This is a genomic window from Pseudomonas sp. NPDC086581, from assembly GCF_044746165.1.
GTDB lineage: Bacteria > Pseudomonadota > Gammaproteobacteria > Pseudomonadales > Pseudomonadaceae > Pseudomonas.
In genome coordinates this window covers 219,958-333,118 of record NZ_JBIVBR010000004.1, presented here as the reverse complement: position 1 = coordinate 333,118, position 113,161 = coordinate 219,958, and the positions used below count along the sequence as shown (strand labels likewise).

99 protein-coding genes and 1 pseudogene (1 of these 100 cut by a window edge) are annotated in these 113,161 nt (G+C 64.7%); 36 read left to right on the top strand and 64 right to left on the bottom strand.

Annotation, left to right across the window (positions count from 1 at the left end):
• The 9 genes from ACIPK7_RS11285 to choX form a co-directional block, all read right to left on the bottom strand.
• Window positions 1-6,227, bottom strand: the 5' portion of a protein-coding gene (locus tag ACIPK7_RS11285; protein ID WP_401087729.1) for a hemagglutinin repeat-containing protein. It extends 3,235 nt beyond the left edge of the window; the window shows 6,227 of its 9,462 coding nt (coding positions 1-6,227); its start codon is at window positions 6,225-6,227; the stop codon falls past the left edge of the window.
• Window positions 6,228-6,283: 56 nt separating this feature from the next.
• On the bottom strand, window positions 6,284-7,984 hold the full coding sequence (locus ACIPK7_RS11280; protein ID WP_401087727.1) for a ShlB/FhaC/HecB family hemolysin secretion/activation protein: 1,701 nt from the start codon (window positions 7,982-7,984) through the stop codon (window positions 6,284-6,286).
• Between the two features lie 167 nt (window positions 7,985-8,151).
• Window positions 8,152-8,400 (bottom strand): hypothetical protein, encoded by a 249-nt coding sequence (locus ACIPK7_RS11275; protein ID WP_081519030.1) that lies wholly within the window; start codon window positions 8,398-8,400, stop codon window positions 8,152-8,154.
• 327 nt (window positions 8,401-8,727) lie between these two features.
• Entirely contained in the window at window positions 8,728-9,906 is a 1,179-nt protein-coding gene (locus tag ACIPK7_RS11270) for a gamma-butyrobetaine dioxygenase (RefSeq protein ID WP_192435734.1), read from the bottom strand.
• Between the two features lie 10 nt (window positions 9,907-9,916).
• A complete protein-coding gene (locus ACIPK7_RS11265; RefSeq protein ID WP_401087725.1) occupies window positions 9,917-10,849 on the bottom strand; it encodes an alpha/beta hydrolase in 933 nt (310 codons plus the stop codon).
• 6 nt (window positions 10,850-10,855) lie between these two features.
• Window positions 10,856-11,329: a thioesterase family protein gene (locus ACIPK7_RS11260; protein ID WP_401087723.1), complete on the bottom strand. Its 474-nt coding sequence runs from the start codon at window positions 11,327-11,329 to the stop codon at window positions 10,856-10,858.
• 101 nt (window positions 11,330-11,430) lie between these two features.
• Window positions 11,431-12,396 carry an L-carnitine dehydrogenase gene (locus ACIPK7_RS11255; protein ID WP_081519026.1) on the bottom strand — a complete coding sequence of 322 codons (966 nt, stop codon included), beginning with the start codon at window positions 12,394-12,396 and terminating at the stop codon, window positions 11,431-11,433.
• A 124-nt stretch (window positions 12,397-12,520) separates the two neighbouring features.
• A complete protein-coding gene (locus ACIPK7_RS11250; RefSeq protein WP_151188814.1) occupies window positions 12,521-13,405 on the bottom strand; it encodes a 3-keto-5-aminohexanoate cleavage protein in 885 nt (294 codons plus the stop codon).
• Between the two features lie 87 nt (window positions 13,406-13,492).
• Window positions 13,493-14,431: a choline ABC transporter substrate-binding protein gene (gene choX, locus ACIPK7_RS11245; RefSeq protein WP_401087721.1), complete on the bottom strand. Its 939-nt coding sequence runs from the start codon at window positions 14,429-14,431 to the stop codon at window positions 13,493-13,495.
• A 222-nt stretch (window positions 14,432-14,653) separates the two neighbouring features.
• Here choX and ACIPK7_RS11240 point away from each other — a divergent pair, with 222 nt between their 5' ends.
• On the top strand, window positions 14,654-15,613 hold the full coding sequence (locus tag ACIPK7_RS11240; protein WP_401087719.1) for a GlxA family transcriptional regulator: 960 nt from the start codon (window positions 14,654-14,656) through the stop codon (window positions 15,611-15,613).
• Between the two features lie 166 nt (window positions 15,614-15,779).
• Entirely contained in the window at window positions 15,780-16,250 is a 471-nt protein-coding gene (locus ACIPK7_RS11235) for a DUF1348 family protein (RefSeq protein WP_401087717.1), read from the top strand.
• Between the two features lie 137 nt (window positions 16,251-16,387).
• Here ACIPK7_RS11235 and ACIPK7_RS11230 read toward each other — a convergent pair whose 3' ends face one another.
• From ACIPK7_RS11230 to ACIPK7_RS11215, 4 genes are all read right to left on the bottom strand, one after another.
• Window positions 16,388-18,016, bottom strand: coding sequence for a GMC family oxidoreductase (locus tag ACIPK7_RS11230; protein WP_401087715.1), 1,629 nt, complete (start codon window positions 18,014-18,016; stop codon window positions 16,388-16,390).
• Between the two features lie 249 nt (window positions 18,017-18,265).
• Window positions 18,266-19,099, bottom strand: a complete 834-nt coding sequence (locus tag ACIPK7_RS11225) for an ABC transporter ATP-binding protein (RefSeq protein ID WP_401087713.1) — start codon at window positions 19,097-19,099, stop codon at window positions 18,266-18,268.
• The gene (locus ACIPK7_RS11220) at window positions 19,087-19,893 is read right to left on the bottom strand and encodes an ABC transporter permease (protein ID WP_024764976.1); all 807 of its coding nucleotides are present in this window, start codon (window positions 19,891-19,893) and stop codon (window positions 19,087-19,089) included. Before ACIPK7_RS11220 ends, ACIPK7_RS11225 begins: the two co-directional genes overlap by 13 nt.
• A gap of 57 nt (window positions 19,894-19,950) precedes the next feature.
• Window positions 19,951-20,925, bottom strand: coding sequence for an ABC transporter substrate-binding protein (locus ACIPK7_RS11215; protein WP_192435723.1), 975 nt, complete (start codon window positions 20,923-20,925; stop codon window positions 19,951-19,953).
• Between ACIPK7_RS11215 and ACIPK7_RS11210 the strand changes: the two genes are divergently transcribed.
• The 6 genes from ACIPK7_RS11210 (at window position 20,924) to ACIPK7_RS11185 (ending at window position 27,800) form a co-directional block, all read left to right on the top strand.
• On the top strand, window positions 20,924-21,103 hold the full coding sequence (locus tag ACIPK7_RS11210; protein WP_139791602.1) for a hypothetical protein: 180 nt from the start codon (window positions 20,924-20,926) through the stop codon (window positions 21,101-21,103). The two genes, ACIPK7_RS11215 and ACIPK7_RS11210, sit on opposite strands and share 2 nt — an antisense overlap.
• A 140-nt stretch (window positions 21,104-21,243) precedes the next feature.
• Entirely contained in the window at window positions 21,244-23,637 is a 2,394-nt protein-coding gene (locus ACIPK7_RS11205) for a carbohydrate-binding family V/XII (RefSeq protein WP_192435722.1), read from the top strand.
• 79 nt (window positions 23,638-23,716) lie between these two features.
• A complete protein-coding gene (locus ACIPK7_RS11200; protein ID WP_192435721.1) occupies window positions 23,717-24,691 on the top strand; it encodes an AEC family transporter in 975 nt (324 codons plus the stop codon).
• 187 nt (window positions 24,692-24,878) lie between these two features.
• Window positions 24,879-25,415, top strand: coding sequence for a hypothetical protein (locus tag ACIPK7_RS11195; RefSeq protein ID WP_225615036.1), 537 nt, complete (start codon window positions 24,879-24,881; stop codon window positions 25,413-25,415).
• 288 nt (window positions 25,416-25,703) lie between these two features.
• Entirely contained in the window at window positions 25,704-27,008 is a 1,305-nt protein-coding gene (locus ACIPK7_RS11190; protein ID WP_401087710.1) for a CitMHS family transporter, read from the top strand.
• A 33-nt stretch (window positions 27,009-27,041) separates the two neighbouring features.
• Window positions 27,042-27,800 carry a TerC family protein gene (locus tag ACIPK7_RS11185; RefSeq protein WP_081519015.1) on the top strand — a complete coding sequence of 253 codons (759 nt, stop codon included), beginning with the start codon at window positions 27,042-27,044 and terminating at the stop codon, window positions 27,798-27,800.
• A gap of 90 nt (window positions 27,801-27,890) precedes the next feature.
• On the opposite strand, the gene ACIPK7_RS11180 is transcribed toward ACIPK7_RS11185, so the two are convergent.
• Both ACIPK7_RS11180 and ACIPK7_RS11175 read right to left on the bottom strand, forming a co-directional pair.
• Window positions 27,891-28,364 carry an LEA type 2 family protein gene (locus ACIPK7_RS11180; RefSeq protein WP_081519014.1) on the bottom strand — a complete coding sequence of 158 codons (474 nt, stop codon included), beginning with the start codon at window positions 28,362-28,364 and terminating at the stop codon, window positions 27,891-27,893.
• A 17-nt stretch (window positions 28,365-28,381) separates the two neighbouring features.
• Complete coding sequence (locus ACIPK7_RS11175; RefSeq protein ID WP_401087707.1) at window positions 28,382-29,689, bottom strand: PQQ-dependent sugar dehydrogenase; 1,308 nt, start codon at window positions 29,687-29,689, stop codon at window positions 28,382-28,384.
• A 339-nt stretch (window positions 29,690-30,028) separates the two neighbouring features.
• Between ACIPK7_RS11175 and ACIPK7_RS11170 the strand changes: the two genes are divergently transcribed.
• Both ACIPK7_RS11170 and ACIPK7_RS11165 read left to right on the top strand, forming a co-directional pair.
• Window positions 30,029-31,753, top strand: coding sequence for a Na/Pi cotransporter family protein (locus ACIPK7_RS11170; RefSeq protein ID WP_192435717.1), 1,725 nt, complete (start codon window positions 30,029-30,031; stop codon window positions 31,751-31,753).
• Window positions 31,754-31,851: 98 nt separating this feature from the next.
• Window positions 31,852-32,886, top strand: coding sequence for an AraC family transcriptional regulator (locus ACIPK7_RS11165; protein WP_192435716.1), 1,035 nt, complete (start codon window positions 31,852-31,854; stop codon window positions 32,884-32,886).
• Between the two features lie 82 nt (window positions 32,887-32,968).
• On the opposite strand, the gene ACIPK7_RS11160 is transcribed toward ACIPK7_RS11165, so the two are convergent.
• Window positions 32,969-33,925, bottom strand: coding sequence for an NAD-dependent epimerase/dehydratase family protein (locus ACIPK7_RS11160; protein ID WP_138213481.1), 957 nt, complete (start codon window positions 33,923-33,925; stop codon window positions 32,969-32,971).
• 207 nt (window positions 33,926-34,132) lie between these two features.
• Between ACIPK7_RS11160 and ACIPK7_RS11155 the strand changes: the two genes are divergently transcribed.
• Complete coding sequence (locus tag ACIPK7_RS11155; protein WP_192435715.1) at window positions 34,133-35,506, top strand: pitrilysin family protein; 1,374 nt, start codon at window positions 34,133-34,135, stop codon at window positions 35,504-35,506.
• 25 nt (window positions 35,507-35,531) lie between these two features.
• Here ACIPK7_RS11155 and ACIPK7_RS11150 read toward each other — a convergent pair whose 3' ends face one another.
• Entirely contained in the window at window positions 35,532-36,083 is a 552-nt protein-coding gene (locus tag ACIPK7_RS11150) for a GNAT family N-acetyltransferase (RefSeq protein WP_081519008.1), read from the bottom strand.
• Between the two features lie 124 nt (window positions 36,084-36,207).
• The gene (locus tag ACIPK7_RS11145) at window positions 36,208-37,497 is read right to left on the bottom strand and encodes an MFS transporter (protein ID WP_401087704.1); all 1,290 of its coding nucleotides are present in this window, start codon (window positions 37,495-37,497) and stop codon (window positions 36,208-36,210) included.
• Between the two features lie 426 nt (window positions 37,498-37,923).
• Between ACIPK7_RS11145 and ACIPK7_RS11140 the strand changes: the two genes are divergently transcribed.
• Window positions 37,924-38,580: a serine protease gene (locus tag ACIPK7_RS11140; protein WP_401087702.1), complete on the top strand. Its 657-nt coding sequence runs from the start codon at window positions 37,924-37,926 to the stop codon at window positions 38,578-38,580.
• Here ACIPK7_RS11140 and ACIPK7_RS11135 read toward each other — a convergent pair.
• Both ACIPK7_RS11135 and gltP read right to left on the bottom strand, forming a co-directional pair.
• Window positions 38,562-39,791, bottom strand: coding sequence for a nucleoside recognition domain-containing protein (locus ACIPK7_RS11135; protein ID WP_401087700.1), 1,230 nt, complete (start codon window positions 39,789-39,791; stop codon window positions 38,562-38,564). The genes ACIPK7_RS11140 and ACIPK7_RS11135 overlap by 19 nt on opposite strands.
• A gap of 108 nt (window positions 39,792-39,899) precedes the next feature.
• Entirely contained in the window at window positions 39,900-41,249 is a 1,350-nt protein-coding gene (gltP, locus tag ACIPK7_RS11130) for a glutamate/aspartate:proton symporter GltP (RefSeq protein ID WP_401087698.1), read from the bottom strand.
• Between the two features lie 680 nt (window positions 41,250-41,929).
• Here gltP and ACIPK7_RS11125 point away from each other — a divergent pair.
• On the top strand, window positions 41,930-42,589 hold the full coding sequence (locus ACIPK7_RS11125) for a DUF3313 domain-containing protein (RefSeq protein WP_192435710.1): 660 nt from the start codon (window positions 41,930-41,932) through the stop codon (window positions 42,587-42,589).
• Window positions 42,590-42,811: 222 nt separating this feature from the next.
• Here ACIPK7_RS11125 and ACIPK7_RS11120 read toward each other — a convergent pair whose 3' ends face one another.
• From ACIPK7_RS11120 to ACIPK7_RS11100, 5 genes are all read right to left on the bottom strand, one after another.
• Entirely contained in the window at window positions 42,812-43,282 is a 471-nt protein-coding gene (locus ACIPK7_RS11120) for an inhibitor of vertebrate lysozyme family protein (RefSeq protein WP_192435709.1), read from the bottom strand.
• 38 nt (window positions 43,283-43,320) lie between these two features.
• On the bottom strand, window positions 43,321-43,482 hold the full coding sequence (locus ACIPK7_RS11115) for a DUF1328 domain-containing protein (RefSeq protein WP_081519001.1): 162 nt from the start codon (window positions 43,480-43,482) through the stop codon (window positions 43,321-43,323).
• 168 nt (window positions 43,483-43,650) lie between these two features.
• Window positions 43,651-43,968, bottom strand: coding sequence for a hypothetical protein (locus ACIPK7_RS11110; RefSeq protein ID WP_401087695.1), 318 nt, complete (start codon window positions 43,966-43,968; stop codon window positions 43,651-43,653).
• 277 nt (window positions 43,969-44,245) lie between these two features.
• Complete coding sequence (locus ACIPK7_RS11105; RefSeq protein ID WP_192435707.1) at window positions 44,246-44,680, bottom strand: PA2169 family four-helix-bundle protein; 435 nt, start codon at window positions 44,678-44,680, stop codon at window positions 44,246-44,248.
• Window positions 44,681-44,712: 32 nt separating this feature from the next.
• A complete protein-coding gene (locus ACIPK7_RS11100) occupies window positions 44,713-45,567 on the bottom strand; it encodes a BON domain-containing protein (protein ID WP_192435706.1) in 855 nt (284 codons plus the stop codon).
• A 230-nt stretch (window positions 45,568-45,797) separates the two neighbouring features.
• Between ACIPK7_RS11100 and algB the strand changes: the two genes are divergently transcribed.
• Window positions 45,798-47,144: a sigma-54-dependent response regulator transcription factor AlgB gene (algB, locus tag ACIPK7_RS11095; protein ID WP_401087693.1), complete on the top strand. Its 1,347-nt coding sequence runs from the start codon at window positions 45,798-45,800 to the stop codon at window positions 47,142-47,144.
• A complete protein-coding gene (locus ACIPK7_RS11090) occupies window positions 47,141-48,934 on the top strand; it encodes a KinB sensor domain-containing domain (RefSeq protein ID WP_192435704.1) in 1,794 nt (597 codons plus the stop codon). The genes algB and ACIPK7_RS11090 overlap by 4 nt, the downstream gene beginning before the upstream one ends.
• Here ACIPK7_RS11090 and ACIPK7_RS11085 read toward each other — a convergent pair.
• The 22 genes from ACIPK7_RS11085 to rpmH all read right to left on the bottom strand — a co-directional run bounded on the left by ACIPK7_RS11085 (window position 48,931) and on the right by rpmH (window position 69,655).
• The gene (locus tag ACIPK7_RS11085; protein WP_401087690.1) at window positions 48,931-49,713 is read right to left on the bottom strand and encodes an N-acetylmuramoyl-L-alanine amidase; all 783 of its coding nucleotides are present in this window, start codon (window positions 49,711-49,713) and stop codon (window positions 48,931-48,933) included. The two genes, ACIPK7_RS11090 and ACIPK7_RS11085, sit on opposite strands and share 4 nt — an antisense overlap.
• A gap of 22 nt (window positions 49,714-49,735) precedes the next feature.
• Window positions 49,736-50,323, bottom strand: coding sequence for a MarC family protein (locus tag ACIPK7_RS11080; protein ID WP_017518835.1), 588 nt, complete (start codon window positions 50,321-50,323; stop codon window positions 49,736-49,738).
• 118 nt (window positions 50,324-50,441) lie between these two features.
• Window positions 50,442-51,809, bottom strand: coding sequence for a bifunctional UDP-N-acetylglucosamine diphosphorylase/glucosamine-1-phosphate N-acetyltransferase GlmU (glmU, locus tag ACIPK7_RS11075; RefSeq protein WP_401087688.1), 1,368 nt, complete (start codon window positions 51,807-51,809; stop codon window positions 50,442-50,444).
• Window positions 51,810-51,921: 112 nt separating this feature from the next.
• Window positions 51,922-52,347, bottom strand: a complete 426-nt coding sequence (locus ACIPK7_RS11070) for a F0F1 ATP synthase subunit epsilon (RefSeq protein ID WP_045213789.1) — start codon at window positions 52,345-52,347, stop codon at window positions 51,922-51,924.
• Window positions 52,348-52,387: 40 nt separating this feature from the next.
• Window positions 52,388-53,764: a F0F1 ATP synthase subunit beta gene (atpD, locus tag ACIPK7_RS11065; protein ID WP_045213787.1), complete on the bottom strand. Its 1,377-nt coding sequence runs from the start codon at window positions 53,762-53,764 to the stop codon at window positions 52,388-52,390.
• Between the two features lie 30 nt (window positions 53,765-53,794).
• A complete protein-coding gene (atpG, locus tag ACIPK7_RS11060) occupies window positions 53,795-54,655 on the bottom strand; it encodes a F0F1 ATP synthase subunit gamma (RefSeq protein ID WP_017518839.1) in 861 nt (286 codons plus the stop codon).
• A 52-nt stretch (window positions 54,656-54,707) separates the two neighbouring features.
• Window positions 54,708-56,252, bottom strand: coding sequence for a F0F1 ATP synthase subunit alpha (atpA, locus tag ACIPK7_RS11055; RefSeq protein ID WP_017518840.1), 1,545 nt, complete (start codon window positions 56,250-56,252; stop codon window positions 54,708-54,710).
• Window positions 56,253-56,270: 18 nt separating this feature from the next.
• Entirely contained in the window at window positions 56,271-56,807 is a 537-nt protein-coding gene (locus ACIPK7_RS11050; RefSeq protein ID WP_017518841.1) for a F0F1 ATP synthase subunit delta, read from the bottom strand.
• A gap of 12 nt (window positions 56,808-56,819) precedes the next feature.
• Window positions 56,820-57,290, bottom strand: a complete 471-nt coding sequence (locus tag ACIPK7_RS11045; protein ID WP_017518842.1) for a F0F1 ATP synthase subunit B — start codon at window positions 57,288-57,290, stop codon at window positions 56,820-56,822.
• A gap of 52 nt (window positions 57,291-57,342) precedes the next feature.
• Complete coding sequence (gene atpE, locus ACIPK7_RS11040; protein WP_003457994.1) at window positions 57,343-57,600, bottom strand: F0F1 ATP synthase subunit C; 258 nt, start codon at window positions 57,598-57,600, stop codon at window positions 57,343-57,345.
• Between the two features lie 109 nt (window positions 57,601-57,709).
• Window positions 57,710-58,579: a F0F1 ATP synthase subunit A gene (gene atpB, locus ACIPK7_RS11035; protein ID WP_017518843.1), complete on the bottom strand. Its 870-nt coding sequence runs from the start codon at window positions 58,577-58,579 to the stop codon at window positions 57,710-57,712.
• Between the two features lie 16 nt (window positions 58,580-58,595).
• The gene (locus ACIPK7_RS11030) at window positions 58,596-59,003 is read right to left on the bottom strand and encodes a F0F1 ATP synthase subunit I (protein ID WP_401087686.1); all 408 of its coding nucleotides are present in this window, start codon (window positions 59,001-59,003) and stop codon (window positions 58,596-58,598) included.
• Window positions 59,004-59,156: 153 nt separating this feature from the next.
• On the bottom strand, window positions 59,157-60,029 hold the full coding sequence (locus tag ACIPK7_RS11025) for a ParB/RepB/Spo0J family partition protein (RefSeq protein ID WP_401087685.1): 873 nt from the start codon (window positions 60,027-60,029) through the stop codon (window positions 59,157-59,159).
• Window positions 60,030-60,046: 17 nt separating this feature from the next.
• Window positions 60,047-60,835: a ParA family protein gene (locus tag ACIPK7_RS11020; RefSeq protein ID WP_024765005.1), complete on the bottom strand. Its 789-nt coding sequence runs from the start codon at window positions 60,833-60,835 to the stop codon at window positions 60,047-60,049.
• Between the two features lie 18 nt (window positions 60,836-60,853).
• Window positions 60,854-61,504, bottom strand: a complete 651-nt coding sequence (rsmG, locus tag ACIPK7_RS11015; RefSeq protein WP_401087683.1) for a 16S rRNA (guanine(527)-N(7))-methyltransferase RsmG — start codon at window positions 61,502-61,504, stop codon at window positions 60,854-60,856.
• Window positions 61,504-63,396: a tRNA uridine-5-carboxymethylaminomethyl(34) synthesis enzyme MnmG gene (gene mnmG, locus ACIPK7_RS11010; protein WP_401087681.1), complete on the bottom strand. Its 1,893-nt coding sequence runs from the start codon at window positions 63,394-63,396 to the stop codon at window positions 61,504-61,506. Before mnmG ends, rsmG begins: the two co-directional genes overlap by 1 nt.
• Before the next feature lie 571 nt (window positions 63,397-63,967).
• On the bottom strand, window positions 63,968-65,533 hold the full coding sequence (locus ACIPK7_RS11005; RefSeq protein ID WP_192435695.1) for a methyltransferase domain-containing protein: 1,566 nt from the start codon (window positions 65,531-65,533) through the stop codon (window positions 63,968-63,970).
• 98 nt (window positions 65,534-65,631) lie between these two features.
• Window positions 65,632-66,999 carry a tRNA uridine-5-carboxymethylaminomethyl(34) synthesis GTPase MnmE gene (gene mnmE / locus ACIPK7_RS11000; protein ID WP_192435694.1) on the bottom strand — a complete coding sequence of 456 codons (1,368 nt, stop codon included), beginning with the start codon at window positions 66,997-66,999 and terminating at the stop codon, window positions 65,632-65,634.
• A gap of 107 nt (window positions 67,000-67,106) precedes the next feature.
• Window positions 67,107-68,855: a membrane protein insertase YidC gene (gene yidC / locus ACIPK7_RS10995; protein WP_192435693.1), complete on the bottom strand. Its 1,749-nt coding sequence runs from the start codon at window positions 68,853-68,855 to the stop codon at window positions 67,107-67,109.
• Between the two features lie 2 nt (window positions 68,856-68,857).
• Window positions 68,858-69,106, bottom strand: a complete 249-nt coding sequence (gene yidD, locus ACIPK7_RS10990; RefSeq protein ID WP_015479779.1) for a membrane protein insertion efficiency factor YidD — start codon at window positions 69,104-69,106, stop codon at window positions 68,858-68,860.
• Window positions 69,099-69,506: a ribonuclease P protein component gene (gene rnpA / locus ACIPK7_RS10985; protein ID WP_192435692.1), complete on the bottom strand. Its 408-nt coding sequence runs from the start codon at window positions 69,504-69,506 to the stop codon at window positions 69,099-69,101. Before rnpA ends, yidD begins: the two co-directional genes overlap by 8 nt.
• A gap of 14 nt (window positions 69,507-69,520) precedes the next feature.
• Window positions 69,521-69,655: a 50S ribosomal protein L34 gene (gene rpmH / locus ACIPK7_RS10980; RefSeq protein ID WP_003100258.1), complete on the bottom strand. Its 135-nt coding sequence runs from the start codon at window positions 69,653-69,655 to the stop codon at window positions 69,521-69,523.
• Window positions 69,656-70,175: 520 nt separating this feature from the next.
• On the opposite strand from rpmH, the gene dnaA reads away from it, so the two are divergent.
• The 4 genes and pseudogenes from dnaA to gyrB all read left to right on the top strand — a co-directional run bounded on the left by dnaA (window position 70,176) and on the right by gyrB (window position 76,374).
• Window positions 70,176-71,705 carry a chromosomal replication initiator protein DnaA gene (dnaA, locus tag ACIPK7_RS10975; protein ID WP_401087677.1) on the top strand — a complete coding sequence of 510 codons (1,530 nt, stop codon included), beginning with the start codon at window positions 70,176-70,178 and terminating at the stop codon, window positions 71,703-71,705.
• Between the two features lie 29 nt (window positions 71,706-71,734).
• The gene (gene dnaN / locus ACIPK7_RS10970) at window positions 71,735-72,841 is read left to right on the top strand and encodes a DNA polymerase III subunit beta (RefSeq protein ID WP_401087675.1); all 1,107 of its coding nucleotides are present in this window, start codon (window positions 71,735-71,737) and stop codon (window positions 72,839-72,841) included.
• Between the two features lie 9 nt (window positions 72,842-72,850).
• Window positions 72,851-73,953 (top strand): annotated as a pseudogene (gene recF, locus ACIPK7_RS10965) (DNA replication/repair protein RecF).
• Between the two features lie 3 nt (window positions 73,954-73,956).
• Window positions 73,957-76,374 carry a DNA topoisomerase (ATP-hydrolyzing) subunit B gene (gene gyrB / locus ACIPK7_RS10960; protein WP_401087673.1) on the top strand — a complete coding sequence of 806 codons (2,418 nt, stop codon included), beginning with the start codon at window positions 73,957-73,959 and terminating at the stop codon, window positions 76,372-76,374.
• 66 nt (window positions 76,375-76,440) lie between these two features.
• On the opposite strand, the gene ACIPK7_RS10955 is transcribed toward gyrB, so the two are convergent.
• The 4 genes from ACIPK7_RS10955 to glyQ form a co-directional block, all read right to left on the bottom strand.
• A complete protein-coding gene (locus ACIPK7_RS10955) occupies window positions 76,441-77,214 on the bottom strand; it encodes a lysophospholipid acyltransferase family protein (protein ID WP_401087671.1) in 774 nt (257 codons plus the stop codon).
• Between the two features lie 13 nt (window positions 77,215-77,227).
• Entirely contained in the window at window positions 77,228-77,758 is a 531-nt protein-coding gene (gene gmhB, locus ACIPK7_RS10950) for a D-glycero-beta-D-manno-heptose 1,7-bisphosphate 7-phosphatase (RefSeq protein ID WP_401087670.1), read from the bottom strand.
• 100 nt (window positions 77,759-77,858) lie between these two features.
• Window positions 77,859-79,913: a glycine--tRNA ligase subunit beta gene (gene glyS, locus ACIPK7_RS10945; RefSeq protein ID WP_401087668.1), complete on the bottom strand. Its 2,055-nt coding sequence runs from the start codon at window positions 79,911-79,913 to the stop codon at window positions 77,859-77,861.
• Entirely contained in the window at window positions 79,913-80,860 is a 948-nt protein-coding gene (glyQ, locus tag ACIPK7_RS10940; RefSeq protein ID WP_081518980.1) for a glycine--tRNA ligase subunit alpha, read from the bottom strand. Before glyQ ends, glyS begins: the two co-directional genes overlap by 1 nt.
• Window positions 80,861-81,053: 193 nt before the next feature.
• Between glyQ and ACIPK7_RS10935 the strand changes: the two genes are divergently transcribed.
• Window positions 81,054-81,608: a DNA-3-methyladenine glycosylase I gene (locus ACIPK7_RS10935; RefSeq protein WP_401087667.1), complete on the top strand. Its 555-nt coding sequence runs from the start codon at window positions 81,054-81,056 to the stop codon at window positions 81,606-81,608.
• On the opposite strand, the gene xrtQ is transcribed toward ACIPK7_RS10935, so the two are convergent.
• Window positions 81,605-82,945 carry an exosortase Q gene (xrtQ, locus tag ACIPK7_RS10930; protein WP_401087665.1) on the bottom strand — a complete coding sequence of 447 codons (1,341 nt, stop codon included), beginning with the start codon at window positions 82,943-82,945 and terminating at the stop codon, window positions 81,605-81,607. The two genes, ACIPK7_RS10935 and xrtQ, sit on opposite strands and share 4 nt — an antisense overlap.
• Entirely contained in the window at window positions 82,942-84,918 is a 1,977-nt protein-coding gene (locus ACIPK7_RS10925) for a VIT domain-containing protein (protein WP_401087664.1), read from the bottom strand. Before ACIPK7_RS10925 ends, xrtQ begins: the two co-directional genes overlap by 4 nt.
• A gap of 157 nt (window positions 84,919-85,075) precedes the next feature.
• Between ACIPK7_RS10925 and ACIPK7_RS10920 the strand changes: the two genes are divergently transcribed.
• From ACIPK7_RS10920 to ACIPK7_RS10910, 3 genes are all read left to right on the top strand, one after another.
• A complete protein-coding gene (locus tag ACIPK7_RS10920) occupies window positions 85,076-85,963 on the top strand; it encodes a lysophospholipid acyltransferase (protein ID WP_401087662.1) in 888 nt (295 codons plus the stop codon).
• A 98-nt stretch (window positions 85,964-86,061) separates the two neighbouring features.
• The gene (locus tag ACIPK7_RS10915; protein ID WP_401087660.1) at window positions 86,062-87,375 is read left to right on the top strand and encodes an Nramp family divalent metal transporter; all 1,314 of its coding nucleotides are present in this window, start codon (window positions 86,062-86,064) and stop codon (window positions 87,373-87,375) included.
• Window positions 87,376-87,432: 57 nt separating this feature from the next.
• A complete protein-coding gene (locus ACIPK7_RS10910) occupies window positions 87,433-87,699 on the top strand; it encodes a PilZ domain-containing protein (protein WP_081518975.1) in 267 nt (88 codons plus the stop codon).
• 59 nt (window positions 87,700-87,758) lie between these two features.
• Here the strand turns inward: ACIPK7_RS10910 and ehuA are convergent, their stop codons facing one another.
• The 4 genes from ehuA to ehuB all read right to left on the bottom strand — a co-directional run bounded on the left by ehuA (window position 87,759) and on the right by ehuB (window position 90,872).
• The gene (gene ehuA / locus ACIPK7_RS10905) at window positions 87,759-88,604 is read right to left on the bottom strand and encodes an ectoine/hydroxyectoine ABC transporter ATP-binding protein EhuA (RefSeq protein ID WP_401087658.1); all 846 of its coding nucleotides are present in this window, start codon (window positions 88,602-88,604) and stop codon (window positions 87,759-87,761) included.
• A 23-nt stretch (window positions 88,605-88,627) separates the two neighbouring features.
• Window positions 88,628-89,284, bottom strand: coding sequence for an ectoine/hydroxyectoine ABC transporter permease subunit EhuD (gene ehuD, locus ACIPK7_RS10900; RefSeq protein WP_401087656.1), 657 nt, complete (start codon window positions 89,282-89,284; stop codon window positions 88,628-88,630).
• Window positions 89,284-89,940 (bottom strand): ectoine/hydroxyectoine ABC transporter permease subunit EhuC, encoded by a 657-nt coding sequence (gene ehuC / locus ACIPK7_RS10895; protein ID WP_192435680.1) that lies wholly within the window; start codon window positions 89,938-89,940, stop codon window positions 89,284-89,286. Before ehuC ends, ehuD begins: the two co-directional genes overlap by 1 nt.
• Before the next feature lie 77 nt (window positions 89,941-90,017).
• On the bottom strand, window positions 90,018-90,872 hold the full coding sequence (gene ehuB, locus ACIPK7_RS10890) for an ectoine/hydroxyectoine ABC transporter substrate-binding protein EhuB (RefSeq protein ID WP_081518971.1): 855 nt from the start codon (window positions 90,870-90,872) through the stop codon (window positions 90,018-90,020).
• A 431-nt stretch (window positions 90,873-91,303) separates the two neighbouring features.
• Here ehuB and ACIPK7_RS10885 point away from each other — a divergent pair, with 431 nt between their 5' ends.
• The 9 genes from ACIPK7_RS10885 (at window position 91,304) to ACIPK7_RS10845 (ending at window position 101,697) form a co-directional block, all read left to right on the top strand.
• Complete coding sequence (locus ACIPK7_RS10885) at window positions 91,304-92,698, top strand: PLP-dependent aminotransferase family protein (protein WP_192435679.1); 1,395 nt, start codon at window positions 91,304-91,306, stop codon at window positions 92,696-92,698.
• Between the two features lie 235 nt (window positions 92,699-92,933).
• Window positions 92,934-93,908 (top strand): hydroxyectoine utilization dehydratase EutB, encoded by a 975-nt coding sequence (gene eutB / locus ACIPK7_RS10880; protein WP_401087653.1) that lies wholly within the window; start codon window positions 92,934-92,936, stop codon window positions 93,906-93,908.
• Complete coding sequence (locus tag ACIPK7_RS10875) at window positions 93,901-94,893, top strand: cyclodeaminase (RefSeq protein WP_401087651.1); 993 nt, start codon at window positions 93,901-93,903, stop codon at window positions 94,891-94,893. The genes eutB and ACIPK7_RS10875 overlap by 8 nt, the downstream gene beginning before the upstream one ends.
• A gap of 158 nt (window positions 94,894-95,051) precedes the next feature.
• Window positions 95,052-96,242: an ectoine hydrolase DoeA gene (gene doeA, locus ACIPK7_RS10870; protein WP_401087649.1), complete on the top strand. Its 1,191-nt coding sequence runs from the start codon at window positions 95,052-95,054 to the stop codon at window positions 96,240-96,242.
• 4 nt (window positions 96,243-96,246) lie between these two features.
• The gene (doeB, locus tag ACIPK7_RS10865; RefSeq protein WP_401087647.1) at window positions 96,247-97,263 is read left to right on the top strand and encodes a N(2)-acetyl-L-2,4-diaminobutanoate deacetylase DoeB; all 1,017 of its coding nucleotides are present in this window, start codon (window positions 96,247-96,249) and stop codon (window positions 97,261-97,263) included.
• Window positions 97,264-97,280: 17 nt separating this feature from the next.
• On the top strand, window positions 97,281-97,769 hold the full coding sequence (locus ACIPK7_RS10860; protein WP_192435674.1) for an Lrp/AsnC family transcriptional regulator: 489 nt from the start codon (window positions 97,281-97,283) through the stop codon (window positions 97,767-97,769).
• 292 nt (window positions 97,770-98,061) lie between these two features.
• Window positions 98,062-98,709, top strand: coding sequence for a 7-cyano-7-deazaguanine/7-aminomethyl-7-deazaguanine transporter (locus tag ACIPK7_RS10855; protein ID WP_401087645.1), 648 nt, complete (start codon window positions 98,062-98,064; stop codon window positions 98,707-98,709).
• Window positions 98,710-98,843: 134 nt separating this feature from the next.
• Window positions 98,844-100,301, top strand: a complete 1,458-nt coding sequence (locus ACIPK7_RS10850) for an NAD-dependent succinate-semialdehyde dehydrogenase (RefSeq protein ID WP_401087643.1) — start codon at window positions 98,844-98,846, stop codon at window positions 100,299-100,301.
• A gap of 16 nt (window positions 100,302-100,317) precedes the next feature.
• Window positions 100,318-101,697 (top strand): aspartate aminotransferase family protein, encoded by a 1,380-nt coding sequence (locus tag ACIPK7_RS10845; RefSeq protein WP_401087641.1) that lies wholly within the window; start codon window positions 100,318-100,320, stop codon window positions 101,695-101,697.
• Window positions 101,698-101,830: 133 nt separating this feature from the next.
• On the opposite strand, the gene ACIPK7_RS10840 is transcribed toward ACIPK7_RS10845, so the two are convergent.
• The 6 genes from ACIPK7_RS10840 to def form a co-directional block, all read right to left on the bottom strand.
• Window positions 101,831-102,148, bottom strand: a complete 318-nt coding sequence (locus ACIPK7_RS10840; RefSeq protein WP_401087639.1) for a tetratricopeptide repeat protein — start codon at window positions 102,146-102,148, stop codon at window positions 101,831-101,833.
• A 37-nt stretch (window positions 102,149-102,185) separates the two neighbouring features.
• The gene (locus ACIPK7_RS10835) at window positions 102,186-103,637 is read right to left on the bottom strand and encodes a TrkH family potassium uptake protein (RefSeq protein ID WP_401087637.1); all 1,452 of its coding nucleotides are present in this window, start codon (window positions 103,635-103,637) and stop codon (window positions 102,186-102,188) included.
• Between the two features lie 126 nt (window positions 103,638-103,763).
• On the bottom strand, window positions 103,764-105,137 hold the full coding sequence (trkA, locus tag ACIPK7_RS10830) for a Trk system potassium transporter TrkA (protein ID WP_017518880.1): 1,374 nt from the start codon (window positions 105,135-105,137) through the stop codon (window positions 103,764-103,766).
• 45 nt (window positions 105,138-105,182) lie between these two features.
• Window positions 105,183-106,493 carry a 16S rRNA (cytosine(967)-C(5))-methyltransferase RsmB gene (gene rsmB, locus ACIPK7_RS10825; protein ID WP_401087635.1) on the bottom strand — a complete coding sequence of 437 codons (1,311 nt, stop codon included), beginning with the start codon at window positions 106,491-106,493 and terminating at the stop codon, window positions 105,183-105,185.
• Entirely contained in the window at window positions 106,490-107,434 is a 945-nt protein-coding gene (gene fmt / locus ACIPK7_RS10820) for a methionyl-tRNA formyltransferase (RefSeq protein WP_192435668.1), read from the bottom strand. The genes rsmB and fmt overlap by 4 nt, the downstream gene beginning before the upstream one ends.
• Window positions 107,435-107,488: 54 nt before the next feature.
• The gene (gene def, locus ACIPK7_RS10815) at window positions 107,489-107,995 is read right to left on the bottom strand and encodes a peptide deformylase (protein WP_138520006.1); all 507 of its coding nucleotides are present in this window, start codon (window positions 107,993-107,995) and stop codon (window positions 107,489-107,491) included.
• 137 nt (window positions 107,996-108,132) lie between these two features.
• Here def and ACIPK7_RS10810 point away from each other — a divergent pair, with 137 nt between their 5' ends.
• The 3 genes from ACIPK7_RS10810 (at window position 108,133) to ACIPK7_RS10800 (ending at window position 110,989) form a co-directional block, all read left to right on the top strand.
• Window positions 108,133-109,158, top strand: a complete 1,026-nt coding sequence (locus ACIPK7_RS10810; RefSeq protein WP_401087633.1) for a LysM peptidoglycan-binding domain-containing protein — start codon at window positions 108,133-108,135, stop codon at window positions 109,156-109,158.
• 131 nt (window positions 109,159-109,289) lie between these two features.
• On the top strand, window positions 109,290-110,390 hold the full coding sequence (gene dprA / locus ACIPK7_RS10805) for a DNA-processing protein DprA (protein WP_401087631.1): 1,101 nt from the start codon (window positions 109,290-109,292) through the stop codon (window positions 110,388-110,390).
• 41 nt (window positions 110,391-110,431) lie between these two features.
• Window positions 110,432-110,989, top strand: coding sequence for an L-threonylcarbamoyladenylate synthase (locus tag ACIPK7_RS10800; protein WP_401087629.1), 558 nt, complete (start codon window positions 110,432-110,434; stop codon window positions 110,987-110,989).
• Window positions 110,990-111,080: 91 nt separating this feature from the next.
• Here the strand turns inward: ACIPK7_RS10800 and ACIPK7_RS10795 are convergent, their stop codons facing one another.
• Window positions 111,081-112,058 (bottom strand): NADPH:quinone reductase, encoded by a 978-nt coding sequence (locus tag ACIPK7_RS10795; protein WP_192435664.1) that lies wholly within the window; start codon window positions 112,056-112,058, stop codon window positions 111,081-111,083.
• Window positions 112,059-112,240: 182 nt separating this feature from the next.
• Between ACIPK7_RS10795 and hemF the strand changes: the two genes are divergently transcribed.
• Entirely contained in the window at window positions 112,241-113,155 is a 915-nt protein-coding gene (gene hemF / locus ACIPK7_RS10790) for an oxygen-dependent coproporphyrinogen oxidase (protein WP_401087627.1), read from the top strand.
• Window positions 113,156-113,161: the final 6 nt, after the last annotated feature.

Sequence of the window (113,161 nt, the reverse complement as noted above, 5' to 3'; positions counted from 1 at the left end):
CAGGAACCTTTTTTCTTCTGGTAGAAATACGCGTCCTGGCTATCCGTAGAGGCGACGATGGCCACGTCCCGCTCGGCGTCCAGGGCGACATTGCCGCCCGCGCGAATCTGGCTACCAACGACGGCCAGGTCCTGTCCGGCATAGATCGAAACGTCGTTGCCCGCCTCCAAAGCAGACGATTGATGCTGCACCTGGCCTTGCTGTTCAACGGTGCGGCGGTTGCTGCTCTTGCTGCGAGTTTCGACTTCCTGGCTGTTCGCCACGGACACGACGTTGACGTCGCGGCCAACCCCGACCCACAAGTCCTGCCCAGCGCTGGCCTTGCTCCCCACCACATTCAGGTCGCGCCCGGCATCGAGTATCAGGTCGCCGCCGGCGGTGAGGCTGGAGCCGTGGTTCTGCTCGACGGTGGTAGTGGTGACATGGTGGCCGCCTTTCTGCACGTCACGCAGGCGGCTGGCGTCGGTGACGGCTTCGAGGTTGATGTCGCGGCCGGCGCTGACGTAGGCGTCGTCGCCGCCGCTGAGGGCGCCGCGGTTGGTGATGTCGCGGGCGGCGTCCAGGCTCAGGTCGCTGCGGGCGGTGATGCTGGCGCCGGCGTCGAGGAAGCTCTTGTATTCGCTGCCGCCGATGCTGGCCGTGACGGCGGTGCGGTCGTTGACGATATCGCCGCGCAGGGCGGTGAGGTCGATCTGGTCGCCGCGGATCTGCCCGGCGAGGGCGTTGCGGATGCTGTCGCCGGCCAAGAGGCTGACGCGCTCACCGGCGTCGACCAGGCCGCCCTGGAGGATGCTGCCACCGGCCACGGCGTTGAGGTCGTGGCTGGCGCGCAGGGTGCCGACGTTAAGCAGGTCGCCACCGGCCATGAGGTTGAGGTCGCGCCCCTGAATGAGGCTGTTGCCGCGCAGGTTGCGCTCGTCGGTCTGGGCCAGGTAGACCACCGGGACGAGGACTTGCTGGCCATCGATGACGCGGCTTTCCATCCAGACGATGTCGTGGGTGAGCGCGGCCACCTGCTCGGCCGAGAGGCCGACGCCCACGCTGAGCTTGAGCGCGTCCTTGGCGGCCAGGGCGTTGTCCATCAGGTACTGGAACTGGTCGTAATCGCTGGCCAGGCCGTCGATGAAGCGCTGGCCGGTCTTGGCCTGGATGGCTTCGCGGATCAGGCGGGTTTCGTAGGCGCCATCGCCCAGGCGCTTCCAGGCCTTGTCGGCGTCGAAGCCGAGCTTGTCGAGCAGGTAGCCGGAGTTGAGGAACTTGCCCAGGTCGGTGAGGGCCGGGTTGCTTTCGATGAGGTAGTTCGCGCCGGGATCGGTGGCGCGAATGAACAGGCCGTACTGGCCTTGCGGCAAGCGGAAGGTGTCGGCTGCGGTCGGGTCGACGGCGGCGAAGGGCACGCCGGTGTAGTCGACGGGAACGAAGCTGATCTGCTGGCTGCCGTCAGGGGCAGTGCGAGTGACTGTCTCGACGGTTTGCGGGCCGCGAGCCTGGGCGTCGCTGCTGGCCTTGTTGATGGTGAGGTTGATCGCACCGGTCTGCTGCCCCAGTTGGCTGCCGGCCAGTTGCCCGGTGAGCTGGGCCAGGGTGTAGTCGGCGATGGTGCCATTCTGCAGGTTCTGGGCGACGTTGAGATTGACGCGGTTACCGGCCTGGAGGGTGGCCGGGGCGGTCTGGTCGGCGTTGTCGGTCCAGGTGATGACGGGCGTGCCGACGACCCAGCGATCACCGCCATAGACGGTCCAGAGCTGGTCGTAGAGGTCCTGGTCGAAGATGCCCTGGGCCATCTGGGTGTTGAACTGGCGGGCCAGGCGTTCCATGGCGTCCCACTGGCCGGTGGGGATCTTGCCGTAGTCGCCGGATACGGTGTTGATGACCAGGACCTTGCTGCCGGTGCGCGAAGAGTTGCCCTGGTTGAGCAGGGAATCGGCATTGATGGTCAGGTCGCCGTTGGCGGCGATGGTGCTGTTGCGGTTCTCCACCGAGCCGGCGTCGATGGTCAGGTTGCGACCAGCGGTGAGCCAGGCAGCGGGGCTGTTCTGGGTGATGCGCTCTTCGATGGTTTCTTCGACGTTGATCTTGCCGCGCTTGAACGAGTCGTGGCCGCCGCAGTGCTGGCCGCAGCGCACGTCGAACTCGCCGAAGCTGGTGCTCTGCTCGAAGGCGAAGACGTCGCGGACGTTCTCCAGGCTGGCGACGTTCAGCTGGATATTGCCCTGCGCTTCGATGGTGCCGGAACGGTTGGAGAAGCTCTGCGCGAGGCCGCCGTCCTGGCCTGCGAAGTCGAGGCTGCCCTGGCTGTAGAGGTCGCCGTAGCGGTTGCTCAGGCTGGCGGCGCGCAGGGTCATGTCGCCGCCACTGAACAGCAGGCTGTCCGCGCCGTTGGCGATGCTGCCGCTGGTGAGGGTCAGCGCGCCCAGGGCACCGAGGGTGCCGTCGTTGATCACTTGTGCAGCGTTGGCGCGCAGGGTCTGGTTGGCGATCAGCCAGCCCTGGTTGTCCAGGGTGCCGGCGAGGTTGAGCTGGGTGTCCAGCCCGCTGGCGATGCGGCCGCCGCGCTGGGTCAGGTTGTTCGCGGTGATGCCGAGCTGCTGCTGTGCGGAGAGCACCCCGCTGTTGTACAGGTCGCCGGCGCTGGTGAGGGTGAGGTCGCCGTCGCTGAGCAACTCGCCCCGGTTGTTGAGGTAGGCGGCGCTGAGGATCAGGTCGCTGGCGCTGGCGATTCGCTCGCCAGCGGCGATGTCCAGGCCCTGTTGCAGGCGCAGGTCGAGAACGCCGTTGAGGCGCATCTGGCCGATGCCGGACAGGCTGCCCAGCTGCCACAGCCCGCTACCCAGGCCGCTGATCGAGCCGCCACCGGAGAGGTTGGCCGCCCCCAGCTGGAAGAGGCCGGTGCCGGCGTGCTGGATATCCCCTTGGGCGTTGAGCAGGGAGGTGCCGCTGCTGAGCTCGAAGGCTTCACTGGCCACGCCAATGCTGCCGCCCTGGTTGTTCAACTGGCCTGTGCTGCGGATATGGCTGCTATCACCGCCCAGCGCGCGCAGGCGGCCGCCCTGGCTGTTGTCCAGGGTGGCGCTGTCCAGGGAAAGATTGCCGGCCGATTCGATCAGGCCGCCGTGGTTGTCCAGGGCACCGCGGCTATTGAGAGTGACGCTGCCGCCGCTGATCTGCCCGGCGTTGTTATCCAGGTTCAGGCCATCGACGCTCAAGTCACCCTTGGCGAACAATTGGCCGCCGCGGTTGGTCAGGTTGTCGACCAGCAGTTCGAGCTTGCCGAGCAGGCTGGCGATGATGCCGGCGTCGCCGTTGTCCTGGCTGTTGTCCAGGCTGGCGGCGGTGACCTTCACGTAGTCGCCCTGTACGGTGCCGGCCTGATTCTGCAGGCTGCCGGTAGCCAGCTCGGCGGTGATCGAACCGCCCTGTGCATAGATAAGGCCACGCTGGTTGTTCACCGTGCTGGCGCTCAGCGAAAGGCCGCTGGCGCCAGCCAGCAGCCGGCCGGAGGCGGAGTTGTCGATGGAGCCGGCCAGCAGATCGATACGCTCGCCGCGCAAGGTGCCGCCCTGGTTGTTCAGGCTTGCCACCGCGCGCGCGAAGGTGAGTGCCTGGTTACCGGCGTCGATCAGGCCGGTGGCGTTGTTCAGTACCCCGTCCAGGTTCAGCAGAACCTCGGCGCCATTGCTGACCAGGGCGCCGCCCTGGCTGTTATCCAGGTCGCTGCCGCGCACTTCGATGCGTTTGCCGAGCACCACGCCACCGCGGTTCTCCAGTTGCGACGCCTGAAGTTCGATGGCGCCATCGCTCTGGATGCGCCCCTGGTTGCTGGACAGGCGTTGCGCCGCGTTCAGGCTCACACCATCGGTGCCCGCCACCACCAGCCCCTGGTCGCTATTGTCGATAGTGGAAGCGCTGGCACGGATGCCGTCGCCGACGATGCGGCCGGCACGGTTGTCGAGTGCTCCGGCAACGGCCAGCAGCAGTTGTGCACCGACCAATGCACCTTGACGGTTGTCCAGGCTGCCGGCGCTGATCTCGAGGTTGCCCTGTTGCGATTGCAGGTGGCCCAGGCTGTTATCAAGGGCGTTGCGCACCACGAGCTTGAGCAGGCCGTCCGCACTCAAGGTGCCGTTGGCGTTGCCGCTGAGGCGGCCGAGCTGCACATCGAGGCTGTTGGCCAGCAGCAGACCCTGGCTGTTCTTCAACTCTTCGGCGCTGAGCTGCAGCGCGTTTTGCGCCTGCAGCCGACCGCCCTGGTTGTCGACGGTTTGCGCGGAAAGGTTCAGTTGCTTGGCAGCGAGGGTGCCACCGCTGTTGCTCACGGCGCCGGGTGTGGTGAGGGTGAGCGAGTCGGCGATCAGTTTGCCGGCGGCGTTATTGATGCTGCCAGCCTCCAGCAGCAGGACGCCAGTGGCCTGGGCAAGGCCGCTGCCGTTGTCGAATGCGTTGTCCAGCTTCAGCGTCAGGTCACCCTGCTCGGCGCTGAGGACGCCCTGGTCGCGGTTGTCCAGGCTGCTGCCGGTGATGCTCAGGTGATTGCCGACCAGTGTGCCGGCGCGGTTATCCACCGCGCTGGCTTTAACCGTCAGGTCGCGCGCGGCCTGGAGTTTGCCGCCTGCATTGTTCAAAACGTCCTGGCTGCTCAGGGTCAGGTCGCCCTGGCTGCTGCCAATCACGCCGGCACCGTTGTCGATACGCTGAGCATCGATGCGTGCGGTGCCACCGACGATGCGGCCTTGCTGGTTGTTCAGCGTGCCGCCGGTCAAGGTCAGGCTGCCGCCGTTCACCTCCAGGCGCCCGTTGCGGTTGTCCAGGGTGGCGAAGTTCAGCGTGGCCGTCTGGTTGTCGGCAAATCGAATCAGACCGCCCAGGTTGGCGACGCCGGGAGCATTGAGCAGCAGGCTCTGTTCGCCGATCAGCTGCGCGCTGGCGCCCAGGTTGTTGAATTGCGTGGCATGCAAGGTGACTTCGCGGCCTTGCACGCTGCCACGGTTATCCACGGCGTTACGCGCGCTGAGGGCTACGCGATCGGCATAGACCTGCCCAGCGTTATCGACAGTACCGGCGCTGAGGTTTGCCGCGCCGGTGGCATCCAGGCGCCCACGGTTGCTGACTGAGTTAGCGGTGATATCGAGGTTCTGGCCGGCGTTGCGCTGCTCACCATCGATGCCGCTGACGATCTGACCTTCGTTGGTCAATTGCGCCGCCTTGAGCTGGACCTGCCCACCGGCAGCCAGGCTCTTGCCGACCGACAGTTGGCCATTGGCTTCAAGATTCGCCGTGCCGCTGGCATAGGCCGGCCCGGTCAAGGCGATGTCCTGCGCCTTGGCCCGCAGGCTACCGGCGGCGCTGGTCTGAGCGAGGCTCAACTGGCCGTTGGCGTCGATCTGGATATCGCCGGCGCTGGCCGCCATGTTGCCGGCGAGTTTTACGCCGACACCCTGTTCGGTGCCCACCAGGCGGATGGCGCCGGCGTACATGCCACCCAGCGCGGAGCTGTCGATGGCCAGTTGCGGCTTGGCGCTGCCGTCGTCGGCCTTGGCGGTGGCGGCGAGGGTCTCGGCGTCCACCTGGTTGCGGCCGGTCACCACGGCGAGTTGCTGCGCGTAGAGGTCGGCGTTGAGCCTGGCGCTGCGGGTAATCAGTTCGAACTGGTCGAGGTTGCTGGCGTTCAGGCCGGCGCCTTCGACGCTGATCTCGCCGCCGTCGACGTCATAGCCACGCAGGCGCTCGCCATCCATCAGCGGCTTGCCGGTGGTCAGCGTGGCCCGCGGGGTATTGATGAAGCCACAGCCGTTGCAGGTGATGCCGTGGGGGTTGGCGACGATGACGTGGGCGGCCTGCCCGGCCACTTCGGTGTAGCCGCGCAGTTGCGACGGGCTGGCCCCGGTGACTTCGTTGAGGATCTTCTGCGCAGCCTGCCCCTTGAGGTTGGGGTTGCCGACGATGATTCCGCCCAGCTGCGTGGACTGGGTCTTGCCGGTGGCGTTGTTGAGGATCAGGCCATTCTGGCCGACGTTGTAGTCAGTGAACTTGTTGTGGGAGAGGCCCGCGCCGTTGGGCGTAGCGATGTTCACCACGGGCACGCCATTGCCCGCCGCGCCCAGGTGCGTATTGCCACCGGCTGCCGCGTCCACCGCCAGCTCGGCCGCTGCCGCGACGATGGGGTTGAGGATCAGGATGCCGGCAAGCACGCTGGCAATGGCCTGGTACAGCGGGTGGCGTACGTCCATGTGGGAATCTCCCAAGTGCCGGCAGATGCCAGCTACTAGCTAAAGAGCGAATCGGTTCAGAAGAAGACGTCGAGGCGGAAATACACCGGGTGCTCGCGTCGTTCGATGAGGTCGGGGCGCTCCAGCGAGCGCGCCAGGGTCACGGAGGCGGCGGCGTACTGCCCGCGCGCGCTGAACTCCACGCCATGGCCGCTCATGCGCCCGGAGAGCCCCGGGTTGTATTGGCCATGCTCGATGGCGCCGAAGTCGTACGCGTAGGCCACCCCGTATTCCTGCACCCAGGGCAGCAGCGGCTCCCAGGTCACGGCGCGGCGCCAGCGCAGCTGGTTGCGCCAGTAGTAGCCGGAGTCGCCGGAGAGGGTCTGGTCCTTGAAGCCGCGGATCGAGCTGAGGCCGCCCAGGCTGATGCGCTGCGGGCTGTAGAGCACGTCTTCGCTGTACTGGCCGGTGGCGAGGCTTTCGAAGCTGAAGGCTTGCTCCCACAGCGTGAACGGCTGCAGGTAGCTCAGGGTCAGGCTGTATTTGTTGTAGCGGGCGGTGGGGCTGCCGTGCGGGGCGTCGTGGTCATCGTCCTGCGCGCCGAAGGCGCCGATGCCGCGCTGCCAGCCGATATCGGCGTTGACGAAGGCGCTGCCGATGCGTCGGCCGTGGTTGAAGCCCAGGCTGAATTCGCTGAGGTGGGTGCTGGAGACGTCGAGCAGGGTGCCGTCGATGTAGTTGCGCGTGCGCTGGTGGCTGAGACCGAAGCTCACCCCGGTCTTGCTTACGTCGTCGCGGAACAGCACGCGCTGGGCGCCCAGTTGGTGGGTCTCGTTATCGCCGTCGTACTTGAAGGCGAAGCCGGCGTCTTCGTTGCGGGTGCGGTAGTAGTTGCGGCTGTAGCTGTAGTTGAAGGTCCACCAGCCGTAGGGAACGCTGTACCACAGGCTCTGGTTGTCGGAGTGCTTCCAGTGGTCGCTGACCACATCCTCGCCGTAGCGCAGGCCGAACTGGTCGGCCAGGCCCAGCGGACTGTCCCAGTCGAAGCCGACGCCGGCCTGCTGTTCGCCGGAGGTGGAATCGCCGTTGTTGTCGCGGCTGGCGGAGACGCGCCAGGGTTTGCTGCGCTCGCCCTTGAGCTGCACGCGGCTGCCGCCTACTTCCTTGCCCGGTACCAGTTCCATCTGCGCCTGACGCGAGGGCAGGCGGTTGATCTGGTCGACCAGCTGTTCCAGGTCGCGCAGGTTCAGGGCTTCCCCGGTGGCGCCGGGAAAGGTCATGGCCAGCTCGCGTTCGCTGGCCAGCTCCGACTGGTCGAAGCCTTCGAAGCGCCCCTCGACCACGATGATCTTCAGTTCGCCACTGGAGAGGTCCTGCTGCGGCAGGTAGGCACGGGTGGTGACGAAGCCGCGCGACAGGTACTGATCGGTGATGCCCTTGAGCAGCTCGTTGAGCTGGTTCACACCCAGGCATTGGCCCCGATACGGCGCCAGCAGCGCTTCGCGCGAGCGCGCGTCGAGATGTTCGGCGCCTTCGAGGGTGATGGTGCGGACAGTGAAGCAACGGGTGTCCGGCGCGGTGGTCGGCGGCGCTTCGGTCGGCGCCTTGCCGGGGAGCTGCTGGAGCTCTTCCAGGCGCTGGCGCTGTTCGCGCAGCAGTTGTTCCTGGCGCTGGCGCTGAAGGTCGTTGTCACCCGGCGAGGGGAGTGGCGCGGCAAAGCTTGCCGAGGCACAGCAGAATGCCAGGACGGCCATCCAGCCACGGTAGAGAGCATGCATCCTTACGATCCCTGTCTTCTGGCCTTACGGCCAGTCCGTCCAAAAAAACGGATTGGATCATATTTGATACATGATGCCCTTAGGCCATTATCCAGACGAACTGTAGGCCATTTCCCAATTTCCGGGAGATGCAGCGCACAAACGACGCTTGCCTGTGCGCCTGATTGTCACACTTTGGGGACCAGCGCCGGCAGCAATTGCCGGGAGATCGCCTCGCGCACCGCAGGCAGCAGCGTCGCGTTCCCCGCGAGCATTTCCTCCACCAGACGGCGCAGCGCCAGCGAGCGCTCCGGGGTCAGGCCACGCACCGCGTATTCGCAGGCCTGCTCGGCGGTGATGCCCGGCGGCACGGCAAAACCCAGCGCTTGCAGGCGTTCGCGGAAATCGTCCTGGTCGATCAGGTCGGCGTGCATCATCGCGGGTCTCCTTGGGAGCGGCAGGGGTCTGCATCGATTCTGGTAAGCCCGGCGAGGCGCGGCAAGCACCATGCCGACGGAATGTCCGCGGCGGGCAAGCGCAGGTCGCTTTCGGCTAACCGAGGCGGCGACGCGACGCGCAGACTGGCTTCCATACCCTGCAGCCGGCACCGGCTCGGTTGCAGGGCCTCGCACACTGAGAGCCCGAACCGGCTCGATTTGTCCCCTGCCGCGCGTCGGGCGCCGCAGGGGATTTTTTTGTCCGGCTGAAGGTGATTGTCGTAGGAGCGAGGGGGACGCCATCGCTCCTACAGGTAGCTCCGCGCCTCAGAGGTCGCGCTGCAACACCAGGATGCGCGACAGCAGTTCGTCGCGGTCGATGTAGCAGCCCTGCAGGTGGCGTTCGCCGCTGGCAGGGTCGAAGGCGGTGCGGGCGTGCAGGGTGCGACGGTTGTCGAAGCACCACATCTGCCCGGCGCGCAGCTTCTGTTGCAGGCGGAAGCGCGGTTCACGGGTGAGCGTGAGGAAGGCCCGCCAGGCGTGATACAGCGCATCCATGCGCTCGGCCGGGGCGTCGAAGGGGCCGCGCAGGAAGTTGGCGATGCGGATTTCGCTGATCTCGCCCCGCGCGTCCAGGGCGATCACCGGCGCCAGGCAGCGGTAGTCGCTGCGGCGGTCCTTGTTGCGAAATTCGATGGGCATCTCGCAGAGCGTGCGGAAGTCTTCCGGCGCTTCGTCGCGCAGTGCCTGGGCGATGGCGAAGCCGTCGACGAACACGCTGTCGCCGCCGTCGGCGTTGTTCACCAGGCAGTGCAGGAATTGCAGTCCCGGTTGCAGTTCGCGGGTCGGCAAATCGGTGTGCAGCGGCAGGTTGAAGGCGGTGTAGGCGTTGCTGTCGGCGGCCGCGGCCTTGGACTTCACATCGAACAGCACACCGAAATTGGTCTCCCGGATGAAAGCGATGCGCTGGGCGATGCGGTGCAGGGAGCCGGGCGCGGTGGGCACGCCATCCACGCGGCTGAGACCGAGGTCGCGCAGGGCGAGCATCCATTCCAGCAGCGCGGAGTCGTCGTCCATCAGTTGGTCGTGCTGGAACACCGGCACCTCGAAGTCACGGCGCCAGACGCGGGTGGTCTGGTGCGCGGCCAGGCGTTCGGCGCGGGACTCGTCGTCATAAGCATGCGCGCGCAGCCAGCCGGGGTCGAAGCGGCTGCGGTGGCCGTCCTGCCAATCGATGCACAGCTGGCCCTGATCAAGGCTGGCGCGGGACGGGGCGAGGTTCGCGGGGACGTCGATGATCTCCAGCACCTGCTCGCGGGTGACGCTGTAGACGCACTCGCCGCAGGGGCAGTTGTCGCGCAGCCACTGGTGGTGGAAAGGGCTGACGCGGCCGTCGGCCCAGAGCACTTCGAGGCGATTCTCCAGCGGGCGCAGGCTGGCCAGTGCGGCGGTCAGCCGGTAAGTGCGCCAGTCGGCGACGCCGGGGTTCTCCAACGTGGTCTGCATGCATTCCTCCTCATCGACTCAGGCTGCGGCGCAGGGCCGCGATCAGGGCGCCGCGCAGGGCATCCACTTCCGCCACGCGCCGGGCGCGCAGGCAGCCGTGGACGAGCCCGGCACCGGGGAAGTAATCCACCGCCACGCCGGCTTCGCGCAGGCGGTCGCGGTAAAGCGCGCCGTCGTCACGCAATGGGTCGAACTGGGCGACGGCAATAAAGGCGGGTGGCAGGCCGCCGAGGTCTTCGGCGAGCAGCGGCAGCGCCAGCGGGTCGCGCCAGTCGGCGGGGCGCGAGAGGTACGCGGCGAGGTATTCGTCGACCGCCGCGCTGGTCATCAATGGCGCGTCGGCGCAGGTGGTGCGCGAGGGCGTGTCGAGGTTTCCCAGCGCGGGGTAGATCAGCGCCTGGACCAGTGGCAGCGCTTCGCCAGCGCCGCGCAGGGCCAGGCACAGCGCGGCGGCGAGGTTGGCGCCGCCACTGTCGCCAGCGACCGCAATGCGGGTTTTATCCACAGGCTCGCCGAGGCGGTCCTGGTGAATCCGCCACCAGGTGTCGAGGCAGTCGTTGAGGGCGGCGGGATAGGGATGCTCGGGCGCCAGCCGGTAGCTGATGGCGACCACCAGCGCACCCAGTTCGACGGCCAGGGGAATGCAGATCATGTCGTGGGTACGGGCATTGCCCAGCACCCAGCCGCCACCGTGGATGTAGAAAATGGTCGGCCAGCCATTGGCCGGCGGTGCGCCTTCAGGCCGGTAGAGGCGCAGCTCGACCAGGCCGTCAGGCTGTACGTCGCGCACCAGCAGGCCCGGCGGAAGCGGTGGCGCAAAGGCGGCGGCCATGCGCTCGTAGTTTTCCCGCTGGGCAGCGAGCGTGGGGCCTTCCAGTGGGTGGGCCTCCGTCTCGGCGACGAAGGCCTGCATGGCATCGGACAGCGGATAGCTCCGGCTCACGGCGAATCAGCCCGGCAGGCCGATGACGCGGCCCACGTAATCCGGGCGCGGCAATGGGCGATGGGCCTCGGCCAGCGCCAGCACGCGCTCGAGCACGACGCCTTCGAAGGGCGCCGAGCGCGCGCCACCTTCGAGGTTCACGTGCAGCAGCATCTGTTCGCTGGCGGCCAGGGCGAGGTCTTCTCCAGCGCGGTGCAGGCTGTGGAAAACCTGCAGGCGCTTGCGGTCGTGGGCGATCAGCTGGGTGCGCACTTCGACCCTCTCGCCCTCCTTCACCTCGTGCAGGTAGTTGAGGTGCACCTCAAGGGTGAACAGTGAATCGTTGGTCGCCGCGCGGTGCTCGGCGTCGAGGCCGAGGTGGTCCATCAGGGCGTCGGTGGCGTAGCTGAACAGCAGCAGGTAGAAGGCGTCGCGCAGGTGGCCGTTGTAGTCGGTCCACTCGGCGAGGATGGGGGATTCGTAGGTTTTCAGGGCGTGCATTTTCGGCTCTCTATTCAGGTCCCCTCTCCCCAACCCTCTAACTAGGCGTCCCCCCCCTGAAGAGAGAGGGGGCCGTCCGGAGCGGGCGGTGAAATGAGAGGTTAGTCGGCGAAGGCGAAGCCGTGTTTGGTCTTGGTCTCCTTGATGGCGCCGAGCACCGCCAGCAGGCAGTCGTCGCGGTAGCGTTCCAGCTCGGCGATGCTGCGGCTGCCCTGCTGCTCGGCGGTGCCTTCCACCACGCGGTCGATCAGGGTGTCGGTCAGCTCCGGGGCGGGCAGGTAGGTCCAGGGCAGTTGCAGCGCCGGGCCGAACTGAGCCATGAAGTGGCGCATCCCGGCGTTGCCGCCGGCCAGGGTGTAGGTGAGGAAGGTGCCCATGAAGGACCAGCGCAGGCCGGCACCGAAGCGGATGGCGTCGTCGATCTCGCCGGTGCTGGCGACGCCGTCGTTGACCAGGTGCAGCGCTTCGCGCCAGAGGGCTTCGAGCAGGCGGTCGGCGATGAAGCCGGGGACTTCCTTGCGCACGTGCAGCGGGCGCATGCCGAGGGACTGGTAGACCTGGATGGCGGCCTGCACCGCTTCCGGCGCGGTCTTCGCGCCGCCCACCACTTCCACCAGCGGCAGCAGGTAGACCGGGTTGAACGGGTGGCCGACCACGCAGCGCTCGGGGTGCGTGGCGTCGGCATAGAACTCGCTGGGCAGCAGGCCCGAGGTGCTGGAGCCGATCAGGGCATTGGGCTTGGCGGCGGCGCTGATCTTCGCGTGCAGCTCGCATTTCAGGTCGAGGCGTTCGGGGGCGCTTTCCTGAATGAAGTCGGCATCACGCACGCATTCTTCGATGGTGGCGACGAAGCGCAGGCGATCGGGCGAGGCGCCGGGGGCGAGGCCGGCCTTTTCCAGGGCCGGCCAGGCGTTGGCGATGCGCGCACGCAGCGCAGCTTCGGCGCCGGGAGCCGGGTCCCAGGCGATGACGTCGAGGCCATGGGCCAGGGCGCGGGCGACCCAGCCGCTGCCGATGACGCCGCTGCCGAGGGCGGCGAAGGTCTTGATTTGGGTGATGAAGGACATGGGTGGCTCCGGAAAGTGGGCGGGGCGTCGGGTTCTTCGTAGGGCGCATAACGCGCAGCGTTATCCGCCGATCCAGTTCGGCGGCGGATAACCCGTTCCGGGTTACTCGCCCTACGGTTCGCAATCAACGGGGTTTGAGGTTCATCTTCCTGCGCCCCTCGGCCGGGCTCAGGGCGCGGCCGCCGAGGCGCTCGATGATCTCGATGGCGCGCTCGACCAGTTGGCCGTTGCTGGCGTGCACGCCGCGGTCCAGCCAGATGTTGTCCTCCAGGCCGACCCGCACGTTGCCGCCCAGCAGCATGGCCTGAGCGACCATCGGCATCTGCGAGCGGCCGATGCCGAAGCCGGCCCAGGTCAGGCCGTCGGGGATGTTGTCGGCCATGGCCTTCATGGTGGTGGTGTCCGCCGGGGCGCCCCACGGGATACCGAGGCAGATCTGGATCAGCGGGTCTTCCAGCAGGCCTTCCTTGAGCATCTGCCTGGCGAACCAGAGGTGGCCGGTGTCGAAGATTTCCAGCTCGGCCTTCACCCCCAGCTCGGTGATGCGCTTGGCGCCGGCGCGCAGCTGGGCCGGGGTGGAGACGTAGATGAAGTCGCCGTCGCCGAAGTTCAGGGTGCCGCAGTCCAGGGTGCAGATTTCCGGCAGCAGCTCCTCGACGTGCTTGAGGCGCTCCAGCGGGCCGACCAGGTCGGTGCCGGCGCCGAACTCCAGCGGCTGCTCGCCCTGGCCGATCTGCAGGTCGCCGCCCATGCCGGCGGTGAGGTTGATGATGATGTCGGTGTCGCTCTCGCGGATGCGTTCGACCACTTCGCGGTAGAGGTTCACGTCGCGGCTGGGCTTGCCGGTCTGCGGGTCGCGGACGTGGCAGTGGGCGACGGTGGCGCCGGCCTTGGCGGCCTCGATGGCGGCGGCGGCGATTTCCTTGGGGGTGACGGGAATGGCCGGGTGCTTGCCGACGGTATCGCCGGCGCCGGTCACCGCGCAGGTGACTATCACTTCATGGTTCACGGTGGCTGTCCTTCTTCGGGTCGAACGAACCCACTGCGCGCCGGGCGGCGCGCAGGGAGTTGCTGGTGGGAGGTGTTTGTCCGGGCGCTATTTCAGCGAGGCCTGGACGGCGGCGAGGCCATCCTTGCCGTCATAGGTGGTCACGCCGTCGAGCCAGGCCTTGAGCGGCTCGGGGTTCTGCTTCAGCCAGGCCTTGGCGGCGTCCACCGGCTGGCTGCGGTCGAGGATCGGCACCATCACCTGGCTCACCTGCTCGCTGCTGAACTTGAGGTTGTGCAGCAGCTTGGCGACGTTGCCGCACTGCGCCTGGTAGCCGCCGGCGGTCATGATCGAGACGGTGGCGGAGCCTTCGTCGGGGCCGAATACGTCGTCGCTGCCGGTGAGGTATTTCATGTCGATCTGCAGGTTCATCGGGTGCGGCTTCCAGCCGAAGAACACCACCCACTGCTTGCGCTTGATGGCGCGCTTGACCGCGGTGAGCATGCCGGCCTCGCTGGACTCGACGATCTGGAAGCCCTTCAGGCCGAACTTGTCGTCGGCGATCATCTTCGCGGTGATGCGGTTGGAGCCGCTGCCGGGCTCGATCAGGTAGATCTTGTTGCTCAGCTTGTCCTTGAACTTGGCGATGTCGGCGAAGGTCTTCAGTCCGCCGTCGTAGACATAGCTGGGCACGGCGTAGGTGGACTGCGCGTCGGGCAGGGTCGGCGGGGTGATCACGTCGATCTGCTGCTTGTCGAGGTAGGGTTTGGCCACCGGCTGCATGGTCGGCTGCCAATAGCCGAGGAAGACGTCGAGCTGCTTGTCGGCCATGCCGGCAAGGATGATCTGCTGCGAGGCGCTGGTCTGCTTGACCTTGTAGCCCAGGCCGTCGAGCACGGCTTCGGCCACGGCGCTGCTGGCCACCACGTCGGTCCAGTTCACGCTGCCCATGCGCACGTTCTGGCATTGGGCGGGCTCGGCGGCCCAGCTGGTGCCGGCGGCGAGCATCAGCGCGGCGCAGCCGAGCGCTTTGATCGATAGCTTCATGACTTCTCCCTCAAGGCCTTTGCGGCGTTGGTTATCGTTTTTGTAGGTCATGGCCCTCACGGGGGCTGGAGAACAAATTACCCAGGCGGCGCCCCGGAGAATCGCACAGCGGCGACCAGCTCTTGCACAGCAGCGACCTCCCCGATTGCCAGGGCGACATCCATGGTTCATAAGCAAGGGCAGGCTGCCACGACGCCGCCCTCCCATCGCACGGTGCCCGCCATGTCCCAAGACTTCTGGTTCCTGCTGCTGCCCGGTTTTTCCGTGATGGGCTTCGTCTCCGCGGTGGAGCCACTGCGGGTGGCCAACCGTTTTCGCGGCGAGCTGTACCGCTGGCACCTGATGAGCCTGGATGGCGGGCCGGTGCTCGCCAGCAACGGCATGTCGATGAACGCCGACAGCGGCCTGGAGGCCTTGCGCGAAGGCGACACGCTGCTGGTAGTGGCCGGCTTCGAACCGCTGCGCGCCTGCACCCCGGCACTGCTGCACTGGCTCAAGCGCCTGGACCGCGACGGCGTGACCCTGGGCGGCATCGACACCGGCAGCTTCGTGCTGGCCGAGGCCGGCCTGCTGCAGCGCCAGCGCTGCACGGTGCACTGGGAGGCGCTGGATGCCTTCCGGGAGACTTATCCACAGGTGCAGGCGACCCAGGAACTGTTCGAGATCGACGGGCCGCGCATCACCTCCGCCGGCGGCACCGCGTCCATCGACCTGATGCTCGACCTGATCGCCCAGGCCCACGGGCCGGAACTGGCGGTGCAGGTGTCGGAGCAATTCGTGGTCGGGCGCATCCGTCCCCGCCAGGATCACCAGCGTTTGCAGGTCGCCAGCCGCTACGGGGTGAGCAACCGCAAGCTGGTGCAGGTGATCGGAGAGATGGAGCGCCACACCGAGCCGCCGCTGTCGACGCTGGAGCTGGCCGAGCGCATCCAGGTGACCCGCCGCCAGCTCGAACGCCTGTTCCGCCTGCACCTGAACGACACGCCATCGAACTTCTACCTCGGCCTGCGCCTGGACAAGGCGCGCCAGCTGCTGCGCCAGACCGACATGAGTGTGCTGGAGATCGGCGTGGCCTGCGGCTTCGAGACCCCCTCGTATCTGTCGCGCAGCTACCGGACGAAGTTCGGCGTGTGCCCGAGCCAGGATCGGGTGGGGTTGCGCAAGGCAGTGGCCAGGGCCTGAAAACTTGTAGGAGCGCGCCATGCGCGCGATCGCGGGCATGGCGCGCTCCTACAGGGAGCCGCGAACGAGATTGGCAATATCTGTGGGATTGCCGTCATTTACCTCACTCGGGGTCGGGCGGAGTATGGAGATCAGGTTCAAACCCTCACTGCCCTGGAGACCCACCATGAGCGAAGCCCGTCCCCCTCTGCCGCCGTTCACCCGCGATACCGCGATCCAGAAAGTCCGCCTCGCCGAGGACGGCTGGAACAGCCGCGATCCTCACCACGTGTCGCTGGCCTATACGCCGGAGAGCCGCTGGCGCAACCGCGCGACCTTCGTCCAGGGCCGCGAGCAGATCGTCCAGTTCCTCACCGCCAAGTGGGTGCGCGAGCAGCAGTACCGGCTGATCAAGGAGCTCTGGGCGTTCACCGACAACCGCATTGCCGTGCGCTTCGCCTACGAATGGCACGACGACTCGGGCAACTGGTTCCGCTCCTACGGCAACGAGAACTGGGCGTTCGACGAGAACGGCCTGATGTTCGAGCGCCATGCCAGCATCAACGACCTGCCGATCAGCGAGGACGAGCGCCTGTTCCATTGGCCGCAGGGCCGCAGGCCGGACGATCATCCGTCGCTCAGCGAGCTGGGGCTGTAAGGGCGGTTATCCACAGGAGCACGCCTGTGGCACACCGTAGGATGGCGTGGAGCGAAGCGATACCCATCCTACGGATGTGGGCGACCTGCAGGAGCGGGCCATGCGCGCGATCGCGGGCATGGCCCGCTCCTACAAGATCAAGCCGGGACGGCGCGGGCGGGAACGGTGGAGGAGATGCGGCTGTCCTCCAGGATCATCGCCGCCGCGCGCTCGCCGAGCATGATGCAGGGCGCGTTGGTGTTGCCGCTGATCAGCGTCGGCATGATCGACGCATCCACCACGCGCAGGCCTTTGAGGCCGTGCACGCGCAGGCGCAGGTCGACCACCGCCAGTGGGTCTTCACCCATCTTGCAGGTGCCCACCGGGTGGAACACGGTGGCGGCGTATTCGCGCAGGTGTTCCATCAGTTGCTCGTCGGTCTGCACCTGCGGGCCGGGGAGCATCTCGGTGCCGCGAATCCTGTCGAACTCCGGCTGGGCGAGGATCTTGCGCGCCAGCTTCACGCCTTCCACCAGCACGCGCCCATCCTCCTCGTTGGCGAGGAAGTTGTAGTCGATCTCGATATCGCCACCCGGCTTCACGCGCAGCTCGCCGATGCTCTTGGGGCGCAGCACGCAGGTGTGTACGGCGTAGCCATGGCCCCACTCGAACAGGCGGCCACGGTGGCTGCGGTAACCGGGCACGAAGTGGAACTGCACGTCGGCCAGCGAATCGGCCAGCGGCGTACGGGCGAAGCCACCAGCCTCGACGTAGTTGGTGGTCAGCCAGCCCTTCTTCGCCAGCAGGTACTTGAACGGCGAGAGCAGGATCTGCGGCAGCGAGCCGAGGGAGAAGCCCAGGCTCAGCGGGCTCGGCGAGCGCACGGTGACCAGGCCGTCGAGGTGGTCCTGGAGGTTCTTGCCCACGCCCGGCAGGTCGTGTTTCACCGGGATGCCAGCGGCTTTCAACTCTTCACCCGGCCCGATGCCGGAAGCCAGCAGGATTTGCGGCGAGCCGAGGGAACCGGCGCAGAGGATCACCTCGCGGCGCGCCAGCAGGCGCTCGCCGCTGCGCAGTTCGAGGCCGGTGACGCGCTCGCCTTCGAGCAGCAGGCGGCCCACCTGGCGGTCGGTCAGCACGGTGAGGTTGGGGCGCTGCAGCGGCGCGACGAAGGCGCGATAGCTGCTCAGGCGCTTGGCGTCCTTCTGGGTCACGTTGTAGATGCCCACGCCCTCGAATTCGCGGCCGTTGAAGTCATCGTTGCGGCGCAGGCCGAGGTGTTCGGCAGCCTTGATGAACAGGTGCGACAGCGGGTTGGGGTCGCGCGGCTTGTCCACCACCAGCTCACCGAGAGTGCCGTGCAGCGCCGGGTCCTGGCCAAGCAGGTTGCGTTCGGATTTCTTGAAGAACGGCAACACGTCCTTCCAGCCCCAGCCGGGGCAGCCTTCGGCTTCCCAGCGGTCGTAGTCGGAGGCGTGGCCGCGGATGTAGATCATGCTGTTCATCGAGCTGGAGCCACCCAGGGCCTTGCCACGCGGGCAATGCAGCGAACGGTTTTTCAGGCGCTGCTGCGGCGCGGAGTAGAAGTTCCAGCTGAACACCTTGCTCTTGTACAGCGTGATGGTGCCGGCCGGGGTCTGCACGCGCGGGCTGGCGTCGCTGCCGCCGGCTTCCAGCAGGCAGACGCGCACGGCCGGATCGGCGCTCAGGCGGTTGGCCAGCACGCAGCCGGCGGAACCGGCGCCGACGATGAGGTAGTCGTAGGTGGAATCGTTGGAGGAGGACATGGGGGCTCCCTTTGGAGTGTTGCGTGAATGGTTGAGGGGCAAGCTCACACCCCGCCGCAGCACCCAACCTGTAGGAGCGAGCTTGCTCGCGAACAAACTCACCGGCAGGTCCGGCGTTGGGCGGTTCGCGAGCAAGCTCGCTCCTACGAAAAGCACCGCGCTCGCCGGCTAACTACAGCGATAGCCAGGCTCCGTAGGGGCCCCCTCTTCAGAGACAGGGCTGGGGTGAGGGAGAGCGGCGTCGAGCTTTCAATGAGCCTCTTCCAGATCGTCGTGCAACAGCCCGAGGATTTCGCGCTTCATCTCGATGAACCGGCGGTCCATGACCATGTCCAGCGAGCGCGGGCGCTCGATGGGCACGTCGAGGATGCGTTTGATGCGCCCCGGGCGCGCGCCCATGACGTAGACGCGGTCGCCCAGCAGGATGGCCTCGTCGATGTCGTGGGTGACGAACACCACGGTCTTCTTGCTGTGGTCCCACACGCGCAGCAGCAGTTGCTGCATCTGCATGCGGGTCTGGCTGTCGAGGGCGCCGAAGGGCTCGTCCATCAGCAGGATCTGCGGGTCGTTGGCCAGCGCGCGGGCGATTGCCACGCGCTGCATCATTCCGCCGGAGAGCTGCTTGGGGTAGTTGTTCTCGAAACGGCGCAGGCCGACTTCGTCGAGGTAGTAGTCGACGATCTCGCGGCGCTCGGCTGCCGGCATGCCGCGGCGCTTCAGGCCGAACTCGACGTTCTGCCGCACGGTGAGCCAGGGGAACAGGGTGTAGCTCTGGAACACCATGCCGCGGTCGGCGCCGGGGCCGTCGACCAGTTGGCCGCCGACGTAGATATCGCCCTCGGTAGGCTCGGCCAGGCCGGCGGTGAGGTAGAGCAGGCTCGACTTGCCGCAGCCCGATGGGCCGACGATGACGGCGAACTGCTGGTCCGGCACCTCGAAGGAGACGTTCTCCAGCGCGCTGAAGGTGCCGCCCTCAGGCGTGCGATAGCGCAGGCTGACGTTCTCGACCCGCAGGCGGGGCGGTGTGGCGGGTTGCTGACCGGTCACGGCTGGTTCTTCCTGCTTGATCGCTACTGCGCCCATGACGCCACCTTCAGTCGGATGAATCGGAACAGTTGATCGGTGATCAGGCCCAGCAGGCCGATGATGGCGATCGCCAGGAAGATCACGTCGACCTGGAAGCCGCGCATGGCCTTGAGGCTGATGTAGCCCAGGCCGCTGGAGGCCGCGACCAGTTCGGCAACCACCAGGTAGGTCCAGGCCCAGCCCATGGTCACGCGCAGGGTGTCGAGTACGCCGGGCAGCGAGGCCGGGCCGAGTACGTGGAGAACCACATCGCGGCGGTTGCAACCCAGGGTGTAGGAGGCGTTGACCAGGTCCTTGGCGACGCCGCGGGAGACGTCGGCGATCATCACCAGTTGCTGGAAGAACACGCCGAAGATGATCACGGTGACGCGCTGTTCCAGGCCGATGCCGATCCACAGGATGAACAGCGGTACGAAGGAGGTCACCGGCAGGTAACGGATGAAGTTCACCAGCGGTTCGAGGAAGGCCTGGACGATGCGGAAGCTGCCCATCAGCAGCCCCAGTGGCACGGCCACCAGCGAGGAGATGATGAAGCCGATCATCACCACCTTGACGCTGGCCATCACGTGGGTGGCGAGGGTGCCGTCACTGGCCAGGCGCACGCCGGCCGCGAGCACCGCATCCGGGGTGGGCAGGAACATCGCCGGCACCACACCGCCGTAGGAAAGCCCGGCCCACAGGCCGAACACGAGCAGCCAGCACAAGGTACCGGCAGACCAGACCAGCTTCAACGGCAGGTCGACCTTGGGCGTCAGGCAACGGCTGAGCCAGGATTGCGAACGACGAGGCATCGCGGATTCCTCCAGGCGAGCGGCGCCAGGCCGCCCGCGGGGACAAGAGTGAGACGGTTACTCGGAAACGAAGCGCGGGTCGACCAGGTCGTCGTAGCTGACTTCCAGGCGTTTGCCCTGCAGGCCGCTCCAGGTCTCGTTGGCGAGACGGATCAAACCCTTGATGTCGCCGGGCTTGCCGGGGGTGCCAATGAGCTGCTCGCTCATCGCCTTGTCGTAGAAGCGCACGCCCTTGGCAGCGTCTGCCAGGGCCTTGGGATCGGAGAGGTAGCCGCCGACGCCCTTGGCCATGATCGCGTAGGCCTCGTCCGGGTGCTCTTTGGTGTACTGCACGGCCTTGTACAGGCCTTTCACCAGGGCCTTCACGTCCTCGGGCTGCTTCTCGATGACGTCGCAGTTGAGGGCGACCACGTCGACGATCACGCCGGGAGTGGTGGAGCTGTCCACCAGCACCTTGCCCTGCTGCTTCTCGCGAACCAGCGAGAGGTGCGGCTCCCAGGTCACGGCGGCGGGCACGCGGCCGGCGATGAAGGCGCTGGCAGCGTCATCGGCGGTCATGTTCTGCACCTTGACGTCGCTCATGCTCATGCCGGCGTGCTTGAGCAGATAAGCCAGCCAGAATTGCGAGACGGAGCCTTCGTTGACCGCCACTTCCTGGCCCTTGAGCTGGGCCAGCGAGGTGACGTCCTTGCCGACCAACACGCCGTCACCGCCATGGCTGTCGTCCAGCGCGGCCACGGCCTTGAAGCAGAACTTCGGGCGGTACTTGAGGATTTCGTCGATGGTGGAGGCCGAGCCGGAGAGCTGGCCGGAAGCCTGGGCTGCCATGTACATCGAGGCTTCCTCGATGGTGGTCAGCTGCAGGTCCAGCCCCTGTTCCTTGAAGTAGCCCAGGTCGCGGGCGAGGTACAAGGTGCCGTAGCCGACCCAGGTGGTATGACCGATGGACAGGGTGCCGGCCTGCGCGCCAGAAACGGCGGCGAGAGCCAGGGCGGAACACGCGATGGAACGCACGAGCAAGGACTTGATCATGAAGCACTCCCACAGCCGTTTGGCTTTTTTGTTGATTTACTGCGGCAGTGGCCAGAAGGCCGGTAAAACCGGGACATGCGCGGCATCGAGCTCTATGGCTCAGCGTCTGAAGGCTTTGTCTCGCGACATGTCTGACAGACCGATGGTCGCCGAAGCGGGAGGCTCGGAAAATTATTAAATATGTCGTTGCGCCATAAGAAAAAGCTGCCTTGCCGGCGAATTTGCACCAGCATGGCGCAGGGAAGAGCGGACCCGCGCGCGGGGTGTTCCGCGCTGCACTATCGTTGATCGCAGCTCTTCTCAAGGAAGGTTTCCAACATGGCTTTACGTCCCGTTCTATCGGCCCTGGCGCTCGCCATCGGACTGTCGCTGCATCCCGCTCTTGCGTTCTCCGCCGATCCCCAGGCCCCCGCCGTCACCGAATTGAAATGGCCGCGCGACTTCGCCGTGGGCGAGCAGCACGTGCAGATCTTCCAGCCACAGATCGAAGGCTGGGACGGCACCCGCATGAGTGGCCGCGCGGCCATCGCCATCGGGCCCGCCAACGGCGCTCCGACCTTCGGCGTGGCGCAGTTCTCCGCCGCCGCCGCCATCGACAAGGCCAGCGGGCTGGTGCAGCTCACCGACTTGCGCATCGACAAGGTGGAAGTTCCCACCGCCCCGGACAGCGCCGGCAAGGTGCGCGACGCGCTGGTGGCGCGCCTACCCAAGGACGGCCTGACCGTTTCTCTCGATGAGTTGCAGGCCAGCTATGCGGTGAACCAGCAGCTCGACCAGCTGCGCCATGTGGAAGTGAAGAACGACGCACCGCAGATCGTCTTCGCCGCGACGCCGACCGTGCTGGTGATGATCGATGGCCAGCCGAACTGGCAGGCCCTACCGAGCAGCGACTTCCAGCGCGTACTCAACAGCCGCGTGCTGATCCTGCGCGACGCCCAGAGCAACCACTACCTCAACGCCGCTGGCAACTGGTACACGGCCCAGGCGCTGGACGGCAGCTGGCTGGTCCTGAGCCAACCGCCCAAGGCGCTCCTGAATGCGCAGCAGGTGGCGGAAAAAGCCGGCCCGGTGGACGCCCTGCTGCCAAAGGACGGCAAGGTGCCAGGCAAGGCGCCGGCGATCCTGGTGGCGACCCGGCCCACAGAACTGATCGTCAGCGACGGCACTGCGCAAATGCAGCCGGTGGATGGCGTCAGCCTGCTGACAATGCAGAACGCCGATCACGCGGTGTTCGTCGATCCGACCCACAACACCTGGTACGTGCTGCTCTCCGGTCGCTGGTTCAGCGGCCCCGGCGAGAAGGGGCCGTGGCAGTTTGTAGAGGGCAAGGACCTGCCCTCTGACTTCGCGAAAATCTCGCCCAAGGACCCGAAGGCCAACGTGCTGGTATCGGTGCCCGGTACTCCGCAGGCCAAGGAAGCGGCCATCGCCGCGAGCATCCCACAGACGGCCTCGGTCTCGCGCAGCAAGGCGACCATGAAGGTCAGCTACGATGGCGCGCCCAGCTTCCAGCCCATCAGCGGCACCAGCCTGCAATACGCGGTGAACACACCGACGCCGGTGATCGAGGTCGCGCCCAACCAGTTCTTCGCCGTCACCAACGGCGTCTGGTTCGTTGCCCCCAGCCCCACCGGGCCCTGGCAGGTGGCAACCGAGGTGCCGGCGGCGATCTACGGCATCCCGCCCAGTTCGCCGGTGTACTACGTGACCTACGTGCATATCTACTCGGTTACCCCGCAGACCGTGGTGGTGGGCTACACGCCCGGCTACCTGGGCGTGGTGGTGAACAGCGACGGCACGGTGGTCTACGGCACCGGCTACACCTACCCGGCCTATGTCAGCCAGACTGTTTACTACGGCTATCCGCCGACCTACGGCTACGGCGCAGGCTTTGCCGTGGGCGCGCTGACCGGCTTCGCCTTCGGTTACGCGGCGGGCGCCTACTGGGGCTCTCCGGAACCCTACTGGGGCCCGTACTGGGGCCCCTATCCGCACGGCGGCTGGAGCTACGCCAACGTGAACCAGGCGAACTTCTACGGCCGCTGGGGCCAGGGCACCGTGACCCACGCTTACGGCTACAACGGCTGGACCGGCACCCAATGGCAGGGCAGCTCGGCGGTGGGCTACAACCCGCGCACCGGTGCGCACTACGAAGGCGCCCGCGGGGCCGCCTTCAACCCGTACAGCGATGATGCCGCCGCAGGCCGTCGCGGTTCTTTCTCCAACGCGTCCACCGGCATCTCCGGCGCCGGCCGCAGCGGCGTTGCGGCGCATACCGACAGCGGTGACTTCGTCGCAGGCCGCCAGGTCGCTACCCACAACGCCCAAACCGGCCGCACTACTATCGCCGAGCGTGGCGTCTCCGGCGACGTGGACGACGGACGCAGTAGCTACGACAAACAGAACCAGGGCATCAGCTACAACCGGCGCACTGGCAACGCCGTGGCCTGGAAGAACGGCGACGTCTACGCCGGCCACGACGGCAACGTCTACCAGCACACCGACAGCGGCTGGCAGCAGCACACCAGCAACGGCTGGCAACCGGTGCAGCAGAACCAGGCCAACGTCCGCAGCCAGCTGGACCAGCAATACCAGTCGCGGCAGATCGGCCAGCAGCGCTTCAACCAGACCCAGCGGCAGTGGAGCGGTGGCGGCTTCGGTGGCGGGCATTTCGGCGGGGGCCATTTCGGTGGAGGCGGCTTCCGCCGCTGAGCCTGTGGACAAGTTTTTCCACAGTGCCGATCACTGTGGAAAACCGCTCCGGGCAAGGTGAGAAACTTATCCACACGCCTTGCCCTTTCCCGCACGCCCTCGGCAAGATGCCCGCTCCCACCACCATCGCGGGGTTGCCGTGACCGCTCTGTTCCAGGCCCTTTGGCCGTTGTTCGCGCTGATCGTCGCCGGCTTCGTGTTGCGCCGCAAAGGTTTCCCCGGCGACGCCTTCTGGCCGGCGGCCGAGCGGCTCAACTACTTCATCCTGTTCCCCGCGCTGCTCGCCAGCAGCCTGGCCAGCGCACCGCTGAACGACCCCGGCCTCGCCCGCCAAGCGCTGGCGGTAGTGCTCGGCCTGAGCTTCGCCTGGATCGCCCTGCTGATCGTCAAACGCCTGCGCGGCTGGAACGCCGCGCGCTTCGGCGCCATCGCCCAGGGCGTGCTGCGCTTCAACACCTACCTGGGTCTCGCCGCCGTCGGCAGCCTGTACGGCAAGCCGGGGCTGACCCTGGCAGCGCTGATGCTGGCGCTGATGGTGCCGGCGGTGAACGTGATGTCGGTATGGGCGCTGACCGCCGAACGCGGCATCAGCCTGCGCTCGCTGCTGCTGCCCATCGTGAAGAACCCGCTGATCCTCGCCTGCGTGGCCGGCGCCGTACTCAACGTAACGGGGATTGGCCTGCCTGGCGGCACCGACCGGCTATTCAACCTGCTGGCGGTGGCCAGCCTGCCGCTGGGTCTGCTCTGCGTGGGCGCGGCGCTGCAGCCGCAGGAGCTGCGCGCGGAAGCCTCGGCGCTGGGCTGGAACTGCGCGATCCGCCTGCTGGCCATGCCGCTGCTGGCCTTCGCCATCGCCAGCCTGCTTGCACTCCCGCCGCTGGAAAGCGCGCTGCTGGTGCTGTTCTTCGCCTTACCCACAGCCCCGACCGCCTATGTGCTGACCCGCCAGCTCGGCGGCGAGAGCGGGCTGATGGCCGGGATCATTACCCTGCAGACGCTGCTGGCAGGTGGCAGCCTGCTCGTGGTGATGGGATTGATCCAGGCGCTCGCCTGAACCTTCTAGAGAATTGTCTGCTGGCCGGATCGAAATCTCTCCATCGCAACCACGGCCGTCCCGCAGGCAATTTCGCCAGGCGGACGCCTATCGCCAACGCGGTGATCCACAATGGAGACAGGCGATCCTGGCGTGGTCGGGCAGCTGGGCTGACGCCACCGTTTTTCTCTCACGACGAGGCAACACCGTGCGTCTCTGGCTGATCCTGCTGGCTCTGATTGCTCCTCTGTCGTGGGCCGCGAGCGTGACGAAGGAATTCACCTTCGCCGGTACCGACTACTTCCATCGCTGGTCCCGGGAGGATCAGCACGAGTTCACGCCACAAGGCCAGGAGGACCTGGCGAAATGGCAGGACATGGTCACCCTGCACCGCTACACGGCGGCCCGGAACGCCGAGCAGATGGCAGCCGTGGCCAACGCTGTGCTGGATAACTACAGGCAGCAGGGCGCAATGATCCTCAAGGTCGACGCCAGCCCTGCCCGGGGCAGCCAGCCCGCGGTCTATTTCATTGCCGCGGTGTTCCCGCAACCGAGCTTCATCGAAGCGGTATTCACCCGCCTCCGGCTGGAGAACGGCACGGGCACGGGGGTGATCTACTCCCACAGGCTCTACGGCAAGGCAATTGGCGAAAGCATGAGCGCCTGGCTCAAGGCGAACGCCGACGCGCGGGAGAACGAGCTGATGGACTGGCAGCCGCCGGCCAAAGCGTTCCAGCACCGCTGAATCAGCACGGGGAAGATTCGCTGCCAGGCTGTCGCGCGCAGGGCACGCTCCGACAGAAATCGCTCCGATCAGCGGTCATCGCCCACGAAAGCCTGCTGAAAGCTTGACCCCCTAGCATCGCCGCCTCGGTCCTCCCGGCCGGACCTGCGCTCGCGCAGCGTACAAAAACAACAATCGGTGATTGCCCATGCCCCGCTTCCTGTCCCTACCCGCCCCGACTCCGTCCGCACCGCGCGTGCTTATCCACAGCCGCTGCTGAATCCCCCGCGCCGACCCGGAGTTATCCCCATGCTAACTTTCCTTGCCTTCGCCATGGTGGCGACCTTCATGTTCCTGATCATGACCAAGCGTCTGTCGGCGCTGATCGCGCTGATCCTGGTCCCGATCGCCTTCGCCCTGCTCGGCGGCTTCGCCAAGGGCCTGGGGCCGATGATGCTGGACGGCATTCGCACCCTGGCGCCGACCGGTGTGATGCTGATGTTCGCCATCCTCTACTTCGCCATCATGATCGACTCCGGACTGTTCGACCCGGCGGTGCGGCGCATCCTCAGGCTGGTCAAGGGCGACCCGCTGAAAGTGTCGATGGGCACCGCCGCGCTGGCGATGATCGTCTCGCTGGATGGCGACGGCTCGACCACCTACATGATCTGCGTGGCGGCCGTGCTGCCGCTGTACAGCCGGCTGGGCATGAGCCCGCTGCTGATGGCCTGCCTGATCATGCTCTCCAGCGGCGTGCTGAACATGACTCCCTGGGGCGGCCCGACCGCGCGCGCGGCCAGCGCGCTGCACGTGGACCCGGCGGATATCTTCGTGCCGATGATCCCGGCCATGCTCGCCGGCATCGCGGCGATCTTCGTCCTGGCCTGGGTCTACGGCAAACGCGAGCGTGCCCGCCTGGGCGAACTGCACTTGCCCACCGACCACGAGGCCATGGCCGAGGTCAGCGTCTCGCAGTTCCCCGAAGCGCGCCGGCCACGGCTGCTGTGGTTCAACGCCGTGCTGACGGTGGCCCTGATGGGCACCCTGATCACCGGCCTTCTGCCGATGCCGGTTCTCTTCATGATCGCCTTCGGTATCGCGATGATCGTGAATTATCCCTGCATCATGGAGCAGAAGAAGCGCATCGGCGCTCACGCCGAGAACGTCCTCGCGGTGGTCTCGCTGATCTTCGCCGCCGGGGTCTTCACCGGGATTCTTTCCGGAACGGGCATGGTCGACGCCATGTCCAAGAGCCTGCTTGCGGTGATTCCGCCCGCCCTGGGACCGTACCTCGCGGCCATCACCGCATTGGTGAGCATGCCGTTCACCTTCTTCATGTCGAACGATGCTTTCTACTACGGCGTGCTCCCGGTACTCTCCCAGGCCGCCGCGCAGTACGGCATCACACCCGTGGAAATGGCCCGCGCCTCCATCGTCGGCCAGCCTGTACATTTGCTGAGCCCGCTGGTGCCCTCGACCTACCTGCTGGTGGGGCTGGCCAAGGTGGACTTCGGCGATCACCAGCGCTTCACCCTGAAGTGGGCCGTGCTGGTGTGCCTGGCGATCCTCGCCGCGGCCCTGCTGCTGGGCCTGTTCCCCCTGTTCAGTAAATGAATAGCTCAACGACTGACTTCGAGTACCGATTAAATGGAATGGCTCACCAGCCCTGAAATCTGGATTGCGTTCTTCACCCTGACTGCCCTGGAGATCGTCCTGGGCATCGACAACATCATCATGATTTCCATCCTGGTCGGCCGCATGCCCAAACACATGCAGCCGCGCACGCGCTTCTTCGGGCTGGCGCTGGCAATGGTCACGCGCATCCTGCTGCTGCTCTCGATCACCTGGGTCATGCGCCTCACCGCGGACCTGTTCGAAGTGTTCGGCCAGGGCATCTCCGGGCGCGACCTGATCCTGTTTTTCGGCGGTCTGTTCCTCCTGTGGAAAAGCAGCAGCGAGATCTTCCACGGCCTGGAAGGCGAGGACGAAACCGAGGGCGAACCCAAGAGCGTGATGGGCGGCTTCATCGGCACCATCATCCAGATCGCCATCATCGACATCGTGTTCTCGCTGGACTCGGTGATCACCGCCGTGGGCATGGTCTCCAACGTGCCGGTGATGGTCGCGGCGATCGTTGTCGCGGTGCTGGTGATGATGCTGGCGGCCGGCGCCATCAGCGACTTCATCGACAAGCACCCGTCGCTGAAGATGCTGGCGCTGTCGTTCCTCATCGTGGTCGGCACCGTGCTGATCGCCGAAGCCTTCGAAGTCCACGTGCCCAAGGGCTATGTCTACTTCGCCATGGCCTTCTCGCTGGCGGTGGAAGCGCTGAACATCCGCATGCGCACCGCGCGCGGCAAGAAGGAAGACCCGGTGAAACTGCGCAAGGACATTCCGGGGCAGTAATTCACAAGTGTTATCCACCGGCGGTGAATAACAGCCGGGCAATAAAAAGCCGGGCTATCCACAGCCCGGCTTATCCACAGCAGCTCGACGTCAAGGGCGTGCGACCGGCTCCGGCCAGTTCAGCACGCCCTTGTCGTTGAAGCGCACCGTGCCGAACAGGCCACCCGCCAGCTTGCCGTTGATCTCGTAGGGCATGCCCTGGCGCGGCGGCCCGCCGGACAGGCCCCAGGCCTGGCGGAAGGCGGAAAAGGCCGAGATGCTCACCGGCACGCTGATCACTGTTTCGCCGAAGCGCGGCACCTGCCCGCTGGCGTCGCTCACCCCGCTGGCCAACGGCTGGCCGTTCACCGACAGGTCCAGGGCGATGCCGTTGTAGTCGATGGCCTGGTCGTTGGGGTTCTGCACCCGCAGCTTGACCGTGAAGCGCGCTTCCATGCCCTGCCCGGTGGCCGGCTCCAGGCCGACCAGATCGATGTTCAGCGGGTCGCGCGTGCCGAACAGGCTGCTGCAGGCGCCCAGCGCCAGCAGCAAGGTCATCAGGGCAATACGCCGGGCAATCGCCATGCTTTCTCCTTGTCGATTCACTTCAGGGTCGCCGGGCGCAGGCGCCAGACGGTGTTACCCACATCGTCGGCCACCAGCAGGCCGCCGAACTTATCCACAGCGACGCCGACCGGCCGGCCCATGGCTTCGTCGTTATCGTTGATGAAGCCGTCCAGCACCGTCACCGGCTGGCCGTTGGGCTTGCCGCCGCCGAAGGGGATGAACACCACCTGGTAGCCGCTGCGCGGCTTGCGGTTCCACGAGCCGTGCTGGCCGATAAATACCCCGCCACGATAGCGCTCCGGCAGCAGGCTGCCCTGATAGAAGGCAAGGCCTAGGGAAGCGGTGTGCGCGCCGAGGGCGTAATCCGGCACCAGCGCCTCCGCCACCCTGTCCGGGCGCGGCGGCTCAACGCGTTTATCCACATGCTGGCCGTAATAACTCCAGGGCCAGCCGTAGAAGCCGCCATCCTTCACCGAGGTCATGTAGTCGGGCACCAGGTCGTTGCCCAGTTCGTCGCGTTCGTTGACGGCTGTCCACAGGGCGCCGCTGTTGGGCTCCCAATCCAGCCCGTTGGGGTTGCGCAGGCCGGAGGCGAACACCCGCACGTTGCGGTTGGACAGGTCGATCTGCAGGATCGCCGCGCGGTTCTTCTCCGCATCCAGGCCGTTCTCGCCGACGTTGCTGTTGGAGCCGACGGTGGCGTAGAGGTAATGGCCGTCAGGGCTGGCAAGGATGTTCTTGGTCCAGTGGTGGTTGATCGGCCCGCCCGGCAGGTCGACGACCTTCTCGGCCTTGGCGCTGATCGTCGTCTCGCCGGTCTTGTAGGGGAAACGCACCACCGCGTCGGCATTGGCGACGTACAGCCAGTTATCCACAAGGGCCATGCCGAAGGGCGAGAACAAACCCTCGAGCAGCACGCTGCGCTGCTCCGGCACGCCGTCGCCATCGGCATCGCGCAGCAGGGTGATGCGGTTGGCGCTAGGTACGTTGGCGCCGGCCTTCTCCATCACCTTGCCGGCGACCCAGTCCTTCAGTCCCCCGGACTCTTCCCTGGGCGGCGCCGAGCTTTCCGCCACCAGCACGTCGCCGTTGGGCAGCACGTAAAGCCAGCGCGGGTGTTCGAGCTTGTCGGCGAAGCGCTGCACTTCCAGGCCTTCGGCCGCACGCGGTTTCTGGTCGGCAGGCCAGCCGGTGGCATTGGCGATGTTGACGGTAGGCAGCAGGCTGCTCTGCGGTTCCGGCAGCTGCGGTTGCGGCCCGGTACCGGCGGTGAATGGCAACGCCGACTTGTCGCCACAACCGGTAACCGCCAGCGCAATCAGGAGGGGGAACGACCAACGCATGGGACTACTCCTCGACCCTTGGTGTGTTTCTTTCAGCAAGTGGACAGGCAGTCTAGACATTACCGCTCGCCATTCCGTGCGAAATAACCGATGCAAAGGCGCTCGCATCCGCTTTTGATCGGCTTTACTGACAGACAGGATTGCCGGCAAATCAGAGATTTGGCGAACCCTCAAGGAAGAACGGGGGTCTACCATGACAGTCTTGTGACAATCGCCTGAGCGTTGCCGTGTCCTTCTCGGCCCTCCGCGCTGTCTGTACGGAGCCGCGGGCGAGGTCGTTACAGGGTCCGTTGACGGACGCACCGCCCACGGGCCCGCTTGAGTGCGAGGGGGCCCGACATGCTCAAATTGCTCGATCTGCTCTCTGCCGTTGCCCTGTTGGTGTGGGGCACACATATCGTCCGCACCGGCATCCTCAGGGTCTACGGCAGTAACCTGCGAAAAATCCTCAGCCGCAGCGTGGAAAAGCGCCCGCTGGCCTTCGCCGCCGGCATCGGCGTCACCGCCCTGGTGCAGAGCAGCAACGCCACGGCGCTGCTGGCCACCTCCTTCGTCGCCACCGGGCTGATGGCCCTGGCGCCAGCGCTGGCGATCATGCTCGGCGCCGACGTCGGCACGGCGCTGATGGCGCGGGTGCTGACCCTGGACCTGTCCTGGCTGTCGCCGCTGCTGATCTTCTTCGGGGTGATCTTCTTCCTCGGCCGCAAGCAGACGCGCCTCGGCCAGATCGGCCGGGTGTTCATCGGCCTGGGGCTGATCATCCTCGCCTTGCAGCTGATCGTTGCCGCCGCCGAGCCCATGACCCAGGCCAAGGGCGTGAAGGTGCTGTTCTCCAGCCTCACCGGCGACGTGATGCTGGACGCCTTGACGGGCGCGCTGTTCGCGATGATTTCCTACTCCAGCCTGGCCGCCGTGCTGCTCACCGCGACCCTGGCGGCCTCCAAGGTGATCTCCCTGAAGGTGGCGCTGTGCCTGGTGGTCGGCGCCAACCTGGGCAGCGGCATCCTGGCGATGATCAGCGCCTCCTCGCAGAACGCGGCCGGTCGCCGTGTAGCGCTGGGCAGCCTGCTGTTCAAGGTTGCCGGCTGCGCCCTGGTGCTGCCGCTGGTGGGCCCTCTGGCCGGGTGGATCGACCACTGGCAGTTCAGCACCGCTGAGTTGGTGATCGCGTTCCATGTGCTCTACAACGCCACCCGCTGCCTCGCCTGTCTGCCGCTGACCGGGCAGATGGCGGCGTTCTGCACGCGCATCATGCCCGACCGCCATTCCCCGGAAGACACCGTGCGCCCCCGCCACCTCGACCCCGCGGCGCTGGACACGCCGAGTCTGGCGCTGGTCAACGCGGTGCGCGAAACCCTGCGTATGGGCGATATCGTCGAGCACATGCTGAACAATCTGATGCAGGTTATCCACAGCGGCGACCCGCTGCTGGGCAAAGAGATCCGCAAGCAGGACGACGATGTCGACGCCCTCTACACCGCGATCAAGCTCTACCTGGCGCGCATGCCCCGCGAGGACCTGAGCGAAGCCGACAGCCGCCGCTGGGCGGAGATCATCGAGCTGGCGATCAACCTTGAGCAGGCCGGCGACATCATCGAGCACATGCTTGGTGCCGTGCAGGACAAGAAGACTTCGCGCAGCCGCTCCTTCTCCGACAACGGTCTGGAGGAGATCACCGTGCTGCACGGCCAACTGGTGGCCAACCTGCGCCTGTCTCTCTCGGTGTTCCTCAATGGCGACCAGGAAGGCGCCAAGCGCCTGCGCCGCGCCAAGCAGCGCTTCCGCCTGCAGGAACGGCGCTTCGCCCACTCTCACGTCGACCGCCTGCGCCAGCAGGTAGTACAGAGCATCGAGACCAGCTCGCTGCACCTTGACCTGATCAGCGACATGAAGCGCTTGAACTCGCTGTTCTGCGCCATCGCCTATGCTGTTCTGGACAACCCCGATGCCAGCAGTTCGGCAATCGGCGAACCTGTGGAAGACGACGACTTCGTCGAACGCGAAGTCGAGGCGGTACAGGATCACCAGCGGCCGGCTTCGCCCGGCTCCAGCGCGACGGGTTGATGGCCGGGGGGCTTGTGCGAATGTTCCGTCGGAACCTTCGCGAGCCCCTGCAAAGTCCTGATATCACGACGCCCAGGGTTCGGGCAGAATCCGCCGCCATGGAAGCATGCACTCAATCCCAACACCCGCCCTCGGTCAGCGCCAGTCTGACCCAGGCCATCCTGCTGGCGGCTGTGCGTCTCGGCCTGAACCGCGACGCCCTGCTCGCCGCCAGCGGCATTCAGGAATCCCAGCTGAGCGATCCGGACGCGCGCATCGACTTCGCGCTGCAAGAGCGCATGTGGCAGGTGATCCAGACCGACCTGAAGCATGACGAACCCGGCCTAGCCATGGGCCGTGCGCTATCGCCGGCATCCTTCAGTGCACTGGGCTACCTCCTGCAGTCGAGCACCACGATGGGTGACGCCCTCGAATCGGCCATGCGCTACCAGCGCCTGGTGGGCGAAGGCGGCCAGGTAACCATCGAGGCCCAGGCCGAGATCATCTGGGTCAGTTACCGCCCACTGAACCCGGAACCCCCGGCCACCCGCGCTCGCGCGCTGGCGCTGCTGGGGTTCTGGTCGCGGCAGCTGCGCGCCCTGCTCAGCGGCCTGCAACTGGCCGGCTGTCGTTTCATGCACCACCAGCCGGAAAGCCTCGCAGAGTACGAAAAGGCCTTCGACTGCCCTCTGCAATTCGACGCAACGGACTACGCCCTAGGCCTACCCCGAGCGCTCATCGACGCTCCGCTGCCGCAAGCCAACCCGTCGCTGCGCGACCTGCTGCGCCAGCACGCCGAAGGCCTCCTCGCTCGCCTGCCCAGCGCCAGCGTCAGCGGCCGGGTGGTCGCCCTGCTCGGCGAGCAGCTAACCCGCGGCGAACCCGGCCGTGCCGCCGTGGCCAGCGAACTGGGCCTGAGCGAACGCACGCTGCAGCGCCGGCTGGCGGAGGAAGGCAGCAGCTATCAGCAGCTGCTGGCCGATACCCGGCGGCAACTGGCGGAGCGCTACCTGGGGGAAGGCAACCTGCCGGCCACGGACATCGCCGCCCTGCTCGGGTATTCCGAGCCCAGCGTGTTCTTCCGTGCTTTTCGCCACTGGACGGGGCTGACGCCGGGCGAGTACCGCCAGCGGCGGCGCCAGTCGGCGAACTGATAGCCCTTCCGGGGGCTGACTCCAGAGGGTGGATCACAGGCTTTTCAACAGATTTGTCTACAGGTTTTCCACAAGGCCGGTATCAGCCGTTCGGGCCACGCGCGGCAAGATAGGCCAAGAACGCCTCGCGGCTCGAGTAGCGCGGTTCGTAACCGAATTCTTCCTTCAGCCGGCGGTTATCCAGCACCGGCCGGTAGCGCAGGTAGTCCACTTGTTCGGGCCCGAAGCGCGACAGCCCCAGCGGCTTGAGGAGCCCCAACCCCACGCGCATCAGGCTTGCCGGCATGGGCCGGTAGGGTTTGTTGAGCAGGCCGGCTATCTCGCGCATGGACAAAGCGCCGTCGCCGGCGAGGTTGTAGATGCCCTCGCTGCCGCGTTCCAGACCCTGGCGGATCACGTTCACCACGTCTTGGTCCCAGATGAACACGAAGCGGCTGCGATGTCCCAGGACCCCCACCAGTGTGGGTCGCGCAAACAACTCGGCCAGCGGGTTATGCACACGCCGGCCGAGTATGGTGCCAGGGCGAAGAATCAGCTGCTTGAGCTGTGGATAACGCTCCCGCGCGTTGGCCAGCAGTTGCTCGATTTCCTGCTTGCAGCGGGCGTGGAGCAGGTGGGGATGGCCGCGCAGCGGATGCGATTCGTCGATCCATTCGGCGTTGTCACGGTGGAAGCCGTAGGCGGCGCCGGAACTGGTGACTATCAACTGTTGTACGCCGGTATCCCGCGCTGCTTCGATCAGCGCACGGGTGCCGCCAACCTCGATGGCATGGCGCTTTTGCGGCGTCATCTCCCGCGGCGGATTCACGACGGCGGCCAAATGGACGATCGCATCGGGCTTCCAGTGCTCCACGCAGGCCCGCGTATTGGCGGCCACGCTCAGGTCCAGCGTTACCGGCTCGATGTTCGGCCGCAGTCCTTGGGACTTGATGCGCTGCATGTCGGCGGCAATGAGCGTCCAGTCCAGATGCTGGACGGCAAGCTCGTTGAGCAGGCTCTGCCCGAGAATTCCCGCGGCGCCGGTAACCAGGACACGCATGTAGCCTCCAGATCGCTCCACGCGGAACGAACAACGGGTCCATCACTGAGGTTAGATGATCTGAGCGTAGTGTCGTGGTTCGACAGCGACAGTGACCTTGCAAGCCAGGGTGCGTGACCGAAGGTGCCACCCGACAAAGGTTGAACGCGGTGGGTTCGCGCCGGTCAATCCGCTATCCTCACGGCTTTGCGTCAAGGCACACGGCTCATGCGTTGGTTGTTCGTCCCCCTGCTGTCCCTGCTGCTCAGCGTCTGGTCCCATGCGGACCAGCGACAGACGGTCGAGGCCTACCAGTTGGTGAACGGCATGGGCGTGCTGTTCAAACCCACCCGCGAGAAAGGCCACGTTTCGATCCGCCTGATCGTCGGCGTCGGCTTCAGTGATTTCAGCTGCCGCGACCGACAGCTTCCGCACCTGATGGAGCACCTGTTCTTCAGCGGCCTGGACGGCGGCGACGAGGCTGATCTGGAAGCGCGCATGCAAGCGCTGGGCGGACAGTGGAACGCCTACACCAGCGAGGGCGACACCGCATTCGTCGTCGAATCCCCCGCCGCCACTCAGCGCCAGGTGCTGGACCTGCTGCTGGAAATCATCACCCGCACCCAGCTCGACCAGCGCAAGATCGATTCCGCCAAACAGGTGCTGGTGCGCGAGGATGGCGGCCATTATTCGCACCTGCAGCGCTGGCTGGATCACCAGAACGTCAGCCGCGCCGGCCAGGAACAATTGGCCGTGGAACTGGGGCTGTCCTGCGACGAGCGCGCGCCTGTGGATAACCTCACCCAGGCCCAGCTGGAGCAGCTGCGCAAGGACTGGTACGTCCCCAGCAACATGACCCTGATCATCGTCGGAGATCTCGACCCGCGCCTGCCGGTTTACCTAGGCCGCACCTACGGCGCCCTGGTGGATCACGACACGCCCGAACGCCGCGATCTGCCGCAGATGAAGAGCGGCGCCGAGCGCCAGCGCAGCCTGACCACCGGGTTGTTCGGCGAAAGCGCGGTCCTGCACTGGATATTCCCCGAACCAGAGGATGCCGATGGCGCCACGCTGGACCTGCTGCAGGCCTACCTGAACGATGCGCTCTACACCGAGCTGCGCGTACGCCGCGAGTTGTCCTACGGCCCCTGGAGCGAACGTACCGCGTGGTCCAATCAAGGCTTCATGAGCCTCAACGCGAATGTCGAGCGCGATGAACAGAAGGAGGCGCAAACGGCCTTGAGGGATCTGGTGGAGAAAATCCGCCACGAGGGCCTCGATCCGCAGCGCTTCGCCCGCATCCAACGCGTGGCGCGTGCACAACTGGCCTGGAGCACACCGGGCAATTCGACTCTGGCGGATTACTACTGGGGCGCGCTGGCGGACTTCGACGACGGCAAGTTCCCCGACGAGGACAAGCGCCTGGCAAAGGTCAGCCTGGCCCACGCCAGCGACGTGGCGAAGCAGTTGTTCAAGGACGAGGGTTATCTGCGCATTGAGAAGCCGCTGCTGGATGACGACATGGTCTATCCATTGGCGGCGCTGGGCGCATTGTTGCTGACGCTACTGCTGGGGCTGGCGCTGTGGCGCCGACGGGGCTGAAACCCCGTCGGAACGCCTTCAGGCTTCAGAGTGCGAGGCGGCGAATGACCTGGCAGGAATCATCCGGGTCGACCTGGGCGCGGAAGCCCAGCTCGCGCGCCATGTCACGCATGTCGCGGTCCATGGATGAGTCGATCGAGTACATCTGGTGGAAACCATTGCGCTTGGCCACGTCGATCAGATGGCGCATGAGCGCAAGACCCAGGCCCAGTTGCTTGAACTCGTCGGCGACGGTCACCGCGCATTCGCACTGCTGGTTATCCACAGCCGCGTAACGGCTGATGCCGACTTCGCGCAGTTCACCATCTACATGGGTCAGGGCGATGAAGGCCATGGTGGTCTGGTAGTCGACGTCCATGAGGCGATCGAGCAGCTTGTCGTCGATCTTCACTTCGCCATGGAAGCGGAATTTGCGGGTCATGGGGGACAGGCGTTCGAGGAACAGGCGCTCGCGCTCACGATCTTCCGCGCGCAACGGGCGGATCAGCACATGGCTGCCGTCGTCGAGAGTTTCTATCCAGTGATCGGCGCCAACAGCCCCGAGGGCTGCGAGCTCGGCGGTGGTGTGGGTCATCATGACGCGTTCTCCGCTGGCGAAGAGGGATTGGGATGACCCTATCCTTCTACCGCCGGTGCCGGGCGAGCCTGACTTGGGTCAATGCCGCCCGGAACCGTACTGGGGCAGAACGTCGCAGCTGGCCTCAGGTGCTGGCAGCCAGGGCCCCGGGGCGTACGCGGGCGCCCTTGCGGAAGAGCACCAGAGTGGCGAGCAGGCCGAGGGCCGCTGCACCACTGAGCCAGATGCCGGGCGCGGCTTTATTGTCCAGGGTGTGGATAAGCCAGGTGCAGACTGCCGGGGTGAAGCCGCCGAATGTCGCGGTCGCCAGGCTGTACGCCAGGGAGAAGCCGGTGGTGCGCACGTCCGCCGGCATGACCTCGGTGAGCGCGACGACCATGGCGCCGTTGTAGCTGCCATAGAGGAAGGACAGCCACAGCTCCACTTCAAGCAGGCGCGCGAAGCTCGGCTCGGCCACCAGCCAAGACAGCATCGGGTACGCGGTGACCAGCGCCAGCACGGTGGCTGCCAGCAACAGCGGCTTGCGCCCGATACGGTCGGACACCGCGCCCATCAGCGGCAACCAGATGAAGTTGGACAGGCCCACGCACATGGTCACCAGCAGGCTGTCGAAGTCCGACAAGTGCAGCTCGTTCTTGCCGAAGGTCGGGGTATAGGCGGTGATCAGGTAGAAGGACACGGTGGTCATCACCACCATGGCGGTACCGGCCAGCACCAGGCCGAAGTTCTGGCCGATGGAGCGCAGCACCTGGCTCAGGGTCGGACGATGCTTGCGCTGCTGGAACTCGGGGGTTTCTTCCAGCGACCGGCGGATGATGAACAGCGCCGGGACGATCACGCAGCCGACGAAGAAGGGCACGCGCCAGCCCCACTCGCCCATGTCCTGCGGGCTCAGCCAGTGGTTGAGGATCACGCCCAGCAGGCCGGCAAAGACCACCGCGACCTGTTGGCTCGCCGACTGCCAGCTGACGAAGAAGCCGCGCTTGCCGGGAGTGGCGATTTCCGCCAAGTACACCGACACGCCGCCCAGCTCCACGCCAGCGGAGAAACCCTGCAGTAGCCGGCCGAACAGCACCAGCAGTGGCGCCGCCACACCGAGCGTGGCGTAGCCTGGGACGAAGGCGATCAGCAGGGTGCCCATGGCCATCAGGCCGAGGGTGATGATCAACCCCTGGCGGCGGCCGTGGCGGTCGATATAGGCGCCGAGGAAGATGGCGCCGAGCGGGCGCATCAGGAAGCCGGCGCCGAAGGTCGCCAGCGACAGCATCAGGGAGGCGAAGGGGTCATCGCCGGGAAAGAAGGTCTTGGCAATGGCAGTGGCATAGAAGCCATACACCATGAAGTCATACATCTCGAGGAAGTTGCCACTCACCACACGGAAGACGGCTTTGGCTTTGGATTTGTTCGAGGCCATAAGAACATCACTCAGGGCTGTTACACGGGGACTTCCCTAAAGGGAAATCGCTGATCCCCATCCGCGGCAGGCAGCACTGGATGGATGATTTATTTGTAACTCTATGTGTAAAAGCGTCGGCTCTACAATCGAAAAATGGCTGAAAGGCCCATATTTACTGGAATTGAAAGCTTGGCGAAAGCTTCGATACCGCTCGTCGGAAGACAGGGTTTAACGATCAATCTCTCATTTATATAAAAACATTTAAATTATCAAATAAGTTATTTGATAATTTCTAAATCTAATACCTTGAAGAACTGCATGTAGGAAACTTTCTTCATTCAAGATAATTCCCAACCAAATATCGCAAGTAAGAATCTTATTTTTATATAAGAAATTTCCCTGATTAGCAGTTAGCTTTTCTCTCAAAACAGGGAGAGCTTTCGCATGAAAAATCTGTGGGGAATTTTGTTGCTGTTTTCCTTGGCCGGCTGCAACGGCTGGGTTTCACCAGAAAGCGATGGCCGCCTGACCGATCGCTACTTCACGGTCCTTTCCGGCCCGCCCATTCCGGGGTTCATCGTCGCCTCGGCGGTGCAATGGAATGCGGACTACGCCGTAACCGCCGCCCATACCCCTTACCTGCGCCACCAGGCCTATCGCTGCAGCACCGGCTGCGACCTGCTGTTCATCGCGCACAAGGCCGACGGAGCGCTGCCGCAATGGCGCCAGTTCCGCGCGGGCGAGTCAGTCACGGCGCTGGGCAGCAGTTCGTTGCTGATCCCGATGAGCAGCATGGGCAAAGTCTGGCCGGTGCCCTTCGTCGACAACGGCTCGGCCAGTGGTGAACGCTATGGCGTGCACGATGCGGCGATCGCCAAGGGCATGTCCGGCGGGCCACTCATCGGCAGTGATGGCCGCTTGCTGGGGATCAACATCGGTTTCCAGGCGGATTTCCGGCCACCGGCAAACCGTCCGGAGCTCGCCGGCATGTCACGCCTGAGCGTGTTCGTGCCCTACAGCGTGATCCAGCGTGAGTGGCTGCTGTTCCAGGCCCAGTCGGCGCGCAAGGACACTCGCGCTCTTCAGGCGAAGAACCAGTAGCAGACGCCGATGGACGCCAGGACGCCGGACAGGTCGGCCAGCAGCGCGCAGCCCACGGCGTGGCGGGCGCGCTGGATACCGACAGCGCCGAAGTACACGGCGAGTACGTAGAAGGTGGTCTCGGTGCTGCCCTGCACGGTTGCGGCTACGAGGGCCGGGAAGCTATCCACGCCGTGGGATTGCATGGTCTCCAGCAGCATCGCCCGCGCGGCACTGCCGGAGAATGGCTTGACCAGCGCAGTGGGCAGCGCATCGACGAAGCGGGTGTCCCAGCCCACGCCTTCGACCACCCAGCGGATGCCGTCCAGCGCCATCTCCAGCGCGCCCGAGGCGCGCAGCACGCCCACAGCGCAAAGCATTGCGACCAGGTAGGGCAGCAGGCTCTTGGCGACGTCGAAGCCTTCTTTCGCTCCTTCGACGAAGGTTTCGTACACCGGCACCTTCTTCAGCCAGCCGACGATGAGGAACAGCATGATGATGCCGAACAGCGTCAGATTGCCCAGCAATGAGGACAGCTGCGCCAGCGCGGTGGCGGACAGCCCCGCCAGCAGCGCCATGAAGGCGCCCAGCGCCAGCGCACCGGGAATCAGATAGGCCAGCACCACCGGGTCCCACAGGCGCAGGCGCTGCATCACCGCCACGCTGAGCAGGCCCACCAGCGTGGAAGCGCTGGTGGCCAATAGAATTGGCAGGAACACCAGGGTCGGGTCCACCGCGCCCTGCTGGGCGCGGTACATGAAGATGGTCACCGGCAACAGGGTCAGCGACGACGCGTTCAGCACCAGGAAGAGGATCTGCGCGTTGCTCGCGGTGGTGGTGCTGGGGTTGAGTTCCTGCAGCGCCTTCATGGCCTTCAGGCCAATGGGCGTGGCCGCATTGTCCAGACCCAGGCCGTTGGCGGCGAAGTTGAGGGTAATCAGGCCGATGGCCGGGTGGCCGGCGGGCACTTCCGGCATCAGGCGGCGGAACAGCGGGCCTAACAGCACCGCGAGTTTCTCCACCAGCCCGGCCTTCTCGGCGATGCGCAGGAAACCCAGCCACAGAGTCAGGGTGCCGAACAGCAGCACCATGACTTCCACGGACAGCTTGGCCATTGCGAATAGGCTTTCCACCATGGCGGCAAACACGGTGGCCTCGCCACCCAGCAGCCAACGGGAAAGCGCGGTGACCGCCGCGACGATGAAAAAGCCCAGCCACAGGCCGTTGAGCATGCGATGTCCCCCTTGGAATGGCCGCGATGATAGCGGCAGGGGCACCTCGGGCGCCAGAAACGGCAAGGCCCCGGACTATGCCGGGGCCTTGTGGATAACCTTTGCGGATCAACGCGTGGCGGGACTTTCCCTGACATCCGCGCTCTCGCCTTCGAGGAAGGCTTCAACGCGGCCGTTCTGCATCGCCTGCCAGTAGCGCGCGCCTTTCTGCGCGTCGTATACGCCTTCCCACTTGGAAATCACCAGCACAGCAAGGGCGTTGCCAATCACGTTCAGTGCGGTACGCGCCATGTCCATGATGCGGTCGACACCGGCGATGAAGGCCAGGCCTTCCAGCGGAATCCCGACGCTGCCCAGGGTCGCCAGCAGCACCACGAAGGAAACGCCCGGCACGCCGGCGATGCCCTTGGAGGTGACCATCAGGGTCAGCACCAGCATCAGCTGCTGGCCGATAGACAGGTCGATGCCATAGAGCTGGGCGATGAAGATCGCCGCGATGCTCTGGTACAGGGTCGAGCCATCGAGGTTGAACGAGTAGCCCGTAGGCACCACGAAGCTGCTTACCGCCTTGGGCGCGCCGTAGGCTTCCATCTTCTCGATGATGCGCGGCAGCACGGTCTCGGAACTGGCGGTGGAATAGGCCAGGACCAGCTCGTCCTTGAAGATGCGCATCAGCTTGATGATGGAGAAGCCGAACAGTCGGGCGGCCAGGCCCAGAACCATGAAGGCGAAGAAGGCGATGGCGAAGTACACCAGCACCACCAGCTTGGCCAGCGGCAGCAGCGAGGCGAAGCCGAAGTTGGCGACCGTCACCGCGATCAGCGCGAATACGCCGATAGGGGCGTAGCGCATGATCATGTGGGTGACGCGGAACATGGCCTCGGCCACGCCCTGGAACATCTTCACCAGCGGCTCGCGGGTCGGCGCCGGCAGCGAGGACAGGCCCAGGCCGAACATCACCGAGAAGAAGATGATCGGCAGCATCTCGCCACGGGCCATGGCCGCGAAGATGTTCGATGGAATCAGGTTGAGGATGGTCTCGATGAACGCGTGGTGGTGTTCGACTTCCTTGGCAGTCTGCGCGTACTGGGAGATATCCACAGTGCCCAGGGTGCTCATGTCGATGCCGGCGCCGGGCTGGAAGATGTTCGCCAGCAGCAGGCCGACCACGATGGCGACCGTGGTGATGATTTCGAAATAGATGATGGTCTTCAGGCCGATGCGGCCGAGTTTCTTCGCATCACCCATTCCGGCAATGCCGACGATAAGCGAGGAAATCACGATCGGTACGACGATCATCTTGATCAGGCGGATGAAGATGTCGCCCGCCGGCTGGAGGATATTGCTGATCCACCAGGCCTTTTCCGCGCTGAAGTGGTTGAGCGCGGCGCCCAGTGCGATTCCGAGTACCAGGCCGATGAGGATCTGCCAGGCGAGGCTGAGCTTGGCTTTGCCCATAGTGAGTCACCCTTGATTCTTGTGGAAGTCGGGGTCGCCGAACCATCGGGATGCCGACGGCCAGCGAAAAAAGGGGCGCATGATTCCGACCCACCCCTTTCCCGTCTAATGCCGGAAACGCCTACCCCATGCACAATCGGCATAGGAAAAGGCATCTGAAACCTTGGTTCCAGGTCATGAGACCCTTGATTTTCCGCATGACACAGGTTCCTCAACGCCTGTCACGCAGCGCTCTTCAAAGCCGTCTAGGCTTGGTGCAAATCGGCCATCAATGGCCCGGATTGATCGGTCAGGAAGGTCGGACATTCAGGTCGCGGCTTCTTGATTACCGGATGTACGGTCGCCGTCCGGGGACCGTCAGGGATGGCCGAGGGCCGGCAAAGGGCCCGTCGGCTGCAAGGCTGGCGGGAATGCAGGCGCCTTGTGGATAAGTCGCCGGATTCCGCTCTTCATTGTTGCAGTGGCTGGTTCCCGGAGGTCGCTTAAATCGACTGACGGGAATCGGCGAGTGATTGTAAGACGTTTCCACAGCACTCCGAATTGACTGACATCAGTGAAGTTCGACCGGCTTCGAGCGAGCGTCCAGATACCCTGCGGCCGCCGCGACAGCCGGGTAAGCAACAGGTTGTTGAATGTGTGGTGAAAGCACAACGCGGTGACTCTCTGGAAAAGGACGCTCTATGACGCGACGCTACGTAGTACCCACCCTGCTCTTCGCTGGCGCCCTTGCGCTGGCCGGCTGCTCCAGCCAGAAACCGGACGCCTCGCAATACTCGGGCTTCCTCGGCGACTATTCGCAACTCAAACCCGCCACCTCCCCCAGTGGCCACCCGGTGCTGCGCTGGGTCGCCCCGGACCTGAAGCTGCAGAACTACAGCTCGGTACTGGTCGAGCGGCCTATCTACTACCCGCCGCCCAAGCCGAACGAGAACATCGATCAGAAGACCCTTAACGAAATCCCCGATTACCTGAAGAAGCAGGTCGAGCTGCAACTGGGCAGTCGCTACCGCATCGTCCAGCAGGCCGATCGCGATACCCTGGTGCTGCGCACCGCGATCACTGGGGTGAACATCTCTACCGAAGGCCTGAAAGCCTACGAGGTGATTCCAATTGCCCTCGTGGTGGCGGCGACGACTACGGCGATGGGCACTCGTGACCAGGACACCGAGGTCTATGTGGAATTCGAAGCACTGGATGGCGCGACCAGCAAACCGGTCGCCAAGGTGGTGCGCAAGGGCGCGGGCAAGACGCTGGAGAACACCAGCACTCACCTGAATCTGACGGACCTCAAACCGGTCCTCGATGGCTGGGCGCGCGACGCGGCCAACTTCAAACCCTGATCCGCCGCGGCCTGATGCTGGTGCAATAAATGAAGCGCTCCGGAACCGACGCGAGAATCTCGCGTCGGTTCCGAAGGCTTTGCCTGGCCCGGCCCGCTGATGCGGAGGTACTCCCTGTACCCCTGGGTCATTCAGGACCTGGTGCATCCCGAACATCCCGGCCCCCTGGCCGTGCGTACGCTTTCCGGGTACGCGTATCTCAGAAACTGTATGCCGCTAGGGTCAATACCAGTTCGGATCGCTCTTGAGCTGGTCGTCGAGGATCCGTTTCACCGAATCGTCCGGCTCACCCAGCCAGCGGAAACTGGCGTGCTTGCTCGGCGACTTGTCCGCCGGAAGATTCTCCGGAACCTTCACGTAAAGCGCGTAGGCCTTGTCCTTGTCCCAGGTAAAAGCCACGTACAGCCGATGGGCGGAGCAGTTGTGCGCTTCGCACAACTCGCCGACCAGGTACTTGTCGCCCTTCTCGTCTACCGCCTGCATCGGCGTCGCGGTGCCACTGAGGTTCATCACCCAGTCGGGCAGCCGGCTCTCATCCTTGATTACCGATTGCCAGGTGTCGCGGTACTGCGGGTCACTGGCTACCAGCTCGTTCAGGCGGTACTGCGCGTCCTTGTCCGCCTCGGCGGCCAGGGCGTGGGCCCCGGCGCCGAGCAGAACAGCCGACAGCAGCAGATTGCGGGTAAAACCCATCGCTACGCTCCTTGTTCAACTTCTGCCGGTCCGCGGCGTCAGCCCCGGCGACGGCCCATGACGAAGGACACGATGAACAGCACCAGGAAGATCACGAACAGGATCTTGGCGATGCTGGTCGCGGCGCCGGCGATGCCACCGAAGCCAAGGACCGCGGCGATGATGGCGATGATCAGGAATGTCAGTGCCCAGCTAAGCATGGGGTCTCTCCTCTTCTCGTTGTCGGTTCGGCACCCCTTCGGGTACCTGCTCCGGAGTACAAGGCAGTCTCCGGAAGGGCTGTCCGCCCGGGCGCTTCCGGGCACTGCGGACCTATCGGGCAAGCCAACGGCTTGCCAGCGATTCAGAAATCAGATCAGTAAGGAAGGTCAGAACACCCAGCCGCCCTGCGGGCGAGCCATCGGCTGGACCTGAGCCTGGGTTTGCGCCTGGGGCGCCTGCAGCACCTGCGCTTGATTACGAGCGGGGGCAGCCTGTGGATAACGCGACGCTTCGCGGTACAAATCGGGCGTGCTGGAGACGGCCGGAACGTAGCTGACCGATGCGCTGGCAGCCTGGGCCCGGGAAACCTGCATCTGCAGCTGCACCAGGTTGATCAGCAACAGCAGCAGGGCACCGGCGAAGAAGATCCGGCTCCACACATCGATACGCGCGACTTGCACTTGGCTGTTGGTTCCGCTGTTCATCCCGTTTCTCCTGCCCGTCGCCGCTGTCTGTCGAACCTTGAGGCGATGTCCTTGGCCTTTCCGGTTCTTGTCGTCGCGGGTGGTTCTGTTGACTGTCTTGCAGTAGGAATTGCACGCCGCATGCCAGTCTGATGAATCCTATTTTTTCCTTTTAAATCAACATGTTAAATATATGAATGAGATACCTTTCTGCCGCATCCTGCACGATGGGTCGGGATAGGTCGTGCGATTTGCAATCCCGACGGCGGAGCGCCTCCCTGCGCTCTTGTGAACCCCATCACTTCAGCGAGTGCTTCAGCTCGCTCATCTGGTCGTGGCAGGCCCGTACCTTGGGCAATTCGGCGCGCAGCATCGCCTGGGTTTCCGGCGTGCCATTCTCCAGCGCGTCCTCGAAGGCATGGAGGATGCGGTCCTCGGCTTCCTCCAACTGGGCCACATAGGTGGCGCCTTCATCACTGGCAAGGGTCGCGCGGGTGTCGGCATAGACCTGGCGCAGTTTGCCCAGCAGCGTGCCGCCGGTAGCGGGGTCTTCATGATTGGCGGCAACCTTCCCGGCAAGGGCGTTGATCACGTCGGTCTTGGCCTGCGCCATGGACTGGAACAGCCGCTGCAGCCGCGCATCCTTCACTTCCTGGATGGCGTGCTGGTAGAAGCGCTGGCCGTCACGGGTTATCTCGATGAGTTCATTGAGCTGACTGGTCGTGCGAGTCATGACAAGTACTCCTGCAAAGAAAAGGGTGGAAGTCAGGCAGCCTGGCCGGCCACCTTCAGCGCAGTGGCGTCCACCTCGCGCACACCACGGGTCTTGCTGGCGGAATCGATCAATTGCTGGCGCTCGTCGGCAGTGGGCACCTGGCCACTGAGGGTCACCACGCCATCGCGAGTGGAAACACCGATGGAAAGCCCCTTCAGCGCATGGGCGGAGAGGATGCCGGCCTTGATCTGGCTGGTGATCCAGGCGTCGCTCACGGCGGCCTGGGCATCGCCGACGGACTTTTCGAATGTCTGCGTGGAGGCGGCGTCCGGGTCGACCCGCAGTCGGTTATCCACAGCGCTCACGCCTTCGGTCTGCGCGGCCAGGTGGGCGGCCTGCTGGCTGGCCTCCTCGCTGATTACCGTGCCTTCGAGGGTGACCGCGCCGGACTTGCTGGTGACCTTGATATCCAAGCCTTCGCCGCGCTTTTCCAGCAGCAGCTTGGATTTCACCCTCGCCGCCAGCGTGGCGTCATCCCACTTCTGCACCACGCCTTCGTCCTTGGTGGTGCCTGTGTTCTGTGCATCAGCTTGAGAAGCATCGACACCCAACTGGTTATCCACAGCGGTGATGCCTTCGACACTGCCGGCGATCTGCCCGGCCAGCGACTTCTGTTCTTCACTGGCCACGGCACCCGTCAGCCGCGCGCGGCCGTTTTCTACATCCACCTTGATCGCGTAGGGCTTGAGTTCGCGGTTGAGGTTGATGGCCGTCCAGATCGAACCTTCCTGGCGCGCCTCGGCCAGTTGCGCGCTCAGCCCGGCCTCGGCGGCGTGGCTGGCCAGCGGCTGCAGGGCGAGCAGCGCGGAACTCAGTGCAAGGGCGAGGATCTTCGGGTTAGGCATGGCGCGTCTCCGGCAAACGATGGTGCAACATTGGATTCGCAAGCGCCGTGCCAGTGCGATTTGTGGATAAAATTCTTGTAATTCAATGTGTTGAATCGCCTGGGCGTAACCGGCACTGTGCACCCTGCCCGAGACTTCAGAAAGATTCTTGCAACTTGCACGAAAATCCCTGGACTAAGAAAAATCGCACCCCTTACAACAACGAATCACACAACGGAGGAAATCGCTGAATGGACGCAACGCCTGAACAGCAAGGCCGGATCCTGCTGGTCGATGACGAGTCCGCCATCCTGCGCTCGTTCCGCTACTGCCTCGAGGACGAGGGCTACAGCGTGGCTACCGCCAGCAGTGCGCAGCAGGCCGAGAACCTGCTGCAGCGCCAGGTGTTCGACCTTTGCTTCCTCGACCTGCGCCTGGGGGATGACAACGGCCTGGATGTGCTGGCGCAGATGCGCGTGCAGGCACCCTGGATGCGCGTGGTGATAGTCACCGCGCATTCGGCAGTGGACACCGCCGTGGACGCCATGCAGGCCGGCGCCGTCGATTACCTGGTGAAACCCTGCAGCCCCGACCAGCTGCGCCTGGCCGCCGCCAAGCAACTGGAGGTGCGCCAATTGACCGCGCGCATCGAGGCGCTTGAAGGCGAGATGCGCAAACAGGGCGATGTACTGGAATCCCACAGCCCGGCGATGGCCGCTGTGCTGGAAACCGCCCGCCAGGTCGCCGCCACCGACGCCAATATCCTCATCCTCGGCGAATCCGGCTCGGGCAAGGGCGAGTTGGCGCGGGCGATCCACAACTGGAGCAAGCGCGCAAAGAAATCCTGCGTGACGATTAACTGCCCTTCCCTGACCGCCGAACTGATGGAAAGCGAGCTGTTCGGCCACAGCCGGGGCGCCTTCACCGGAGCCACCGAAAACACCCTCGGGCGCATCAGCCAGGCGGATGGTGGCACGCTGTTCCTCGACGAGATCGGCGATTTTCCCCTCACTCTGCAGCCAAAGTTGCTGCGGTTCATCCAGGACAAGGAGTACGAGCGCGTTGGTGACCCGGTGACCCGCAATGCCGACGTCCGCATCCTAGCCGCCACCAACCGCGATCTGGCCGGCATGGTCGCCCAGGGCGCTTTCCGCGAGGACTTGCTCTACCGGCTGAACGTCATCGTGCTGAACCTGCCACCACTGCGCGAACGTGCCGAGGACATCATCGGACTGGCCGAGCGCTTCCTTGCCCGCTTCGTGAAGGATTACGGCCGCCCCGCTCGCGGCTTCACCGACGAGGCTCGCGCACTGCTGCGCCGCTACAACTGGCCGGGGAACGTGCGAGAGCTGCGCAACGTGATCGAACGTGCAAGCATCATCTGCAATCTGGATCTAATTGGCGTAGAACAGCTTGCGATTGGCGAACAAACCACCAGCTCCGCGCCGCGCATCGGAGAAGCCATGAGCCTGGAAGAACTGGAGAAAGCCCACATCGCTGCCGTCATGGCCTCCAGCGCAACCCTCGACCAAGCCGCCAAGACCCTGGGGATCGACGCTTCCACCCTCTATCGCAAGCGCAAGCAGTACAGCCTGTGAACCTGCCGATCCCGATGACGCTGCGCACGAGACTATTCCTGAGCATCTCGGCGCTAATCACGGTAGCGCTGCTGGGACTGCTGCTCGGGCTGTTCAGCGTGGTGCTGACCGGCCGTGAGCAAGCCCAACTGATCCAGCACAACTTCGACGCCATCGAGGTCTCCCAGCGCCTGCGCCAGGCGCTGGGCGACGAACTGGTGCAGATACTCAGTGCGCGGCCGAGCCCGGAGCGCCTGGAACAGGCCCGCACGCACTTCGCCCAGGCGCTCGAGCGGGGGCGCGCGATGGCGCGCAACAGCAGTGAGCGCCAGGCCATGACGGAAATCGCCGATGCTCACCGTCTGTTCATCGAGGCCACCGATACGCCCGGCCCGGGGCGCCCGGAGTTGCTGGAGGACAGCGACCTGAGCCGCACCCTCGATGCTCTGCGCAACCGCTTGCTGGCCTTGCACCAGGGCGCGATGGACAATATCAGCGCCGATGAGCGTTCGGCCCGCGACCGCACTCTGCTGGTCAGCGGGCTGCTCGGGCTCATCGGCATCGCCATCCTGGTGGTCGGCTTCATCACCGCCCACAACATCGCCCGCCGATTCGGCGCGCCCATCGAGACGCTGGCCAAAGCCGCGGACAAGATCGGCCAGGGCGAATTCGACGTCACCCTGCCAGTTTCCGGCGTCTCCGAGATGTCCTCGCTAAGCCGCCGCTTCGGTCTGATGGCCGAAGCCCTGCGGCTTTACCGCGCGAGCAACACCGAGGCCTTGGGGTCAGGCCGCAAACGCCTGCTGGCGGTGCTCGACAGCATCGACGACGGCCTGGTGATCCTCGACCGACACGGCCGAATCGAGCACGCCAATCCGGTCGCCACGCGCCAGCTGTTTTCCCACAGCGATCCCCAGGGCCAGGAGCTGGGCACGATGCTCGACAACCCGGCGCTGACGCAGGCAGTGCAGCGCGTCCTGACCGGCAACCTGCTGGAGGAAACCCCGCAGGACCTGGTGGTGGAGGTGAGCGGCGAGAGCCGACTACTGACCTGGGGCATGTCGCCGGTCAGCCACGACGACGGGCGCAGCATCGGCGCTGTGATGGTGGTACGCGATGTCACCGAGCAGCGTGCCTTCGAGCGCGTGCGCAACGACTTCGTGCTGCGTGCTTCCCACGAGTTGCGCACGCCCATGACCGGCATGCACATGGCCTTCGGCCTGCTCGCCGAGCGGCTGAAGTTTCCCGAGGAATCCCGCGAGCGCGACCTGGTGCGCACCGTGGACGAGGAGATGCACCGTCTGGTGCGGCTGATCAACGACTTGCTGAATTTCTCCCGCTACCAGAGCGGCACCCAGAAGCTCGAACTGCAGCTCTGCGATGTCGGCGACCTGCTGCGCCAGGCGCACCAGCGCTTCATCGGGCCGGCCGAAGACAAGCGCATCGAGCTGGACCTGGAGATAGCCGAGGGGCTGCCTGCCATCAATGTCGACCGCACGCAGATCGAGCGGGTGCTGGATAACCTGATCGGCAACGCGCTGCGCCATACGCCCGACGGCGGCACCATCCGCCTGCAGGCGCGCTGCCAGGAAGAGCGCGTGGCAATTGCCGTGGAAGATAGCGGCGACGGCATCCCGCTCAGCCAGCAAGGGCGTATCTTCGAACCCTTCGTGCAGGTGGGCCGCAAGAAAGGCGGCGTAGGACTTGGCCTGGCACTATGCCGGGAAATCGTGCAACTGCATGGCGGACGCATCGCCCTGCGTTCGCAACAGGGCAAGGGCTCGCGCTTCTACCTGCTGCTGCCGGTTTAAGAGGTCGGTACCGCCAGCAATAGCGCGGCGGTTTCCAGGTCAGGTTCGCCGTCGAAGCGCTCCGGGCGGAAGCGCATCTGGAACGCCGCGATCACGTTGCGGGTTTCCTCATCCATCACCCCATCGAGCGGCACCGCGTAACCGTGGCGCGCCAGCTGTTGCTGGAACCAGCCCGGAGCGGGCAGTTGGCCGTTCAACTCGGTCAGGCGGCGAGCAAGCTCGCCCGGCTTCGGCCAGGGAATCAGGCCAGCTTCGGCGAGTTTCTTCCAGGGAAACAGCGGGCCCGGATCGACCTTGCGCTGCGGGGCGATATCGCTGTGGCCAAGGATGTGTTCCGGAGTAATGCCCTGGCGCTTGGTGATGTCTTTGAGCAAGGCAATGAGCGCGTCGATCTGCGTATCGGGGTACGGATACCAGATCTTCCCGCTCGGGGTATCGCGGTAGCCGGGGTTCACCAGCTCGATGCCGATGGAGGTGGAATTGAGCCAGGTACGCCCCTGCCATTCGCTGGCGCCGGCGTGCCAGGCGCGGCGGTTCTCGTCCACCAGTTGGTAAATGGTCGCCGGGTTGTCACCGATCAGGTAGTGCGCGCTCACCTCACCGTGAGTCAGCAGCGCCAGCGAGCGCGGCAGATCGGCCGAGGTGTAGTGGACGATGACGTACTGGATGCGGCTGTCCTGGTTATTCGACACGTGCTCGCGATCGATCTGCAGGCCCTTGTCGGCGCAGCCGGCAAGCAGTGTGGTGAGCAAGGCGAAGGTCAGGACACGCAGGATCATGGCGGTTCTCAGGAGGAGAGCATCAGGCAGCGATGTGCAGGAAGCTGCGCACGTTCTGCAGGAGCATGTTCACGCTGAGCATGATCAGCAGCATGCCGGCCAGGCGTTCCACGGCCATCAGCCCGCGCGGGCCGAGGAAGCGCTGGAGGAATGCCGCCTGCATCAGGATGAAGGCAGTCGCGGCCCAAGCGAGGATCACCGCGAGATACAGCTCCCACAACGGACCAGTGTAGGTGCTGCGCAGGGTGATCAGCATCGCCAGCGCAGAGGGCCCGGCCACAGCCGGAGTGGCCAGCGGCACGAACAGCGGCTCGTTGTCCGGCATGTCGCCCAGTACGCCCTGGGGGGTGGGGAAGATCAGGCGCATGGCGACCACGAAGAGGATGATGCCCCCGGCGATGCCGGTGGCTTCCTTGGACAGACCCAACCCGGTGAGGATGTGTTCGCCCAGGGTGAGGAACAGCAGCAGCAGGCCCAGGGCGAACAGCAGCTCGCGCAGTGCCACTTTCAGACGGCGTTCGGCGGGGACGGACTTGAGGGCGGCGAGGAATACCGCGATGTTGCCGAACGGGTCGGTGATCAGAAAGATCAGGATGGCGACGCCAAGCATGACCGGGAAAGCTCCAGCGAGAACGGGCCACTCCGAGGTTTACGGGATGGCCTGTGAATAACGGAATCAGCGAATCGTCCTGTGGATAAAAAATTACCCACAGGACGATGCCTATGTATCAGGATTTCTTGATCTTTTCCGGGCGCTTCCAGCCTTCGATCACCCGCTGCTTGGCGCGACCGACGCCGAGCGTGCCGGCCGGAACCTCGGCGGTGATGGTGGAACCCGCGCCGGTCGTGGCGCCGGTGCCGATATCCACAGGCGCCACCAGCGAATTGTTGGAGCCGATGAATACATCCTCGCCGATGGTGGTGCGCCATTTGTTCGCGCCATCGTAGTTGCAGGTAATGGTGCCGGCGCCGATGTTGCTGCGCGCACCGACTTCGCTGTCGCCCAGGTAAGTCAGGTGACCGACCTTCACGCCGTCCTGCAGGTGGGCGTTCTTCAGCTCGACAAAGTTACCCACATGCACCTTGCGCTCCAGCACGCTGCCCGGACGCAGGCGAGCGAACGGGCCAACGTCGCTATCGGGGCCGACGTGGGCGCCTTCCAGGTGCGAGTTGGCCTTGATGATGGCGCCGCGGCGCAAGGTGCTGTCCTTGATATAGCAGTTCGGGCCGATCTGCACGTCGTCCTCGATCTCCACCTGACCTTCGAGGATCACGTTGATATCGATGCTCACGTCGCGGCCGACGCTGACTTCGCCCCGCACGTCGAAGCGCGCCGGATCGATCAGAGTCACGCCCTGGGCCATCAGGCGTCGCGCCACGCGCTGCTGGAAGAAGCGCTCCAACTCGGAGAGCTGCAGGCGATCATTGGCGCCCTGGGTCTCCATCGCCACCTGAGGTTGGGCGGTGGCCACACGCAGGCCGTCGCCGACTGCCATGGCAATGACGTCGGTGAGGTAGTACTCGCCCTGGGCGTTGGAGTTGGAAAGACGCGACAACCAGCCCAGCAGGCGCTCACGCGGCGCAGCGAGGATACCGGTATTGCCTTCGCGGATGGCGCGCTGCTCGGCAGTGGCGTCCTTCTGCTCGACGATGGCCTGAACTTCGCCAGCGCCATCGCGAATGATGCGTCCGTAGCCGGTTGGGTCTTCCAGCTCGACGGTCAGCAACGCCAGCTGCTCCGGCGTGGCCTGGGCCATCAGCCGCTCCAGGGTGGGCTGCTCGATCAGCGGCACATCGCCGTAGAGGATCAGCACATTGTCCGCGCTCAGGAACGGGGCGGCCTGCGTCACGGCGTGGCCGGTGCCCAACTGCTGCTCCTGGATCACGAAATTCAGGTCATCCGCCTGCAGGCGCTCGCGCACCAGGTCGGCGCCATGGCCAATCACCACGTGGATACGCGTCGGGCTGAGGCCACGGGCGATATCGATCACGTGGGCAAGCATCGGTTTGCCAGCGACCGGATGCAGGACTTTCGGCAAGGCCGAGCGCATGCGGGTGCCCTGGCCAGCGGCAAGAATGACGATTTCGAGGGACATGAGTGAGGGACCGTCCTGGTGAGCGGGGAAACCCCGGGTGTAGAAAAAGAAAAAGGGTAGCCAAGGCTACCCTTTTCCTATTTGACGCTGAAGTCCCTGGGGACTTCGCGGCTTAGCCGCCGTACTTCTTGCGAACCTGCTGGACCGTGCGCAGTTGCGCTGCGGCTTCGGCCAGGCGGGCTGCGGCGGAGCTGTAGTCGAACTCTGCACCTTTACCTTGCAGAGCCTTCTCAGCTTCCTTCAGTGCGGTCTGGGCAGCCGCTTCGTCGAGGTCACCTGCGCGAATCACGGTGTCGGCGAGAACCTTGACCATGCTCGGCTGTACTTCGAGGAAGCCACCGGAGATGTAGTACACCTCCTGCTCGCCACCCTGCTTCACCAGGCGGATCGGACCCGGCTTGAGCTCGGTGATCAGCGGCGCGTGGCCCGGAGCGATACCCAGATCGCCCAGGGAGCCGTGCGCTACGACCAGCTCGACCAGACCGGAGAAGATCTCCGCTTCGGCGCTGACGATGTCGCAGTGGACAGTAATAGCCATACCCTTGCCTCACGTAAGCGCCCGTTGCCGGGCGCACGGATTACAGCTTCTTCGCTTTCTCGATGGCTTCTTCGATGCCGCCGACCATGTAGAACGCCTGCTCGGGCAGGTGATCGTAGTCGCCGTTGAGGATGCCTTTGAAGCCAGCGATGGTGTCCTTCAGGGAGACGTATTTGCCCGGCGAGCCGGTGAATACTTCAGCCACGAAGAACGGCTGGGACAGGAAGCGCTGGATCTTACGAGCACGGGCCACCAGCAGCTTGTCGGACTCGGACAGTTCGTCCATGCCGAGGATCGCGATGATGTCCTTCAGCTCCTTGTAGCGCTGCAGAACGTACTGCACGCCACGAGCGGTGTCGTAGTGATCCTGGCCGATGACCAGCGGGTCCAGCTGACGGGAAGTCGAGTCCAGCGGATCAACTGCCGGGTAGATACCCAGCGAGGCGATGTCACGGGACAGTACGACGGTGGCGTCCAGGTGGGCGAAGGTGGTCGCCGGGCTCGGGTCGGTCAGGTCGTCCGCGGGAACGTAAACGGCCTGGATCGAGGTGATCGAGCCTTTCTTGGTGGAGGTGATGCGCTCTTGCAGAACGCCCATCTCTTCGGCCAGGGTCGGCTGGTAACCTACTGCGGAAGGCATACGGCCCAGCAGTGCGGATACTTCGGTACCGGCGAGGGTGTAACGGTAGATGTTGTCGATGAACAGCAGTACGTCACGGCCTTCGTCACGGAACTTCTCGGCCATGGTCAGGCCGGTCAGTGCAACGCGCAGACGGTTGCCCGGCGGCTCGTTCATCTGGCCGTAAACCAGGGCTACCTTGTCCAGTACGCCGGAATCCTTCATCTCGTGGTAGAAGTCGTTACCCTCACGAGTACGCTCACCCACACCCGCGAACACAGAGTAACCGCTGTGCTCCATGGCGATGTTACGGATCAGTTCCATCATGTTTACGGTCTTGCCTACACCGGCACCACCGAACAGACCGACTTTACCGCCCTTGGCGAACGGGCAGACCAAGTCGATAACCTTGATGCCGGTTTCGAGCAGGTCGTTGCCGCCAGCCTGGTCAGCGTAGGACGGAGCGTCGCGGTGAATACCCCAGCGCTCTTCTTCGCCGATGGGACCGGCTTCGTCGATCGGGTTGCCCAGCACGTCCATGATACGGCCCAGGGTCTTGGTGCCGACCGGGACGGAAATGGCTGCGCCGGTGCTTTCCACGTTCAGGCCACGCTTGAGGCCTTCGGTGGAACCCATCGCAATGGAACGAACCACGCCGTCGCCCAGCTGCTGCTGAACTTCCAGGGTGGTTTCGACGCCCTGAACTTTCAGGGCCTCGTAGATGCTCGGCACGGCATCGCGCGGGAATTCCACGTCGATCACGGCGCCGATGATTTGAACGATACGTCCGCTACTCATGTCTGGTTCCTCTGAATTTTGAACCTGTTCTTACACCGCGGCAGCGCCGCCGACGATTTCCGAGATTTCCTGGGTGATCGCCGCCTGACGTGCCTTGTTGTAGATCAGTTGCAGACCACTGATCAGATCACCGGCGTTGTCGGTAGCGTTCTTCATTGCAATCATCCGGGCCGCCTGCTCACAGGCGTTGTTCTCAACCACGGCCTGGTACACCTGGGATTCCACGTAGCGCACCAGCAGACCGTCGAGGAGGGCCTTGGCGTCGGGTTCGTAGAGGTAGTCCCAGTGGTGCTTCAGCTCGGCATTGTCCTCGGCCACCAGCGGAATCAGCTGTTCCACGGTCGGCTTCTGGGTCATGGTGTTGACGAACTTGTTGGAAACCACGTACAGGCGATCGATACGACCTTCCAGGTAGGCATCCAGCATGACCTTGACGCTGCCGATCAGATCATTGATCGACGGCTCTTCGCCCAGGTGGCTGATAGCTGCAACTACGTTGCCGCCATAGCTCTTGAAGAAGGATGCACCCTTGGAGCCGATCACGCAGAGATCGATCTCCGCGCCACGATCGCGCTGCCCGCTCATGTCCTTGACGAGAGCCTTGAACAGGTTGATGTTCAGGCCGCCAGCCAGGCCACGGTCGGAGCTCACCACGATGTAGCCGACGCGTTTTACTTCACGCTCGACCATGAACGGGTGACGGTATTCCGGGTTGGCGTTGGCCAGATGGCCGATCACCTGGCGAATGCGCTCCGCGTAGGGACGGCCGGCCGCCATGCGCATTTGTGCCTTGCGCATCTTGCTCACCGCCACCTTTTCCATGGCATTGGTGATTTTTTGCGTGCTTTTGATGCTCGCAATCTTGCTGCGAATCTCTTTTGCGCCTGCCATTTCACACCTATCGGGTTAGCAGGCGGGGGCCTTTAACGACCCCCGCTGCGGCTTACCAGGTTTGGGTGGCCTTGAACTTCTCGATGCCGGCCTTGATGCCTGCGTCGATTTCGTCGTTGAAGTCACCCTTCTCGTTGATCTTCGCCAGCAGAGCGGCGTTCTCACGTTGGAAGTAGGCGATCAGCGCTTGTTCGAAGGCGCCCACCTTGGCGATCTCGACGTCCTGCAGGAAGCCACGCTCGGCGGCATACAGGGACAGCGACATCTCGGCGATGGACATCGGCGCGTATTGCTTCTGCTTCATCAGCTCGGTAACGCGCTGACCATGTTCCAGCTGCTTGCGGGTCGCGTCGTCCAGGTCCGAGGCGAACTGGGCGAAGGCCGCCAGTTCACGGTACTGGGCCAGCGCGGTACGGATACCGCCCGACAGCTTCTTGATGATCTTGGTCTGGGCCGCGCCACCCACACGGGATACCGAGATACCGGCGTTGACAGCCGGACGGATACCCGAGTTGAACATGGCCGATTCCAGGAAGATCTGACCGTCGGTGATCGAGATCACGTTGGTCGGAACGAAGGCGGAAACGTCGCCAGCCTGGGTTTCGATGATCGGCAGGGCGGTCAGGGAACCGGTCTTGCCTTTCACTTCGCCGTTGGTGAACTTCTCTACGTACTCTTCGGAAACGCGGGAAGCGCGCTCCAGCAGACGGCTGTGGAGATAGAACACGTCGCCCGGATAAGCTTCGCGGCCCGGCGGACGGCGCAGCAGCAGGGAGATCTGGCGATAGGCTACGGCCTGCTTGGACAGGTCGTCGTACACGATCAGGGCGTCTTCACCGCGGTCGCGGAAGTATTCGCCCATGGTGCAGCCGGAGTACGGAGCCAGGTATTGCAGAGCGGCGGATTCCGAAGCACTGGCAACCACCACGATGGTGTTGGCCAGGGCGCCGTTCTCTTCCAGCTTGCGTACGACGTTGGCGATGGTCGATTGCTTCTGACCAATGGCAACGTAGACGCAGCGGATGCCGCTGTTCTTCTGATTGATGATGGCGTCGATGGCCAGAGCGGTTTTACCGATCTGACGGTCACCGATGATCAGCTCGCGCTGGCCACGGCCAACCGGGATCATGGCGTCGACCGACTTGTAACCAGTCTGAACCGGCTGGTCTACCGACTTACGCCAGATCACGCCCGGTGCCACTTTCTCGACTGCGTCGGTCAGCTTGGCATCGATCGGGCCTTTGCCATCAATCGGGTTACCCAGAGCGTCGACAACGCGACCCAGCAGTTCCGGACCAACCGGTACTTCCAGGATGCGGCCGGTGCACTTGGCGTTCATGCCTTCTTTGAGGTCCTGGTATTCACCCAGTACCACAGCACCGACGGAGTCTTGCTCCAGGTTCAGCGCCATACCGTAGACGCCGCCCGGGAATTCGATCATCTCGCCGTACATGACGTCGGCCAGACCGAAGATGCGCACGATGCCGTCGGAAACACTGACGATGGTGCCTTCGTTGCGCGCTTGCGAGGCGACGTCGAGTTTCTCGATGCGCCCCTTGATGATTTCACTAATTTCGGAAGGATTGAGTTGCTGCATGCCGCTGCCCCTTCAAACTCAAGATTTCAACGCTTCGGCCAGTTTCGCGATTTTGCCGCGCACCGAGCCATCGATTACCAAGTCACCGGCGCGAATTACCACGCCGCCGATCAGGCTCGCGTCTTCCGACGCATGAAGTCGCACTTCGCGACTGAGCCGGGCGCTGAGAGCCTTGGCGAGTTTGTCCTGCTGTTCCTGGTCCAGGGCGAAGGCACTGGTGACCTCGACCTCGACCAGCTTTTCCTGCTCGGCCTTGAGCTGCTCGAACATCACGAAGATGGTCGGCAGGAGGTCGAGCCGCTTGTTTTCAGCCACAGTCCGGACGAAGTTCTGGGCCGGAGCATTGAGCTTGTCGCCACACACGTCGATCAGCGCGTCAGCCTTGGCTGCCGCGGTCAGCTGGGGCTCCTTGAGCAGCTGGCGCACGGTGTCGTCCCGCGACACTGCAGCCAGCACACCCAGAGCAGCGGACCAGTCGGCCAGTTGCTGATGAGCCTGGGCGTACTCGAAAGCCGCCTTCGCGTATGGACGAGCCAATGTGGTCAGTTCTGCCATATCGCCCTCTGCTTAGATCTCGGCGGCCAGTTGATCAACCAGCTGCTTTTGCGCGTTGGCATCGATCGAAGCACCCAGGATCTTCTCGGCGCCGGAGACAGCCAGGGCACCCACTTGGGCACGCAGGGCGTCTTTGACGCTGTTGAGTTCCTGTTCGATCTGAGCCTTGGCCTGAGCGATCATGCGATCACCTTCGGCACGGGCCTGATCACGGGCTTCGTCAACGATCTGGTTAGCGCTCTTCTTCGCCTGCTCGATGATTTCGGCTGCTTGAGCCTTGGCTTCGCGCAGTTGCTGACCCGCTTTCTCGTGAGCCAGTTCCAGGTCACGAGCCGCGCGGTTGGCAGCGTCCAGGCCGTCGGCGATCTTCTTCTGACGCTCATGCAGAGCCGCGATGACCGGAGGCCATACGAACTTCATGCAGAACAGGACGAAGATGGCGAACGCGATGGCCTGGCCGATCAGAGTTGCATTAATGTTCACGCCAATACCTCGCTCGTTCGTTGTTCAGTCACAGATTCCCGCGTTGCGGAAATTACTGGGCAACCTGAGCAATGAACGGGTTAGCGAAGGTGAAGAACAGAGCGATACCAACGCCGATCATGGTCACGGCGTCGAGCAGGCCGGCGACGATGAACATTTTGACCTGCAGCATCGGAACCATTTCCGGCTGGCGAGCAGCGCCTTCCAGGAACTTGCCGCCCAGCAGGCCGAAGCCGATGGCGGTACCCAGAGCGCCCAGACCGATCAGCAGAGCAACGGCGATAGCAGTGAGTCCAACTACAGTTTCCATTTTTCCTCCCGACTTTTTTGTCGTGTTGGTTAAAGGTGAAGCAAGTTAAGGTGGTGAAGCTCTTCTTTCACCCCCTCCCTTGAGGGAAGGGGCGTACAGAATCTTTGGATCAGTGGCTGTCTTCGTGCGCCATCGACAGGTAGACGATGGTCAGCATCATGAAGATGAAGGCCTGCAGGGTGATGATCAGGATGTGGAACACGGCCCACGCCCAGTTCAGCACGACGCCCATGCCGCCCAGCCAGAGGATGCCGGAACCGAACATCACGGCGATCAGGATGAAGATCAGCTCGCCGGCGTACATGTTGCCGAACAGACGCAGTGCCAGGGATACCGGCTTGGCGATCAGGGTCACGAATTCCAGCAGGAAGTTCACGGGGATCAGGATGATCTGAACCACCATGTTGCTGCTGTGGAACGGGTGCAGGGTCAGTTCGCCGAGGAAGCCGCCGATGCCCTTGACCTTGATGCTGTAGAAGATGATCAGCGCGAAGACCGCGATCGACATGCCGAAGGTGGCGTTCGGATCGGTGGTGGCTACTGCGCGGAAGAACAGGTGCTCGTTACCGGTGACCGCCTGGGCCGCGAGCGGCAGGAAGTCCACGGGCACCAGGTCGATCAGGTTCATCAGGAAGATCCAGACGAACACGGTCAGCGCCAGCGGTGCGATGAGCGGGTTACGGCCGTGGAAGGTGTCCTTCACGCTGCCGTCGACGAACTCCACGAGAACTTCGACGAAGTTCTGCAGGCCGCCAGGTTGACCGCTGGTGGCCTTCTTGGCTGCCATGCGGAAGATAAGGATGAACACCAGGCCGAGGAATACGGACCAGCCCAGGGTATCAACGTGGAATGCCCAGAAGCCCATTTCCTTGGCTTGTTCGGCGGTGTGGGCGAACCCCCAGGAACCATCCGGCAGACGACCCAGGGTCAGGTTCTGCAAGTGGTGCTGGATGTAACCCGAAGCGCTTTCTGCTGCCATGTTTGCCTCAATCGCTCTAAGGTCTTGTAAATGTGTTTCGCATCAGCAGGGGTGCAAACCAGCTGACCGCGAGGGTCAGCAGGTAGAGGCCGAACAGCGCCAGGGGCGCCAGGGGCTTCACACCTGCAAACGTCAGTGCGAAGAGCACTGCCGTCAAAATCAGTTTCCCCGCCTCACCGGCATAAAAGGACCGGACTATCAGCTGGGCAGAACGCGCTCCGCTGTAACGGAACGCCTTGCGAGCAAAGTACAGATTCGGCAACCACGCAATCAGGCCCCCGAGCAATCCGGAATAGCCTGCGACCGAACCCAGAAAAACCCACAGGGCAGCTGCACCAAAAAGCAGCACCGCCAGCTGGACGAGCAACAGGCGAAAAGCCGGTTGACGATGGAAGGGCAAACGATCGGGCTTGCGGGGTTCCATCTTCAGCTCACAGTCCTCTGGCGTCGGCGTCACAAATCAATAACTTGGCATACTTTGTGCCGACAAAATTGCGCGCAGAGTATAGGGGGCTGCAGGCCCCCCGTTCAACCGTCAGGTAGTGATTTCCGACGCCCCCTACATGCTACGTTCGTATCAACGTATGTGGGCAAGTACGCCTTGAAGCTCGTCGAGGGAGTTGTAGCGGATCACCAACTGGCCTTTGCCCTTCTGCCCATGGCGAATCTGCACCGGAGCGCCCAGGCGCTCGGCCAGGCGCTGTTCCAGGCGACTGATGTCCGGGTCGGTCCTGACCGTTTTGACAGGTTCCTCGGGGGCATTGAGCCACTGGCGCACCAGTGCTTCAGTCTGACGCACGGTGAAGCCGCGTGCGACAACATGTCGCGCACCCTCAACCTGCCTGTTTTCGGGCAATCCGAGCAAGGCACGGGCGTGGCCCATTTCCAGGTCGCCGTGGGACAGCAGAGTCTTGATCTCTTCCGGCAGGGCAATCAGGCGCAGCAGGTTGGCCACGGTCACGCGGGATTTGCCCACGGCGTCGGCGACCTGTTGCTGGGTCAGCTGGAATTCCTGCTGCAGGCGCTGCAACGCGGCAGCTTCCTCGATGGGGTTGAGGTCCTCGCGCTGGATGTTTTCGATCAGCGCCATGGCGATGGCGGCTTCGTCCGGCACTTCGCGGACCATGGCCGGGATCTTGTCCAGGCCGGCCTGCTGGCTCGCGCGCCAGCGGCGCTCGCCGGCGATGATCTCGTAGCGACCCTTGTCGATCGGGCGCACCACGATGGGCTGCATCACGCCCTGGACCTTGATCGACTGGGCGAGTTCTTCCAGGGCCTGCGGGTCCATGTCGCGACGGGGCTGGTACTTGCCGCGCTGGATCAGGTCCAGCGGCAGGTGTTGCAGCTCCTTGCTGTCCACCTGAACGGCTTCTTCCTGCAGCGTAGCGGCGCTGGAGCCACTGAGCAGGGCGTCCAGCCCGCGTCCGAGACCTCGTTTCTTGGCGGCCATGCGGGTTCCTTAATCTCTTAGGCGGGGGCGGTGGTGCGGGCGGCGCGCTGACGGCGCACCAGCTCGCCGGCCAGCGCCAGGTAGGCGAGGGCACCGCGCGATTGCTTGTCGTAGACCAGCGCCGGCATGCCGAAGCTGGGTGCCTCGGCCAGTCGCACGTTGCGCGGGATCACGGTGGTGTAGAGCTTGTCGCCGAAGTGCTCCTGCAACTGCGCGCTGACATCGTTGGTCAGGCTGATGCGCGGGTCGTACATGGTGCGCAGCAGACCCTCGATCTTCAGCGCCGGGTTCAGCCGCTCGGCGATGCGCTGGATGCTGTTCATCAGGTCGGTCAGGCCCTCCAGTGCGTAGTACTCGCACTGCATCGGGATGATCACGCCGTCCGAGGCGGACAGGGCGTTGACCGTCAGCATCGACAGCGACGGCGGGCAGTCGATGAGGATGAAGTCGTAGTTTTCGCGAATCGGCGCCAGGGCATGGCGCAGACGATGTTCCTTCATGTCCATTTCCAGCAGCACCACTTCAGCCGCGGTGAGGTCGCGGTTGGCGGGGAGCAGCTGGTAGCCGCCGTGCTCGGAGAACTGCATGGCCTGGGCCAGGTCGCATTCACCGGTGAGCACGTCGTAGATGGAATGGTCCAGGGACAACTTATCCACACCGCTGCCGGTGGTGGCGTTGCCCTGTGGATCGAGGTCGATCAGCAGCACGCGTCGCTTGGTGGCGACCAGCGATGCCGCGAGGTTGATACAGGTCGTGGTCTTGCCGACGCCGCCCTTCTGGTTGGCGATCGCGAATACCTTAGCCATGGTTTTCCCCACTCCCCGTCATGCAGTGCGGCGCAGTATCAGCAGATGGCGCTGGCCTTGGCAACCCGGCACCGCCAGAGCGCGTTCGGCTTCGACCCGGAAATCTTCCGGGAGTGCCGCGAGCTCGTCGCTGGGGTGTACGCCTTTCATGGCCAGCCAGTTGGTCTGGGTGTCACCCAGGTGGCGCGTCCAGTTGGTGAAGTCCTCGAGGCTGCTGAAAGCCCGCGAGACGATGCCATTGAACGGCAGCTCCGGTTGGAAGGCCTCCACCCGGCTGTGGATAACCTGCAGGTTGTCGAGCTTGAGCTCCAGCTTCACCTGGGTCAGGAAGCGGGTCTTCTTGCCGTTGCTGTCCAGCAGGGTCAGCGACTTGCCGGGGAACAGGATGGCCAGCGGGATACCGGGCATGCCGCCGCCGCTGCCGACGTCCAGCCAGCGCTCGCCACCGACAGCTTCGAACTGCGGGACGATGCTCAGGCTGTCGAGCAGGTGGCGGGAGACCATTTCATCCACATCGCGCACGGCGGTGAGGTTGTAGGCCTTGTTCCACTTGGCCAGCAAGGCCAGGTAATCCAGCAGGCGCTGCTGGGCGGCTTCGTCGATATCCAGGCCGAGCGTCTGGATGCCACGCGCGAGTTCTTCGGCGTGGCGGGCAGTGACCAGGGACATCAGGCGCTCTGCTCCAGCTGACGACCGGACGAGCGCTTTTTCAGGTGGATCAGCAACAGGGAGATCGCCGCTGGGGTCACGCCCGGGATGCGCCCGGCCTGACCGAGAGTCTCTGGTCGTGCGGTGCCCAGCTTGAGTTGGATCTCCTTGGACAGCCCGGAGATGGACGCGTAGTCGATATCCACAGGCAGGCGGGTATCTTCGCTGGCTCGCAGGCGCGCAATCTCTTCCTGCTGGCGATCGATGTAGCCGGCGTACTTGGTACGGATCTCCACCTGTTCTGCGACCTGCGGGTCTTCGGCACCGGCGCCGGTCACTTCGGCCAGGCTGAGGTAGTCGATTTCCGGGCGGGCCAGCAGGTTCAGCAGGTTGTATTCGTGAGCCAGCGGAGTACCAAAGCGCTCGGCGATAGCGTCGCCCTGCGGCGTGTTGGGGCGAACCCAGGTGCTCTTCAGGCGCTGTTCCTCGCGCTCGATGCCTTCACGCTTGGCTTCAAAGACAGCCCAGCGCTCGTCGTCGATCAGGCCCAGTTGGCGGCCTTTCTCGGTCAGGCGCAGATCCGCGTTGTCCTCGCGCAGGATCAGCCGGTACTCGGCGCGCGACGTGAACATGCGGTACGGCTCCTGGGTGCCGAGGGTAATCAGGTCGTCGACCAGTACACCGATGTAGGCCTCGTCGCGACGCGGGCACCAGCTTTCACGGCCTTGCGAGCGCAGCGCGGCGTTGGCGCCGGCGAGCAGCCCCTGGGCGCCGGCTTCTTCGTAGCCGGTGGTGCCGTTGATCTGGCCAGCGAAGAACAGACCACCGATGACCTTGGTTTCCAGGCTGTACTTCAGGTCGCGCGGATCGAAGTAGTCGTACTCGATGGCGTAGCCCGGGCGAACGATGTGCGCGTTCTCCATGCCGCGGATCGAGCGGACGATATCCAGTTGCACATCGAAGGGCAGCGAAGTGGAGATGCCGTTCGGGTACAGCTCGTGGGTGGTCAGGCCCTCGGGTTCGAGGAAGACCTGATGGCTGTCCTTGTCGGCGAAGCGATGGATCTTGTCTTCGATCGACGGGCAATAGCGCGGGCCGACCCCTTCGATAACGCCGGAGTACATGGGCGAGCGATCGAGGTTGGACGCGATGATCTCGTGGGTCCGCGCGTTGGTGTGGGTGATCCAGCAGCTGACCTGGCGCGGATGCATCTCCTTGGAGCCCAGGAAGGACATCACCGGGATCGGCGTATCGCCGGGCTGCTCGGTCATCACGCTGAAATCGACGCTGCGGCCATCGATGCGTGGCGGAGTGCCGGTCTTCAGGCGGCCAACACGCAGCGGCAGTTCACGCAGGCGGCGGGCCAGGGCGATCGAGGGCGGATCACCGGCGCGGCCACCTGAGTAGTTCTCCAGGCCGATGTGGATAAGTCCACCGAGGAAAGTGCCGGCGGTGAGCACGACGTTATCTGCATGGAATTTCAGACCCATCTGGGTCACTACGCCGCGCACCTGGTCCTGTTCGACGATCAGGTCATCACAGGCCTGCTGGAATATCCACAGGTTCGGCTGGTTCTCCAGGATCTCGCGCACGGCGGCCTTGTAGAGAACACGGTCAGCCTGGGCTCGTGTCGCACGGACGGCTGGGCCTTTACGGCTGTTCAACACGCGGAACTGGATGCCGCCTTTATCGGTGGCCAGTGCCATGGCACCGCCCAGCGCATCGATTTCCTTTACCAGATGGCTTTTGCCGATCCCACCAATGGCGGGGTTGCAGCTCATCTGGCCAAGGGTTTCCACATTGTGGGTGAGCAGCAGCGTCTTCACGCCCATGCGTGCGGCCGCCAACGCGGCCTCTGTGCCGGCATGGCCGCCGCCGATCACGATCACGTCAAAACGGGAAGGGAAATCCACCACGCACCTCGTGCCTGTTGATCAAGGAGAAAGAAGAGAGCCGGACAGTATAGGGGCTTAGGGCTTTCGATTGAAGGCGTCTGAACAAAAAATAGCCAACTTGTGCCGTTGGCCTCTAGTAGAAAATAAAAGAGAGGAATCTTTTTAAATCTTTTTAGAGCTTGTGTTTATGTATAGTGAAGCCGTTTTCTGTGGATAACCTATTACAGGCCAGACACAGCCTTGCTTTCAGCGCCTAACAACCCTGTGCCGATGCTGTACGGTTGCAGGGGATCGTCGGTGGCTAGCTTGTGGATTAAGTGAAGTGTTATCAACAGGTGGATTTATCCACTGGTTGCTGCAGAGCCTGTTCACTTATCTATACGTTGGTTGTCCACAGGTCTTCGGGAGGGGTGTGAATTACCTGCCGCGAGCCAGAATCTATATGAAATTTGGGGGGTTGCAGCCTGTCACCATCGCTGCGAGTAAACTCAGAAACGTTTGCGGAGGGCAGGGAGAACGTTTTTGGGGGTGGATGGTACCAGGCTGTGGATAAGTATCCCTGACGTGTTGTATCCGGATGGTAACGCTGCTATTGAGGTTTCCGCAGCTCGAAGACGGCTCCCGCTGTGTCTTCCCAGTTGCTTTCCAACTCCATCAGGGCGTCGATCGAACTCGACAATAACTGCAGGAATCGGGGTCTGGCAGAAACGTATGCAGCCATGAACTCGCCTAGAGGCCGTCCCTCTTTGGATATCGCGTGCCACAAGGCATCGAAGATGAGATTGGCTTGAGCATTTACCCGTGGTACTACGGGGTAGGTGGCTATCACCTCGAATCCCGCTTCCATGAAGCAGTTCTGCCATTGCTCTATGGGGAGCGCGTACTGAATTCCGTGGAAATTCATATGCTTCTGACGCGCTTGCTCGCCGATATCTGCATAGCCGGATATCTCCAGCAAATACGGGAGGGTCTCCCATTCCTCATAACGGTTGGTAACCACACTGCAGGCGAAAGTGCCGCCTGGCTTTAGCTCGCCCAGAACAGCTTGCAGGTTGTTCTCCAGTCCCGGGAAATGCACCAGGGATCCTCGAGAGAACACATGGTCGAACTCTCCCTTTTGTCGCAGAGAGGAAAATCCATCGGCGTGAACGTTGTTGTAACGACCGTAGAGTCGAGCCTGTTCAGCCTGGTGCGGGTTGGTACACATTCCGTCTGCAGTGCTGCCGTAAGGTAGAACTAGGTTGAGGAACTTCGGATCGCTGCAGCCTAGGTCCAGCACGTTTCCCTTCAGGGATATCTGTTTGAAGGCCGCAAGCTCCCAAGCAAGCCAGTGGGCGTAGCTGGGCAGTGAAGGGTGTACGGCGATGGTCTGGGAGTAGCTGGCCAGGACTTCGTCAGCACTTGGCTTTTGAGGGAGACTGTAGGTGTTAGCGGATAATTGCGTACTCCGTTCATAGCGACGAAGCAAAGGGCCATACAACTCCTCCACTCGCTGTTTCACCTTCTCACTGAAGTGATTTTGCCAATCTCCGGCTATCCCTTTCCTTTCGTGGGCCATGGTATTTTCCAGACCCGCCTGGCGCCCTCCCGTCAGCACATCGAAGCGGTTCGCTTCAACTGCGACCTTGAGTCGATCTGTGGATATGTCGAGGCCTCCAACCGTATTGAGGGCCTCGTGCATCAGGTCCAGATCGTGGGTGAGGATATCTTCGTATCTGAAGATGCCTGTGGGTTCTTGAAGCCAGGACGCTTGTATGAGCGCGGGGCCTCTGAGCCATGTCTCTGCCAAATAGAGCAGGCCATCATCGAGGCTCAATTGCTCGAGCTGGTGCCGAAGATCGGCCAGCCCTGTGGAACTCAACGCATGGCTGTAGCGCGCGCTGAAATAGCCTGATATCAGCGTGTCGCGCAAATCCCGAAGGACCACGAAGTGCCTGGAGCCCGCGGGGCGATCGATGGAGTCGTATTGTTCCCGCGTTAGATATGCCGTCGGGTAAATGGCGCCGTCAACGATAGGGTCCAGAAGCAGTTGGCCTTCACCGACTCGAGGTCGAATTATTCGCTCAGGAGCTATCGCTTCAAGGATCTTCAAAATCCATTGGGAGCCGGCTTTCCAATGGGTGATGTGGAAAAGAGTGGAGGATGTGTGGCGCATGGCATTCCCTCGTGGGATCTGTAGGCGGCACTTAGATTCTCTTTTGCAATCGTTGTTCGGCGATGTCTCGCGTGTAAGCTGCTTCTTACGTTACTACCTTACTTGCCGATGCAGAAGCTGGAGAAGATGCGTCCCAGCAGGTCATCCGGCGTGAAGGCACCGGTGATCTCGCCCAGGGCCTGCTGGGCCTGACGCAGGTCTTCGGCCAGCAGCTCGCCTGCACCGCTCAGGGTGAGCTGTGCGCGGCCGTGCTCGAGGCTGTCTCCGGCCAATCGCAGGGCCTCCAAATGGCGACGGCGGGCGCTGAAGCTGCTCTCGGCTGTCTGCTCGAAGCCCATGCAGGCCTTGAGGTGCTCGCGCAGCAGGTCCAGACCATTGCCGGAACGTGCGGACAGGGTGACGGTGACGTGGCCGTCGGCACTTTCTTCGAGCCCGATGTTCTCTGTGGATAAATCCGCTTTGTTGCGAATCAGGGTCACATGCGCCGGGTCCGGGCGGCTGTCGAGGAATTCCGGCCACAGCGCGAAGGGATCGCTGGCTTCCGCGGCGGTCGAGTCCACCACCAACAGGACTCGATCCGCCTCGTTGATGGCCTTCAGCGCGCGTTCGACGCCAATCTTTTCCACATGGTCATCGGTGCTGCGCAGTCCGGCGGTGTCGATGATGTGCAGCGGCATGCCGTCGATGTGGATATGTTCGCGCAGCACGTCGCGGGTGGTGCCGGCGATATCGGTGACGATGGCCGCTTCACGCCCCGCCAGGGCATTCAGCAGGCTGGATTTGCCGGCGTTGGGGCGCCCGGCGATCACCACGGTCATACCGTCGCGCAGCAGTGCACCCTGGCCGGCTTCGCGCAGTACGGAAGCGAGTTCTGCGCGCACCGCGTCGAGCTGTGAAAGGACATGGCCATCGGCGAGGAAGTCGATTTCTTCTTCCGGGAAGTCGATGGCAGCCTCGACGTACATGCGCAGCCTGATCAACTGGTCAGTCAGGCCATGTACACGACGCGAGAACTCGCCCTGAAGCGAGCGGACTGCGTTTCGAGCGGCCTGGGCTGAGCTGGCCTCGATAAGGTCGGCAATGGCTTCAGCCTGGGCCAGGTCCATTTTGTCGTTTAGGAATGCGCGCTCGCTGAACTCGCCTGGGCGGGCCTGGCGTGCGCCCAGTTCGAGGCAGCGCTGCAACAGCATGTCCATCACCACGGGGCCGCCATGGCCCTGCAGCTCAAGCACATCTTCGCCGGTGAAGGAGTTCGGGCCGGAGAAGTAGAGTAGGAGGCCTTCATCGATGACTTCGCCGTCATCGGCGTGGAACGGCCCGTAGTGGGCATAGCGCGGTTGGGGTTCGCGGCCGCTCAAGGTTATGGCCATGGCGCGCGCACGAGGACCGGAGACGCGGACGATGCCCACGCCGCCACGGCCCTGGGCGGTGGCGACTGCGGCGATAGTTTCACGGGCTGCATTCATGTCGACGGTCTCGCGGTGGTTGCCGTGGCTCGCGGCAAGGCAATGTTATCCACATAGCAAAACGCCCCACGAGGGGGCGTCTTGTCGATCGGTATCGGGCTGAGATATCAGGCAGAAGCCTTCTTCGCCGCCGCTTCGATCCGACGGGTAATGTACCACTGCTGTGCGATGGACAGGCAGTTATTCACAACCCAGTACAGGACCAGACCGGCCGGGAACCACAGGAAGAAGAAGGTGAAGATGATCGGCATCAGCTTCATCACCTTGGCCTGCATGGGGTCCGGCGGAGTCGGGTTGAGCATCTGCTGAACCAGCATGGTGGCGCCCATGATGATCGGCAGGATGAAGAACGGATCCTTCACCGACAGGTCGACAATCCAGCCCAGCCAAGGGGCTTGGCGCATCTCGACACTTTCCAGCAGTACCCAGTACAACGAGAGGAAGACCGGCATCTGCACCAGGATCGGCAGGCAGCCACCCAGGGGATTGATCTTCTCCTTCTTGTACAGCTCCATCATCGCCTGGGACATCTTCTGGCGATCATCACCATGCTGTTCCTTCAGGGCTGCCAGTTTCGGCGACACGGCGCGCATGCGGGCCATGGAGCGGTAGCTGGCGGCGGACAGCGGGAAGAATGCCAGTTTGATGACGATGGTCAGGAAGATGATCGACCAGCCCCAGTTACCCACCAGGTTGTGGATATGTTGCAGCAGCCAGAAGATCGGCTGGGCAATGAACCACAGCGGGCCGTAGTCGACGGTCAGTTCCAGACCCGGGGACAGTTCCTTCAGGTACGCCTGCAGTTTCGGGCCGGCATACAGGGTCATGCTGGTTTCGCCCTTGGCACCCGGCGCAACGGTCAGGTTGGGACCGGTGTAGCCGACGATGTAGTTGCCTTGGGCGTCCTTGCGGGTCATCACGCTGTGGGTTTCGCCCTTGGCGGGAACCCAGGCGGTGACGAAGTAGTGCTGCAGCCAAGCTACCCAGCCACCCTGGACGGTTTCCTTGAACTGCTCTTTGTCCATGTCCTTCATGGACACTTTCACGTAGGGCTTTTCAGGGGTCCAGACCGCAGCGCCGAGGTAGGTCGATACGCCGGTAGCGGTGGTGGAGGACGGATCGACGCTGGCGTCACGCTTGAGCTGGGCGAACAGCGAAGCGTTCCACGGTTTGTCGCTCTGGTTGTCGATCAGGTAGCTCACGCCAACCTGATAGGCATTGGGGTTGATGCACTCGAGCTTCTTCTGTGCCTTTTCCTTCTCGGTGCAGTCGTTTTTCAGGCCGCGGTGGAAGGTGAAGCGCTTGATGTAGCTGACGCCATCCTGTGCATAAGTCAGGTCGACCACCATCTGGTCCTGGCCTTCGGCCAGTTCGTAGACGGGTTTGGCCGAGGCGTAGAGCGGGCGACCGCTGGCAGCGGCATCCGGGCCGTTGGCGCCGGTCAGGCCGCTCTGGGCCAGGTAGGTGCGCTGGTTGTCACGCTCGAAGAGCGGGAACGGTACGTCCGGGCGATCCTGGCGCAGCGGGTACTGGGTCAGGCCGAGCTTGATCACGTCGCCGCCGCGCGGGTCGATGGTCAGGTCCAGGACATCGGTCTTCACGCGGATCAGCTGTTCGCTGGTTGCAGCCGGCTTCTGCTCATTGGGCAGGCTGGCCTGGGCGTTCTGCGTGGTGGGTACGTCGGCATTGGCCGCATTGCCGGCAGGCACGGAAGTGTCCGGCAGGCCTTCAGTCTGATTGAAGGTCGCGGTCTGCGCCGGCAGTTCGGGCTGGCCGTAGTCCTTGTTCCACTGGAGAACCAGCGCGTAGGACACGATTGCCAGGGCGACGAATAGGATTGAACGTTTGATGTCCATGGTTACTCGGCCGTCGAGGAAGGGGCGGGCTTGGAAGGATCTGGCGGTACCGGATCGTAGCCACCGGGATGCCAGGGGTGGCAGCGGCCTAGGCGACGAGCGGCCAGCCAGCCACCACGCAGGAAACCATGAGTTTCAATGGCTTCTTGCGCGTAGCAGGAACAGCTGGGGTAGAAACGACAGTGCCTGCCCATCATGGGACTGATGGCGTAGCGGTAAAACTGGATCAGTAACAGCGCCAGTCTACGCATGGGAACTGTCGGCCACTCCCGGAGAATCTGTCGAAGGTTCCGGGCTGGGCCGGTTGCGCAACAGGCGCTTCCAGAGCTTGCCGAACTGCTGGTGCAGCTCTTCATTCTCCAGATCGCCGAGGCCTTTGCGCGCGATCACCACGATATCCAGGCCGGCCAGCTTTTGCTGGTGATGGCGGAAGGATTCACGGAGAAGGCGTTTGAGGCGGTTGCGCTCGACGGCGAGCTTGACGTTCTTCTTGCCGATCACCAGGCCCAGGCGGGGGTGATCGAGACCGTTTTCGCGCGCCAGCAGCAGGATGTGCTTGCCGGGAACCTTGGAGGTGGGGGAGTCGAAGACCGCTGTGAATTGCCGGGCTGTCAGAAGACGTTTTTCCCGGCTGAAATCTCGACTCACCACCTGTGTCAGACAAATCAGACGGTCAGACGCTTACGGCCCTTGGCGCGACGACGCGACAGAACCTGACGACCGTTCTTGGTGGCCATGCGAGCGCGGAAGCCGTGCACGCGAGCGCGCTTGAGGGTGCTGGGTTGGAAAGTACGTTTCATGATTCGGTACCTGGGTTTGACGACATGAGGTCGCAGTGACCCCGTTTAAAGAGACCGGCGATTCTAGTGAAATCGCGCGGTCAGGTCAATTTCCAACCAGACCCGGATACAAAATCTATAGAAAGAAGGGAAATCTCTTTTTTAAAGATTGAAGCGATGATTATGTTTATACAGGCCTATGCCTGTGCATAAGTCCACAGAGGCCATTGAATAAGCAGCCTAGCGGAAATGATAACCCTGTCGGGAAGTCGTGGGCCACTTGTGTGGAGCCGGTTGGAAAGCTGGGTATGGAACGCGGATTTTTCCACAGAGGTTTTTTCCACAGAACGATCACCAGAGTCTTCCCCTGCCCCATCAAGCTGTTATCCACAAGGTTCAAGGCGTTATTAGCCGACCGCCGGTAAAATCATTAACACGTTGATTTTACTTGCATCCCCGCGCGCTTAACTGTGGATAAGTTGGTCGGGCGGGGATACAATGGCCGCCTGTTTCGCTTTGCGACTTCTTTTGGGGGATATCCGTGTCCGTGGAACTTTGGCAGCAGTGCGTGGAGCTTCTGCGCGACGAGCTGCCGTCCCAGCAATTCAACACCTGGATCCGACCTTTGCAGGTCGAGGCCGAGGGTGAGGAGCTGCGCGTCTACGCACCCAACCGCTTCGTACTCGACTGGGTCAACGAGAAGTACATGGGGCGCTTGCTTGAATTGCTGAGCGAGCGTGGCAATGGTCAGATTCCGGCGATTTCGCTGCTGATTGGTAGCCGCCGTAGCCGTACTCCGCGTCCAGCCCTGGTTCCGACGCCGCAGGTAAATGTTCAGCCGGCTCCCGTTGCTGCCGCGCCTGTGCCAGTGGTTGCACCTGCACCGGTGGCTCTCTCCATGCCCGAGCCGCAGCCTATTTCGGCTGCGCCGGTGCAGACCATCGTCGATCTCGACGAGTCCAGCCCGGGCATCGATCCGATGGCCGCTGCAATGCCGGTCGCGGCTGTGCGTACCGAGCGCAACGTGCAGGTAGAAGGTGCTCTCAAGCACACCAGCTACCTCAACCGCACCTTTACCTTCGAGAACTTCGTCGAAGGTAAATCCAACCAGCTGGCCCGCGCGGCCGCCTGGCAGGTCGCGGACAACCTCAAGCACGGCTACAACCCGCTCTTCCTTTATGGTGGCGTCGGCCTGGGTAAGACCCACCTGATGCACGCTGTGGGTAACCACCTGCTCAAGAAGAACCCCAATGCGAAGGTCGTGTACCTGCATTCGGAACGTTTCGTCGCGGATATGGTGAAAGCTCTGCAGCTGAATGCCATCAACGAGTTCAAGCGCTTCTACCGTTCAGTGGACGCGCTGCTGATCGACGATATCCAGTTCTTCGCCCGCAAGGAGCGTTCCCAGGAAGAGTTCTTCCACACCTTCAACGCCCTTCTTGAAGGCGGCCAGCAAGTCATCCTGACCAGCGACCGCTACCCGAAGGAGATTGAAGGCCTGGAAGAGCGTCTGAAGTCCCGCTTTGGCTGGGGCCTGACGGTGGCCGTCGAGCCGCCGGAGCTGGAAACCCGCGTGGCGATCCTGATGAAGAAGGCCGAGCAGGCCAAGGTCGAGCTGCCGCACGACGCCGCATTCTTCATCGCCCAGCGCATCCGCTCCAACGTGCGTGAGCTGGAAGGTGCGCTCAAGCGCGTGATCGCCCACTCCCACTTCATGGGCCGGCCGATCACTATCGAGCTGATCCGCGAGTCGCTGAAGGACCTTCTGGCCCTGCAGGACAAGCTGGTCAGCATCGACAATATCCAGCGCACCGTCGCCGAGTACTACAAGATCAAGATTGCTGACCTGCTGTCCAAGCGCCGTTCGCGCTCGGTCGCGCGTCCGCGTCAGGTGGCCATGGCACTCTCCAAGGAACTGACCAACCACAGCCTGCCGGAGATCGGCGTGGCCTTCGGCGGTCGGGATCACACCACGGTGCTGCACGCCTGTCGTAAGATCGCTCAACTCAAGGAATCCGACGCGGATATCCGCGAGGACTACAAGAACCTGCTGCGTACTCTGACCACCTGACGCAGCCTCACGAGGCAAGGGACTAGACCATGCATTTCACTATTCAACGCGAAGCTCTGTTGAAACCCCTGCAACTGGTCGCTGGCGTTGTCGAGCGCCGCCAGACGCTGCCGGTTCTTTCCAACGTCCTGCTGGTTGTCGAAGGCCAGCAACTGTCGCTCACCGGCACCGACCTGGAAGTCGAGCTGGTTGGCCGCGTCGCCTTGGAAGATGCCGCCGAACCGGGCGAGATCACCGTGCCGGCGCGCAAGTTGATGGATATCTGCAAGAGCCTGCCTAGCGATGCCGTGATCGACATCCGCGTCGACGAGCAGAAGCTCCTGGTGAAGGCCGGTCGCAGCCGCTTCACCCTCTCCACCCTGCCGGCCAATGACTTCCCCACCGTGGAAGAGGGCCCGGGTTCGCTGACCTTCAGCCTGGTGCAGAGCAAGCTGCGTCGCCTGATCGATCGCACCAGCTTCGCCATGGCACAGCAGGACGTACGCTACTACCTGAATGGCATGCTGCTGGAAGTGGGCGGCGGCACCCTGCGCGCTGTGGCCACAGACGGCCATCGCCTGGCCATGTGCTCGCTGAGCAACGGCGTGCCCGAAGCGCAGGATCGCCACCAGGTGATCGTGCCGCGTAAAGGCATCCTGGAGCTGGCCCGCCTGCTCACCGAGCAGGACGGCGAAGTGTCCATCGTGCTCGGCCAGCACCACATTCGTGCGACCACCGGCGAGTTCACTTTCACTTCCAAGCTGGTGGATGGCAAGTTCCCGGATTACGAGCGCGTACTGCCCAAGGGTGGCGACAAGCTGGTCATCGGTGACCGCCAGGTGCTGCGCGAAGCGTTCAGCCGCACCGCGATCCTGTCCAACGAGAAGTACCGCGGCATTCGTCTGCAGCTTTCCAACGGCCTCCTGAAAATCCAGGCGAACAACCCGGAGCAGGAAGAAGCGGAAGAAGAAGTGCAGGTCGACTACAACGGCGGCAGCCTGGAAATCGGCTTCAACGTCAGCTACCTGCTGGACGTCCTGGGTGTCATGGGTACCGAGCAGGTGCGCATGATCCTCTCCGACTCCAACAGCAGTGCGCTGGTTCAGGAAGCGGACAACGACGATTCCGCCTACGTCGTCATGCCGATGCGCCTCTGACGCGTATCGATGTCCCTTACCCGCCTTTCGGTCACCGCGGTGCGCAACCTGCACCCGGTGACCCTCTCTCCCTCCCCCCGCATCAACATCCTCTACGGCGAAAACGGCAGCGGCAAGACCAGTGTGCTGGAAGCCATCCACCTGCTCGGTCTCGCCCGCTCCTTCCGCAGCATGCGCCTGCAACCTGTCATCCAGTACGAAGAACCGGCTTGCACGGTGTTCGGACAGGTACGTCTGGGCAATGGCTTCGATAGCAGCCTGGGGGTTTCACGAGATCGTCAGGGCGAGTTCCAGATTCGCATCGATGGGCAGAATGCGCGGAGCGCCGCACAGCTTGCCGAGACTCTGCCGCTGCAGTTGATCAACCCGGATAGTTTCCGGCTGCTGGAAGGCGCGCCGAAGATTCGCCGGCAGTTCCTCGACTGGGGAGTGTTCCACGTGGAACAACGCTTCATGATCGCCTGGCAAAGACTCCAGAAGGCCCTGCAGCAGCGGAACTCGTGGCTCCGACATGGTAAACTGGACGGTGCTTCGCAAGCCGCGTGGGATCGCGAATTATGCGTCGCCAGCGATGAAATCGACGGGTATCGGCGGTCCTATATCCAGGCGCTCAAGCCGCAGTTTGAGCGGACTCTGGCCGAGTTGATCCAGATTGATGATCTGACGCTCAGCTACTACCGGGGATGGGATAAGGAGCGCGAGTTGAGCGAGGTGCTGTCTTCCAGTCTGCTTCGCGATCAGCAGATGGGGCACACCCAGGCGGGACCGCAACGGGCGGATCTGAGAATCCGTCTGGGGGGGCACAATGCCGCGGAGATACTTTCCCGTGGCCAACAGAAACTGGTGGTCTGCGCTTTGCGGATCGCCCAGGGGCACTTGATCAACCAGGCCAAGCGCGGGCAATGCGTCTACCTGGTGGATGACCTCCCCTCCGAATTGGATGAGAAGCACCGGTTGTCTTTGTGCCGGCTTCTCGAAGATCTGGGTTGCCAGGTATTCATCACCTGCGTCGATCCGCACTTATTGAAAGACGGCTGGCAAACGGAAACGCCGGTGTCGATGTTCCACGTGGAACATGGGCGCGTCTCTCAGGACACTACCATCGGGAGTGAAGAATGAGCGAGAACACCTACGACTCTTCCAGTATCAAGGTACTGAAGGGGCTGGATGCCGTACGTAAGCGTCCGGGCATGTATATCGGTGATACCGACGACGGCACTGGCCTGCACCACATGGTCTTCGAGGTCGTGGATAACTCGATCGACGAAGCGCTGGCGGGCTACTGCAGCGAGATCAGCATCACCATTCACACCGATGAATCCATCACCGTGCGCGACAATGGTCGCGGCATTCCGGTGGATATCCACAAGGAAGAAGGGGTCTCCGCGGCCGAGGTCATCATGACCGTCCTTCACGCCGGCGGTAAGTTCGACGACAACAGCTACAAGGTCTCCGGCGGTCTGCACGGTGTGGGTGTGTCCGTGGTGAACGCCCTCTCCCACGAGCTGCGCCTGACCATCCGCCGCGAAGGCAAGGTTTGGGAACAGGTCTACCACCACGGTGTTCCGCAGTTTCCGTTGCGCCCGGTGGGTGACACCGATGGCTCGGGCACCGAGGTGCATTTCAAGCCGTCCGCGGAAACCTTCCACAACATCCACTTCAGCTGGGACATCCTGGCCAAGCGGATCCGCGAGCTGTCCTTCCTGAACTCCGGCGTTGGCATCGTCCTTCGCGACGAGCGTGCCGGCAAGGAAGAGCTGTTCAAGTACGAAGGTGGCCTGCGCGCTTTCGTCGAGTACTTGAACACCAACAAGACTGCGGTGAATCAGGTCTTCCATTTCAATTGCCAGCGCGAAGAAGACGGCGTCGGCGTGGAAGTGGCTCTGCAGTGGAACGACAGCTTCAACGAGAACATCCTCTGCTTCACCAACAACATTCCCCAGCGTGACGGTGGTACCCACCTGGCGGGCTTCCGCTCCGCCCTCACCCGTCACCTGAACAACTACATCGAGCAGGAAGGCCTGGCGAAGAAGTTCAAGATCGCCACCACCGGCGACGACGCCCGTGAGGGTCTGACCGCGATCATTTCGGTGAAGGTACCGGATCCGAAGTTCAGCTCGCAGACCAAGGACAAGCTGGTTTCCTCGGAGGTGAAGACCGCCGTCGAACAGGAGATGGGCAAGTACTTCGCCGACTTCCTGCTGGAGAACCCGAACGAAGCCAAGGCCGTGGTCGGCAAGATGATCGACGCCGCGCGTGCCCGCGAGGCTGCGCGCAAGGCTCGTGAGATGACCCGCCGCAAGGGCGCGCTGGACATCGCCGGCCTGCCGGGCAAGCTCGCCGATTGCCAGGAGAAGGACCCCGCCCTCTCCGAACTGTACATCGTGGAAGGTGACTCCGCGGGCGGTTCTGCGAAGCAGGGCCGTAACCGCAAGACCCAGGCAATCCTGCCGCTCAAGGGCAAGATCCTCAACGTCGAGAAGGCTCGCTTCGACAAGATGCTGTCCTCCCAGGAGGTTGGCACGCTGATCACCGCACTGGGCTGCGGTATCGGTCGCGAGGAGTACAACATCGACAAGCTGCGTTACCACAACATCATCATCATGACCGATGCTGACGTCGACGGTTCGCACATCCGTACCCTGCTGCTGACCTTCTTCTTCCGTCAGCTGCCGGAGCTGGTCGAGCGCGGCTACATCTATATCGCCCAGCCGCCGCTGTACAAGGTGAAGCGCGGCAAGCAGGAGCAGTACATCAAGGACGACGTGGCCATGGATGAGTACATGACCCAGTCGGCCCTCGAAGAGGCCAGCGTGCATGTCAACGAAAGCGCTCCGGGCTTGTCCGGCGAGGCGCTGGAGAAGCTGGTCAACGAGTACCGTGCCGTCATGCGCACCCTCAAGCGCCTGTCCCGTCTGTACCCGCAGGACCTCACCGAGCACTTCGTCTACCTGCCGCGCATCGAAGCCGAGCAACTGGGTGACCAGGCGGCCATGCAGAGCTGGCTGGACCAGTACCAGGAGCGCCTGAAGAACAGCGAGAAGTCCGGCCTGGTTTACAAGGTCAGCCTGCGCGAAGACCGCGAGCGTCACCTGTGGCTTCCGGAAGTCGAGATGGTCGCCCACGGCCTGTCGAGCTATATCACCTACAACCGCGACTTCATTGCCAGCAACGATTACCGCGCGGTCACCGAGCTGGGCAGCAAGCTGAACAGCCTGTTGGAAGACGGTGCCTATGTGCAGAAGGGCGAGCGCAAAAAGCCGGTCAGCACCTTCAAGGAAGCGCTCGACTGGCTGATGACCGAAGGCACCAAGCGTCACAGCATCCAGCGATACAAAGGTCTGGGCGAGATGAACCCGGATCAGCTGTGGGAAACCACCATGGATCCGAACGTGCGCCGCATGCTGAAGGTGACCATCGAGGATGCCATCGCTGCCGACCAGCTGTTCAACACCCTGATGGGCGACGCCGTGGAGCCGCGCCGCGACTTCATCGAAAGCAACGCCCTGGCGGTGTCCAACCTGGACGTCTGACCTCCTGCAGGCAAAAAGAAAGGGCCCTTCGGGGCCCTTTTCTCTTGTCTGCGGGAAGGCGCTGCGTCAGGATGCCTCGGCCACCGATTGAGGCGTGGTATCGGCCGGCAGCTCACCCATGTCGCGCAGGGTCTGGATGACCCAGTTCTCGGCGCGCTGGTTGAGCTCGGTGATGGCGCGTGCGCCCTCCCCTTCGGCGTACATGGCCGGGCCGATTACCACCTGGATGGTCCCCGGGTATTTTGCCCAGCCGTTCTTCGGCCAGCAGTGCCCGGCATTGTGGGCGATCGGCAGGACCGGCAGGTTGCCGTTGACGGCCAGGGCGGCGCCGCCGCGGGAGAACTTGCCGATCTGGCCGGTGGGAACGCGGGTGCCTTCCGGGAAGATCAGTACCCAGGCGCCCTTCTTGAGGCACTCTTCGCCCTGCTTGGCGATCTGCTTCAGCGCCACCTTGGGCTGGTCGCGGTTGATGGCGATGGGCTTGAGCAGCGCCATGGCCCAGCCGAAAAAGGGCACGAACAGCAGCTCGCGCTTGAGCACCAGCGCCAGCGGCTCGAAGTAGCCGGTGAGGAAGAAGGTCTCCCAGGTGCTCTGGTGTTTGGCGAGGATCACGCAGGGCTGATCGGGGATGTTCTCCACGCCCTTGAGTTCGTAGCGCACGCCGACCACCCAGCTGGCGAGCCAGACCGCAAACTTGCACCAGGCCTGGGCAATGAAGCGGTAGCGCGCGCGGTACGGCAGGAAGGGCGCAATGAGCAGGCTCAGGGTGCCCCAGACGAAAGCGCTGAACGACAGCAGCAGGTAGAAGAGAACGGTTCTGATGGCCTGCACTATCGACATGGGGGATGGGTCCTCAGGAAAGAAGTTGGTCGGCTACTGCCGCCAGATCGTCAAATACCAGCGTGCCTTCGGGCAACGGCTTGGTCAGGGTTCGCTCGCCTTTGCCGGTCTTTACCAACACTGGCTGACAATCGACGGCCAGCGCGGCGTCCAGGTCACCCCGGCTGTCACCCACGAACCAGGTGCCGCGTAACTCCACGCCGTAGTGCTGGGCAATCTGCCGCAGCATACCGGGTTTCGGCTTGCGGCAGTCGCAGCTCTCGTCGGGGCCGTGAGGGCAGTAGACGACCACGCCGAGTTCGCCGCCCTGCTCTGCCACCAGCTCGCGCAGACGCTGATGCATGCTGTCCAGCGTAGCGAGGTCGTAATAGCCGCGGGCGATGCCCGATTGGTTGGTGGCCACGGCCACTGTCCAGCCGGCCTTGCTCAGGCGGGCGATGGCTGAGATCGCGCTGGGAATCGGAATCCACTCGTCGAGGGATTTGATGTAGGCGTCGGAGTCCTGGTTGATGACACCGTCGCGGTCGAGGATCAGTAGCTTCATGGGTGATTCGGCAAGTCAGACACTTTCGATAAGTCGGAAATGAAAAAGCCGGGAGTTCGTCACGGCGAACCGTTGCGAACTCCCGGCTTTCAGGTGGGCATCAACCCAGCAGCGAGATGTCGGCGACGCCGAGGAACAACCCGCGCAGCTTCGCCAGCAGCGCGTAGCGGTTGGCCTTCACGGCGTTGTCGTCCGCGTTGACCAAGACTTCCTCGAAGAAGGCGTCCACCGGCGCGCGCAGGGCCGCCAGACGGGCCAGGGCGGCGCGATAGTCACGAGCCTCGGCCAGCGGAGCTACTTCGCTCTCGGCAGCTGCCACGGCGCTGCCAAGGGCCTTCTCGGCGGTCTCGGTGAACAGGCTGGCGTTGACGGCAGCAGGCACCTCGCCTTCGGCCTTGGCCAGGATGTTCGATACGCGCTTGTTGGCAGCGGCGAGGGCCTCGGCTTCGGGCAGCTGACGGAAGGCCTGTACGGCCTGCACGCGCTGGTCGAAGTCCAGCGGAGCGGTCGGCTTGAGTGCACGCACGGCCTGGTACACGGCTACGTTGACGCCTTCATCCTCGTAACGGGCGCGCAGGCGGTCGAAGACGAAGTCCTGCACTTGTTCGGACAGGCCCTCGGCCTTCACCTTGTCGCCGTACTGGGCCACGGCCACGCCGATGGCGTCGGCCAGGTCCAGGTCCAGTTGCTTCTCGATGAGGATGCGCAGCACGCCCAGGGCTGCACGACGCAGGGCGTACGGGTCCTTGCTGCCGGTGGGCAGCATGCCGATGCCGAAGATGCCGACCAGGGTATCGAGCTTGTCGGCCACCGCCACCGCCGCGCCGGTCAGGGTGCCCGGCAGTTCGGCGCCAGCGCCGCGCGGCATGTATTGCTCGTTCAGCGCCAGGGCGACGTCCTTGGCTTCGCCACCGGCAGTAGCGTAGTAGTAACCCGCGATGCCCTGCATTTCCGGGAACTCGCCGACCATTTCGGTGGCCAGGTCGCACTTGGAGAGGATGCCGGCGCGGGCAGCGTTGGTGGCATCTCCACCGATGCGCTCGGCGATGTAGGCGGCCAGTTTGGAAACCCGTTCGGCCTTCTCGTAGACAGTGCCCAGCTGGGCCTGGAACACCACGTTCTTCAGACGGGCGTTGAAAGCTTCCAGCGGTTGCTTCTGGTCCTGCTTGAAGAAGAACTCGGCGTCGGTCAGGCGCGGGCGAACGACCTTCTCGTTGCCGGAGACGATGTGCTCCGGCGCCTTGCTCTCGACGTTGGCCACGGTGATGAAGCGCGGCAGCAGCTTGCCGTTGGCGTCCAGCAGGCAGAAGTACTTCTGGTTGTCCTGCATGGTGGTGATCAGGGCTTCCTGCGGCACCGCGAGGAAGCGCTCCTCGAAGGAGCACACCAGCGGCACCGGCCACTCGACCAGCGCGGTCACTTCGTCCAGCAGGTCGGCCGGGACGATGGCGCTGCCCTTCTGCTCGGCGGCCAGTTCGGCAACGCGGCGGGAGATGATCTCGCGGCGCTCGGCGAAGTCGGCCAGCACGTGGGCGCTGCGCAGGTCTTCCAGGTAGTTGGCCGGAGCGGAGATGCGCACGTTGGCCGGGTTGTGGAAGCGGTGGCCACGGGATTCGCGACCGGCCTTCCTGGTCAGGATCTCGCAGTCGACGACATCGTCGCCGAACAGCATCACCAGCCACTGGGTCGGACGCACGAACTCTTCACGACGGGCTGCCCAGCGCATGCGCTTGGGAATCGGCAGGTCGTTCAGCGAGGCTTCGACGATACCCGGCAGCAGGCCTACGGCCGGCTGGCCAGCGATGGTCTGGCTGAACTTGAGCTTCGGGCCGCTCTTGTCGATCTGCTCCAGGTCCACGCCGCATTTCTTGGCGAAGCCCAGGGCAGCCTGGGTCGGGTTGCCGCTGGCGTCGAAGGCAGCCTGCAGCGGTGGGCCGTCGAGGTTCACGGTGCGGTCCGGCTGCTGCACGGCGAGCTGGTCGATCTGCACGGCCAGGCGGCGCGGCGCGGCGTAGCAGCGCGCGGCCGCGTAGCTCAGGCCGGCGGCCTTGAGGCCCTTCTCGATGCCGGCCAGGAAGGCTTCACCGAGGCTTTTCAGCGCCTTGGGTGGCAGCTCTTCGGTGCCCAGTTCGACGAGGAAATCCTTCGCACTCATTATTCGGCCTCCTTCAGCTTGGCCAGTACTTCGTCACGCAATGCGGGGGTGGCCATCGGGAAGCCGAGGCGGGCGCGGGCCTGCAGGTAGCTCTGCGCCACGGCGCGGGCCAGGGTGCGCACGCGCAGGATGTAGCGCTGACGCTCGGTCACCGAGATGGCGCGGCGGGCGTCCAGCAGGTTGAAGGTGTGCGAGGCCTTGAGGACCATCTCGTAGGTCGGCAGCGGCAGCTGCAGTTCGATCAGGCGGTTGGCTTCGCTTTCGTAGAAGTCGAACAACTCGAACAGCTTCTCGACGTTGGCGTGTTCGAAGTTGTAGGTCGATTGCTCCACTTCATTCTGGTGGAACACGTCGCCGTAGGTGACCTTGCCGAACGGGCCGTCGGCCCACACCAGATCGTAGACCGAGTCGACGCCCTGGATGTACATGGCCAGGCGTTCCAGGCCGTAGGTGATTTCACCGGTGACTGGGTAGCACTCGATACCGCCGACCTGCTGGAAGTAGGTGAACTGGGTGACTTCCATGCCGTTCAGCCAGATTTCCCAGCCCAGGCCCCAGGCGCCGAGGGTCGGCGATTCCCAGTTGTCCTCGACGAAACGGATGTCGTGGACCAGCGGGTCGATGCCGATGGCTTGCAGCGAGCCCAGGTACAGCTCCTGGAAGTTTTCCGGGTTGGGCTTGAGGACCACCTGGAACTGGTAGTAGTGCTGCAGGCGGTTGGGGTTCTCGCCGTAGCGGCCGTCGGTAGGACGGCGGCTCGGTTGCACGTACGCCGCGTTCCAGGTTTCCGGGCCCACGGCGCGGAGGAAGGTGGCGGTGTGGAAGGTGCCTGCGCCTACTTCCATGTCGTAGGGCTGCAGCACCACACAGCCCTGATCGGCCCAGTATTTTTGCAGGGCGAGGATCAGGTCCTGGAAGGTGGGCACGGCGGGCGTAGTCTGGCTCACGAATTTCACCTGTGCTGGATATGCGACTAAAACCCGGCAGTATACCCCAAGCTGCTTGCAGCTTGGGCTTCTCAGCGTTTTTTGAGCGACCGTTCGTAGGCCCTTGAAGGAGCAAAAAACCGTATCGATAACTGTATTTTTGTACAGTTATTTGTATATAGTCAGAACCTTCCCGTTTCGAAGGCTGACTGCCATGCCCCGTTGCTTCTGGTGTAACGATGATCCGCTGTATATCGCCTACCACGATGCCGAGTGGGGCGTGCCCCAGCGCGATGCCCGCAAGCTGTTCGAGATGATCATCCTCGAAGGCGCCCAGGCCGGGCTCTCGTGGATCACCGTGCTGAGGAAGCGCGAGCGTTACCGCGAGGTGCTGTTCGGCTTCGACCCCGAGCGCCTGGCCCGCATGACCGACGAGGAAATCGAGGAGCGCATGCAGGACCCCGGCATCATCCGCAACTTTGCCAAGCTCAAGGCGGCGCGGCAGAACGCCCAGGCCTGGCTAAAGCTGGAGGACCCGGTGACCTTCCTCTGGTCCTTCGTCGGCGGCCAGCCCAAGGTCAACCACTTCAGTGGCCGCGGCGACGTGCCGGCGGTGACACCCGAGGCCGAGGCCATGAGCAAGGCGCTGCGCAAGGCCGGTTTCAATTTCGTCGGCCCGACCATCTGCTACGCCTTCATGCAGGCCACCGGCATGGTGATGGACCACACCGTTGACTGTGACCGCTACGCCCAGCTGACCCGCGCCTAGGGCAGCGGACTGGCGAGGGTGACCGCCTGCCAGGGCCCGGCGGAGCGGCCAGTCAGCGCTGACCAGTACCAGGACGAGGTATCGGAGAAGGATTGGCCGATGGCGTCCTCGATGTAGTCGCAGACCTGCAGTCGCACTCCCTCGCGGGTCACCACGAAGCAGCGTTGCAGGCCTTGCGCGCCAACCCGTTGCCGAAGCTGCGTCTGCTCGATGCGATAGCCCAGTGCGCGGAAGCAATCCTCCGCCGGATGCAGCTTGCGGGTCGGCCGCAGCACCTGGCGCAGTACGATGCTGCGCTGGCCATCGGTAAAACGGCCGAGCTGGCCGGGAAAGTCCGCGGCGAAGCGCTGCTCCACCGGCGAAAGCGCAAGCGGGCGCAAGGCACGACCTTCGAATTGCACCGGCCATTCATGGGCGACTCGAGCGGCCTCCGACGCGGTGTTCGGCGGCGCCAGCAGAGGCCAGAACGTCGCCAGCAGCAGGGCGCCGAGCAGACTGCCGGCGAAGTGCGTCCGAGCATCAGGTCGCGCCGCTTCGCCCGATGCCGAAAGGGCAAAGGTACGTCGGCCGATCACCCGGAAAATCATCCCGCAGATCCCGGCGAACACCAGCAACCCGACCGCCTCGTGGGCCCAGCCGGGAAACCCGCTCGCCCCGCTCTCGCCCCACACCAGCAGCGTGTTGCGCAGGATATTGCCGCCCAGCACCAGCAGCCCCACCAGCGGCAGGCGACGCAGCAACGAACGATCCGGCAGGCGCTGCCAGGCTGCCAGCGAGCAGGCGGTGAAGTAGCCGACCCAGGCCATCTGGATACCCGAGCAGGGCGCATCGACCATCACCCACTGGCCATCCACCAGCAGCGAACTGCCCTGCCGTTCCACCGTCCAGCTGCCCAGGCGCAGCAGCCATGCGCTGACCTCGGCAGTGACCACACGCAGTGGATAACCGACGAAGAACTGCAGCGAAGACAGCAGCGGCAGCGACAGCACGCCCAGCCCCAGCCAAGCCAGCCAGGGCTGGCCGGGGGCGCGCAAGCTGAGGATCACCAGCAGCAACGCCAGCACCGAGAGCAACCCGCGCAGCAGCGGCGGCAGGATCGACTGGAAAAGCGCCCCGACGATCAGCAGCAGCGCTGCCACGCCCAGCCAGCGCAGACGCGGCTGGGCGCGCAGGCTGGAGCGGTCGCGCCAGAGCAGCAGCCCGAGGGCCGCCAGCGCGATGATCCCCAGCGGATCATCCGAACCATCACCGAGCCGCCGCGCCGCCCACAGCCAGCTCGGCCAGGCCGCCAGCGTGGCGAACAGCAACCAGCTCCAGCCGGGCAGGCGGCGGATCACGCGGCCTTCCTCCGCCACCACCAGCCGCCCAGGGCAGCCAGCAGCAACATGGCCCAGACGCCTGGCTCCGGCGTTCCCGGTACCGTACTGCTGATGGCGTTATTGCTCACGCCCTGGGGCATCGGCAGCGGTTGATCCACCGTCTTGCTCGCCTGCGGGTCGGGATTGCGCACCTGCTGGTCGACGGCGATGAACGAGGTGTAAGGCGTGAGCAACTGGTACTTCAGGCCGAGGTCGAGAATCTGCGAGCTGAACTCGAAGCCGCCATCGAGGGCTTCCTGGTCCATCAGGCTGGCGAGGCGTTTGCGCGCCCACAGGTGGGCCAGTGCTTCGCTGTTGTCGGCGAGGTTGCCGGCGCTGATCGGCAGCCGCACCTGGAACGGGCCGTCGGCGGCGTGGGCGTCGAGACGCAGCTCGCCGCGCGGCACGCCCTTCCACTTGCCGAACAGCACCAGCGGGCGATTGGCGAACAGGTCGGGCAATTGCAACGGCTCCACGTCGTAGACGTCGAGTCCCTCGAAGCGGGCCTGGATGCCCTTGAGCAGCGGACTGTCGATCATCTTGCGGAAGCGCTGCGCCGCCTTGCTCGCCTGCTCATCATCGGTCACCACGAAGGGCTCGCCCTGCCCCGCCCGCGCCAGGCCTTCAATCAGGCTGCGGTTCACCGCGCTGCCGATGCCGAAGGCGAACAGATTGGCCTTGCTCAGGTTCTCGCGCACCAGCTTGTAGGCGCTGCTCTCGACGGTGACGTAGCCGTCGGTGACCACCACGAAACTGCGCGAACGTTCCGGATCGGTGGGCATCGCCAGCGCCTCGCGCAGGGCCGGCATCAGCTCGGTGCCGCCGGCGCCGACCTGGCTGTCCAGCAGCTCGATGGCAAGGCGGATGTTATCCGGCGTGGCGGGGAGCGAACGCTCCGCCAGCTTGCGGTTGTCGCCGGCGAACAGCAGCAGGTTGAAGGTGTCGCTGGGGCGCAGGCGGCCGATCAGGTCGCGCAGCAGGGTCTTCGTGGTGTCCAGCGGGAAACCGTTCATGGACCCGGAGACGTCGACCACGAAGACATAATCGCGCGGCACGATGAGCCGGGCGTCCGGCGCGCGCGGCGGGGCAACCATGGCGAGGAAGAAGTTCTCCTGCTCGCCGCGCGAGAGCAGCAGGCCGCTCTGCACGGACTCGCCGCCGAGCTGGTAGTCGAGGATGAAGTCGCGGTTGCTGGCGGTGGCATCGTCAGCCATTACCCGAGCGGTGGCGTGCTGGCCGTTACGCTGGATCGTCAGGCGATGGGAGGGCGAGGTAATCTCGCCGATCTGCAGCGGCGCCAGCAGTTCGACTTGTAGATCAAACGTGGTGGCCGAAGGCTGCCCGGCTGGCAGGTACGGTGATTCAATCCACTGCTGCTTGCCGCTACCGGACTCACCGCGACCGTTGTAGCGCGGCCCGACCACGGTGGGGAAGACGAACTGGAAGCGCCCGTCGGTGGGCACCAGCAGCTCGCTGTAGCGCAGTTCCACCTGCACCACGTCGCCGGGGAGGATGTTGGCGACGTTCATCTGGAACACGTTCTCGCGCTCCTGCTCCAGCAGCGCGGCGGTCTTGCCGTCCTGCTTGGCCTGCTGGTACTCGACCTTGGCCTTCTGCTTCTCGCGGATCTGCGCCTGGATCACCCGATCACCCAGGTGCACGGTCATGCCGTGGACGGCGGCGCGGGTCGAGGCGGGAAACACGTAGCGCGCTTCCAGCGGCGTCTTGCCCTGGTTGCGGTATTCCTGGGTCACCGTCACCTCGGCGATGTTGCCCAGCACGCGGGCATCCACGCGGGTTGCCTTGAGCGGCAGGGCATCGACGGCCGGATCGGCGTTCTCGACGAAGAAGTAGGGACTCGAACTGCTGTCATCAGCAGCCAGCGCCGCCAGGCTGGCGCTCAGCGCCAGCAGCAGGCCGCACAGCCGTGCAAGGAAGGTGGGGGTGCGCATCGCGGTTCTCCGGGCCAGTGGATCGAATGGCCGCAGGTTGCGCGCGCGCCGTGGGCGCACTGTGTTCGCCGGGTGGAGATTGTGTGGAGCCGCGATGGCGCCCGATTTGCCGGCGCGAGCGGCTACAATGGCCGCCATCTGCTTGAAGGAGTTTTCCGTGGAGAAATTCAAGGGCGCACTGGTGGTGGGCTTCCTGCGGTTGTTCGCCATGCTGCCGTGGCGCGCGGTGGGCGCATTGGGCGCTGGTATCGGCTGGCTGATGTGGAAGCTGCCCAATCGGTCCCGCGAGATCGTGCGGATCAACCTGTCGCACTGCTTCCCCGAGCTGTCCGAGGTCGAGTTGGAGAAGCTCGTCGGCCAGAGCCTGATGGACATCGGCCGTACGCTGACCGAGAGCGCCTGCGCCTGGATGTGGTCGCCGCAGAAATCGCTGCAGTACATCCGCGAAGTCGAAGGCATGAAAGTGCTGGAAGAAGCGCTGGCCTCCGGCGACGGCCTGGTCGGCATCACCAGCCACCTGGGTAACTGGGAAGTGCTCAACCACTTCTACTGCTCCTACGCCAAGCCGATCATTTTCTACCGCCCGCCCAAGCTCAAGGCGGTGGACGATCTGCTGAAGAAGCAGCGCGTGCAGCTGGGCAACCGCGTCGCGCCCTCGACGCCCGAAGGCATCAAGAGCGTGATCAAGGAAGTGAAGAGCGGCGGCTGCGTCGGCATCCCCTGCGACCCGGAGCCGGACCTCGGCTCGGGCTTGTTCGTGCCCTACCTGGGCACCACTGCGCTGACCAGCAAGTTCGTGCCCTCGCTGCTCGCGCGTGGCAAGGCCCGTGGCGTGTTCTTCCACGCCGTGCGCTTGCCGGATGGCAGCGGCTACAAGGTGATCCTCGAAGCCGCCCCGGCGGATATGTACGACAAGGACATGGAAGTGTCCGTCGCTGCGCTCAGCCGCGAGCTGGCCAAGTACGTGCGCGCCTATCCCAGCCAGTACATGTGGACCATGAAGCGCTTCAAGAAGCGGCCCGAGGGCGAGGCCCGCTGGTACTGAGCACGCCCCGCTCGATCTACCCGATAGTCACGGCGCCCCTGGATTGTTGATGCCCGGGGCGTCAGGCTGAACGTCCCACGCTCCCGGAATCCCTCCTCATGCTCGGCCTGCCGACCACCGCCACTGCGCCGTTCTGTCCCTCGGAAGTCAAAGGCAGCATCCAGGTCGCGGCCGGCGCGCCGTTGTGGAAGCGCATCCTGCAGTTCGCCGGCCCCGGCCTGCTGGTCTCGATCGGCTACATGGACCCGGGCAACTGGGCTACCGCCATCGAAGCCGGCTCAGGTTTCGGCTACCAGCTGCTGTTCGTGGTGCTGCTCTCCAGCCTCGCGGGGATGGTCCTGCAATGTTTGGCGATGCGCCTGGGGATCGTCACCGGCCAGGACCTGGCGCAGCTCTCGCGCAGCCGCTACAGCCTCGGCACGGCACGCCTGCAGTGGCTTCTGGCGGAGTTGTCGATCGTTGCCACGGACCTTGCCGAAGTGCTCGGCTGCGCCCTGGCCTTCCACCTGCTGCTGGGTGTCGACCTGGTCACCGGCGTGATCCTCACTGCCTTCGACACGCTCATCGTGCTCGGCCTCAAGGGCCAGCGTTTCCGCCACCTGGAAGCGATCATGCTCGGCCTGATCGTCACCATCAGCGGCTGCTACCTGGTCGAGCTGATCCTCATCAAGCCCTACTGGCCCGACGTCGCCGCCGGATTCCTGCCCAGCTGGGACGTGGTGACCCAGCGCGAACCGCTGTACCTGGCGATCGGCATCCTCGGCGCCACGGTGATGCCGCACAACCTCTACCTGCACTCCTCCATCGTGCAGACGCGGCAGGTCAGCGGCAGCAACGGCAAGGCCGCGGCAATCCGCCTGACGCGCATCGACACCGTGGTCTCGCTGAGCCTCGCGCTGCTGGTCAACGCGGCGATCCTGATCCTCGCCGCCGCGGCCTTCCACGAGACCGGCCACACCGGCGTCACCGAAATCCAGGACGCCTACCGCCTGCTCGAACCGCTGGTGGGCACCGGCTTGGCGGCGATCCTCTTCGGCGTCGCCCTGCTCGCTTCCGGGCAGAGTTCCACCTTCACCGGCACCATCGCCGGGCAGGTGATCATGGACGGCTTCCTGCAGATGAAGATTCCCTGCTGGCAGCGCCGCCTGATCACCCGCGCACTGGCGCTGATCCCGGCGCTGATCGGCGTGGTGATGCTGGGCGACAAGGCGGTGGGCAAGTTGCTGGTGTTCAGCCAGGTGGTGCTCAGCCTGCAATTGCCGTTCGCGCTCTGGCCGCTGATCCGCTTCACCAGCGATCGCGCGCTGATGGGCGAGTTCGCCAACTCCCTGCTCACCCGAGTGCTGGCCTGGGGCTTGTTCTGCGTCATCAGCGCCGCCAATCTCTGGCTGCTCGCGCAATTGCTGGCTTGACCTGACCCATAGGTTTCAGGCCCATTAGTGCGCTGACATTCAGGACGGATGCCATTCATGTCGAACCAAAGGCAGTACCCGCGTACCCCGATGAAGTGCCGGATCAAGATCAGCCATGCCAGCTTCGGTGATGTGTTCGGCCATACCCGTGATCTGTCCGACGGCGGCGTCTACGTTCGTCATGAAGTGCTCGCCGCGCTGCCGGCCGGCACCCGCGTGACCGGCCAGGTGCAGGACATGCCCTTCGATGCGCCGATCCTGGAGATGGAGGTGATGCGCACCGACGCCGAGGGCGCGGGCTTCCGCTTCGTCGGCAACGCCTGATCTCCGCTGCACTGCGAACTGCTTTTCTGTAGGAGCAAGCTCGCTCCTACAAAAGCGCCTCAACTCGCCTCGTTCACCGCACTCAGGAAGGCCCGCGTCCGCTCATGCTGCGGGTGGCCGAAGAACTGCTGCGGGCTGCCCTGCTCCAGGATGCTGCCCTGGTGGAAGAAGCACACGCGGTCGGCGAACTCGCGGGCGAAGCCCATCTGGTGGGTGACCATGAGCATGGTCAGGTTGTGCTCGGCACCGAGCTTGCGCACCACGTTGAGCACCTCGCCGCACAGCTCCGGGTCCAGCGCCGACGTCACCTCGTCGAACAGCATCACCTTGGGCCGCATCGCCAGCGCACGGGCAATCGCCACGCGCTGCTGCTGGCCGCCGGAAAGCTGCGACGGGTAGTGGTCGAGCTTGTTGCCCAGGCCGACCATCTCCAGTAGCTCCACCGCCCGCTCGCGGGCCTCGTCACGGCGCATGCCGAGCACCTGTACCGGCGCTTCCATCACGTTGCGCAGCGCGCTCATGTGTGGGAACAGGTTGAAGCTCTGGAACACCATGCCGATCTTGCTGCGCACTTTGCGTACGTGACTTTCCGGCGCGCGTACCAGCGCCGCGTTGCGCTTGAGGTGGGTCAGGGGTTCGCCATCGACTTCGATCAGGCCGCTGTCGATGGTCTCCAGGGTCATCAGCGCGCGCAGCAGGGTGGATTTGCCCGAGCCGCTGGGGCCGATGATGGCGACCTTCTCGTGGGCCTTCACCTCCAGATTGAGGTCCTTGAGCACGCTGAAGCTGCCATAGCTCTTGCACACGTTGCGGAAGCTGACCATCGGCTGGGCCGTCTCGGCGCGTGCGGCCGGGGCATCCTGGCTCGAAGCGCGAGGGGCGGCTTGAAGGGAGTGAACGGACATCGGAGTACCTCCAGAAGAGTCGGTCATGGCAGCGCCGTGCGTTTTTCCACCTGGCGCACGACGCCCGCCAGGCCGATGGAGATCAGCAGGAAGAACACCCCGACCAGGGTGATCGGTTCCAGGTAGCGGAAGCTGTCGGAGCCGATGTTCTTCGCCTGCTGCATGATTTCCACCACGGTGATCGCCGAGAGCACCGGGGTGTCCTTGAACATGGCGATCAGGTAGTTGCCCAGCGCCGGCAGCACCGGGCGGATCGCCTGGGGCAGGATCACTTCGCGGTAGGCCTTGAACGGCGAGAAGTTCAGCGCGGTGACCGCCTCCCACTGCCCGCGCGGCACCGCTTCCAGGCCGGCGCGGTACACCTCGGCGGTATAACAGGCGTAGTGCAGGGCGATGCCGAGGGTGCCGGCCACCAGGGCGGTCATGCTCAGCCCGTAGGTCGGCAGCACGTAGAACAGGAAGTACACCTGGATCAGCAAGGGCGTGCTGCGGATGAATTCGATCAGCCAGGCCGCCGGCCACGACAGCCAGATGTGCCGGCTGCGCCGGGCGATGGCGAAGAGCAGGCCGAACACCACGGCCAGGGCGAAGCCCACCAGGGTGATGGCGATGGTCCGCAGCGAGGCGTGCAGCAGCTGCGGGAGAATCTGCCAGGCGAAGTCCCAGTCGAAGAGTTTCATTACAGGCCTCCGCGGATTCGGCCGTGCCCCAGCCAGCGTTCGAGGCGGCGCATGAGGAAGACGATGACCTGGGCCATTACGAAGTACAGCACCAGGGTGAGCAGGAAGATCTTCATGGTCTCGAAGGTCGCCTGGTCCAGCTGGCGGGCGCGGAAGGTCAGGTCCGAGAGGGTGATCAGCGACACCAGTGAGGTGTTCTTGAGCAGCTCGATCAGCAGGTTGGTGCCCGGCGGGATAGCGCAGAGCAGGGCCTGCGGCAGGATGATCCGGCGAAAGCGCGTGAAGGGCGTCATGTTCAGCGCCAGCGAGGCTTCGTACTGCCCCTTGGGCACCGAGCCGATGGCGCCGCGCATCACTTCCGCGCCGTAGGCGCCGATGTGCAGTCCCAGGCCGATGATCGCCACGCTGTAGGCGCTCATTTCCAGGTTAAACGGCGGCAGCGGCAGCACGAAGTACAGCCAGAACAGCTGCACCAGCAACGAGGTGCCGCGGAACAGCTCGATGTAGGCGATGGACACCCAGCGCACCGCCGGCCACGGCGAGAGCCGGCCGAGTGCGGCGATGATGGCGGCGGCGACCGCCAGCAGGGAGCCGAAGACGGTCACCTGGACGGTGATCCAGGCGCCCTCCAGCAGCAGAGGAAGCAATTCACCCATGGTACGTATCCCGTTGCGACAGGTTCGACCAAACGGCCGGGCAGGCGCGCCCTATGCCAGCGACGCACCTTGCGCGGTCACTGTTTGCAGAGTTCGGCGGCGGTCTTGTCGGTGACGTTCGACTTGTCGAAGCCGAACGGCTTGACCGTCGCCAGGTGCTCGGCGCCGCCCAGCCACTGCTTGAGCTGGGCGTTGACGGCATCGCGCAGGTCCTTGTCGTCCGGGCGGAAGGCCAGGGCGCCGTAACCGATGTGCGACGGGTCGTCCTTGAAGTCGGTGATGGCTTCCACCGAGTCGCCGCCTTTCGCCGCGAGGCCCTTCATGGTCAGCGCGGTGCCGACGCTGGCGTCGGCGCGGCCGGCGCGCACGGCCTGCAGCTGCGCGGTGGTGTCGGGCACCTGGACGATCTGCTCTTCCGCCACACCTTCCGCGCGGGCGTAACCCAGCTCGGCGGTGCCGGACATGATCGCCAGCTTCACGTCCGGGTTGTTCTTCACGTCGGCGTAGCTGTGCAGGTTCTTCGGGTTGCCCTTCTTCACCAGCAGCGAGTCGGGAATCTGGTAGTGCGGGTCGGTGAAGATCACCTGCTGGCAGCGCGGCGGGGTGATGTACATGCCGGCGGCGATGACGTCGAAACGCCCGGCACGCAGGCCGGGGATCAGCGCGCCCCATTCGGTCAGCACCGGTTCGATCTTCTTCACACCCATTTTCGTGAAGATCTGCGTGGCGATTTCCGGGGATTCACCGGTGACCTTGCCGGAGGTCTCGGTGTAGGCGAACGGCGCTTCGTTGGCGTAGCCGATGCGCACGGTGCCGGTGCTCTTGATGCGTTCCAGGGTGGTTTCGGCGTAGCTGCCGGCGCTGGCTACAGCGCAGGCCAGCAGGGTGCAGGCAAGACTCAGGCGGCGCAGGAAAACAGGGGCGGTACTCATCTTCGGATCTCCTGATCTTCTCTTGCCGAACGCGGTTGGCGCGCGGCGATGGATGGCAGGTAGCAATGTCGTACGACTGTTGTTCTTGTAGGTCGGGCCCTGGGTGGGGCCTTCCGAAGTTCTTGCGCCGCTGTCGATGGCGACGGCGACAAGCTCGACGCCAGACTAAGCCGGGGGACCTTGCGGCTGTTCCTGATCGACAACCCCGCGGCGGGAAAAAGCCACCGTCGCGACGAACGCAGCCGAGGGTTTTTTCTGCGAGGGCCTGACAATGCGGCCCGATGTGCTGCCCGATGTACTGACAGGTGCGCGGCTATATGTCCTGCGCCCGAGCATACAAAAGGGGCGGAACGGTCGACATTGCACTAGGACAATTGCCGCCGGTGTGCGCGTCCGTCACTCTGGCCCCCTGACCAGACGGAGCGCTGAAGATGGAAGCCTGGCGTCGCGCCCTGGCCGACCTGCGGGTCGGCGAATCCAAGTACAAGACCCTGGTGCAGGCCATTGCCGGCGACATCGAGCAAGGTCGCCTGAGCGACGGGCAGCGCCTGCCGCCGCAGCGCCACGTCGCGGATGGCCTGGGCATCAGCGTGCAAACCGTGACCAACGCCTACAAGGAACTGGAGCGCCAGGGCCTGGTGCGATGCGAGGTCGGCCGCGGCAGCTTCGTCACGCGGCGGATGACCGAGGGCATGGCCCACTACATGGTCGACCACCCCGAGCGCGCGCTGGTGGATTTCTCCATCGCCAGCATCGTCCACACCCGCGAGCACGACCGCCTGTGGCAGGACAGCTGCCGTGAGCTGGCGCAGGAAACCGACCAGCCGTGGATGCGGGCCTGCCGCCCGGTCGCCGGCTTCGATACGCACCGCGACGCCGGGGTGAAATGGCTGGCGCAACTGGGCCTCAAGCGCGAGCGCGACGACGTGCTGATCACCAATGGCGCGGCCCACGGCATCTTCCTTGCCCTCGCCTCCCTCGCCGGGCCGGACGACGTGGTGCTCTGCGAGCAGCTCACCGACCACGGTGTGATCGGCAATTCCCAGGTGCTCGGCTTCACCCTCAAGGGCGTGGAGATCGACAAGGAAGGCATCGATCCCGAGCATTTCGAGGACCTCTGCGCCAACGAGCGCATCACCGCGCTGGTGTGCACGCCCAACCTGAACAATCCGACCTCCTGCCTGATGCCCGATACGCGCCGCCGCGAGATCGCCGCTATCGCCCAGCGCTATGGCGTGTATGTGATCGAGGACGACGTCTACGGCCCGCTGCTCGGCGAGCGCCGCCCGCCGCCGCTCAGCCATTACCTACCGGACCTGTCGTTCTACTGCACCAGCTTCACCAAGAGCGTGCTCACCGGCCTGCGCATCGGCTACCTGGCCATGCCGCGACGGCTGGCGCTGCGTACCGAGAGCATCCTGCGGGTGAACAGCTGGATGGGCACGCCGCTGCTGGCGGAAGTGGCGGCACGCTGGATCCACAACGGCAACGCCGCCGCGTTGATCGGCCTGCAGCGCCGTGTGCTGGAGAAGCGCCAGGGGCTGGTGCGCGAATACCTCGGCGACCACCTGCGCGGTTGCGATCCGCATTCGCTGAGTGCCTGGATCGGCATCCCCGAACACTGGGAACTGGACAGCCTGGTGCGCGAGCTGCGTCATCGACACATTGCCGTGACGCCGCCCGATCCGTTCATGGTGCGCGGCACGCCCCGGCCGCGCGCGGTGCGCCTGTGCATGGGCGCCGAATGCAGCGACGAGCGCATGGCCAGCGCCCTGGAAGACATGCGCGAACTTTTCGGGCAGTACCCGAAGATCCACGATTTCTAAGCCCTACGCCGGGCCCGCGCTTGTAGCCGTAGGGCGCATAACGCGCCAGCGTTATGCGCCGTGACGAGCGCGGCGGATAACCTGTTCCAGGTTATGCGCCCTACCGCCTGCAGCCCTGTAGGAGCAAGCTCGCTCCTACGAAAATCACCTCTGCGAACTACATCGTCCTAGTACATTCATCGCGACAATTTCTCGCCCCTACACTCGGCCCCACTGCATTCCCCCGGAGGCCGAGATGGAGCCGATTTCCCCCGTCGAGCTGTACCGAGCACGCCAGCGCATCCAGGGCCTGGTGCGGCAGACGCCGCTGGAGCATTCGCCCAGCCTGTCGCGCCTGCTCGGCGCCCCGGTGTATCTCAAGCTCGAATCGCAGCAGATCACCGGCAGCTTCAAGCTGCGCGGAGCGAGCAACGCAATCGCTCAGCTCGGCGACGAGCAGAAGGCCAAGGGCGTGGTCGCCGCCTCCACCGGCAACCACGGCCGGGCGCTGGCCCATGCCGCGCGAGTGCTCGGCGTACACGCCACCATCTGTCTGTCCCAATTGGTGCCGGCGAACAAGGTCCAGGCGATCCGCGAGCTGGGCGCCGAGGTGCGCATCGTCGGCCACAGCCAGGACGACGCCCAGGCCGAAGCCGAGCGGATTGCCCGCGAGCAGGGCGCGGCGCTGCTGCCGCCCTTCGACCATCCGCAGATCATCGCCGGCCAGGGCACCCTCGGCCTGGAAATCCTCGAACAGCTGCCGGAGGTGCGCCAGGTGCTGGTGCCGCTCTCCGGTGGCGGGCTGTTCGGCGGCGTGGCGCTGGCGCTCAAGCACGTCGACCCGACTATCCGCGTCCACGGCATCAGCATGCGCCGTGGCGCCGCCATGGCCGCCAGCCTCGCCGCCGGACGCCCGGTGGAAGTGGAGGAACTGCCGACCCTGGCCGACTCCCTCGGCGGCGGCATCGGCCTGGACAACCGCTACACCTTCGCCCTTGTCCGCGACTACTGCGACCAGTTGCACCTGCTCGACGAGCTCTCCATCGCCGCCGGCATCCGCCACGCCTACCGCGAGGAACGGCAGGTGGTGGAAGGCGCCGCCGCCGTCGGCATCGCCGCCCTGCTGGACGGCCTGATCGCCCCGGTCGGCCCGGTAGTGGTGATCGTCAGCGGCCGCAACATCGCCATCGAACAACACCAGCAGATCCTCGAGGAATCCGCCCATGGCTGACGTCACCCTGCTCAGCGAAGCCGACTTGCGCGCCTGCGTGGCGATAGACCGGGAGAGCCTCGACGCTGTCGAACAGGCCTTCCGCCTGCTCGCCACGGCGCCGGTGGCAATGCCGCCGATCCTTCGCCTGGACGTGCCCGAGCACAACGGCGAAGTCGACGTGAAGACCGCCTACCTGCCCGGCCTGTCGCGCTTCGCCATCAAGGTCAGTCCTGGCTTCTTCGACAACCCCAAGCTCGGCCTGCCCAGTCTCAACGGCATGATGATGCTGCTCTCCTCGCGCACCGGCCTGCTCGACGCGCTGTTGCTGGACAACGGCTATCTCACCGCCGTGCGCACCGCGTGCGCTGGCGCGGTGGCAGCCAAGTGGCTGGCCCGCGAGGAGTCGCGCCAGGTCGCGCTGATCGGCGCCGGCGAACAGGCGCGGCTGCAGCTCAAGGCGCTGTGCCTGGTGCGGCCCATCGAAACCGCCAGCGTCTGGGCGCGGGACATCGACAAGGCGCGGCACTGCGCGCAGGAGCTGAGCACCAGCCTGGGCATTGAGGTCAGCGCCTGCGCCAGCATCGACGAAGCGCTGGAAGGAGCTGACATCGCCATCACCAGCACGCCCAGTCGCGAGCCGCTGATCCAGAAAAAACACCTGCGCCCCGGCCTGCACATCACCGCCATGGGCTCGGATGCCGAGCACAAGAACGAGATCGCCGCCGACGCCCTGGCGGCGGTGGACTGCTATGTCGCCGACCGCCTCAGCCAGACCTGTGTGTTGGGTGAGCTGCACCATGCGCTGGAGGCTGGCTGCGTGCGGCCGGACGCCGATTTCGCCGAGCTGGGCCAGGTCATCGCCGGGCAGCGCGCAGGCCGCCGCCGTGCCGAAGACGTCACCCTTTGCGACCTCACCGGCACCGGCGCGCAGGACACCGCCATTGCCGGACTGGCTTTCCAGCGGGCGCAGCGGATGGGGAAGGGATTCCAGTTCCACAGCTGACCACTCGGCTCCGATTCATGCAGGAAAACCTGTAGGAGCGAGGGGGCGCCTAGCCCTTGCTCGCGAACAGATTTTCCGGTGGCGCCAGCGCTGGGCGGGTTCGCGAGCAAGCTCGCTCCTACAAAAGCAAAAAACAAAAACCGAGAGAGGATTTCCGCATGTCCGAAATCGTCGTCAACCTCCCCTTCAGCCGGGAGGAATACGCCCAGCGGATCGCCAAAGTCCGCGCCAGCATGCAACAGCGCGGCATCGAGCTGCTGCTGGTCACCGATCCGTCGAACATGGCCTGGCTCACCGGCTACGACGGCTGGTCCTTCTACGTACACCAGTGCGTGCTGCTGGCGCTGGAGGGCGAGCCGGTCTGGTTCGGTCGCGGCCAGGACGCCAACGGCGCGAGGCGCACGGTGTTCATGCAGGCGGACAACATCGTCGGCTACCCCGACCATTACGTGCAGTCCAGCGAGCGCCATCCGATGGACTACCTGTCCCGCGAGGTCATCGCCGCGCGCGGTTGGTCCGACCGGGCCATCGGCGTGGAGATGGACAACTACTACTTCAGCGCCGCCGCCTTCCGCTCGCTGCAGGCCAACCTGCCGAGCGCGAAATTCATCGACGCCACGGCCCTGGTGAACTGGCAGCGCGCGGTGAAATCGCTGCGCGAGATCGAGTACATGCGCGTTGCCGCGCGCATCGTCGAACGGATGCACGCGCACATCGTCGAGTGCATCGAGCCGGGCATGCGCAAGAATGAACTGGTGGCGGACATCTATAGCGCCGGCATCCTCGGCGTGGACGGCCACGGCGGCGACTACCCGGCCATCGTCCCGCTGCTGCCCACCGGCGCCGACGCCAGCGCGCCGCACCTGACCTGGGACGACACGCCCTTCGAACGCGGCGCCGGCACCTTCTTCGAGATTGCCGGCTGCTACAAGCGCTACCACTGCCCGCTGTCGCGCACGGTGTTCCTGGGCAAGCCGCCCCAGCATTTCCTCGACGCGGAGAAGGCCGTGGTCGAAGGCATCGCCGCCGGACTGGATGCCGCCAAACCCGGCAACACCACCGGGGACATCGCCCGCGCCTTCTTCGGCGTGCTGGAGAAGTTCGGCATCCACAAGGACAGCCGCTGCGGCTACCCCATCGGTATCAGCTACCCGCCGGACTGGGGCGAGCGCACCATGAGCCTGCGCCCGAGCGACAACAGCGTGCTCGAAGCGGGCATGACCTTCCACTTCATGCCCGGCCTGTGGATGGACGACTGGGGCCTGGAGATCACCGAAAGCATCCTCATCACCGAGCGCGGCGTGGAAACCTTCTGCGACTACCCGCGCCAGCTGTTCGTGAAGGAGTGAGGCGATGACCCATGCACTCGACAAGCCGCTGCGCGAGAACCCCATCGCTGCCAGCGTCGACTTCCGGCGCGACGGCGTGCAGCACGGCCACCTCAAGCTGCCCTACTCGCGGGACGATTCAGCCTGGGGTGCGGTGATGATCCCGATCTGCGTGGTGAAGAACGGCGACGGCCCCACCGCGCTGCTCACCGGAGGCAACCATGGCGACGAGTACGAAGGCCCGGTGGCGCTCAGCCGCCTGGCCCAGGAACTGCGCGCCGAGGACGTGCGCGGCCGGGTGATCATCGTGCCGTTCATGAACACCCCGGCGTTTCTCGCCGGCAAGCGCACCTCGCCCATTGATGCCGGCAACCTCAACCGCAGCTTCCCCGGCCGCCCGGACGGCACGGTGACGCAGAAGATCGCCGACTACTTCCAGCGCACCCTGCTGCCGCTGGCGGACGTGGTGCTGGATATTCACTCCGGCGGCCGCACTCTGGACTTCCTGCCCTTCGCCGCCTGCCACGTGCTGCCCGACAAGGCCCAGCAGGAAGCCAGCGAGGCGCTGATGCGCGCCTTCGCCGCGCCCTATTCCATGCGCATGCTGGAGCTGGATGCGGTGGGCATGTACGACAGCGCTGCGGAGGAACAGGGCAAGCTGTTCGTCACCACCGAGCTGGGCGGCGGCGGCAGCAGCAGCGCGCGTACCGTAACCATCGCCCGGCGTGGCGTGTGCAACGTGCTGGTGCAGGCCGGCATCCTGCGCAGCGAAGTCGAACCGGCGAAGTCGGTGATGCTCGACATGCCCGATGGCGATTGCTTCGTCGCCAGTGAGCACGGCGGCCTGCTGGAGATGTGCCGTGACCTGGGCGAACGGGTCGAACGCGGCGAGGTGCTGGCGCGGGTGCACGATGTGTTGCGCACCGGCGCCGCGCCGGTGGAGTACCGCGCCAAGCGCAGCGGCATCCTCGCCGCGCGGCATTTTCCCGGCCTGGTGCAGAGCGGCGACACCCTCGCGGTGGTTGCCGAGGTGCTCGGCTAACCGTGCCGGAGGCAGCCATGATCAAGCTCGACCGCTATGACCTGAAGATCCTGCGCATCCTCGCCGGCGACGGGCGCATCACCAAGTCGAGCCTGGCCGAGGCGATCAACCTCTCGGTCAGTCCGGCCTGGGAGCGTGTGCGCAAGCTGGAGGAGGCCGGGCTGATCAAAGGCTACCGCGCGCAGATCGACTGGCCGGCGTTGTTCAAGCAGCAGCAGGTGCTGGTGGAAATCACCCTGGCGCGGCATACCGCGCAGGACATGAAGCGCTTCGAGCAGCGCCTGCAGCAGGCGCCGGAGGTGGGCTTCTGCTACGCCACCGGCGGCGGCGTGGACTACATCGCGATGATCCAGGCGCGCGACATCGACCACTACCAGCGCTTCATCGACCAGTTGCTGCTGGAGGACGTCGGCATCGAGCGGTATTTCACCTACATCGTCACCAAGGTGATCAAGACGCTGGATGCGGCGATTCCCGCCGAGGCGCAGGAGCAGAGCCTTTCGTAGGGCGAATGACCTGGAACAGGTTATCCGCCGTTATCTATCCGGCGGAAACTCATGCGGCTCTTCGTAGGACCGAGGGGGACGCCCAGTCCTTGCTCGCGAACAGATTTCCCGGCGGCGTCGGTGCCGCGCGGGTTCGCGAGCAAGCTCGCTCCTACATAAACGCCCGTCGGCGGTTGAACAAAATTTGCCCAACAAATCCTGACTTCCAGGTCCGGATCGTATACAATGCGCGCCGCTCGGCATGGTGTCGGGCATGGGTTCCCTCACCCCATCGACGAAAAAGGCCCAAAGCATGTCGGCATCCCTTCCGGCGGCAAGGCGCGGCGCACTCGCCGGCCTGGTCGCGTTCCACATCCTGATCATCATCGCCAGCAACTACCTGGTGCAGCTGCCAATGACCCTCTTTGGCTGGCACACCACCTGGGGCGCGTTCAGCTTCCCGTTCATCTTCCTGGCCACTGACCTCACCGTCCGCCTGCTCGGCAAGCGCCCGGCGCGGCTGGTCATCGCGCGGGTGATGATTCCGGCGCTGCTGGCGTCCTACGTGATCTCGGTGATCTTCCAGGAAGGCGCCTTCAGAGGGCTCGCCTCCCTGGGCGAATTCAACACCTTCGTGGCGCGGATTTCCCTGGCCAGCTTCCTGGCCTACGTGTTCGGCCAGATCCTCGATGTCCAGGTCTTCGACCGCTTGCGGCGCATGCGCCAGTGGTGGATCGCCCCGGTGGTCTCGACCCTGTTCGGCAACCTGCTGGACACCTTCACCTTCTTCTCCATCGCTTTCTGGCACAGCGACAACGCCTTCATGGCCGAGCACTGGGTGGAGATCGCCTGGGTCGACTACGGCGTGAAGCTGGCGGTCATGCTGATGCTCTTCGTGCCGCTCTACGGCATGTTGCTCAGCGCCATTACCCGTAACCTGCGTCGCGCCGCCACGGCCTGACGCCGCCCGAAAAAGCCCAACAGCGGCGGCAGAACTGCGAAAAGATTTGCCGCCGCCATCCCCCGCTTAGGAAAAAACCGCGCGCCTCCGGCCCCTAGCATGGTCTCCATGCCAACCGTCCGGGAGCCGCCGCCATGTCCTTCGCCCATCCCCTGCTGTTCAAGTCGCTCTGCTATGTGAATGGCCACTGGCTGCACAGCGCGAGCGGCACCAGCATCGCCGTCGACAACCCCGCCACCCGCGAAGCCATCGGCCATGTGCCGCTGCTCGACCGCGAGCAGATCGTCGCCGCGGTGGACGCCGCCGCTGCCGCCTTCCCCGCCTGGCGAGCCCGCACGCTGGACGAACGCGGCGAGCTGCTGCGCCGCTGGGCCGAGCTGATTCGCCAGCATCGCGAAGACCTCGCGCAGATTCTCAGCCTGGAACAGGGCAAGCCGCTGGCCGAAGCCCTTGGCGAGATCGACTACGCCGCCAGCTTCATCCCCTGGTTCGCCGAGGAAGCGCGGCGGTTGAACGGCCGCAACATTCCCAGCCACATCCCCAACGCACACCTGGGCACGGTGGTCGAGCCGGTCGGCGTCGCCGCCCTGCTGACGCCGTGGAATTTCCCCTCGGCGATGATCACCCGCAAGGCAGCTGCCGCCCTGGCCGCCGGTTGCACCGTGGTGGTCAAGCCGGCCCACGAGACGCCCTACTCCGCCTTCGCCCTGGCGCAACTGGCGGAAGAAGCCGGCTTCCCCGCCGGCGTGTTCAACGTGGTGCTGGGCGAGCCGCAGATGGCCATGGAAACCCTGGTCGGCGATGGCCGCGTACGCGCCGTGAGCTTCACCGGCTCGACCCGCGTGGGCAAATTGGTCCTGCAGGCCGCCGCCCAGGACGTGAAGAAAGTCGCCCTGGAACTGGGCGGCAACGCGCCCTTCATCGTGCTGCCCGATGCCGATCTGGAGCAGGCGGTGCAGTTCGCCCTCGACGCCAAGTTCCAGACCTCCGGGCAGGACTGCTGCGCGGCCAACCGCATCCTGGTCGCCCGCGACCTCTACGAACCCTTCCTGCAGCGCTTCGCCCGTGCCGTGCGCGAACTGCGCGTCGGTCCGGCCAGCGACTCGCGCAGCCAGATCGGCCCGCTGATGCACCAGGGCGCCTTCGACGTCACCTGCGAGCGCGTGCAGGACGCCATCGCCCAGGGGGCGCGCCTGCTCGCCGGCGGCGAACCGCATGCGCTGGGCGGCTGGTTTCATCAGCCGACCGTGCTGGCCGATGTCACGCCGCAGATGCGCATCTGGCGCGAGGAAAACTTCGCCCCCATCGCCGGCGTCAGCGCGTACGACGACCTGGACGAAGCCGTCCGGCAGGCCAACGACACCGAGTACGGCCTGGCCGCCTACCTTTGTGGGCAACGCCTGGATCACATCTGGCCGCTGATGCGGCGCCTGGAGTTCGCCATGGTGGCGGTCAACGGCGCCAGGTTCACCGGCCACCCCATTCCCTTCGGCGGCATGAAGGCTTCGGGCCTTGGCCGCGAAGGCGGCAGCGAGGGCTTCGAGCCCTTCGTCGAAACCAAGTACTTCGCCCTGCACCACGGCGCCATCTGACCGGGAGACCACCGCCATGACCGACTACGCCAAGCTGTTCGAGGAAGACCGCGCACACTTCATGCACCCGTCGACCCACGCCCATGACCACGCCAGCGGCGCGCTGCCGGGGCGCATCATCACCGGCGCTTCCGGCGTGCGCATCCGCGATCACCAGGGCCGCGAGCTGCTCGATGCCTTCGCCGGCCTGTACTGCGTGAACATCGGCTACGGCCGCACTGAGGTCGCCGACGCGATCCATGCGCAGGCCACGCAGCTGGCCTACTACCACACCTATGTGGGCCACTCCTCCGAGGCGATCATCGAGCTGTCCGCGCGGATCATCCGCGACTGGGCGCCGGTGGGCATGAAGAAGGTCTACTACGGCCTCTCCGGCTCCGACGCCAACGAAACCCAGGTCAAGCTGGTGCGCTACTACAACAACGTGCTGGGCCGGCCGCAGAAGAAAAAGATCATCTCGCGGCAGCGCGGCTACCACGGCTCGGGCATCGTCACCGGCAGCCTCACGGGCCTTGCGAGCTTCCACCAGCACTTCGACCTGCCGGTGGAGGGCGTCAAGCACACCCTCTGTCCGCACTTCTACAAGGCTCCGGCCGGCATGGACGAAGCGAGCTTCGTGCGCCACTGCGCCCAGGAGCTGGAAAACCTGATCCTCGCCGAAGGCCCGGACACCGTGGCGGCCTTCATCGGCGAGCCGGTGATGGGCACCGGCGGCATCATCGTCCCGCCCAAGGGCTACTGGGAGGCGATCCAGGCGGTGCTGGCGAAGTACGACGTGCTGCTGATCGCCGACGAGGTGGTCTGCGCCTTTGGCCGCGTCGGCGACAAGATGGGCAGCCAGCGCTACGGCATGCGCCCGGACCTGATCACCACCGCCAAGGGCCTGACGAGCGCCTACGCGCCGCTGTCGGCGGTGATAGTCGGCGAGAAGGTGTGGGATGTGATTGACAGCGCGTCCAGCCGCGAAGGCGCCATGGGACACGGCTGGACCTACTCCGGCCACCCCATCTGCGCGGCAGCGGCGCTGGCCAACCTGGACATCCTCGAACGGGAAAACATCACCGCCAATGCGGCGCAAGTCGGCGGCTACCTCAACCAGCAGCTGCGCCAGACCTTCGAGGGCCACCCGCTGGTGGGCGAGGTGCGCGGCGACGGCATGCTGGCGGCACTGGAATTCATGGCTGACCGCGAGGCGCGCAGGCCTTTCGACCCGTCCCTGAAAGTCGGTCCGAAGGTCTCGGCGGCCTGCCTGGAACGCGGCATGATCGCCCGCGCCATGCCCCACGGCGACATCCTCGGCTTCGCCCCGCCGCTGGTGCTGACCCGCGCCGAGGCGGACGAGATCGTCGGCATCGCCAAGGCGGCGGTGGATGCGGTGGCCAGCGAGGTTCTCTAAGGTACGGACCGTTTTCTTGTAGGAGCGAGCTTGCTCGCGAACGGATTTCCCCGCGGCTCCGGTGCCAGGCGGTTCGCGAGCAAGCTCGCTCCTACAGGGCCTTCCGTCCCCGAGAGCAATACAAAAAGGGCGCTTACGCGCCCTTTGCCTTGTCCAGCTTGCGCAGGAATACCGTCATCTCTTTCTCTGCCTGCTTGTCGCCGTGGGCCTGGGCGGCGGTCAGGCCATCGGTCCAGGCGGTACGGGCGCCGTCCAGGTCGCCCTGAGCCTGCAGCGCCTTGCCCAGCAGCTTCCAGGCGGCGGAGTACTTCGGGTCCTGTTCCACGCAGCGGCGCAGGTGCTCGGCGGCCTTGGCGGCGTCGCCGGCGTCCAGGTAGCCCTTGCCCAGGCCGAAGCGCAGCAGCGAGTTGTCCACGCCCTTGGCGAGCATCTTTTCCAGCGAGTCGATCATGGCGAGCCTCCGTCAGCAGGCCGCCATTGTGCCTCATTCAAGTGCGCCAGAAGGCGGGCGTCAGCAGGATCAGCAGGGAGAACACCTCCAGTCGGCCCAGCACCATCGCGAGGCTCAGCACCAGCTTGGCGCTGGCCGGCAGGCTGCCGTAGTGCACTGCGGCCTCGCCCAGTGCCGGGCCCAGGTTGTTCAGGCAGGAAGCAAGCGTGGAGAACGCGGTGAGCTGATCCACGCCCAGCGCCAGCAGCACCAGCATGAGACTGACGAAGGTGAGCAGGTAGATCGAGAAGAATGCCCACACCGATTCCACCACGCGATCGGGCACGGTGCGCCTCCCGAGCTTCACCAGGAATACCCCGTTGGGATGCAGCAGGCGCAGGAACTCGCGCATGCCCTGGCGATAGACCAGCAGCATGCGCATCACCTTCATGCCGCCGCCGGTGGAACCGGCACAGGCACCGATGAAGGTGCTGTAGAGCAGCAGGTAGGGCAGCAAGGTTGGCCAGGTGCTGAAGTCCGCGAGGCCGAAGCCGGTGGTGGTCGCCACCGAGACCACCATGAACGCTGCGTAGCGGATCGATTGCAGCGGCGTGTCGTAGTGATGCTTGAGCACCAGCGTTGTCGCGCTGATCAGGAACAGTACCAGCAGGATGCCGAGGTAGGCCCGACACTCGGTGTCCTTCAGGTAGTGACGCAGGCTGCGTCGGCGCCAGGCGAGGAAGTGCAGGCTGAAGTTGATCCCGGAAATCACCAGGAAGGTCATGCAGATCAGCTCGATCAGCGGGCTGTCGAAGTAGCCGATGCTGGCGTCGTGGGTGGAAAAGCCGCCGATGGCGATGGTCGAGAAGCTGTGGCCGATCGCGTCGAACAGGCTCATCCCCGCCGCCCAGTAGGCCAGCGCGCAGGCCAGGGTCAGGCCGCAGTAGAGGAACCACAGGGTCTTGGCGGTATCGGCGATGCGCGGCGAGAGCTTGTGCTCCTTCAGCGGGCCGGGCATTTCCGCGCGGTACAGCTGCATGCCGCCGATGCCCAGCATCGGCATCACCGCCACCGCCAGCACCACGATGCCCATCCCGCCCAGCCATTGCAGCTGCTGGCGGTAGTAGAGGATCGCGTGGGGCAGCGCATCGAGCCCGGTGAGCACGGTGGCGCCCGTGGTGCTAAGGCCGGAGAAGGACTCGAACAGCGAATCGACCACGCCCATGTGCGGCGCGCTCGACAAGGCGAACGGCAGGGCGCCGAAGGAGCCCAGGACGATCCAGAACAGCGCTGTCACCAGGTAGCCGTCGCGGATGCGCAGGTCTTCCTTGTGCTGGCGGAACGGCCACCAGATGGCCAGACCAGTCAGCAGGGTAACCAGGAACGACAGGGTAAATGCGCGCCAGGTCGACTCGATGTAGTACAGGTCGATCAGCAGCGGCGGCAGGTGCGTGGTGCTGAACAGCATCAGCAGCACGCCAAGGATGCGGGCGATGGAGGCGTAGCGCATGACTGTGGTGATACAGGCAGGAACAGGCCGCGCAGGGTGCCAAGACACACTCCGAAGTGCAGTAGGAGCTGTCTGAAATGAAGGGCGGAAAAAACCGCCGGGCCGCTTTGCAGCGACCCGGAAGAATCAGAAGAAGGTCAGGCCGGCCTGGAACAGCCGCTCGACATCGCGGATGCGCTTCTTGTCCACCACGAAGAGGATCACGTGGTCGCCGGACTCGATCTTCGTCTCGCCGTGGGCGATCAGCACGTCGTCGTCGCGGATCACCGCGCCGATGGTGGTGCCGGGCGGCAGTTGGACTTCGTTGATCTTGCGGCCGATCACCTTGCTCGACTTGGCGTCGCCGTGGGCGACCACCTCGATGGCTTCGGCGGCGCCGCGGCGCAGGGAATGCACGCTCTCGATGTCGCCGCGACGCACGTGGGTCAGCAGGGTGCCGATGGTGGCCAACTGCGGGCTGATGGCGATGTCGATCTCGCCGCCCTGCACCAGGTCGACGTAGGCGGGGTTGTTGATCAGCGTCATCACCTTGCGCGCGCCCAGGCGCTTGGCCAGCAGCGAGGACATGATGTTCGCCTCGTCGTCGTTGGTCAGGGCAAGGAACAGGTCGGTATCGCCGATGTTCTCTTCCAGCAGCAGGTCGCGGTCCGAGGCGCTACCCTGCAGGACGATGGAGCTGTCCAGGCTGTCGGAGAGGTGCCGGCAGCGCGCCGGGTTCATCTCGATGATCTTCACCTGGTAGCGGCTCTCGATGGCCTCGGCCAGGCGCTCGCCGATGTTGCCGCCGCCGGCGATGATGATCCGCTTGTAGCTGTCCTCGAGCCGGCGCATCTCGCCCATAACGGCACGGATGTGGGCCTTGGCGGCAATGAAGAAGACCTCGTCGTCGGCCTCGATCACCGTGTCGCCCTGAGGAATGATCGGCCGGTTGCGCCGGTAGATCGCCGCCACGCGGGTATCGGCGTTGGGCATGTGCTCGCGCAGTTGGCGCAGCTCCTGGCCCACCAGCGGGCCGCCGTAGTAGGCGCGGATGCCCACAAGCTGGGCCTTGCCCTCGGCGAAGTCGATTACCTGCAGGGCGCCGGGGTATTCCACCAGGCGCTTGATGTAGTTGGTCACCACCTGCTCGGGGCTGATCAGCACGTCGACCGGGATCGCCTCGTTGTCGAACAGCCCGGCGCGGGTCAGGTACGCCGCCTCGCGCACGCGGGCGATGCGGGTAGGGGTGTTGAACAGGGTGTAGGCGACCTGGCAGGCCACCATGTTCACCTCGTCGCTGTTGGTCACCGCCACCAGCATGTCGGCGTCGTCGGCACCTGCCTGGCGCAGCACGGTGGGGAACGAGGCCTTGCCGTGGACGGTGCGGATGTCCAGGCGGTCGTTGAGGTCGCGCAGACGCTCGCCGTCGGTATCGACGACGGTGATGTCATTGGCTTCGCTGGCGAGGTGCTCGGCCAGAGTGCCGCCGACCTGGCCGGCACCGAGGATGATGATCTTCATGGAGCGGCGTGCTTTCCGTTTCGATCCGTAGGGAGTCGGCGCCTGTTACTTCGCCGAAATCTTGATGAGCTTGGCATAGTAGAAGCCGTCATGCCCTGCTTCCTGGGGGAACAGCTGGCGGCCATGGGGCTGCTTGACGCCCCACGGTCCGGGCAGGTCCAGTTCGCGGGCACCTGGGGTGCGGCCGAGGAACGCAGCGATCTGGTCGCTGTTCTCCTGCGGCATTACCGAGCAGGTCGCATAGACCAGCACGCCGCCGACTTCTAGGGTCGCCCACAACGCGTCGAGCAGTTCGCCCTGCAGCTGGGCCAGCGCCTCGATGTCCTCGGCGGTGCGGGTCAGCTTGATGTCCGGATGACGGCGGATCACCCCGGTGGCGGAGCACGGTGCGTCCAGCAGGATGCGCTGGAAGGCCTTGCCATCCCACCACTTGGCGGTGTCGCGGGCATCGGCGGCGAACAGCTCGGCCGAAAGCTGCAGGCGGGCGAGGTTCTCGCGCACGCGCACCAGGCGGCTTTCTTCCAGGTCCACGGCGACCACGCCAGCCAGCGCCGGCTCGGCTTCCATCAGGTGGCAGGTCTTGCCGCCGGGGGCGCAGCAGGCGTCCAGTACGCGCAGGTTCGGCGCCAGTTCCAGCAGGTCGGCGGCTAGTTGCGCGGCTTCGTCCTGCACGCTGACGCGGCCTTCGGCGAAGCCCGGTAGCTCACGCACGTCGCATGGCTGCACAAGGTTGATGCCGTCGCGGCTGAACTCGCAGGCGGTCGCTTCGAAACCGACGCGGTTCAGCTCTTCCAGGTAGGCATCGCGGCTGCCGTGGCGGCGATTCACCCGCAGGGTCATCGGCGGGTGCGCGTTGTTGGCGGCGCAGATCGCTTCGAACTGCTCCGGCCAGGATTTCTTCAGCGCCTTCTGCAGCCAGCGCGGGTGCGCCAGGCGCGCGGCTGGGTCCTTGTCGACCTCGGCCAGCAGCGTTTCGCTTTCGCGTTGGGCACGGCGCAGCACGGCGTTGAGCAGCCCCTTGGCCCAGGGCTTCTTCAGCTTGTCCGCGCAGCCGACGGTCTCGCCGATGGCCGCGTGCGGCGGAATTCGGGTGTAGAGCAGCTGATACAGGCCGACCAATAGCAAGGCCTCGACGTCACGGTCGCCGGCCTTGAACGGCTTCTGCAGCAGGCGCGCCGCGAGGGTGGACAGGCGCGGCTGCCAGCGGGCGCTGCCGAAGGCCAGCTCCTGCACCAGGCCACGGTCGCGCGGCTCGACGTTTTCCAGCTGGGTTGGTAGCGAGCTGCCCAGCGAGGCGCGACCGGCGAGCACGGCGGCCAGCGCGCGGGCCGCCGCCAGACGGGGATTGGTACTCATGCGCCCAGCACCTGTCCTGGCGCGAACTGCTCGCGGCGGCTGTTGAACAGGTCGGCGAAGGCCAGCGGCTTGCCGCCGGGCAGTTGCAGGCGGGTCAGCAGCAGCGCGCCTTCACCGCAGGCGACCAGAAGGCCGTCGCGGCTGGCGTCGAGAATCTTGCCTGGCTCGCCCTTGCCTTCTGCCGGCTTGGCGCCAAGCACTTTCAGCGCGGCTTCGCCGAGGGTGGTGTGGCAGACCGGCCAGGGCGTGAAGGCGCGGATGCGGCGCTCCAGTTCGTCGGCCGGGCGCGACCAGTCGATGCGCGCCTCTTCCTTGTTCAGCTTGTGTGCGTAGGTGGCCAGCGCGTCGTCCTGCACCTCGCCCTTGAGTGTGCCGGCGGCGAGGCCGGCGATGGCCCCGACCACGGCTTTCGGGCCGAGCTCGGCGAGACGGTCATGCAGGCTGCCGCCGGTGTCGTCGGCGGAAATCGGCGTGGCGACCTTGAGCAGCATCGGCCCGGTGTCCAGCCCTGCTTCCATCTGCATCACGGTGACGCCGCTCTGCGCGTCGCCAGCTTCCACCGCGCGCTGGATCGGCGCGGCGCCGCGCCAGCGCGGCAGCAGGGAGGCGTGGCTGTTGATGCAGCCCAGGCGCGGAATATCCAGCACCGCCTGCGGCAGGATCAGCCCGTAGGCTACCACCACCATCAGGTCCGGCTTGAGCGCGGCCAGCTCGGCCTGGGCGGCGGGGTCGCGCAGGGTCGGCGGCTGCAGCACCGACAGGCCGTTCTCCAGGGCGAGCTGCTTGACCGGGCTGGGCATCAGCTTCTGGCCTCGGCCGGCCGGGCGGTCCGGCTGGGTGTAGGCGGCGACGATCTCGTGAGGAGTATCGAGCAGGGCCTTGAGGTGTTCGGCGGCGAATTCCGGGGTGCCGGCGAAGACGATGCGCAGTGCTTGGCTCATTGGGGGCTCACAAAAAACAAAAGGCTTGCCGGGGCAAGCCTTTGGGGGATGGGGTCACGCCTGTTGCCGGTGCTGCTTTTCCAGCTTCTTGCGGATGCGGTCGCGCTTGAGGTTGGACAGGTAGTCGACGAACAGCTTGCCGTTGAGGTGGTCGCACTCGTGCTGGATGCACACTGCGAGCAGGCCCTCGGCAACTTCCTCGAAGGGGTTGCCGTCGCGGTCCTGGGCCTTGATCCGTACTTTCTGCGGGCGGTCTACATTTTCGTAGAAGCCCGGCACCGACAGGCAGCCTTCCTGGTACTGGTCCATTTCCTCGGTGAGAAATTCGAACTCCGGGTTGATGTAGACCCGGGGTTCGGACTTGTCCTCGGACAGGTCCATCACCACGACGCGCTTGTGCACGTTGATCTGCGTGGCGGCCAGGCCGATACCCGGCGCCTCGTACATGGTCTCGAACATGTCGTCGATCAGCGTGCGCAGGGCGTCATCGAAGACCGTGACGGGCTTGGCGATGGTCCGCAGGCGCGGATCGGGGAATTCGAGAATGTTCAGAATGGCCATATACGTTTGTGATGCACTTGTGGAATAAAGTCAAAATCGGCTGCTAATATGCTGAGCAGCATCGAAAAACGCTGGAAAGCGCGGTAGGGGCGGCTTCCAGGCGTTTCATGTGTACACATAATAAAGGGATTCACCGCATGAGGAAAACACTACTCGCCCTGCTGCTGCTCGCCGCAGGCGGGGTGGCGCAGGCTGCCGTGCAGCTCAAGGAAGGCCATCCGGATCGCTATACCGTAGTGAAGGGCGACACCCTCTGGGACATCTCCGGCAAATTCCTCAGCAAGCCGTGGAAGTGGCCGGAAATCTGGCAGGTGAATCCGCAGATTCAGAACCCGCACCTGATCTATCCAGGTGATGTGCTGAGTCTCACGTACGTTGACGGCCAGCCGCGCCTGACGCTCAACCGCGGGGAGTCGCGCGGGACCATCAAGCTGTCGCCGCGGGTGCGCAGCACCCCGATCGCCGAGGCGATACCGACCATCCCGCTGGACAAGATCAACGCCTTCCTGCTGTCCAACCGCATCGTCGATAGCGACGCCGACTTCTCCAGCGCCCCCTACGTGGTCGCTGGCGATCAGGAGAGCGTGATCAGTGGCGCCGGCGACCGCGCCTATGCTCGCGGTAACTCGCTGTCGGAAGAGAACAGCTATGGCATCTTCCGCCAGGCCAAGGTTTACACCGACCCGGAGACCAACGAAATCCTGGGCATCGACGCTATGGACGTAGGCGGCGCCAATGTCACGGCCAAGGAAGGCGACGTCGCCACCCTGATGCTGACCCGCACCACCCAGGAAGTCCGTTCGGGTGACCGCCTGTTCCCGACCGAGGAACGCGCGATCACTTCGACCTTCATGCCCAGCGAGCCATCCACCCCGATCAAGGGCACCATCATCGACGTGCCGCGCGGCGTGACTCAGATCGGCAAGTATGACGTGGTGACCATCGACAAGGGCTCCCGCGATGGCTTGGCCGAAGGCAACGTACTGGCGATCTACAAGCTGGGCGAAACCGTGCGCGACCGTGTCACCGACGAGATGGTGAAGATCCCGGACGAGCGCTCGGGCCTGGTGATGATCTTCCGCACCTATAACCGCCTGAGCTACGGTCTGGTGCTGACCGCCACCCGTTCGCTGGAGGTCAACGACCGCGTGCTCAACCCCTGATCGACGCGTGAGTCGAAGAAAACCCCGCTCCGGCGGGGTTTTTTGTGGGCGCGATCCGGAAGGGTCCGACAGCGGGGGCGTCTGCCTGCGCGGCATAGTCCGGACGACTTCCCACCGCCAAGGACTGCGCCATGCCCCATGACCCGACTCTTTCCCCGTCCGAACTCGAAGCGCGGCTGCGCCTGCATGGCCTGCCCGAGCTGGGCCCCAGGCGCTTTCGCCGGCTGCTGGAGGCCTTTGGCTCGGCGTCCGCCGCCTTGAGCGCGCCGGCGGCCGCCTGGCGCTCCCTGGGGTTGCCTGCCGTCTGCGCGGAGCCGCGTCGCGATGCTTCCATCCGCGAACAGGCGGCTCAGGCGCTGCGCTGGCTGGAAGCGCCTGAGCATCATCTGGTCATGTGGGACGCTCCCGGTTACCCCGCTCTGCTCGCTGAGCTGAATGATGCGCCGCCACTGCTGTTCCTGGCCGGCGATCCGTGCTTGCTGGAGCGGCCGCAATTGGCGATGGTTGGTAGCCGCCGGGCCAGCAAGCCGGGGTTGGATACCGCACGGGCCTTCGCCCGCAGCCTGGCCGGCGGTGGCTTCGTGATCACCAGCGGGCTGGCGTTGGGCATCGACGGCGCGGCCCATGAGGGGGCGCTGGAGGCCGGCGGCAAGACCGTTGCCGTACTGGGCACCGGCCTGGAGCATCTCTACCCGCGTCGCCACCTCGGACTGGCGAAACGCATCGTCGAGCACGGCGGCGCGGTGATCTCGGAGTTGCCGCTGAACTGCGCGCCCCAGGCGTCGAATTTCCCACGGCGCAACCGGATCATCAGCGGCCTGTCACTGGGCACCCTGGTAGTGGAAGCCAGCCCGTCGAGCGGGTCGCTGATCACGGCGCGGCTGGCCGCCGAGCAGGGTCGCGAGGTCTACGCGATTCCCGGTTCGATCCACCACCCCGGTGCGCGCGGCTGCCACGAGCTGATCCGCCAGGGCGCGATGCTGGTGGAGACGGTCGAGCATATCCTCGAAGGCCTGCAGGGATGGACGCACGGCGCGCCTGCGGTAGAAGTCGCGCCAGTGTTGCCGCCTCACCCGCTGGTCGACCTGCTGCGCGCCGCGCCGCAAAGCAGTGAGCAACTGGCGTTGCGCAGTGGCCTGGAGCTGCCGCAGTTGCTGGCGGAACTCACCGAACTGGAGCTGGACGGGCGAGTGGCCTGCGAGGCGGGCGTCTGGGTGCATCGTGCCCGCTGAGCACGTAAACTGCCGCGCATCGCAGAACCGAGGAATTCACGATGTACAGCAACTGGCGAACCCAGCGCATGGCAAAGGTCGTGCGCGACGGCGGTGTGATCGCTTACCCGACCGAAGCCGTCTGGGGCCTGGGCTGCGACCCGTGGAGCGCCGACGCCGTGTACCGCCTGCTGGCGATCAAGGCACGCCCGGTGGAAAAGGGCATGATCGTGGTGGCTGGCGACATCCGTCAGTTCGACTTCCTCCTCGAAGACTTGCCCGAAGCCTGGCAGGACACGCTCGCCGCCAGCTGGCCTGGCCCGAACACCTGGCTGGTGCCGCACCAGGGACGCCTGCCCGAGTGGGTGACCGGCGAGCACGATACCGTGGCGCTGCGCGTCACCGACCACCCGTTGGTGCGCGAACTGTGCCGCTTCACCGGCCCGCTGATTTCTACCTCCGCCAACCCCGCCGGCCGTCCCTCCGCTCGGAGCCGTCTGCGCGTGGAACAGTACTTCCGGGGTGAGCTGGATGGCGTACTCGGTGGCGCCCTGGGAGGGCGCCGTAATCCGAGCCTGATCCGCGACTTGCGCACCGGCGAGACGGTACGACCCTCGTAAACCGGGTTTCATGCGTTTCGCGAGCAAGTTCGCTCCTACATGTATCGCCTCTTCGTAGGAGCGAGCTTGCTCGCGAACGCTGTTCATCCCGTCAGGGCAGCAGGATGGTCGACCCGGTGGTGCGCCGCGCCGCCAGTTCGGTCTGCGCCTTGGCCGCTTCTGCCAGGGCGAAGCGCTGGTTGATCTCCACCTTCACCTTACCGCTGGTGATCATGCCGAACAGGTCGTCGGCCATGGCCTGCAGGCGCTCCGGCGTGCTCGCGTAGCCGAACAGCGTCGGCCGGGTGACGTAGAGCGAGCCCTTCTGCGACAGGATGCCCAGGTTCACCCCGTCCACCGGGCCGGAGGCGTTGCCGAAGCTCACCACCAGGCCGCGCTGGGCGGTGCAGTCCAGCGAGGTCAGCCAGGTGTCCTTGCCCACCGAGTCGTAGACCACCGGGCATTTCTTGCCATCGGTCAGCGCGAGCACGCGCTCGACCACGTTCTCGTGGCTGTAGTCGATGGTTTCCCAGGCGCCGTGGGCTTTCGCCAGCTCCGCCTTGGCAGTGGAGCTCACGGTGCCGATCAGGTGCGCGCCGATGGCTTTCGCCCACTGGCAGGCGATCAGCCCGACGCCGCCTGCGGCCGCGTGCCAGAGGATGGTCTGGCCCGGCTGCACGTTGTAGGTCTGGCGCAGCAGGTACTGCACGGTCAGTCCCTTGAGCATGACCGCGGCGGCCTGCTCGAAGGTGACCGCATCCGGCAGCTTCACCACGCTGGCTGCCGGCAGCACGTGCTGCTCGCTGTACGCGCCCAGCGGGCCGGTGGCGTAGCCGACGCGATCGCCGACCTTCACGTTGGTTACCGCGCTGCCCACCGCTTCCACCTCGCCAGCGCCTTCGGTGCCGACACCGGATGGCATGCTCGGCGCGGGGTACAGGCCGCTGCGGTAGTAAGTGTCGATGAAGTTCAGGCCGATGGCGCGGTTACGCACCCGCACCTCGTTCGGGCCGGGCTCGGCCGGGGTGTAGTCGACGATTTCGAGGACTTCCGGGCCGCCGGTCTTGGCGAATTGAACACGCTTGGCCATGTCGCTCTCCTGAGGGCGCGAGGCTCTGCCTCGCCGGGGAAAAGACTTTCATCCAAGCCGCACGCATGACGGGCGTCAAGACCAGCTTTGTCGGCGGCGATGGTATGCTTGCCCCCGTTTTGGCACCCAAACTCCGCTCCGGCCCGCGCCACGCGTGGCTTTCCCGCTCCAAGGTGATTCTCGTGACCGACCGCATCGAGGCCGTGAAGGCCTACCTGCTCGACCTGCAAGACCGCATCTGCGCCGCACTCGAAGCCGAGGACGGCAGCGCTCGTTTCGTCGAGGACGCCTGGCAGCGCCCGGCGGGTGGCGGCGGTCGGACGCGGGTGATCGGTGATGGCGCGCTGATCGAGAAGGGCGGCGTGAACTTCTCTCACGTGTTCGGCGCCGGCCTGCCGCCGAGTGCCAGTGCGCATCGTCCGGAGTTGGCCGGTCGCGGCTTCCAGGCGCTGGGCGTTTCCCTGGTGATCCACCCGACCAACCCCCACGTGCCGACCTCCCACGCCAACGTGCGCTTCTTCATCGCCGAGAAGGAAGGCGAGGAAGCGGTCTGGTGGTTCGGCGGCGGCTTCGACCTGACGCCCTACTACGCCCATGAGGAAGACTGTGTGCTCTGGCACCAGGTCGCCCGCGACGCCTGCGCGCCCTTCGGCGAGGACGTCTACCCGCGCTACAAGGAGTGGTGCGACCGCTACTTCCACATCAAGCACCGCAACGAACCGCGCGGCGTCGGCGGCCTGTTCTTCGACGACCTGAACCAGTGGGATTTCGATACCAGCTTCGCCTTCCTGCGCGCCATCGGCGATGCCTTCATCGATGCCTACCTGCCCATCGTGCGCAAGCGCAAGGACACCCCGTACACCGAGCAGCAGCGCGAGTTCCAGGCCTTCCGCCGCGGCCGCTACGTCGAGTTCAACCTGGTCTACGACCGCGGCACGCTGTTCGGCCTGCAGTCGGGCGGGCGCACCGAGTCGATCCTCATGTCGCTGCCGCCGCAGGTGCGCTGGGGCTACGACTGGAAGCCCGAGCCTGGCAGCGAGGAAGCGCGCCTGACCGAGTACTTCCTCACTGATCGGGACTGGTTGGCCCAGGCCTGACGTTCG

What these genes read in the sequence shown, in the direction of transcription:
- rsmB (WP_401087635.1), bottom strand. Translation starts at nt 106,493, where the DNA reads ATGAGTACCAATCCCCGTCTGGCGGCGGCCCGCGCGCTGGCCGCCGTG.
- ACIPK7_RS11050 (WP_017518841.1), bottom strand. Translation starts at nt 56,807, where the DNA reads ATGGCAGAACTGACCACATTGGCTCGTCCATACGCGAAGGCGGCTTTC.
- ACIPK7_RS11105 (WP_192435707.1), bottom strand. Translation starts at nt 44,680, where the DNA reads ATGACTCGCACGACCAGTCAGCTCAATGAACTCATCGAGATAACCCGT.
- rsmG (WP_401087683.1), bottom strand. Translation starts at nt 61,504, where the DNA reads ATGTCCCTGGTCACTGCCCGCCACGCCGAAGAACTCGCGCGTGGCATC.
- glmU (WP_401087688.1), bottom strand. Translation starts at nt 51,809, where the DNA reads ATGTCCCTCGAAATCGTCATTCTTGCCGCTGGCCAGGGCACCCGCATG.
- ACIPK7_RS11220 (WP_024764976.1), bottom strand. Translation starts at nt 19,893, where the DNA reads ATGCCTCGTCGTTCGCAATCCTGGCTCAGCCGTTGCCTGACGCCCAAG.
- gyrB (WP_401087673.1), top strand. Translation starts at nt 73,957, where the DNA reads ATGAGCGAGAACACCTACGACTCTTCCAGTATCAAGGTACTGAAGGGG.
- ACIPK7_RS10915 (WP_401087660.1), top strand. Translation starts at nt 86,062, where the DNA reads ATGCTCGGCCTGCCGACCACCGCCACTGCGCCGTTCTGTCCCTCGGAA.
- ACIPK7_RS11025 (WP_401087685.1), bottom strand. Translation starts at nt 60,029, where the DNA reads ATGGCCGCCAAGAAACGAGGTCTCGGACGCGGGCTGGACGCCCTGCTC.
- ACIPK7_RS11125 (WP_192435710.1), top strand. Translation starts at nt 41,930, where the DNA reads ATGACGCGACGCTACGTAGTACCCACCCTGCTCTTCGCTGGCGCCCTT.
- ACIPK7_RS10860 (WP_192435674.1), top strand. Translation starts at nt 97,281, where the DNA reads ATGATCAAGCTCGACCGCTATGACCTGAAGATCCTGCGCATCCTCGCC.
- ACIPK7_RS10800 (WP_401087629.1), top strand. Translation starts at nt 110,432, where the DNA reads ATGTACAGCAACTGGCGAACCCAGCGCATGGCAAAGGTCGTGCGCGAC.
- gltP (WP_401087698.1), bottom strand. Translation starts at nt 41,249, where the DNA reads ATGGGCAAAGCCAAGCTCAGCCTCGCCTGGCAGATCCTCATCGGCCTG.
- ACIPK7_RS11175 (WP_401087707.1), bottom strand. Translation starts at nt 29,689, where the DNA reads ATGCGTTGGTCGTTCCCCCTCCTGATTGCGCTGGCGGTTACCGGTTGT.
- atpA (WP_017518840.1), bottom strand. Translation starts at nt 56,252, where the DNA reads ATGCAGCAACTCAATCCTTCCGAAATTAGTGAAATCATCAAGGGGCGC.
- ACIPK7_RS11225 (WP_401087713.1), bottom strand. Translation starts at nt 19,099, where the DNA reads ATGGGCGCAGTAGCGATCAAGCAGGAAGAACCAGCCGTGACCGGTCAG.
- ACIPK7_RS11165 (WP_192435716.1), top strand. Translation starts at nt 31,852, where the DNA reads ATGGAAGCATGCACTCAATCCCAACACCCGCCCTCGGTCAGCGCCAGT.
- ACIPK7_RS10910 (WP_081518975.1), top strand. Translation starts at nt 87,433, where the DNA reads ATGTCGAACCAAAGGCAGTACCCGCGTACCCCGATGAAGTGCCGGATC.
- ACIPK7_RS11255 (WP_081519026.1), bottom strand. Translation starts at nt 12,396, where the DNA reads ATGTCCTTCATCACCCAAATCAAGACCTTCGCCGCCCTCGGCAGCGGC.
- ACIPK7_RS11190 (WP_401087710.1), top strand. Translation starts at nt 25,704, where the DNA reads ATGCTAACTTTCCTTGCCTTCGCCATGGTGGCGACCTTCATGTTCCTG.
- ACIPK7_RS11140 (WP_401087702.1), top strand. Translation starts at nt 37,924, where the DNA reads ATGAAAAATCTGTGGGGAATTTTGTTGCTGTTTTCCTTGGCCGGCTGC.
- ACIPK7_RS11020 (WP_024765005.1), bottom strand. Translation starts at nt 60,835, where the DNA reads ATGGCTAAGGTATTCGCGATCGCCAACCAGAAGGGCGGCGTCGGCAAG.
- ACIPK7_RS11160 (WP_138213481.1), bottom strand. Translation starts at nt 33,925, where the DNA reads ATGCGTGTCCTGGTTACCGGCGCCGCGGGAATTCTCGGGCAGAGCCTG.
- ehuC (WP_192435680.1), bottom strand. Translation starts at nt 89,940, where the DNA reads ATGGGTGAATTGCTTCCTCTGCTGCTGGAGGGCGCCTGGATCACCGTC.
- ACIPK7_RS11085 (WP_401087690.1), bottom strand. Translation starts at nt 49,713, where the DNA reads ATGATCCTGCGTGTCCTGACCTTCGCCTTGCTCACCACACTGCTTGCC.
- ACIPK7_RS11070 (WP_045213789.1), bottom strand. Translation starts at nt 52,347, where the DNA reads ATGGCTATTACTGTCCACTGCGACATCGTCAGCGCCGAAGCGGAGATC.
- ACIPK7_RS11150 (WP_081519008.1), bottom strand. Translation starts at nt 36,083, where the DNA reads ATGATGACCCACACCACCGCCGAGCTCGCAGCCCTCGGGGCTGTTGGC.
- rpmH (WP_003100258.1), bottom strand. Translation starts at nt 69,655, where the DNA reads ATGAAACGTACTTTCCAACCCAGCACCCTCAAGCGCGCTCGCGTGCAC.
- ehuA (WP_401087658.1), bottom strand. Translation starts at nt 88,604, where the DNA reads ATGTCCGTTCACTCCCTTCAAGCCGCCCCTCGCGCTTCGAGCCAGGAT.
- def (WP_138520006.1), bottom strand. Translation starts at nt 107,995, where the DNA reads ATGGCCATTCTGAACATTCTCGAATTCCCCGATCCGCGCCTGCGGACC.
- ACIPK7_RS10925 (WP_401087664.1), bottom strand. Translation starts at nt 84,918, where the DNA reads ATGCGCACCCCCACCTTCCTTGCACGGCTGTGCGGCCTGCTGCTGGCG.
- ACIPK7_RS10935 (WP_401087667.1), top strand. Translation starts at nt 81,054, where the DNA reads ATGCCCCGTTGCTTCTGGTGTAACGATGATCCGCTGTATATCGCCTAC.
- ACIPK7_RS11230 (WP_401087715.1), bottom strand. Translation starts at nt 18,016, where the DNA reads ATGTCCTCCTCCAACGATTCCACCTACGACTACCTCATCGTCGGCGCC.
- ACIPK7_RS11005 (WP_192435695.1), bottom strand. Translation starts at nt 65,533, where the DNA reads ATGCGCCACACATCCTCCACTCTTTTCCACATCACCCATTGGAAAGCC.
- ACIPK7_RS10885 (WP_192435679.1), top strand. Translation starts at nt 91,304, where the DNA reads ATGGAAGCCTGGCGTCGCGCCCTGGCCGACCTGCGGGTCGGCGAATCC.
- ACIPK7_RS10845 (WP_401087641.1), top strand. Translation starts at nt 100,318, where the DNA reads ATGACCGACTACGCCAAGCTGTTCGAGGAAGACCGCGCACACTTCATG.
- yidC (WP_192435693.1), bottom strand. Translation starts at nt 68,855, where the DNA reads ATGGACATCAAACGTTCAATCCTATTCGTCGCCCTGGCAATCGTGTCC.
- glyS (WP_401087668.1), bottom strand. Translation starts at nt 79,913, where the DNA reads ATGAGTGCGAAGGATTTCCTCGTCGAACTGGGCACCGAAGAGCTGCCA.
- dnaN (WP_401087675.1), top strand. Translation starts at nt 71,735, where the DNA reads ATGCATTTCACTATTCAACGCGAAGCTCTGTTGAAACCCCTGCAACTG.
- fmt (WP_192435668.1), bottom strand. Translation starts at nt 107,434, where the DNA reads ATGAGCCAAGCACTGCGCATCGTCTTCGCCGGCACCCCGGAATTCGCC.
- atpG (WP_017518839.1), bottom strand. Translation starts at nt 54,655, where the DNA reads ATGGCAGGCGCAAAAGAGATTCGCAGCAAGATTGCGAGCATCAAAAGC.
- ACIPK7_RS11115 (WP_081519001.1), bottom strand. Translation starts at nt 43,482, where the DNA reads ATGCTTAGCTGGGCACTGACATTCCTGATCATCGCCATCATCGCCGCG.
- ACIPK7_RS10795 (WP_192435664.1), bottom strand. Translation starts at nt 112,058, where the DNA reads ATGGCCAAGCGTGTTCAATTCGCCAAGACCGGCGGCCCGGAAGTCCTC.
- ACIPK7_RS10955 (WP_401087671.1), bottom strand. Translation starts at nt 77,214, where the DNA reads ATGTCGATAGTGCAGGCCATCAGAACCGTTCTCTTCTACCTGCTGCTG.
- yidD (WP_015479779.1), bottom strand. Translation starts at nt 69,106, where the DNA reads ATGCGTAGACTGGCGCTGTTACTGATCCAGTTTTACCGCTACGCCATC.
- ACIPK7_RS11210 (WP_139791602.1), top strand. Translation starts at nt 20,924, where the DNA reads ATGAAGCACTCCCACAGCCGTTTGGCTTTTTTGTTGATTTACTGCGGC.
- ACIPK7_RS11240 (WP_401087719.1), top strand. Translation starts at nt 14,654, where the DNA reads ATGTCCCAAGACTTCTGGTTCCTGCTGCTGCCCGGTTTTTCCGTGATG.
- ACIPK7_RS11110 (WP_401087695.1), bottom strand. Translation starts at nt 43,968, where the DNA reads ATGAACAGCGGAACCAACAGCCAAGTGCAAGTCGCGCGTATCGATGTG.
- algB (WP_401087693.1), top strand. Translation starts at nt 45,798, where the DNA reads ATGGACGCAACGCCTGAACAGCAAGGCCGGATCCTGCTGGTCGATGAC.
- ehuB (WP_081518971.1), bottom strand. Translation starts at nt 90,872, where the DNA reads ATGAGTACCGCCCCTGTTTTCCTGCGCCGCCTGAGTCTTGCCTGCACC.
- ACIPK7_RS11080 (WP_017518835.1), bottom strand. Translation starts at nt 50,323, where the DNA reads ATGCTTGGCGTCGCCATCCTGATCTTTCTGATCACCGACCCGTTCGGC.
- ACIPK7_RS11100 (WP_192435706.1), bottom strand. Translation starts at nt 45,567, where the DNA reads ATGCCTAACCCGAAGATCCTCGCCCTTGCACTGAGTTCCGCGCTGCTC.
- ACIPK7_RS11135 (WP_401087700.1), bottom strand. Translation starts at nt 39,791, where the DNA reads ATGCTCAACGGCCTGTGGCTGGGCTTTTTCATCGTCGCGGCGGTCACC.
- ACIPK7_RS11235 (WP_401087717.1), top strand. Translation starts at nt 15,780, where the DNA reads ATGAGCGAAGCCCGTCCCCCTCTGCCGCCGTTCACCCGCGATACCGCG.
- ACIPK7_RS11205 (WP_192435722.1), top strand. Translation starts at nt 21,244, where the DNA reads ATGGCTTTACGTCCCGTTCTATCGGCCCTGGCGCTCGCCATCGGACTG.
- atpB (WP_017518843.1), bottom strand. Translation starts at nt 58,579, where the DNA reads ATGGCAGCAGAAAGCGCTTCGGGTTACATCCAGCACCACTTGCAGAAC.
- ACIPK7_RS10850 (WP_401087643.1), top strand. Translation starts at nt 98,844, where the DNA reads ATGTCCTTCGCCCATCCCCTGCTGTTCAAGTCGCTCTGCTATGTGAAT.
- doeA (WP_401087649.1), top strand. Translation starts at nt 95,052, where the DNA reads ATGTCCGAAATCGTCGTCAACCTCCCCTTCAGCCGGGAGGAATACGCC.
- ehuD (WP_401087656.1), bottom strand. Translation starts at nt 89,284, where the DNA reads ATGAAACTCTTCGACTGGGACTTCGCCTGGCAGATTCTCCCGCAGCTG.
- atpE (WP_003457994.1), bottom strand. Translation starts at nt 57,600, where the DNA reads ATGGAAACTGTAGTTGGACTCACTGCTATCGCCGTTGCTCTGCTGATC.
- ACIPK7_RS11180 (WP_081519014.1), bottom strand. Translation starts at nt 28,364, where the DNA reads ATGGCGATTGCCCGGCGTATTGCCCTGATGACCTTGCTGCTGGCGCTG.
- atpD (WP_045213787.1), bottom strand. Translation starts at nt 53,764, where the DNA reads ATGAGTAGCGGACGTATCGTTCAAATCATCGGCGCCGTGATCGACGTG.
- ACIPK7_RS10835 (WP_401087637.1), bottom strand. Translation starts at nt 103,637, where the DNA reads ATGCGCTACGCCTCCATCGCCCGCATCCTTGGCGTGCTGCTGATGCTG.
- ACIPK7_RS10875 (WP_401087651.1), top strand. Translation starts at nt 93,901, where the DNA reads ATGGCTGACGTCACCCTGCTCAGCGAAGCCGACTTGCGCGCCTGCGTG.
- ACIPK7_RS11280 (WP_401087727.1), bottom strand. Translation starts at nt 7,984, where the DNA reads ATGCATGCTCTCTACCGTGGCTGGATGGCCGTCCTGGCATTCTGCTGT.
- ACIPK7_RS11275 (WP_081519030.1), bottom strand. Translation starts at nt 8,400, where the DNA reads ATGATGCACGCCGACCTGATCGACCAGGACGATTTCCGCGAACGCCTG.
- trkA (WP_017518880.1), bottom strand. Translation starts at nt 105,137, where the DNA reads ATGAAGATCATCATCCTCGGTGCCGGCCAGGTCGGCGGCACTCTGGCC.
- dprA (WP_401087631.1), top strand. Translation starts at nt 109,290, where the DNA reads ATGCCCCATGACCCGACTCTTTCCCCGTCCGAACTCGAAGCGCGGCTG.
- ACIPK7_RS10855 (WP_401087645.1), top strand. Translation starts at nt 98,062, where the DNA reads ATGTCGGCATCCCTTCCGGCGGCAAGGCGCGGCGCACTCGCCGGCCTG.
- ACIPK7_RS11120 (WP_192435709.1), bottom strand. Translation starts at nt 43,282, where the DNA reads ATGGGTTTTACCCGCAATCTGCTGCTGTCGGCTGTTCTGCTCGGCGCC.
- doeB (WP_401087647.1), top strand. Translation starts at nt 96,247, where the DNA reads ATGACCCATGCACTCGACAAGCCGCTGCGCGAGAACCCCATCGCTGCC.
- ACIPK7_RS10810 (WP_401087633.1), top strand. Translation starts at nt 108,133, where the DNA reads ATGAGGAAAACACTACTCGCCCTGCTGCTGCTCGCCGCAGGCGGGGTG.
- choX (WP_401087721.1), bottom strand. Translation starts at nt 14,431, where the DNA reads ATGAAGCTATCGATCAAAGCGCTCGGCTGCGCCGCGCTGATGCTCGCC.
- gmhB (WP_401087670.1), bottom strand. Translation starts at nt 77,758, where the DNA reads ATGAAGCTACTGATCCTCGACCGCGACGGTGTCATCAACCAGGACTCC.
- ACIPK7_RS11270 (WP_192435734.1), bottom strand. Translation starts at nt 9,906, where the DNA reads ATGCAGACCACGTTGGAGAACCCCGGCGTCGCCGACTGGCGCACTTAC.
- ACIPK7_RS11030 (WP_401087686.1), bottom strand. Translation starts at nt 59,003, where the DNA reads ATGGAACCCCGCAAGCCCGATCGTTTGCCCTTCCATCGTCAACCGGCT.
- ACIPK7_RS10840 (WP_401087639.1), bottom strand. Translation starts at nt 102,148, where the DNA reads ATGATCGACTCGCTGGAAAAGATGCTCGCCAAGGGCGTGGACAACTCG.
- ACIPK7_RS11215 (WP_192435723.1), bottom strand. Translation starts at nt 20,925, where the DNA reads ATGATCAAGTCCTTGCTCGTGCGTTCCATCGCGTGTTCCGCCCTGGCT.
- ACIPK7_RS11170 (WP_192435717.1), top strand. Translation starts at nt 30,029, where the DNA reads ATGCTCAAATTGCTCGATCTGCTCTCTGCCGTTGCCCTGTTGGTGTGG.
- ACIPK7_RS11185 (WP_081519015.1), top strand. Translation starts at nt 27,042, where the DNA reads ATGGAATGGCTCACCAGCCCTGAAATCTGGATTGCGTTCTTCACCCTG.
- ACIPK7_RS11145 (WP_401087704.1), bottom strand. Translation starts at nt 37,497, where the DNA reads ATGGCCTCGAACAAATCCAAAGCCAAAGCCGTCTTCCGTGTGGTGAGT.
- ACIPK7_RS11155 (WP_192435715.1), top strand. Translation starts at nt 34,133, where the DNA reads ATGCGTTGGTTGTTCGTCCCCCTGCTGTCCCTGCTGCTCAGCGTCTGG.
- ACIPK7_RS11260 (WP_401087723.1), bottom strand. Translation starts at nt 11,329, where the DNA reads ATGCACGCCCTGAAAACCTACGAATCCCCCATCCTCGCCGAGTGGACC.
- eutB (WP_401087653.1), top strand. Translation starts at nt 92,934, where the DNA reads ATGGAGCCGATTTCCCCCGTCGAGCTGTACCGAGCACGCCAGCGCATC.
- mnmE (WP_192435694.1), bottom strand. Translation starts at nt 66,999, where the DNA reads ATGAATGCAGCCCGTGAAACTATCGCCGCAGTCGCCACCGCCCAGGGC.